Here is a 115343-nt window from a genome sequence, read left to right as displayed (position 1 = left end):
GCAGACCGATGACGTCAGCCGAGCGGACTGCTCGTAGAGCGTCTCGGTGAAGTATTCCGGTCGATCCACCCACCCTTCGTGTTCGATTCCGACGCTGCGTGTGTTGTAGTCGTAGTCGGTCTGTGTGACGTGGACGACGACGCGGTCCACGACGTGGGTGGCGGGGCGGTGCGACGCCGTGTAGTTGGACGCGGTCGCGGGCTGCCACTCGGCGAGCGGATAGTCGACGGTTCGAGGCTGCGCGCCCGCCCGCGCGTCGGGGAGCAGCGCGTACGGAACGGCCGCCAGGGCGGCGCCCTTCAGGATGCGTCGTCGTCCGGGCAGGGGCCTTGCTCGTTCCACGAGGTGTCGCCTTTCAAGGGGTGTCCGACGTGGGGAAAGCGGCACCGACGCACGTGTGGTTGGTGTCGCACACATTGGCCAACGGCGATTCGAGGCCTGGGTTGCGCACTGGTACGCGTCCAGCTCGGCGAACCCGTAGTCCCGCACCAGCCACGGGACCAGGCCGAGCTGGATATGCGGAACACGTCCTCCAGCGGCCGGGCCGAACCGGTCGAGATGAGGTGGGTGTCCGACTCGGTCGCTCATGCTGCACGGCTCCGTTCCGAGGGAGGTCAGGGCGGCGGCGAAGCGAACCCCCCTCGCATGCGTCGGTGCGTCAGCCGTCGCGGCTCGACGGCTGCGCCCGCACGGATCACGTTACGGCGCGGGTCGGGCCGGCAGACGGGCGTGCCGAAGTTCGGTGGACGACCGCGGCATTGTGGACAACTCGCTCACCCGAACGGGGAGTTCCGGCTCGAGCGGTTGGCGCGGTGCGGCCGCTCAGGCCCGCTCGGCCACCGCCGCCGGGTCGTCCATCACGGCCCGCACGACCGAGTGCGCGGCCCCGAGCAGCGGTCCCTCGGGACCGAGCCGCGAGACGGACACCGGGCAGGCGGGGCCCGCCGTACGGCGGGAGAGTTCGGTCTCGAGGGACGGCAGCAACCACGGTGCGAGCCCGGCCAGGGCGCCGCCGAGCACGACGCCTTCGGGGTCCAGCAGATTGAGCGCCCCGGTCAGAGCGATACCGAGGGCGGTTCCCGCCTCGCGCAGAGCGCGCCGTACATGCGGATCGCCGTCCGCGGCGCGGCCCGCGAGGAGGCCGACGCGGTCCTCGCCCGGTGCCAGCCCGGCGGCTCGCAGCACCGCCTCCTCACCGGCGTACTGCTCCAGACACCCGCGTCCGCCGCACCCGCACTGCGGCCCGTCGGGATGGACCGGCACATGGCCCAGCTCGCCCGCGAAGCCGCGGGTGCCGCGCAGCAGGCTGCCGTCCACGATCAGTGCGGCGCCGATGCCGATCTCGGCAGACACATGCAGGAAGTCCCCTGGGGTGTCCGTGCCGAGCCAGAGTTCGGCCAGCCCGCCGAAGTTGGCCTCGTTGTCCACGGTCAGCGGGAACTCCTCGGGCAGCAGCGCGCCGAGGTCGACGTCCTGCCAGTCGAGGTTCGGCGCGCGGACGACCGTACGGGCGTCGCGGGAGACCAGTCCGGGGACGGCCACGGCGAGTCCGGCCGGCCACAGCCCCTCGCGCTCCGCCTCGGCGACGACCTGGTGCACGAGCCCGGTCAGCTCCTCGACGACCGGCTCGGGGGAGCGGCTCCGGTTCGTGCCGTGCCGCACGGCGCGCGCCCGCACCTCGCCCCGCAGGTCGACGGCGCAGACCGCCAGGTGGTCCACGCCGATCTCGGCGCCCATCCCGGCCGGGCCGCGCCCGCTGACCGCCAGTGCCGAACCGGGCCGGCCCACCCGGCCGGGCCGCTCGGGGCCCAGCTCCTCGAGCAGACCGGTGCGTATGAGTTCGTCGACGAGGGTCGACACCGCTGCCCGGGTCAGGCCGATGCGCGAGGCGACCGCCGCCCGCGAGAGTGGTCCCTCGGCACTGACGGCGTGCATCACCCGGGCCAGGTTGCGGCGACGCATGCCCTGCTGGGTGTCGGGCAGCGCGCGCCCGGGGCCGGTCGGCCGGGTCTCGTGCAGCGGTGCTGTCATGCCTCCGTCGATTCGTCGATGCTCAGTGGGCGTCCGTACTCCGTTCGAGCAGCGGGGCCGCGTCGGAGAGTACCCCGGCGATCCTGGCCAGCGTCTTCTCGTCCCGCTCGACGGCGTCGAGCACTGGACCGCGCGTGGTGTTCCAGCGGCGGGCGACGGCGGCCGGGTCCTCCCCGGTCAGCAGGCCGGCCGCCTGTGCCGCGGCCCCCAGTGCGACGAGTTCCTTGGCCTCGGGCACCTGCACCGGCCGCCCGGACAGCCGACGCACGGTCTGCTGCCAGGCCCTGCCCCGGGCGCCGCCGCCGATCAGCAGCAGGGGGGCCGATCGGTCCGCGTCCTCGTCGAGGACCAGGTCGAGCGCGCCGAGCAGCGAGTGCACGGCGCCGTCGTAGGCCGCCTGCAGCAGCTGACCGGCGGTCGTGTCGTGGCGCAGTCCGTGCAGGAGACCCGAGGCGTTGGGCAGGTTCGGGGTGCGCTCGCCGTCCAGATAGGGCAGGAGCGTGACGTCCGCGGCGGGCTCCACGGCTTCCCGGTCCAGGCCCAGCAGGGCGGCGACGCGGTCGACGGCGAGCGTGCAGTTCAGGGTGCAGGCCAGCGGCAGCCAGTCGCCGTGGGCGTCGGCGAAGCCGGCCACGGTGCCGGTGGGGTCGGTGGGGCGGCGCTTGGCCACCGCGTACACCGTGCCCGACGTACCGAGGCTCAGTACGGGCGTGCCCGGCCGCAGCCCGAGACCCAGCGCCGCCGCGGCGTTGTCACCGGTGCCCGGCGCGACCAGCGTTCCCTTGGCGAAGGGCAGTTCGTGGCTGTCCCGCACGGTGCCCGCCACCTCCCCGGGCCGCACCACGCGGGGCAGCAGCGCGGGGTCGAGGCCGACATGCGCGAGGATCTCCGCGTCGTACGTCTCCGTCCCGGACGCCCACCAGCCGGTGCCGGAGACATCGCCGCGGTCGGTGGTGCCCTCGCCCGTGAGGCGCTCGGTGAGGTAGTCGTGGGGGAGGCGCACGGCCTTCGTCGCGCGCAGCGCCTCCGGCTCGTGCTCGGCCAGCCAGGCCCACTTCGTGACGGTGAACGACGCGGCCGGGACGGATCCGGTGCGCTCCGCCCAGAACTTCGCGCCGCCCAGTTCCTCGGTCAGCCGACGGGCCTGCGGAGCCGAACGCACGTCGTTCCACAGCAGCGCGGGGCGCACCGGCTCACCGCGCTCGTCCAGCGTGACGAGCCCGTGCTGCTGCCCGCCGATCGACACCGCGGCCGCCTCGCGCGCCGCGTCACCACACTGGTGCAACGCCTCGCGCAGGGCGTCCCACCACTGGCGCGGGTCGCTCTCACGGCCGGCCCCGGAGGACACCGTGTGCGGCGCCTGGCCGCTCGCGACGACCTCGCCGGTGGCCGCGTCGACGACCAGCGCCTTGGTGGACTGGGTGGACGTGTCCACGCCGACGACGAGCGGACCCTCGGCTGCTGACATCGGGTTCTCCCTCAAGTTTTTTCCGCGGCTCTGCGGGATCTGTCTTCCCAGAGATGCGTCCGCATACTAATTTGTAAACGGCCATGACGAAATAGTTCGCCACCGCCAGCACGACAGTCTTCAAGCAAGGAGCCGCGGCATGAGCTACCAGCCCACCCCCGATGACAGGTTCACCTTCGGCCTGTGGACCGTCGGCTGGCAGGGAAGGGACCCGTTCGGCGACGCCACACGACGCGCCCTGGACCCGGTCGAGACGGTGCAGCGCCTGGCCGAGCTGGGCGCCTACGGCGTCACCTTCCATGACGACGACCTGATCCCCTTCGGGTCCTCCGACAGCGAGCGCGAGGAGCACATCAAGCGCTTCCGCCAGGCCCTGGACACCACCGGCATGACGGTGCCGATGGCCACCACCAACCTCTTCACGCACCCCGTCTTCAAGGACGGCGCGTTCACCGCGAACGACCGTGACGTGCGCCGTTACGCCCTGCGCAAGACGATCCGCAACATCGACCTGGCCGTCGAGCTCGGCGCGAAGACCTATGTCGCCTGGGGCGGCCGTGAGGGCGCCGAGTCCGGTGCCGCCAAGGACGTGCGCGTGGCCCTCGACCGCATGAAGGAGGCCTTCGATCTGCTGGGCGAGTACGTCACCTCCCAGGGCTACGACCTGCGCTTCGCCATCGAGCCCAAGCCGAACGAGCCGCGCGGCGACATCCTCCTGCCCACCGTCGGCCACGCCCTGGCCTTCATCGAGCGCCTGGAGCGCCCGGAGCTGTACGGCGTCAACCCCGAGGTCGGCCACGAGCAGATGGCCGGGCTGAACTTCCCGCACGGCATCGCCCAGGCGCTGTGGGCGGGCAAGCTCTTCCACATCGACCTCAACGGCCAGTCCGGCATCAAGTACGACCAGGACCTGCGCTTCGGCGCCGGCGACCTGCGCTCCGCGTTCTGGCTGGTCGACCTGCTGGAGAGCGCCGGCTACGCGGGCCCGAAGCACTTCGACTTCAAGCCGCCGCGCACCGAGGACCTCGACGGTGTCTGGGCGTCGGCCGCGGGCTGCATGCGCAACTACCTGATCCTCAAGGAGCGTGCGGCCGCGTTCCGCAGCGACCCGGAGGTCCAGGAGGCCCTGCGCGCTTCCCGCCTCGACGAGCTGGCGCAGGCCACCGCGGCCGACGGCCTGCAGAGCCTGCTTGCCGACCGCACCGCGTTCGAGGACTTCGACCCCGCGGCCGCCGCCGCCCGCGGCATGGCCTTCGAGCAGCTCGACCAGCTCGCGATGGACCACCTGCTGGGTGCCCGCGGCTGAAGCCGCCGTTACGCGTGTGTGCGCCGATGAGGGTGCACACGCGCGTGCCGCCGAACGGTCGATGTTTCGAGCGGTCTCCGTACGGAGTACGCCGGAATGATGCGGTCCATGGCATGGATCCGTATCAACTTCCGTGCGGAGGTCGCGCCCCGAACGGGCCACCGCGACGCTGGACGGTATGGCCATGCCGCCCGTACCGCCCCAGCCGCCCGGACCGCCCGGTGGCACGCCGCCTCCGGGTGGCTTCGGACCACCCCGGTCCCACTTCGGACCCGATGACGGGACGGGAGGGGGCGGCTGGCCTCCGCCTCCGCCCCCGGAGCCGCCAGGAGGCTCGGGAGGCTCCGGAAGGCGCAGGAGCCCCCTCTTCGTCGTCCTCGCGCTTGTCGTCACCGCCGGAGCCGTCATCGCCGTCGTACTGATGGCCTCGGGAGGCGGCGGCTCACCGGACGACAAGCCGACCGCGGGGAGCAGCACCGGCGGTGGCTCCACTCCCGCCCCGTCCTTCAGCCTCCCGGTGGAGCTGCCGAGCGGCCTGCCGACCGAGCTGCCCTCACAGCTCCCCACCGACCTGCCGACCGCGATACCGAGTGACCTCGAGTCACTGCTGCCGTCCCTGGGCGAGCTGCTGCCCTAGTCTGCACGCGCGCGTGGGGCGCTCCACACGGCCACGCGCGCGTGCCCACGACATCGTCCGTCCCTCTCTCACATGCGCCGGGGCAGCCGCACGTAAGTCACCGTCGTCTCCATGCCGCTGTCGACGAGCCGGCCCTGAGCGTCGAACGCGCCGGCGCCGTCCGTCATCCCGAAGTCGTTGTCGTTGACGAGGGCCAGCGTGTCGTGGTCGACACGCGCGACGCCCTCGATCTTCCCGGGCACTCCGGCGACCCTGCCCAGATCGACCACCAGTCGCTTGGGCAGCACCGGGACCCCCGAGGCGGCGGGATCGTCGAGCTGTTCCAGCGACGGTGTGCTCGCCGCGTCGTCCCAGTGGCTGCCCAGGATGTCCGCCTCCCTGCCCAGCCGTACCAGCTGCAGTCGTGCGGCCTTGTCCGTACGCTCCTCCACCAGCAGCCGGTCGCCGCCCACGGCGACCACCGAGGAGATCTTGAGCTCGGAGGTGTCGTCCTCGCTCGGGTCGACCACGTCGACCGGGTCGAAGCGGTACGCGTACTCGGCGGTGACAGCCTTCTTCTTCGGCGAGAAACGCAGCAGACGCGCGGTCCGCGAGCCCTCTCCCGCTGCCGTGTCCGGCAACGACAGCGGGCTCTGCATCGCCAGCACGAGGTCGCCGCCCGGAAGTTGGGCGAGCCCCTCGAAGCCACGGTTGATCTTCCGGTGCAGCAGGACGGCGGGCAGCGCCTCCACGACCGGGTAGTCCGTGCCCGTCAGGTTCAGCCCCTGGGGAACGTAACGCGTCAACACCTTCCCGCGCGCGGAGACGTGCACCAGCGAGGGCCCGTACTCGTCGGCGAGCCAGAAACTCCCGTTCGCCCCCCGCACAAGGCCTTCCGTGTCCAGCCCGTTCGGGTTGTACGCCAGGGGTGTCAGCGCGTTGTAGGAGTACGGCGCCTCGTCGCGTCCCGCCTGGTTCGGCAGCCCCGTCACGGGCTTGCCCGACGACGTGGTGACCGGGATCGCCTGCACCACCTTCACCGTGTCTGCGGACACCCGGATCCGCACGATCGCCGGGTCGAACCCCGGCACGGGGAACGTGCGACGCTTGGTGCCGCTCACCTTGATCTGGCCGTTGGGCCCGCGGTCGGTGACCGTCCAGAACTCGCCCTTGCGGCCCGTCGGATACATGTCGCTGCCGATACCGCCGAGGTTCACGCCGCGGTCGTCGTCCACCGTTCCCGGCAGCAGCCCGTTGCTGAACGCCCCGAGCGGGATGTCGCCGAGCGTCGCGGTCCTGGTGACGTGCGCCTCGTGGGGGCCCCGGGTCGGTGTACCAGCGGCGGCGGGTCCGGCAGTGGCGAGCGCGGCCAGCACGGCGAGCGGTACGCCCGCGGCGACGGAACGATTGACGCGGCGTCGACCGGCGGTATGCGGGGACATCGGGCCTCCTGTGGGGCAGTGCGGCAACTGTCGGGGACAGCGGCCAGAGTTGGGGCGCGCTCCGAACGCCGCGCGACCTCCGGGTGTACACGGGGCGTCGGCCGCCCGTCAGACCGACGGCCCCGTGTCACGGAACGAACGCCCGTTCAGGAAAGCGCTTCCTCGCTATCGGGCCGGGCCATGGCGAGGGCCGTCGCCGGGTCATGTGCCCCGTCCCCGGTGGGCATCCAACGACCACCCTCCTTGCGATACGGCCACCAACGGCCGTCCCGCCCCAACCGCAGTTGGCAGCCCGCCCCGACGACCGTCCACCGGTTCCCCCGCGCGCGCAGCACCGGCCGCTCGTCCTCCTCCCAGGCCGCATCCAACGCGGCACGCGCGCGTGCGAGAGCCTCGCCCTCTACGGTCCACTCCTCCTCGAACACCGACAGTGCCGCCGCCCCTCCGTGACACCAGGCATGCGCGGCCGACGCCAGTTGCTCCCGGCTGCGCCCCGACCCGGCGGCGAGTCGGCCGACGGCGGCCGTGGCGGGAGGATCCGCTGCCTGAGCGCCATCGAGGACGTCTGCCGCGAGTCGTGCCGCGTCCTGGCCGACCGTCAGCTCGGCTGTGGGCGCACTCGGTCCGGAGCTCCCACGGAGCGCCTGAGCGAGCATCAGGTACGCCGTGGCGGCCGTCCCGGCGGCCAGGATCTCCAACGCCGCCGGCTCCACCCCGGGCGGGGCCGGCGCCTCCGTGTCCAAAGAGGGCGGAACACCTGGCCCCTCCGGGAGTTCGGGCGCAGCGGGCAGCGCAGGCAGGATGCCCCCGGCCGCATACGCCTCTGCCGCGTCCACCCCTTCGGCCCGGGGCGGCTCCGCTTCGGCCCGAGAAGCGGCGGTGCCGCGCGACTGAAGGGCGTCCAACAGGGTCCGTTCGGCGCGCCCCCGAAGCAGCAGCAGGACGAACGGATCCTGGTCGAGCAGCCGTGCCACCTGATAGCAGACCGCCGCCGTGTGACCGCAGTGGTCCCAGGCACCGCAGTCGCATTCCGCCTCCAGGTCGCCGAGCCCGGGCAGCAGGTCGATGCCGGCCGCCTCGGCGTCCTCGACAAGATGCGGCGGCATCTCGCGGTCGAGAAGTGCGGCGACGTGTCCGGCCCGCTCGACCGCCAGATCCAGGAAACGGTCCCACTGTGCCTCCGACAGCCTGTCGAGCAGCACATCGGCCCGGTGCGGTGTGCGATCGCGGTCCTCGACGACGGCCGTGATGCGTCCGGGCCGCACCGACACCGCGCCCACGGCGCCCGCGCGCGCGAGCCGACGGCCCGTCCTCACCTGCTCCCCGTCCAGTGCTCCGTCCTCCAACGCGGCCAGCCACGCCCGGCCCCACCACGTCTGCGCGAACCCCCTCCCGTGCGCGGGAGGCAACGCGGCAAAGGTCCGTTCCTCGACGCTGTCGTGCCGGTTCATCGCGTGCCCCCTCGCAGCTCGACCAGATCGGCCAGTTCGGCGTCCGTCAGTTCCGTGAGCGCCGCCTCGCCGGCCCCGAGAACGGCCTCAGCCAGGTCCCGTTTGCGGCGCAGCATGTCGGCGATGCGATCCTCGATCGTGCCCTCGGCGATCAGCCGGTGCACCTGTACGGGCCTGGTCTGGCCGATGCGGTACGCCCGGTCGGTGGCCTGTGCCTCGACGGCCGGGTTCCACCAGCGGTCGTAGTGCACCACGTGCTCCGCGCGCGTGAGGTTGAGGCCTGTGCCGGCCGCCCTGAGGGACAGCAGGAACACGGGTACCTCACCGTCCTGGAAGCGCCGGACCATGGCCTCGCGCTCGGCGACGGGGGTGCCGCCGTGCAGGAACTGCGTGGGCACGCCACGCGCTGCCAGATGCTGCTCCAGGAGACGTGCCAGGCGCACGTATTGTGTGAAGATCAGCACGCTCGCCCCCTCGGCAAGGAGGGTGTCGAGCAGTTCGTCCAGAAGTTCCAGCTTCCCGGAGCGCCCCGCGGTCGTCGGCTGTTCCTCCTTCAGGTACTGCGCCGGATGGTTGCAGATCTGTTTGAGGCCGGTCAGGAGTTTCACGATCAGCCCGCGTCGCGCCATGTCGCCGGCCTCGGCGATCGCCTCGAGCGTCTCGCGCACCACGGCCTCGTACAGGCCCGCCTGCTCCTTGGTGAGGGACACCGGGCGATCCGTCTCGGTCTTCGGCGGCAGTTCGGGGGCGATCCCCGGGTCAGACTTGCGCCGACGCAGCAGGAACGGCCCCACGAGCCGGGCCAGCCGCTCCGCCGCGGCCGGATCCCCGCCGCCCTCGACGGCTCGCGCGTACCGCGTGCGGAAGGAGCCGAGCCGGCCCAGCAGCCCCGGCGTCGTCCAGTCCAGGATCGCCCACAGCTCCGACAGGTTGTTCTCGACCGGGGTACCCGTGAGCGCCACGCGCGCGCGGGCGCCGATCGTGCGCAGCGCCCGCGCCGTCGCCGAGTACGGGTTCTTCACATGCTGGGCCTCGTCCGCCACCACCAGACCCCACGGCACCTCGCGGAGCCTGCCCGGATCCAGTCGCAGCGTGCCGTAGGTGGTGAGCACGAACTCCCCGTCGGCCAGGGCCTCCAGGTCACGACGCGGCCCGTGGAAGCGGCGCACCGCGGTGCCCGGCGCGAACCGCTCGATCTCCCGCTGCCAGTTGCCCATCAGGGATGTCGGGCAGACCACGAGGGTCGGACCTGCCGACGAGATGTCCGTCTGGCGGTGCAGGTGCAGGGCGATCAACGTGACGGTCTTGCCGAGCCCCATGTCGTCCGCGAGACAACAGCCCAGCCCGAGGGACGTGGTCCGGGCCAGCCAGTCCAAGCCGCGCCGCTGGTAGTCGCGCAGCGTGGCGTCGAGTGCGGCGGGCTGCTCCACCGGCTCCCGCTCCTGCGGCCGCGTCAGGCGCTCCCGCAGGGCCGCCAGCCACCCGGTGGGCTGCACGTCGACCCTGCGGCCGTCCACCTCCGCAGAGCCCGTCAGAGCGGCTCCCAGCGCGTCCACGGGGGTCATCTTGCGGTCCTGCTGGGCGCGGGCACGGCGCAGCTCTCGTGGGTCGATCAGGACCCACTGGTCGCGCAGCCGCACCAGGGGCCGGTTGGCCTCGGCCAGACGATCCAGCTCCAAGCGGGTCAACTGCTGGTCGCCCAACCCGAACCACCAGGTGAAGGTCAGGAGCGCGTCCGCGGACAGGAAGGACGGTGTGTCCGAGCCGGTGCGGTCCGGTTCCGTTGCCTCCTGCGGCGGCCCCACGACCGCGCGGGCGGTCAGCGTGCGGGCCAGCTCCCTCGGCCAGTGCACCTCGACTCCCGCGCCCGCGAGCGCCCGCGAGCCCTCGCCCAGCAGCTCGGTGACCTCCTCGTCCAGGAGGTCGACGGCGTCCGGCACGGTCGCCGACAGCAGTGGCGTGAGCGCGGGCCAGGCCCGGGCCGCACGGCGCAGGGCGAGCAGGGCGTCCATTCGCGCGCGCGGGCCGAACGCCCCGTGCGTGACGCCGTTGTCTCCCCAGATCTCGGAGGCGTCCGCGAGGAGCGCGGGATCGCTGACACTGTGCACCTGCGGGACGACCCGGAACCTGGGCCGTGCCGGGCTCGCCACAGAGTCGGCGATCTCGACGGCATTGGCCCCGGACATGTCGAGCTCCGACACGTCGTCGATGCCCGACACCTCGATCCGCAGCGAGATCCGCAGGCCGGCCTCGTGACCCGCGGCGACATCGCTCGCCCATGCGCGCAGCTCCGGGACGCGATGGGGCTGCTGTGCCGCGTAGGCAGGCCCGCCCGTCACGAGCGGCGCTGCCGGCGTGCGGGGCAGGGTGTCCGCGACGGCGTCCAAGAACGCACGTAGGAGCCGTTCGGGGGAGGGGAGTCGCAGGGGCGGTGCCTCGTTCACCGGCAGGGCATGCGCCTCCGGTGGCATCGAGGCGGCCAGTCGGCGCACCTGCTCGATGTCCTCCGGGCCCAGCGGGCCGACCCGCCAGGCGTCGTGGTCTTCCTGGGACAGGCCGGGCAACAGCAGTCCACGGGCCACACAGCGCAGGGCCAGCAGGGCGGCCGCACCCCAGAAGGCGGTGGCGCGGTGCGCGTCCGGGGTGACGCGCGCGTGGGCGAGGGCGGGCAGGGCGTCCCGTACCGGCAGCAGCACGGCAGGCACGCGTACGAGTGCCACACCGGTGCCGGCAGGCCTGACGACGGTCAGATCCTGTGCGGCCCTCGACGCGACGACGGGCGGTGCGTCACCGTCGGGGAGCCAGAAGGCGACACTGCCGGTACGGGCCGGAGTGCCGGGCACGAACAGGGCGCAGCAACGGGCCAGTTCGGAGATCTCGGACGAAGCTTGCACGGGAACCCTCTGCACGGCGATGAGCTTGCTCCTCAAATTTGACTACCGGGGGTCGGCGGTCGCCGAGGGTACAGCACTTCGGCAAGAAACGCGCGCCGACTTGGGACCGAGGGACCCTGTCGTCCACGCACTCGGGGCGAGCTGGTTCTCAGGGGCGTCTCGGGGTGTAGCTCAGGGAGGTCTCAGGGTCGATTCCGGAACCGCGGGCGGCGCGGACCCGTTTTCATGGCATAGAGCGGCAGTGGCCGCGAAGGAGGCGACATAGATGTCGAGGAACGCGAAGATCGCCGCAGGAGGTGTGGCGGCTGGGCTCCTCCTGCTGATCTGGCTGCCCTGGTGGGCGGCCCTGCTGATCGTGCTGGGAGTTCCGGCGGCGGCCTACCTCACGCTGGATCCCTCACAGCGGCGCAGGCTGCGCCGTGTCACACGCAAGGAGCTCGGCCGGTGAGTGACGGGGGCCGCACCGCGGTCCCCGTCTTCCGGCGCAGGCGAGCCGCCGGGGCTCTCAGGCGTCGCGCGACCCAAAGGACCTGTACCGCTGAAACAGCTCAGAGGGGCCGCACGGCCATCTTGTCGAGCGCTTCCAAAAGCCCGGGCAGTTCGGGGCCGCGGCCGACCGGCAGCACCTCGCCGGGCTGTTCGTCGAGCAGGACGAAGGCGATGTCGTCGGTCCTGGCCACCAGCGACCAGCCGGGGCCGTCGGCGCGCAGGGTGCGCGCATCACCGGGAGCGAACGAAGAACGCACGCGGCCGAGTGGAGGCGGGGTGTCCACGTAGGCACGCACCTCGGCCAGGACACGTCGGACACCGCTGGGCCTCTGCGGTGCCCCCTTCCCGGCCTCGTCGGACCCGTTGGCCGCGTCGGCTTCGCCGGACCTGCCGGACTCGGCGACCTCGACGACTTCGTCGGAGCGGTCTCCCTCCCCGATGCCTGAACCCGTTCCGGTGGCCGCCCGCGCAGGCGCGAACTCCGTGTCGTCGATCTGCTCGCGCCACAGGGCCCACTGCAGCGCGATCTCGTCGGCTCCGAGCCGTCGCTGGGCAGGGCCCCAGGTGGTCGTGTCCGGAGGACACAGCGCAGGGCTGTCCGCGACCTCGGGGCCGGGATCGTGCGGCGCGGGCACGCCCGGAGCCGCGACGGCGACCGCCAGCGGCCAGCCGGGCAGCGCGGCGACGACCGTCCGCTCGTCCGGCGACAGGTCGTACTCCATGCCGCAGTCCCACGACGCGATGGCGACGGCCACCAGCGACACGTCGTCGATGACGACAGTCCATCGCGCGCCCTCGCCGTCCTGGCCCAGCACCAGGCCGTACCCGTCGGCGAGCGGCGGGAGGCCGAGCGCCGCACAGGCCTCCGGGTAGTCGTCGCCCAGCGCGCTCGGGAACTTCGCCGGCGTCAGCAGCACCGCCGTGAGCACATAGAGCGCCTCGTCCGCGGCGGCGACGGCGTCCTCGTCCGTCCCGGCCATCCCAGCCTCCCCATCGGTTCGTCCAACGGCGCGCACCCTAGTGGTGCGGGAAGGCGCTTGTCACGGCTGCCCGACACACCCGGAGCTGCAGGTTTCCGACCGGACGGGGCGAATCGACCACCGCCGGCCGTTGAATGCATCACGCCGACGGCAGTCCGAGGAGTTCACGGGCCACGGTCTCGGGCGACTTGTCGTGCTCTCGCGCGAGAGCGATCACGGCGCGACAGGCCAGTTCGTTGATCCCGAAGGACAGCGCCTCCGGCGACACCCAGCCCGCCGCCTCGTCGAGCCTGTCCTGATCGTCCTGCGCGCAGGCCGAGACGTACGCGGCGGCGGCCTCGAACAGATTGGGCGTGCGCTTCCCGCCGGTGCCCGATGCCCCGTCCGGACGTCCCTCCCCGTCCGGACGCGACCGCGTGCGCGGCGCGCCGAGGAAACTGCCGTAGGCCTTGCGGATCCTGTCGAACATGTCGACCACCTTCCCCCTGCGTGAATGCCGCAACTGATCGTTCATGTCCTGCTGCTCAACCTGGAGTTGAAGCCCCGGCGGCAGAAGAGGGCCGGACCGGGGGGCGTCACGAGGCTCCGCTGCACTGCTCGGACCGAGGGGGAACGATACACAAGGCCGAGTTCGACGGTGTGGGCAGCCACGTTCGCGGGACCGTCGTGTTCGACCACCCCGACGCGTTCGTACGGGCGGGCGCCGAGGGAGCGTGAGCCCTCAGGGCTCGCGGACGGCCAGGGCCAGGAAACGGTCGTCCTCGTCGACGTACGACGTCATGCGCCACCCCGAACCGGCCAGCAGCGGGCGGAGGTTGGGCTTCGCGCGCAGGTCCTCCGGGGTGATCTGCCGGCCCTGCCGGGCCGCGAGCGCCGCTCTGCCGATCGGGTGGAACAACGCCAGCGTGCCGCCGGGGCGCACCACCCGCGCCAACTCCCGCAGGTTCTCGGCCGGGCGGGGCAGATGGGCGATGAGGCCCGCCCCGAACACGGCGTCCAGCGAGCCGGACCGCAGGGGAAGCGCGGCGACGTCGGCCAGCACCAGGTGCCCGTCACGGTCGCGTCCTGCCCGTACGGCGGCCTCCAGCATGGCCGGAGTCAGATCGGCCCCGATGACCACTCCCGAAAGCCCCACGGCCGCACGCAGGGGCGTCAGGGCCCTTCCGGTGCCGCAGCCGGCGTCCAGCACGCGGTCCCCCTCGCGCAGACCGAGGTCTCCGATCGCCGCCGTGTAGGCGGGGCCGTCGTCGGGGAACCGGCGGTCCCAGTCCGTGGCGCGGGCCGTGAAGAACTCCTGAACGTGCGTGTGGTCGTCGCTCATGCTCCGCATGATCCCTCACCGACACGGACGACGCCTCGGCGCACATGTTCGAGCGTGACCCGATCGATCCGGCGCATTTCCGCGTCATATTCCAACACCTTTCGAAATGCGCCCCCTTTGTGCTCCTGTGCCCCGGCTAGCGTCCCGTGGCCATGGGACACCTGGACCACGCCGCCTTCGGCTGGCTTACCCCCGTGCTGTCGTACGTGATGGCCTGTATCGGCGCCGCCCTCGGGCTGCGCTGCACCGTGCGCGCCCTCGGCGCCACTGGACGCTCGCGCAGGAACTGGCTGATCACCGCGGCCTCGGCGATCGGCTCAGGCATCTGGACCATGCACTTCGTGGCCATGCTCGGCTTCGGCGTCAGCGGCACCGACATCCGCTACGACGTTCCCCTGACCGTGCTCAGCCTCCTCGTCGCCATGGTCGTCGTCTGCGTCGGCGTCTTCGCCGTCGGCTACAGCCGCGACCGCACGCGCGCGTTGCTGATCGGCGGACTGACCACGGGCCTGGGGGTGGCGAGCATGCACTACCTGGGGATGGCCGCGGTCCGGCTGCACGGCGATGTGACCTACGATCCGGTGCGCGTCGGACTCTCCGTCCTGATCGCCGTCGTCGCGGCCACCGCGGCCCTCTGGGCGGCTCTCAACATCAAGTCGCCGATCGCGGTCACCGTCGCCTCCCTCGTCATGGGCGCGGCCGTGAGCAGCATGCACTACACGGCGATGTTCGCGGTGAGCGTCCACGTCACGCCCTCCGGGGAGGCACTGCCCGGGGCCACGGCGATGCAGTTCATCTTCCCCCTCGCCGTCGGCCTCGGGTCCTACCTCTTCCTGACCTCGGCCTTCGTCGCGCTGTCGCCCACCACAGGGGAGCGCGAGGCGTCCGCCACGGCACAACAACCGCTGGAGAACCTGCCCGGCCGACAGCAGGCCCGGCCCGTCTGACGCGACCGGCAGGAAACGCCCCCGACCCACTTCCGAGCGAGGAGGCCATGCGTACACCCCGTAGGACCCCCACGGCAGGCGCCGACGCGCCGCCCCCCACGCGTGGGCGCCGCGCCCACGCCGGACCCCCCGCCGAGGAGGGGCCGGACGAGCGGACGGACCCACTGGCGGGCGCGATACCCCCGCGCGCGGAACGCTGGCGGATCCGGCCGCGCACCGTGCGCGCCAAGATCGTCTGTCTGCTGATGGTGCCGGTCGTCTCTCTGCTGGCCCTGTGGGCGTACGCCACCGTCAGCACCGCCCAGAACGTAGCGGGACTGCGCCAATCGCAGCGCGTGGACTCCGAGGTGCGCGCCCCCGTCGCGGCAGCGGTGGCCGCCCTGCAGGCCGAGCGCGCGGCCGCCGTACGGTATGCGACCGCCCCCGCCCCCGGTCGGACCGGTGACCTCAAGGCGCTCGCGGGACGCACGGACCGCGCGGTGGCCAAACTGCGGCTCGGCGACGACAGCACCGTCGCCGACGGCCAGGAACTGCCCAAGGGAGTGGCCCAGCGGCTCGAGGCGTTCGTCTCCAGGACCGAGGGACTCCCCTCGGTACGGACCGCCGTGCTCGACGGCAGAACCGGCTGGGAGGAGACGTACGGCCGGTACACGGGCACGATCTCCGCGGCCTTCTCGGTCGGTGGCGCGCTCTCCGGCATCCAGGACGCCGAACTCGGCTCCGACGCGCGCGTGCTGCTCGAGTTCTCCCGCGCGGGCGAGGCCCTGTCCCAGGAGGACGTCGTGCTCGCAGGAGCCCGCCGGGCCGGGCGCCTCGACGGACAGCGCCTGCGACTGTTCACCGGTGCCGTCGCCACACGCCGCACCCTGACGGAATCGGCCGTCGCGGACCTGCGCGGCCCCGAACGCACCGCCTGGCAGCGCCTCGCCGCCGGCAGCGCCTACGCCGCCCTGGCCGCCGCGGAGGACAAGGTGCTCGCCGAAGGGCCCGGAGCGAAAGCGATCACGGCTGCTCCGGCAACCACCTGGGACCAGGCCCACGCGCGCGTGCAGAGCGGGATGCGGACCATCGAGGCGGACGCCGGACGCGGTGTCGCCGACCGCGCCGACCCCTTCACCCGCGGTCTGCTCACCGCCGCCGGCGCCGCGGTCCTGCTCGGACTCGCCGCCGTCGTCGCCTCACTCGTCATCTCCGTGCGCATCGGCCGCGGACTCGTCGTCGAACTGGTCAGCCTGCGCAACAGCGCCCTGGAGATCGCCCGGCGCAAACTCCCCGAGGCCATGCGGAAACTGCGCGCCGGGGAGGAGATCGACGTCCGCGCAGAGGCCCCGCCCGGGCCTCCCTCCGAGGACGAGACGGGTCAGGTCGCCGAGGCTCTGAGCACCGTGCACCGCGCCGCGCTGCGCGCCGCCGTGGAGCGCGCCGAACTCGCCAGCGGCATCTCCGGCGTGTTCGTCAACCTCGCCCGCCGCAGCCAGGTCCTCGTGCACCGCCAGTTGAGCCTCCTGGACAGCATGGAGCGCCGCTCCGACGACCCGAACGAGCTGAGCGACCTCTTCCGGCTGGACCACCTCACCACCCGTATGCGACGCCACGCGGAGAGCCTGATCATCCTGTCCGGGGCGGCGCCGGGCCGGGCCTGGCGCATGCCGGTGTCCCTCACCAACGTGGTCCGCGCCGCCCTCTCCGAGGTCGAGGACTACGCGCGCGTGGAGGTACGGCAGCTCCCGGAGGCGGCCGTCATCGGCACCGCGGTCGCCGACCTCACCCACCTGCTCGCCGAACTCGTCGAGAACGCCGCCCAGTTCTCGCCCCCGCACACGCGCGTGCGCGTCACCGGCGAACCCGTGGGCAACGGATACGCCGTCGAGGTCGAGGACCGGGGCCTGGGCATGGGCAAGGAGACCCTCACCGACGCCAACCGGCGCATCGCGCAGTCCGAGGCTCTCGACCTCTTCGACAGCGACCGGCTGGGCCTGTTCGTGGTCAGCAGGCTCGCCGCCCGTCACGGCATCAAGGTGCACCTGCGCACCTCCCCCTACGGTGGGACCACAGCGGTCGTCCTGCTGCCGACGGCCCTGCTGCACAGCGGCAAGCCTGAACGTTCCGCCCGTGAGGTCGCGCAGGCGCAACAGTCCGCGGAACGCGAGCACGCGCGCGTGCCCGAAGCCGACCGCGATGCCTCCAGCCATCATGCCTCGGACCTTCACGCCTATGACCGTCGTGCCACGGACCGCCATCCGGAGGCCGTACCCGCGGCCGCCGACCGCCCCGCGCTGGTGGCCCCCTTACGGGCCGCCGCGCCGGCGGCAGCCGAACCCCCGCCTCCCGGAGTCACGACCTTGCGCCTGCACCGCTCCCCGGACGACTCCGAAGGCTCGGACGACCTCCCGCGCCGGGTGCGGCAGGCCCATCTCGCCCCGCAACTGCGCCGCCCGTTGTCCGAGGAACCGGCCAGGGCGCCCGACCCGCGCGGCGACGAAGGGCGCACCCCCGAACTCGTACGGGACCGAATGGCGGCGTACCGGGCCGGCTGGGCCCGGGGCGGCGGCAGGCAACCCGGCCGCGCGGCCACCCCGGAGCCCGCACCGGGCAGCGACAGCAGTGAAGGAGACCCCGCATGATCCAGGACCCGAGTACGAGGTCGGCCCAGCGGTCCGGCGAACTCGACTGGCTGCTGGACGACTTGGTGATGCGCGTGAGCGAGGTACGACACGCCGTGGTGTTGTCCAACGACGGCCTCGCCGTCGGCGCCTCGACCGACCTCAGACGTGAGGACGCCGAACACCTCGCCGCCGTCGCCTCCGGCTTCCACAGTCTCGCCAAGGGCGCGGGCCGGCACTTCGGCGCCGGCGGCGTGCGCCAGACCATGGTGGAGATGGACGACGGCTTCCTCTTCGTGGCCGCCGCGGGCGACGGATCCTGCCTCGCCGTCCTCACCGCGGTGAGCGCCGACATCGGCCTGGTCGCCTACGAGATGGCGAGGCTGGTCAAGCGGGTCGGAGAGCACCTCTACACGCCGCCACGCCTCGGCGCGCGGCCGCCCGCCGCCGGCTGAGGCGAGAGAGCGACCCGCGCAGATGACCGACGACATGACCGGCGCCCCACGCGAGCTGGGCAGCCAGTGGTACGACAACGAGGCCGGTCCGCTCGTCCGCCCGTACGCCATGACGGGCGGACGCACGAAACCGGGCCCCACCGGAGTGCGCTTCGACCTGATAGCCCTGGTCACCCTGGACCCGGGCGCGCCCGGTGCGGACGGCATGGCGCTCGGGCCTGAGCACCGCACCCTCCTCGACCTCTGCCGTACGGAGACCCAGTCCGTCGCGGAACTCGCGGCCGGCGCGGATCTTCCCGTCGGCGTGGTCAGGGTGCTCCTCGGAGACCTGCTGGAACTCGGTTGTGTCACCGTCAGCCGTCCCGTCCCGCCCGCCCAGCTGCCCGACGAGCGGATCCTGCGCGAGGTGATCGAGGGGCTGCGAGCGCTGTAGAAGAACGCTCAACCCCACCCGGACGGAAAAAGCCCCCAGTTGTCATGCTGCCGGCTTCGCACACACGCCGAAGTCGTACTCTCCCGAGAGAAGTGATCCATGGTCTCCGAGCACTCCGACGCCACAGGTGGCGAGACGGCCCCCCTGGCGTTGAAGATTCTGGTCGCCGGCGGGTTCGGCGTGGGCAAGACCACCATGGTGGGCGCGGTCAGTGAGATCAAGCCGCTGCGCACCGAGGAACTGCTCAGCGAAGCAGGGCAGTTGGTGGACGACACCGACGGCGTGGACCAGAAGGTCACGACGACCGTGGCCATGGACTTCGGCCGGATCACCATCCGTTCCGGTCTCTCCCTCTACCTGTTCGGAACGCCGGGTCAGGACCGCTTCTGGTTCCTGTGGGACGAACTGTCGCAGGGCGCTCTCGGTGCGGTGGTCCTGGCCGACACCCGGCGCCTGGAGGACTGCTTTCCCGCGGTCGACTACTTCGAGCACCGGCACATTCCCTTCGTCGTCGCCGTCAACTGCTTCGCCGGCACGCGGACCTACGGCGCCCAGGACGTCTCGCGCGCCCTCGACCTCGACGGAGGAACCCCCGTCGTCCTGTGCGACGCCCGTGACCGCGATTCGGGGAAGGAGGTGCTGATCCGGCTGGTGGAGTATGCCGGGCGGATGCACACGGCGCGGCTGCTCGACTCGGTGGGCTGACCAACCAGACCGGCGCTACGTGCGGGCTGCCGTCCGCCCGCACGGTCCACAGTTCTCCGGTGCGGTTCCGTGGGCGACGAAGGGCTGCCATTCCTCATCGGTCATCTTCTGTGCCACGCCGCCATCCTCCTTGCTCCGGCGGCCGACCCTGGGGAAGGGTGGCGGGCAGATTCTCCGGCGAGGCGGAGGATCACATGGGGAAGACATACGGGGAACGTCACACGGGGAGTGGCACATGGTGCAGAACCAGGAGCTGGACTGGTTGTTGGACGACTTGACCGAGCGCGTCGACCACGTGCGGCACGCGCTCGTCCTGTCCAACGACGGTCTGGTGGCGGGCGCGAGCACAGGACTGCGCCGGGAGGACGCGGAGCACCTCGCCGCGGTCTCGTCCGGACTGCACAGCCTGGCCAAGGGATCAGGACGCCATTTCAGCGCGGGCCGAGTCCGCCAGACGATGATCGAGTTCGACGACGCGGTGCTGTTCGTCACCGCCGCGGGAACCGGCAGTTGCCTGTGCGTGCTCAGCGGGGCGGAGGCCGACATGGGGCAGATCGCCTACGAGATGACCCTGCTCGTCAACCGGGTCGGCGAACACCTCACGGTGGACGCCCGACAGCCCGAGCGTGCCCCGCTGACAGATCTCTGACCTGTGCTTTTCCTCTCCTTCATGGAGTTATCCACAGGGTCGCCACGAGATTGGCGATTCCGGCTACGGTTTTTCCCGAGGCCACCGCGGACAGCGCGGGCCTGCTGCACTCCACTTCACTCCACGGGGGAGACCGACCATGTCCGGCAACACCGTCACGCAACCACACTCCGTTTCCTGCACGCCGAGTCGGGCGGCGCGGGAACTGAACCTGAAGCGAAGTGAGTTCGACCTCGCCGTGCATCTCGGACGCGTCAGGACCCTGCCCGACGACGGAGGAGGGGGCCGCCGGGTGGCCCGCACGGAGATCGACCGCCTGTGCTCGGAACCCGGCTTCCCCGAAACGCTGCGCGAGAGCGTGCTGGCCGTAGGCACCGGCGACGCCGCGGCCATCCTGGACGTGCCTCCCGCCCGGTTCACCCGTCTCGCGCGGGTGGGACTGGTGGTGCCCGTCAGGTTCTATCTCAACCGCTACCGAGCCGTCGTCTGGCTGTATCTCGCCGAAGAACTACGGCAGTTCGCCACCGACAAGACCAACTCGTTCCTGCTCACCGGTCGGACACCCGAGACGTTGCGCAGCCGGTTGGCCGAAAGCGTTGACGTGCGGGCCCGGAACTGGCGGGGACGCCACCTGGGCTTCCTGCTCCGACAGGCCGACGGCCCCTGGCAGCACGCCGGAGTTCTGGCCGGGTTCCTCGACCCCCTCCAGGTCGCGGAGATCGTCAGGGACCCCTACGAACGCTCCCACCTGAACAGGTTCCGGCCCGGACCGCCGGCCCACGCCACCCCAGGTACACCGGGTGCCCAACTCGTCGAGAAGATCATGACGGCGGACGACCCCGATGAGGTCGACTGGCTGAGGTCCGACCTGGAACGCACCCTGGCCGAGGCCCGTGCCGACCAGCCCGCGCCGCGCCCCTCGCCGAAGCCGTCCAGGCCGACGCCTGTTGCGCCGGAGCCGATCGCGTTCCGCCGGTCCACACGAGGTCTGCTGAGCCGGTTGCGCCGCCGAACCGCGTGACATACGGGGACGTGACGTACGGGGACGGGAGCTACAGCGCCCGGAAGAGCCCCTCCTGGACCACGGACACCAACAGGCACCCTTCCCGGTCGTAGATGCGCCCGCGAGCCAGCCCTCGTCCGCCGGTGGCGATCGGCGATTCCTGGTCGTACAGGAACCACTCGTCCGCGCGGAACGGCCGATGGAACCACATCGCGTGGTCCAACGACGCCATGTCGAAGTTCCGCGGACCCCACAGGGGCTCGACCGGGAGGCGCACGGCGTCCAGGAGGGTCATGTCGCTGGCGTAGGTGAGCGCGCAGGTGTGGACGAGCGGATCGTCGCCGAGCGGCCCGACCGCCCGCATCCACACCGCGCTGCGCGGCTCGGCTTCCTTGACGTCCTCGTCGCTCCAGCGCAGCCGGTCCGCGTACCGGATGTCGAAGGGCTGACGGCGCGCCATGCGCTCCAACTGTTCGGGCATCGCGCCCAGATGCTCCCGGATCTCTTCCGCGACCGTCGGCAGGGACTCCGGGTCCGGGACCTCGCGGGCCGGCGGCAACTGGTGCTCGAAGGGCCCTTCCTCAGGCTTGTGAAAGGAGGCGGTGAGATTGAAGATCGTGCGCCCCTGCTGCACGGCGGTGACCCGGCGAGTGGTGAAGGACCGCCCGTCCCGCACCCGTTCGACCTGGTACACGATGGGCACACCGGGCCGACCCGGGCGCAGGAAGTACGCGTGCAACGAGTGCACCGGCCGGTCGCCGTCGGTGGTCCGCCCGGCTGCGACCAGCGCCTGGCCCGCGACCTGGCCGCCGAAGACCCGCTGCAGGGACTCCAGCGGGCTGCGGCCGCGGAAGATGTTGACCTCGATCTGCTCCAGGTCGAGCAGATCGACGAGCCTCTCGGCCGGATTCGTCATCGGTGCGATTCTCCTGTTGCTTCTGCCGTTCCTTGATCTCTCTGCGCTTCGGCCCCTGCTGCGCCGCTCACAACTGACCGACGGAGGTGACGCGGACGACCGCACGGCCCTCGGCGTCCGAGGCCGTCAGGTCGACCTCCGCACTGATGCCCCAGTCGTGATCGTCGTTCGGGTCGTCGAAGATCTGGCGGACACGCCACAGGGCGTTCTGCGGCTCCTCCTGGATGACAAGCAGTTTCGGACCCCGGGCATCCGGACCGGTGCCGAGGTCGTCGTACTCGTCCCAGTACTTGTCCATCGCCTCGCCCCACGCGTCGGCGTCCCAGCCGGACTCGCCGTCCATCTCGCCCAGCTCGTCGACGTGATCGAGAGCGGCGAGCTCGACGCGGCGGAACATCGCGTTGCGGACCAGTACCCGGAAGGCGCGGGCGTTGGCGGTGACCGGCTTGACCTCGTCCGCCTTCTCCTGAGCCTCCTCGGCGGTCATCTCCTCCGGGTTGGCGAGCTGCTCCCACTCGTCGAGCAGGCTCGAGTCGACCTGGCGCACCATCTCGCCCAGCCACTCGACCAGATCCTGCAGATCCTCGGACTTGAGGTCATCGGGGACGGTGTGGTCGAGGGCCTTGTAGGCGCTGGCCAGGTAGCGCAGCACGATGCCCTCGGTGCGGGCCAGCTCGTAGTGGGACACCAACTCGGTGAAGGACATCGCCCGCTCGTACATGTCACGGATGACGGACTTCGGCGACAACGGGTGGTCGCCGACCCACGGGTGGCTCTTGCGGTAGGTGTTGTACGCGTGGAAGAGGAGTTCCTCCAGGGGCTTCGGGTACGAGATGTCCTGGAGGCGTTCCATGCGCTCCTCGTACTCGACGCCGTCCGCCTTCATCGCGGCCACCGCCTCGCCGCGCGCCTTGTTCTGCTGAGCGGCGAGGATCTGACGCGGATCGTCCAACGTGGACTCCACGACGGAGACCATGTCCAGAGCGTAGGAAGGCGACTCCGGGTCGAGCAGCTCGAACGCGGCCAGCGCGAAGGTGGACAGCGGCTGGTTCAGCGCGAAGTCCTGCTGGAGGTCCACGGTGAGGCGGACGACGCGGCCGGTGGCGTCGGGTTCGTCGAGCTTCTCGACGATCCCGCCGTCCAGCAGCGAACGGTAGATCGCGATCGCGCGCCGGATGTGCCGCAACTGCTGCTTGCGCGGCTCGTGGTTGTCCTCCAGCAGATGCCGCATCGCCTCGAAGGCGTTGCCCGGCCGGGCGATCACCGACAGCAGCATCGTGTGCGTGACCCGGAAACGGGAGGTCAGCGGCTCCGGGTCCGACTCGATGAGCTTGTCGAACGTGTTCTCCGTCCAGCCCACGAAGCCTTCCGGCGCTTTCTTGCGCACCACCTTGCGGCGCTTCTTCGGGTCGTCGCCGGCCTTGGAAAGGGCCTTCTCGTTCTCGATGACATGCTCGGGCGCCTGGGCCACCACGTAGCCCGCCGTGTCGAAGCCGGCCCGCCCGGCCCGGCCCGCGATCTGATGGAACTCGCGGGCCCGCAGGGTACGCACCCGGTTGCCGTCGTACTTGGTCAGCGCCGTGAACAGCACGGTGCGGATGGGCACGTTGACGCCCACACCCAGCGTGTCCGTACCGCAGATCACCTTCAGCAGACCGGCCTGGGCGAGCTTCTCCACCAAGCGCCGGTACTTGGGCAACATGCCGGCGTGGTGGACGCCGATGCCGTGCCGCACGTAGCGCGAGAGGTTGCTGCCGAACTTCGTGGTGAAGCGGAAGTTGCCGATCAGGCTGGCGATCTGCTCCTTCTCCTCGCGCGAGCACATGTTGATGCTCATCAGCGCCTGCGCCCGCTCCACCGCCTGCGCCTGGGTGAAGTGCACGATGTAGACGGGCGCCTGCCTCGTCGCCAGCAGATCGGTGAGCGTCTCCGTCATCGGCGTGTACTGGTACTCGTAGGACAGCGGAACAGGCCGTGTCGCCGAGCGGACCACCGCTGTGGGGCGGCCGGTGCGCCGGCTGAGGTCCTTCTCGAAGAACGACACATCGCCGAGCGTGGCCGACATGAGGACGAACTGCGCCTGTGGCAGCTCCAGGATGGGGATCTGCCACGCCCAGCCGCGGTCTCCCTCCGCGTAGAAGTGGAACTCGTCCATGACGACCTGGCCGACGTCCGCGTCCTTGCCGTCGCGCAGCGCGATCGACGCGAGCACCTCGGCGGTGCAGCAGATGACAGGGGCGTCGGAGTTCACGGACGCGTCGCCGGTCAGCATGCCGACGTTCTCCGTGCCGAAGATCTTGCACAGTTCGAAGAACTTCTCCGACACCAGCGCCTTGATCGGGGCCGTGTAGAAGGTGACCTCGTCACGGGCGAGGGCCGCGAAGTGCGCGGCCGCCGCGATCATGCTCTTGCCGGATCCGGTGGGCGTCGACACGATCACGTTCGCCCCGGAGACCACCTCGATCAGCGCCTCCTCCTGATGGGGGTAGAGCGTCAGACCGCGCTCCTGCGCCCAGGACTCGAAGGCTTCGTACAGGGCGTCGGGATCTGCGGTCGGTGGCAGCTGATCGATGAGGGTCACGACCCCATCTTGCCTGCCCTCGCCCTTGATGGGGGAATCGGCTGCCGGCCCGAAGATCACGGCCGCTACGCTGTGTCGCCGACGGAGCGTCATCGCACCCGGTCAACTGGACAGCGGCACACGAGGAATAGGGCGGGCAACGGCCATGATGGGACCAGCACACTCACTGTCGGGCGCCGCCGCCTGGCTCGGCGTCGGTGCGGCCGCCGCCGCGGCCGGGCACACGATGCCCTGGCCGGTCCTGCTCGCGGGTGCGCTGATCTGCGCCGGCGCCGCGCTCGCCCCGGACCTCGATCACAAGGCCGCCACCATCTCCCGTGCCTTCGGTCCCGTCTCGCGCTGGCTGTGCGAGATCGTCGACAAGCTCTCCTACGCGGTCTACAAGGCCACGCGGAAGCAGGGCGACCCGCGCCGCTCCGGGGGGCATCGCACGCTCACGCACACCTGGCTGTGGGCGGTCATGATCGGCGCCGGTGCTGCGGCGCTGGCGATCACCGGTGGCCGCTGGGCGGTGCTGGCGATCCTCTTCGTGCACATGGTGCTGGCTATCGAGGGCCTGTTGTGGCGGGCGGCCCGGGGATCCAGCAGCGATGTGCTGGTGTGGCTGCTCGCCGCGACCAGTGCGTGGATCCTCGCCGGTGTGCTGGACAAGCCCGGCAACGGCTCGGACTGGTTGTTCACGGACCCGGGCCAGGAGTACCTGTGGCTGGGGCTGCCGATCGTGCTGGGCGCCCTGGTGCACGACATCGGGGACGCGCTGACCGTCTCCGGCTGCCCGGTCCTGTGGCCCATCCCGATCGGGCGCAAGCGCTGGTACCCGATCGGTCCGCCCAAGGCGATGCGGTTCCGCGCGGGCAGCTGGGTCGAGCTGAAGGTGCTGATGCCCGTGTTCATGCTGCTCGGAGGAGTGGGCGGGGCTGCCGCCCTCAACTACATCTGACGCGCGACGCGACGGGTGTGCTGAGCCGGTGCGCCGAGGGCCGTGACGGTGGTGGCGGCGGGGTCAGCGCCGGTTCAGGTCATTGCCCCGCCGTCGCCGTAACGCCGCTCGAATTTGGCGACGCGGCCCTCCGTGTCCACGGTGCGTGCCTTGCCGGTGTAGAAGGGGTGGCTCTCCGAGGAGATCTCCACGTCCACGACCGGGTAGGTCTCGCCGTCGTCCCATTCGATGGTCTGGCCGCTGGTCGCGGTGGACCGGGTCAGGAAGGCGTAACCGGCCGTGCGGTCGCGGAAGACGACCGGGTGGTAGTCGGGCTGCTTGTCCTGCTGCATGCGTACTCCTCGTGCGGTGGCGGTGGCAGTGGCGGTGTCGGTCACGGTCGTGGGCGGGCGACGGCCGGGCCGGCAGCGGGCGGGTCAACCGGACAGGGCGTCCTCGTCGACGATGTGCATCGCGGCCTCCTCAGCGGAGGCGGCCGCGCCGTCGATGCCCACGTCCGTGGCGATCAGTGCGCTCTCCTCGTCCTCGTGGACGCCCTCGTCCGGTGCCACCAGCCGGCCGGATCGGGCGGCGCCGACCTCGTTGTCGAGGAGTTCCCCGTCGGTGCCGTCGCAGTCCCCGAGGCCGTCACCGTCGGGCACATCGAGGTCCGGGAGCTCCTCAGCGAGCCGCTGGTCCAGTGTCTCCCCCTGATGGCGTTCCGCGGCGGTCACCCCGGTGTGCTCCACGGCCCAGGGGCGGTCCGGAGGGGACCAGCCGCGGTCGAGGGGGTCTCCGACGCCGTCGTTGTCCAGCGTGTCCTCCACGTCGAGCAGCCCCGCGTCCTCCTGGATGTCGGACGCGTCGGGCTGGTAGACGTCGTCTCCCCATCCGTCGGCGCTGTTCACGGGTACCTCCATGGGGTGACAGGCCCGTACTCTCCGCGGTCGGCGATGGGATACCGCCGGACGGAGCACCGGCCGGGGGAGGCGCGTTCCGGACGGATTCCGGGTGCCTCCCGCGCGGGTGCCGCTATCCAGCGTTCCACCCCGCTTCGGGACCGCGCAACGCCAAAGGTCACACGGCCGTCGGACGGGGTCGCCTCGGCCGGGGTGCCGGGCTCGCGCAGGGGAGGCGTCCACGGTCTCCCGGGCGTCGCCGGCACGCGTGTCTGCTCCGCTCCCGGCCCGTACACCACTACTTACGGCGGCTCTGCCGAGAACGCCGGCACCAGCACTGGCACCGGCTGTGGCACGGGTTGCGGCTGGGGGCGCCGTACAGGTCGGCCCCTTCCCTCCTCACCCGTGCCACGACCGCCACAGTGCTGCGTACGCTCCGTCCGCCTCGACCAGCTCGGCATGGCTGCCCAGCTCGCTGATGCGGCCGTTCTCGACGACGGCGATGACGTCGGCGTCGTGGGCGGTGTGCAGACGGTGGGCGATGGCGACGACGGTGCGCCCATCCAGGACGCGGGCGAGGGACCGCTCCAGATGGCGGGCGGCACGCGGGTCGAGAAGCGAGGTCGCCTCGTCCAGGACCAGCGTGTGCGGGTCGGCCAGCACCAGACGGGCCAGCGCGATCTGCTGGGCCTGGGCCGGAGTGAGCGCGACACCGCCGGAGCCGACCTCGGCGTCGAGGCCGTCGTCCAGCGCCCGCGCCCAGCCGTCCGCGTCGACCGCGCCCAGAGCGGCCCACAGCTCGGCGTCCTCGGCTCCCGTCCGGGCGAGCCGGAGGTTGTCGCGCAGGGAGCCCACGAAGACGTGGTGCTCCTGGTTGACGAGTGCCACGTGGGAGCGGACCCGTTCGGCGGTCATCCGCGACAGTTCGGCGCCGCCGAGGGTGATCCGGCCGTCGCGCGGCGCGTAGATCCCGGCGAGCAGCCGTCCCAGCGTGGACTTGCCCGCGCCCGAGGGGCCGACCAGGGCGAGCCGGGTCCCGGGGGAGACCTCCAGGGACACCTTGCGCAGGACGTCGACGCCCTCGCGGTAGCCGAAGTGGACCCGGTCGGCGAGTACGTCGCGGCCGTCGGGCGCCAGCCCGGAGTCCCCGCCGTCCGGCTCGATGTCGCGCACCCCGACGAGGCGGGCCAGCGACACCTGGGCCACCTGCAGCTCGTCGTACCAGCGCAGGATGAGGTTCACCGGGTCGACGAGCATCTGCGCCAGCAGTGCGCCCGTCGTCAGCTGGCCGACCCCGATCCAGCCCTGCAGGACGAACACGCCGCCGAGCATGAGGACCGAGCCGAGCACCGTGACGTGTACGAGGTTGATCACCGGGAACAGTACCGACCGCAGCCACAGCGTGTAGCGCTCCCAGGCGGTCCACTGCTGGATGCGCTGCTCCGACATCGCGATGCGGCGGTCGCCCAGGCGGTGGGCCTCGACGGTGCGGCCCGCGTCCACGGTCTCGGCGAGGGCGGCCGCCACGGCGGCGTAGCCTGCCGCCTCCGAGCGGTAGCCGGCCGGCGCCCGCTTGAAGTACCAGCGGCACCCGACGACCAGCAGAGGCACCGCGACCAGTACGGCAGGCGCCAGCGGCGGCGCCGTGACCACGAGCCCGCCGAGCAGCAGCAGGGCCCACATCACGCCGATCGTCAGCTGGGGCACGGCCTCCCGCATCGCGTTGGCCAGCCGGTCGATGTCCGTCGTGATGCGGGACAGCAGGTCGCCCGTTCCGGCCCGCTCCAGCACGCCCGGCGGCAGCCGCACCGACCGTACGAGGAAGTCCTCGCGCAGGTCGGCCAGCATCCGCTCGCCGAGCATCGCGCCGCGCAGCCGCACCTGCCGTACGAAGGCGGCCTGGACGACCAGGGCGATCACGAACAGCGAGGCGGTGAGCCCGAGATGGAGCTCCCGCGCCCGGTCCGAGAGCCGCTCCACGAGATCGCCGAGCAGCCAAGGACCCACCATCGAAGCGACCGTGGCGACCGTGTTGACGAGGAGGAGGAGCAGGAAGGCGCGGCGGTGCCGGCGCAGGAGTTCGGCCACATAGGCGCGTACGGTCGCGGGGGCGCCGACGGGCAGGGTGTTCGCCGTCGTCGGTGCCGCCGGGTCGTACGCGGGCGGCGCCACGCCGATCATGCGGTCTCCTCGATCTCTTCGCGTTCGATTTCTGCGAGTTCGTTGTCGTCCATGTCCTTCAATGCGCCGTTCAGGGCGGCCTCCTCGTCGGTCTCCCTGGTCACCACGGCCCGGTACCGGGGCTCGGTGCGCAACAGTTCGCGGTGCACGCCGACCGCGACGGCCTCGCTCTCGTGCACGAGCACGACCCGGTCGGCGCGGTCCAGCAGCAGGGGCGACGAGGTGAACACGACCGTCGTACGCCCCGCACGCAGTGCGCGCAGTCCTTCGGCGATCCGTGCCTCGGTGTGCGAGTCGACGGCCGACGTGGGCTCGTCCAGGACGAGGACCTCGGGGTCCGTGTACAGGGAGCGGGCCAGCGCGAGCCGTTGCCGCTGGCCGCCGGAGAGGGACCGGCCGCGTTCGGTGATGCGCGCGTCCAGCGGATCGTCGGCGTCCAACGAGCCCTGGACGAGCGCATCGAGGACGTCGCCGCACTGGGCGGCGGCCAGTGCCGCACCCGTGTTGACCGCACCGGAGGCGGGCACGTCGAGCAGGTCGCGCAGGGAACCGGACAGCAGCACCGGGTCCTTGTCCTGGACGAGGACCGCCGTGCGCGCGCAGTCCAGCGGCAGCTCGTCGAGGGGGACGCCGCCCAGCAGCACCGACGGGCCGTCCTCCGGCGGGTGTCCGCCCAGCCGTTCGGCCAGTTGTCCTGCCGTGTCCGGGTCGCCGCACACCACGGCGGTGAGCCGGGCGGCCGGAGCGAGCAGGCCGGTGGCGGGGTCGTACAGGTCGCCAGAGGGAACGTCGGCCGCGCGCGACCCGCCGATGTCGGTGGCCCGTTCCAGGGACAGCACGCGTGCGGCCCGTTTGGCCGAGGGGCGCGAGAAGGAGTAGGCCATCGCGATCTCCTCGAAGTGCCTGAGGGGATAGGCCAGGACCATGACGGAGCTGTAGACCGTGACCAGTTCGCCGACGGTGATGCGGCCCTCGCGGGCCAGGTGGACGCCGTAGCAGACGACCGCGATCAGCAGCAGGCCGGGCAGCAGCACCTGGATGGCGCTGATCAGGGACCACATGCGGGCGCTGCGCACGGCCGCGTGCCGGACCTCCTGAGAGGCGCTGCGGTAGCGGTCGAGGAACAGTTCCTCGCCGCCGATCCCGCGCAGCACCCGCAGGCCGGCCACGGTGTCCGAGGCGAGTTCGGTGGCGCGTCCTGCCTTCTCGCGCTGGAAGTCGGCGCGGCGCGTCGCCCGGGGCAGCAGGGGCAGCACCGCGAGCGCGAGGACGGGCAGGCCGACGGCGACGACGACGCCGAGGGCCGGTTCGTAGACGACCAGGCCGACGCAGACCAGCAGGACGGTGAGGGCCGCGGCGGTGAAGCGAGAGACGGCCTCCACGAACCAGCCGATCTTCTCGACGTCGCCCGTGGAGACGGCCACCACCTCGCCGGCCGCGACCCGCCGGGTCAGCGCGGAGCCGAGCTGCGAGGCCTTGCGGGCCAGTAGTTGCTGGACCCGGGCGGCGGCGGTGATCCAGTTGGTGACGGCGGCACGGTGCAGGAAGGTGTCCCCGAGCGCGGTGGCGGCACCGCACAGCAGCATCAGCCCGCCGGTGAGGGCGAGCCGGGTACCGGAGCGGTCCACGACGGCCTCGATGGCGAGCCCGACGCAGAACGGCTGTGCGGAGACGGCGACGAAGTGCAGCAGCCCCCAGGCCAGGGACTTCAGCTGGCCACCCAGCTGATTGCGGCCGAGCCACCACAGGAAGCGGGGGCCCGAGCGTGCGTCCGGCACACCAGGGTCGAGGTACGGAAGGTCTTGGATCTGCATGACGTCCCAGTGGCTCGAGTCAGGGGAGGGGGAATAGTCGGGGCGGGGGAGGGAGTGGGGGGTGGGGGAAGGAGGCGGAAGGGCAGGGGACGGATCGGCGGAAGGTCCGCGGGGAGCGGCAACAAGCGGCAACAAACCGTGCAAGGTTCGCGTCGCAGTGTGGTGAAAATCAACCTGTTTTCCGCTGCGGCGGCAGGATCCGGCAGCCGCCCGACACGGCCCGGAAGCCCGGAACCTGCCGTAAATGACCGGAAAGTGATGCGAGCATGGCCCGGTGCGACATGGTGAGGTGCGGCGCGTCGGAGCCGCGACGGTGACCTGTGGTCTTCTGCTCGTGGTCCTGGCCGCGTGCGGCGGCTCGGGTGGAGAACACGGGCGTGACAGCATGCCGCGAGCGGGTGCCCAGGGCAGCGGCACCCCGCCGAGCGTGGCCCCGGCGACCGGCGTCCCGGGCGTCGGGGAGCGGCTGCAACGGCAGATCCCCGCTGCGTCGCGCCAGGTGGTGGCGGTGTACGGCGACGGCAAGGACGCCGCGACCGCCACCGTCGTGTTCTATGCCAGACGTGGCACGGTCTGGGAGCGCGTCCGCACCTGGCCCGCGCACAACGGCAAGAGGGGCTGGACCGCCGAGCACTACCTGGGCGACGACCGCAGTCCCGTCGGCGTGTTCACACTCAGTGCCGCGGCCGGCGTCCTGGACGATCCCGGGACCCGGCTGCCGTATACGCAGTCCGAGGACTACGCGGTGCCCCGCTGGTGGGACGAGGCGCACTGGCACGACTTCGACTACGTCATCGCCATCGACTACAACCGTGTCAAAGGCACGCCTCCCGACGACGCGGAGCAGCCCCTGGGCGAGGAGCGAGGGGGCGGGATCTGGCTGCACCTGGACCACGGCGACGGCACATCGGCCTGCGTCAGCCTGCCCAGGGCGGCGATGGAGTACCTGCTGCGCACGCTCGACCCGGATCGGCATCCCGTGGTGGTCATGGGGGACAGGGCCGCGCTGAGGAGCTAGCACATCCGGCGGACGCGTCATTGCGGGGAGGGGCGACTCGCCGTAGAACACCGGCCATGAGAAGTCGGATCATCATGTCCATGCTCACCGCAGCGATCCTCCTGGCGGGCACCGTCCTCGGGGGCGGCACGGCGGGGGCCGCCGCATCCACGTCCGCGGCGGTCGAGGTCCCCGCCGAATTCGGCACCGACTGGCACGACCCGCTCACCGCCGCCCCGCCCGTGACCAGGCCCGACGCCAAGTCCTGTCAGATCACCCTCGCCGAGGCGCAGTTCCGGGACTTCACGCCGTACCGGGGCACGTACACCCCGCCGGACGGCTGCGGTGACCGCTGGAGCAAGGTCGTGCTGCGGCTCGACGGCAAGGTCAAGGGGCGGCAGTTCGACCGGCTCGGCTATCTGCACATCGGCGGGGTGGAGGTCTTGCGTACGTCGACGCCGGAGCCGTCGCCCGACGGGATCGAGTGGTCCGTCGAGAAGGACGTCACCCGCTACAGCGCCACGTTCCGCTCGGCCCAGGACGTCGAGATGCTCATCGGCAACGTCGTCGACGACACCTACACGGGTGTCATCGACGTCAAGGCGACCCTCACCTTCTACGGCCTCATTTCCTCCAAGGGGAAACCGGCCGTCGTCCCCGACCGAGTCCTCACCCTGGCCGAGGGCCCCGGCGGTGCGACCCTCACCACGCCGCGCAACAGCGAACGCGTCGTCGCCGAGGTGTACGCCACCGGTTCGGGTGGCGGGTGCGAGGAGTACTGGTACCTGACCGTGCCCGCGGCGGCGCCCTACTCCTGCCATGCGGACGACGGCCCCTACCGGGAGGTGCAGGTCAGGGTCGACGGACAACTGGCGGGAATCGCCACGCCCTTCCCGACCGTCTGGACCGGTGGCTGGTCCAACCCCTTTCTCTGGTACGTGATCCCGGGCCCCCGCGCCTTCGACATCAAGCCGATCGAATACGACCTGACCCCCTTCGCCGGGGTTCTCGACGACGGCCGCCCGCACCGTGTCGAGGTGTCCGTGGTCGGGGTGCCCGAGGGGCAGAGCGGCTGGAGCACACCCGTCAACGTGCTCGTCTGGCAGGACCCGGGCAAGGCCGTCGTCGGCGGGAAGCTCGTCACGCACGATGCGGGGGAGCTCACCGACTCCAGCGTCCACACGCCCGGCACGGAGCACCGGCTCGACACCGAGGGCCGGCACCGGCTGACCGTCGCCGGATACCTCGACACCTCGCACGGACGCGTGCGCACCACCGTCACCCGCACCCTCGCGAACACCTCCGTGCACCGCTGGACCGACGGCGAGAACGTGGACGGCCTCGACGCCACCTGGACGGACGACGAGTCGGTCACCGTCGACGGCCGCGGCCCGACCCGGGCGACACGCACCCACCGGACGTACACGATGAACGGCACCACCACTCTCGGCGTGGACGACCGGCTGCGCACCGTGCTGACCCTCGGCGACCGGGCCGACGCCATGACGACGCGAAACGGCCGACGCGCGTGGTGGTCGCGGCTCGACGACACCTACACGGGTGACGCGACCTTCACCGTCAATGTGCCCCGCGACCAGCGGCACGCCGTCGCCAGGACGAGCGAGCGCTACCGGCTGTACGGCTCGGAGGGCTGCTACGACCGTCGGCTGACCACCCTTCAGGGGGTGCTGACCGAGGACCGCGGAGGCTGCTGAGACGCAGTGCGTGCGATCCGGCACTCGTGGCGGGATTTACACGGCTGAAACGCAGCGGTCTTGCGCGCGATCAACGTCACCTTCAAAGTGATCGCCACGGAAGCCGCTTTCCGTATCGCAGAAGTCGCCGTCCCCGGCTTCTGTGTGCCAGCCGTCCCCCAAGGAGTGCCCGTGCCGTCGTCCGCCCCGTCCCTGCCACGACGCGTCGCACGCATACTGCGTACCTCCCTCTTCGCGCAGGTCGCCTGCGCGCTCGTCCTTGGCATCGTCGTCGGAAAGCTGTGGCCCGACGTGGCCACGGATCTCCAGCCGCTCGGCGACGGGTTCACCCGGCTCATCAAGACGATCATCTCGCCCCTCGTGTTCTGTGTGGTGGTCGTCGGCATCGCGAAGGCCGGTGACCTGAAGGCCTTCGGCCGGATCGGACTCAAGGCCCTGATCTGGTTCGAGGTCGCGAGCACGCTCGCCCTGATCATCGGGCTCCTCGCCGCCAATATCGTCCAGCCCGGCTCGGGGATGAACGTCGACCCGTCCACGCTCGACACCTCGGCGGTCGACGCGAAGACGGGTGGCGGCTCGCTGCCTTCCACGACCGAGTTCATCGTGAACGCGCTGCCCACCAGTTTCATCGGCGCCTTCGCGGAGAACTCCCTGCTCCAGGTGCTCATCCTGGCCTGTCTGGTGGGAGCCGCGCTGCTGCACCTCGGCCACACCAAGGTGCCCAAGGTGCTGCCCGCCGTGGAGCAGGCCCAGGAGATCATCTTCGCGATCGTCGGCTTCGTCATGCGACTGGCGCCGATCGCGGTGTTCGGCGCGATGGCCGTCCTGATCGGCAACTACGGGCTCGGTGTGATCGAGACCTACGGCAAGCTGATCATCCTGTGCTACACGGCGGCGGCCCTGTTCATCGCGTTGCTCGCCGTCGCCCTGCGGCTGGTCACCGGACTGAGCCTGTGGAAGTTCCTGCGCTACATCCGCGAGGAGATGCTCCTCGCGCTCGGCACCGCCTCCACCGAGTCCGTCATGCCGCGCGTGATGCAGAAGCTGCGCAAGGCCGGCGCCCGCGACGACGCCGTCGGCCTGGTGCTGCCGACGGGCTACTCCTTCAACCTCGACGGCGCCTCGCTCTACCTGTCCATCGGCACGCTGTTCATCGCCCAGGCGGTCGGCGTGGACCTCAGCCTGGGGCAGCAGATCACCGTGGTCCTGGTGCTCATGCTGACCAGTAAGGGCATGGCCGGCATCCCCGGCTCGGCCTTCCTCGCCCTGTCCGCGACCGCCTCCTCGCTGGGGGCCATCCCCGCCGGCGCCGTGGCCCTGCTGCTGGGCGTGGACCGCATCATGGACTCGATGCGCGTCGTCACCAACCTGCTCGGCAACTGTGTGGCGGTGTTCGCCGTCTCCCGTTGGGAGGGCGCGCTGGACCTGGAGCGGGCCAAGAAGGTCCTGGACGGCGAGGACGTCGCCGCGGCCGAGGGGGAGCGCGTGGCTCCCGCCGAGCCCGAGGGCGCCGAAAGCCCGGAAACGACCGGGCCCGCGGCTGTGGTGCCCGCTCAGCTCACCAAGGAGGCGGCCCCCGAGGTCAGTTGACGCACAGCGACACCGCAACGGGCCGTGGCCGCCCCTCCCGCAGTACGGAGGAGCGGCCACGGCCCGTCGCGTCGTTCAGCAGGCTCGCCCCTGCCCCTGCTCATGTCCCCGCCCCCGCCCCTGCTCCTGTCCTTGCGTCCGCTCCCGCTGCGGTGTCCCGTCGACCAGGGCGTCGAGCAACCCGCTCAGCACCTGGCGTTCCAGGTCCGTCAGCGGATCCAGAATCTCCTTCGCGGCGGACACGCGCGCACCGCGCAGCTCCCGCAGTGCCTCGCCGCCGTCCTCGGTGAGTTCGATGCGGATCACCCGCCGGTTGGTGGGGTCGGGCGCCCGGCGCACCTTGCCGCTCGCCTCCAGCGCGTCGACCAGGGTCGTCACGGCCCGGGGCACCACCTCCAGCCGCTCGGCGAGGTCGGCCATGCGCGGCGGTGCGTCGCAGTGCGCCAGGGTGCGCAGCAGCCGGGCCTGGGCCGGGGTGACGCCCAGCCCGCGCTGCTCCAGGTGGCGCTTCTGGATGCGGTGCACCCGGCGGGTGAGCCGCAGCAGTTGCTCGGCGAGGAGGCCGTCGGAATCCGGGGTGGTCATACGGGAACAATATCAGGATGCCGTTCATTGTGAGTATAGGTAACAATGAGCTATGCTCCGTCAGTCCTCACCGTCTCACCCTCCGTAGGAGCCATGCCCCGCGACCACATCGACTGGACCCCTTCGCACGGCACCTCGACCGATCAACCCCGGCAGGTGCGCCGCATCCTCACCCTCTTCAAGCCCTACCGTGCCCGGCTCGCGGTCGTCGGCGTGCTCGTCGCCGCCTCGTCGCTGGTCACCGTGGCCACGCCGTTCCTGCTGAAGGAGACGCTGGACGTCGCCATCCCGCAGGGGCGCACCGGCCTGCTGAGCCTGCTCGCCCTCGGCATGATCCTCAGCGCCGTCCTCAGCGGCGTGTTCGGCGTCCTGCAGACGCTGATCTCGACGACGGTCGGCCAGCGCGTCATGCACGACCTGCGCACGGCCGTCTACGGCCGCCTGCAGCGCATGTCCCTCGCCTTCTTCACGCGCACGCGTACCGGCGAGGTGCAGTCCCGCATCGCCAACGACATCGGCGGCATGCAGGCCACTGTCACCTCCACCGCCACCTCTCTGGTCTCCAACTTCACCAGCGTGGTCGCCACGATCATCGCGATGGTCGCCCTCGACTGGCGGCTGACCGTCGTCTCCCTGCTGCTGCTGCCGGTCTTCGTGTGGATCAGCCGCCGCGTCGGCAACGAACGCAAGAAGATCACCACCCAGCGTCAGAAGCAGATGGCCGCGATGGCCGCCACGGTCACCGAGTCGCTGTCGGTCAGCGGCATCCTCCTCGGCCGCACCATGGGCCGCTCCGACTCCCTCACCCGGTCCTTCTCCGAGGAGTCCGAGCAGCTCGTCGACCTCGAAGTGCGGTCGAACATGGCCGGCCGCTGGCGGATGGCCGTCATCGGGATCGTCATGTCCGCCATGCCGGCCGTCATCTACTGGGCCGCGGGCGTGACCCTCCAGCTCGGCGGTCCCGACGTCTCCCTCGGGACGATCGTCGCCTTCGTCTCGCTTCAGCAGGGACTGTTCCGCCCCGCCGTCAGCCTCCTGGCGACCGGTGTGCAGATCCAGACCTCCCTCGCGCTCTTCCAGCGCATCTTCGAGTACCTCGACCTCCCCATCGACATCACCGAGCGCGACAACCCGGTCCACCTCGACCAGATCAAGGGCGAGGTGCGCTTCGAGAAGGTCGCCTTCCGCTACGACAACGACGACGACAAGGCGGTCCGGCCCGTCCTCGACGGCATCGACGTCACCGTCCTCGCCGGTGGCAGCCTCGCCGTGGTCGGCCCGACCGGCGCCGGCAAGTCCACGCTGGGCTACCTGGTGCCGCGCCTGTACGACGTGACCGGCGGTCGGGTCACTCTCGACGGCGTCGACGTCCGTGACCTCGACTTCGACACCCTGGCCCGCGCGGTCGGCGTCGTCTCGCAGGAGACGTACCTCTTCCATGCCACGGTCGCCGACAACCTGCGCTTCGCCAAGCCGGACGCCACCGACGAAGAGTTGCACGCGGCGGCGCGGGCGGCGCAGATCCACGACCACATCGCCGCCCTGCCGGACGGCTACGACACGGTCGTCGGCGAGCGCGGCCACCGGTTCTCCGGCGGTGAGAAGCAGCGGCTGGCCATCGCCCGCACCATCCTGCGCGACCCGCCGGTACTGATCCTCGACGAGGCGACCAGCGCCCTGGACACCCGTACGGAACGGGCCGTCCAGGAGGCCATCGATGCGCTCTCGGCGAACCGCACCACCCTCACCATCGCCCACCGGCTGTCCACCATTCGGGGTGCCGACCAGATCGTGGTCCTCGACTCCGGCCAGGTGGCCGAACGCGGGACGCATGACGAGCTGTTGGAGCGGAACGGGCGGTATGCGGCCCTCGTGCGACGAGACGCCCACCTGGAGCCGACAAGATGAAAGTATGCCAAGTTATGCCGAATTTGTGACGTTATGAGAGTTACCGTGCCCGCATGCGTAAGAACACTCCGCCACGGACCACGATTCGACTGACGCGCCGCGGCCGTCTCGTCCTCATCGCGACCGGAGCCGTCGTGGCCGGCACCGCCGTGGCGGTGCCGCTGCTGAGCCTGGAGCGATCGAAGGATCACGAGCCGAAGCCGACGGCCCTGGTCATCCCGGAGGGCTGGCGCGCAAGCCAGATCTACGAGGCCGTCGACAAGGCGCTCGCCCTGCCGCCCGGCACCACCCGGGGGACACTGCCGAAGGCCGGTCTCAAACTGCCGAACGACGCCGAGGGCAACCCGGAGGGCTACCTCTTCCCGGCGACGTATCCCTTGGGCAGGAAGGCGACGCCGCAGACGGTGCTGTCGTACATGGTCGACACGGCGAACAAGAAGTTCAACAGGGCGCCCATCGCGGCCGGTGCCCAGCGCAACGCCATGAACGTCTATCAGGCGGTCACCATCGCCAGCCTCGTCCAGGCAGAGGCCGCCACCAAGGCGGACATGGGCAAGGTGGCCCGGGTCGTGTTCAACCGCCTGGAGCGCGGGATGCCGTTGCAGATGGACTCCACCATCAACTACGCGCTGAACCGCTTCACACTCAGGACGACGCCGAACGACACCCGCATCCAGAGCCCCTACAACTCCTACCAGCGCATGGGCCTGCCGCCGACGCCGATCGACAACCCCGGGGAGGAGGCCATGCGTGCCGCGATCAGCCCCACCCCGGGCGACTGGCTGTACTTCGTCACGGTCAAGCCGGGCGACACGCGCTTCACGGCGAGCTACGCGGAGCACCAGCGCAACGTCGCCGAATTCAACCGGAACCAGAAAGCTCAGAAGAGCACGTCGGCGGCGGCGAAGTGACCTGGCGGGGCGTCAGGCGGCGACGCTCTCCCCGGCGAGCAGCCGCCTGATGTCCCGGACGGCCGCGCGTCCGGCCCGGTTGGCGCCGATGGTGCTGGCCGACGGCCCGTAGCCGACCAGGTGGATGCGCGGATCGGCGACCGCACGCGTGCCCTCGACCCGGATCCCGCCGCCCGGCTCACGCAGCCGCAGCGGCGCGAGATGCTCGACGGCGGCCCGGAAACCGGTCGCCCACAGGATGACATCGGCGTCCACGCGCCGCCCGTCGTCCCATGCCACGCCGTCTGGAGTGATCCGGTCGAACATGGGCAGGCGGTCCAGCACCCCGTCGGCCAGTCCCTGCCGGATCGCGTCGGTGAGCGGCAGCCCCGTCACGGACACCACACTCTTCGGCGGCAGTCCCTGCCGCACCCGCTCCTCCACGAGCGCGACCGCCGCACGGCCCGCACCCTCGTCGAAGGGTGCCTCGCGGAACACGGGAGCCCGCCGCGTCACCCACGTGGTGTCGGCCGCGTACGGCGCGATCTCCAGCAGGTGCTGCGTACCGGACGCACCGCCGCCAACCACGACCACCCGCAGTCCGACGAACGCCTCGGGACCCGGGTACTGCGCGGTGTGCAACTGCCGTCCGCGGAAGGTCTCCTGGCCGGGATAGCGGGGCCAGAACGGCCGGTCCCAGGTACCGGTGGCGTTGATCACCGTCCGCGTGGACCACGTACCGTCGGAGGTCTCGACGAGCAGTCGCCCGGCTGCGCCCTCCCGTACGGCACGCACATCGACGGGCCGCCGAACCCGAAGATCGAAGGTGCGCTCGTACGAGGCGAAGTACTCGGCGATCACCTCGGACGAGGCACGCAGCGGATCGGCGTGGGTCAGCTCCATGCCCGGCAGCGCATGCATGCCGTGCACCTTGCCGTACGTCAGCGACAGCCACCGGAACTGCCAGGCGCCGCCCGGTCCGGGGGAGTGGTCCAGCACCACGAAGTCGCGCCCCGGCTCGAAACCGGTGCGCCGCAGGTGATAGGCGCTGGACAGACCCGCCTGACCAGCGCCCACGACGACTACCTCGACCTCGCGTGCATCGTTCACGCTTCCACCAACCGCGCGGAAGCCGTGGATCTTCCCGCGGCAGGTCCGTGGGTGTGCCGAATCACCGCCCGCCCGCAACGTGGGGTCAGGGCCCGGGAGAGTGCGAGGCGCTCAGCCCTCGGAGGCCCGGGCGGGCGTGGTCGAAGCCGGTAGCTTGCCGTTGTAACGGGTGTCAACGAAGGTGCCGAAGTCGACCGTCTTCGGGATGAGCTTCAAGTCGGTGAAGGTATCGGCGATCTGCTGCTCGGAGGCGATGAGCGGCTTGTCGACGGCGACCGAGATCCGGGTGGCGTTGGTGCGCCGCACCGAGGCCAGCGCCACCTCGTACGGCAGACCGGTGTCCTTCGCCCAGACCTTCGCCCACTCCTCCTGGTGGCCGTAGACCCACGCCGTGGCCCGCCGCAGCCGCTCCAGATAGTCCTTGATGGCGGCGGCCTTCTTCTTGTCCTGCAGCGCACTCGGCGCCGCCACCTGGAAGGTCAGGCCGTTCGTGATGCCCTCGCCGGTGGTGAGGACGCGGCCCTGCTTGGCCTGCAGGATCTGCGAGGTGTACGGGTCCCAGACCGCCCACGCGTCCACCTTGCCGGAGGTGAACGCGGCCAGCGCGTCGGCCGGCTGCAGGTACTTGACCCTGACGTCGCTCAGGCTCAGCCCGGCCGCCTTTAGGGAGGCGACCAACTGGTAGTTGGCGGACGAACCCTGCGCCACGGCGACCGACTTGCCCTTGAGGTCCTGGGGCTTCGACAGCTTCGAGTCGTTCGGTACGAGAGTGGCGTCGCCCTTGGAGGCGCCGTGGAAGGCGGCCACGACCGTGATCTTCGAGCCTGCGCCGGCGGCGAAGACCGGCGGGGTGTTGCCGACGCCGCCGATGTCGACGGCCTTGGCGTTGACGGCCTCCAGCAGCGGCGGTCCGGAGGTGAAGGTGGACCACTTGATCTTGTAGTCGAGGTTCTTGAGCTCTCCGGCGGCCCGCAGGACGGCCTCGGAACCGCCCTTCTGATCCCCGACGTTGAGGGTGAGGGAGCCCTTGCCGTCGGTGTCGGTCCCCGTGCTCGCGGACGAGTTCCCGCCGCAGGCGGTGAGCAGGAGAGCGAAGGGCAGGAGCAGCGCGGCGGGGACGAGACGTCGTCGCATGGGTGGATCCGTTCTGTGCAACTGGGGTTGGGGGGAGTTCAGGCGGCTTCGGCGGTGGTGTCGACGCCGAGCCGTTCCAGCAGCCCGGCGCGCAGTTCGGCGAACCGGGGGTCGGTGATGTCGCGCGGCCGGTCGAGACCGATCTCCTGCTCGTGCGCGATGACGCCGTCGTTCATGACCAGGACGCGGTCGGCGAGCAGGACGGCCTCCTCGACGTCGTGCGTGACCAGCAGCACCGCACAGCCCCGGCGCTGCCACAACTCGCCCACCAGGCGCTGTGCCTTGATGCGGGTGAGCGCGTCGAGCGCGCCGAACGGCTCGTCGAGCAGCAGCAGATCGGGCTCGCGTACCAACGCCCGTGCGAGGGAGGCGCGCTGGGCCTCGCCGCCGGAGAGGGTCTTGGGCCAGGCGTCGGAGCGGTGGCTCAGGCCCACCTCGTCCAGGGCCTGTTCGGCGACGGCGCGTGCGGGTTTGCCGGGCAGTCCGAGCAGGACGTTGTGCCACACCCTCTTCCAGGGCATCAGCCGTGGAGCCTGGAAGGCGACGGCCTTGCGGCGCGGCACCAGAACGGTGCCCTCGATGTCGCGGTCGAGGCCCGCCAGAATGCGCAGCAGGGTGGACTTGCCGCAGCCGCTGTGACCGAGCAGGGCGACGAACTCGCCCGGACGCACGTCGAGTTGAAGGTTGTCGATGACGGCACGACCGTCGAAGGAGCGGGTCAGCCCCTCGACCCGTACCGCAGTCAGCGGGGTCACCGGCCGGTGAACGTCGGTCGCCATTGCAGCAGCAGCCTTTCGAGGGAGCGGACGACGAAGTCGGCCAGCAGGCCGAGGAAGGCGTAGACGATCAGGCAGACCACGATCACGTCGGTTTGCAGGAAGTCCCGCGCCTGCACCATCAGGAAGCCGATGCCGGAGTCGGCGTTGACCTGCTCGGCGAAGACCAGTGCCAGCCAGGCGATCCCGAGCGAGTAGCGCAGCCCCGTCAGCGCGCCGGGCAGTGCCCCCGGCAGCACGACATGCCGCACGAGCCCCCAGCGGGAGAGGCCCAGGGACTCCCCGGCCTCGATCAACTGGGCGTCCACACCGCGGATTCCGGCGTACACGTTGAGGTAGAGCGGGAAGGTCACACCGAGCGTGATGATGGCGACCTTCGGGGCCTCACCGATGCCGAACCAGATGATGAACAGCGGGATCAGACCCACGAACGGCACGGTGCGCAGCATCTGTACCGGCGCATCCACCAGATCCTCGCCGATCCTGAACAGGCCCGAGACCAGGGCGAGTCCGGGTCCGACGACGGTGCCGAGCAGCAGCCCGAACGCCACGCGCTGCAGCGAGGTGCCCATGGCGGAGGCCAGCGAACCGTCACCGATCAGATCCCCGGCGACCTGCGCGATCCGGCCGGGCGAGGCGAGGACATCCGACGCCAACACACCGGTGGAGCTGAGGAGTTGCCACAGGGCGAGCAGCAGGAGGGGGCCTGCGGTGCGGCGCAACCAGCGCGGGACGCGGGTGCGGCGGGAGGAGGCGGGGACGATGGGGGTGAGCTCGAGGGACGCGGAGTCGCGGGAGTCGACATCGGCCCTCTTCGATGAGGATATAGGGGAAATATCGGGTTCCGAGGAGCCGGGAGGGGCATGGCTGATGCTCATGGGTGCTCCATGGGGAGGAGAGCGTCCGGTGAGGGAGGGGGTACGCGCCTCAGCACCGTCACGTCACGCGCAGCGTGCGGGTACGGCGAGGTGCAGGCAATGGGGGAGTGCGAAAAGGAGAGAAGGCGTCAACAGCCGCAGCGACATGCGGCAGAGGCCACCCGCAGCAGGTCGATGTGACCGCGCGTGGTGAGCATGGCTGAACGCAACATGCGGCGAAAGTAGCCAGGTCGTCCGTGCACGGTCAATGGCGTCTCGCGGGCTGGACCCACCATATCGACCAGCGAACAGCCGTTGACCTGCGAAACCCGGCGTATGGGTCAGGATGGGGGCATGTCAGATGCCTTCACCACCCGAGTCCTGAACGTCGCCACCGGTTCGACCGAGCAGGTTGTCGACCTGACCCGCGACTGCGAGGCCTTCCTGCGGGAGGCGGCCGCCGGCCGCGACGGCCTCCTGAACGTCTTCGTCCCCCACGCCACGGCCGGAATCGCGATCCTCGAAACGGGTTCCGGCAGCGACGACGACCTCCTCGCCACCCTCCACACCCTCCTCCCTGCCGACGACCGCTGGCAGCACCGCCACGGCAGCCCCGGCCACGGTCGCGACCACGTCCTCCCGGCGCTCGTACCGCCGCATGCGACGCTGCCCGTGGTGGGCGGGCGGCTGGAGTTGGGGACTTGGCAGTCGGTGTGCCTGGTGGATACGAACAGGGATAATACGGAGCGGAAGGTGCGTTTCTCGTTTCTTGCGGGCTCCTGACTGCAACCTCGGTCCCTGGGCGACTCACTTCCTCCGTACCGGAGCCCAGGTTTGACCCTGAACAACAAGCGCCCGGGGACGGACTGCCGATCCGGAAGCGCCACAGCCGTGGACGGCCACGCTGTATGTGGTGGATGTGCGCCGGGATGGGGACCCGGCGCGGTCGGAGGGAACCTGGACAACCCCTCCCTGCGGGCACGCTCTCCAAGAGCACCCGTGAATGTGCGAAGCTGGTTTTCCGATCACGAGGACGGTGTTTCTCCGTGTCTCGGCGTCAGCCGGGCGCACACCCCGTGAGCCCGATCCGTGTCGCGTCCGGTGACGTCCTGCCGTCGGAGCCGTTCCAGCCTGGGAGCGGTGAGTACAGATGAGTCCGAGTTCCGACGATGCTGCGAATCCCGCGCCGACCGGCGTCGGCAACGGGCCCGCCGTCTCCCGTCGGGAGTTCGACGCACTCTTCGAGGCGGTTCGCACGTGGGGTCGCTGGTCCCCGGCCGACCGCGGTGCCTGGAACCGCGTCACCGCGGACCATGTGCGGCGGGCCGCAGCGTGCGTGCGGACCGGGACGGTCGTCCCGCTGGCGCTGCCGTGGAACACCCGGCCCGGCCCCGGCAACCGCAAGCCCGCCCTGCACCACATGACCGACCTCGGTGACGTGGAGGCGCCGGAACCCTCCACCCACAAGGACTTCATCGCCGCCGATTACCACGGCAAGGGCATCACCCATCTTGACGCGCTGTGCCACATCGCCTACCGGGGGCAGCTCTACGACGGCCGCACGGCACACGAGGTCGTCGATGCAGCAGGCGCCCGCTTCGGCGCGGTGTCGACGCTCGGGTCCCTCGTCACGAGGGGAGTGCTCCTCGACCTGCCCGCCGTCCTCGGGATCCACTGGCTGGAGCCGGGGCGAGCGGTGCACGCCAAGGACATCGTCGTTGTGGAGAAGGCGCTCGATGTGACGATCGGCGATGGCGACGCGGTGCTGCTGCGCTCCGGACACGTCCGGCGCCGCGAGGAACTCGGCGCCTGGGACCCCGACACGGCCAGCGCGGGCTTTCATGTGGACGCCCTGCCGCTGCTGGCCGAGCGTGGCATCGCGCTGCTCGGCGGAGACGGCGACAGTGACGTGCGGCCCTCACCCGTGGACGGCGTGCACTCGCCGGTCCACGCCCTGGCTGTGGCCGCGATGGGGATGCCACTGCTGGACAACCTCGACCTGGAAGCGCTGTCCGCCGCGACCGCGACAGCGGGGCGCTACGACTTCATGCTCGTCGTGGCGCCGCTGAACGTCCCGGGCGGGACGGGCTCGCCCGTCAACCCGGTCGCGGTCCTGTGACACCGATCCGGTCCGGTCACCGTGTGTGAGGGGTCTTGTGAACGGTGACTCGCGCCTCCAATGCCCGTATCCTCGTCCATATCAGATATTTCGGAATATTGACTGTCGAAGGTGCGAGTGAGGCGGAGCGTGGTTCAGGCCGGCGGAGATCCGATACCGGCGGGGCGTGCGCCAGGCGGCACGGGGCCCGCCAGTTTCCGTGAGCGGTTCCTGCAGGGTGAGCCGGTCGAGACGGGTGTGCGCACGTCGATCCTGGATTCCTGGCGGCGCTGCCGGACCCTGGGGCTGTCGCCGGACCAGTCCGACCTTCCCTTCCGGGAGGACTTCGAACCGGACGGACGGATCGTCCGCGCGGCCGTTCCGGTGCTCGACCGGCTGCAGGCCACGTTCGCCGGCAGCGCGATGAACATCTCCGTCGCCGATGCGAGCGGGACGGTTCTCCTGCGCCGTTTCGGAGAAGCGTCGCTGGCCAGAGTTCTCCCGGCCATCCAGAGTGTCCCCGGGTTCGTGTTCGCCGAGCAGGTCGCAGGTACCAACGGCATCGGTCTCGCCCTGGCCGAGCGCCAACCCATCCGGGTCTACGGTGCCGAGCACTTCGCCGAGCGCTCCCAGGGCAGTGCCTGCCGCGCGCTTCCCGTCCGCGACCCACTCAGCGGCCGCATCGAGGGCGTCCTGTGCTTCGGCTATCCGCGCAGCGCCGAGGACCCGGCCCTGGACACCGTGATACGCAAAGCGGCCGAGACCATCGAGCGGCGGCTGCTGGGGCAGAGTTCCTCGCGTGAGCGCGCTCTGCTGCGGGCGTACCTGGCCAGCGGAGCCGAGGCCGCCGCAGGTTTTCGGCACCGCGTGGGGGTGCGGGAACTGGCTGTGGAGATGAGCCCCCGCGACCGGGCGATCCTCATGGAGAAGGCCGCCGAGCTGATCGCCTGTGCGCAGCGGGCCTGTGTCGACGTGCCCCTGTCCGACGGCCGTCGGGTCACGCTCGTGAGCCGGCCGATGACGAGTGCCTCCGGAGTGGAGGGCTTCGCCATCGAGGCCGTTGTCCCCGGTCCCTCAGCGAGTGAGCGCCTTGCCTTCCCGCATCAGGTCCACGAGCCGCTGGGCCTCCCTGCCGAGCTTGCCGTCGCCACCTCCCTCACGTTCTTCGGGGCCGTTCCCGACGTGGCGTCCGGGCAGCTCCGGGTCACCCCGCCGGCGGAGTATCTTCCCGGCGCGGAGCACGGCCCTGTCGCCGTGGGCGTCGAGCGCGTCACGGCCGGCGACGGCACGACGGACGAGCACTCCGACTCCCCGCCCCCGGCGAGAGCGCTCATGATGGTGGGAGAGCCGCACGTGGGGACCTACGCCCTGGCCGCGCGCCGCCGCCTGGAATTGCTGTCCGAGGCCGGCGTCCGCATAGGCACCACCCTGGATGTGCGCAGTACCGCCCGGGAGCTCGCCGAGTCGGCGGTGCCGCAACTGGCCGACTTCGTCACCATCGACCTGCCGGAAGCCGTGCTCCGCGGCGAGGAGTCCGCCGATCCCCGCAGTGACCTACGCCGCATGGTGGTCCACGGCATCCACGACGACTGTCCCTTCCATCCGGTCGGCAAGCAGGTCGACTACGGTCCGACGATGCCGCAGTCGCGGTGTCTGACGAGCGGCCAGGCAGTGCTGGAACCGGACCTGAAGGCTGCCGCGGGCTGGTTCGCGCAGGACCCTGAGCACTCCGCACAGCTGCTGAGCCACGTCCACTCCCTCATCGCGGTGCCTCTGGTCGCCCGCGGCGCATTCCTGGGCGTGGCCGGCTTCTACCGCGCGCAGGACTCGCCACCGTTCGGGGACGACGACCGGTCGCTGGTCCAGGAACTGGCCGCCCGTGCCGCACTGTCCATCGACAACGCCCGGCGCTACACGCGCGAACGCGCCATGGTCCTGGCCCTGCAGCGCAGCCTGCTCCCGCACGGTGTGCCGGACCAGGACGCCGTCGAGGTCGCCCATCGCTACCTGCCCGCCGAATCCGACGTCGGAGGGGACTGGTACGACGTCATACCCCTGTCCGGCAGCCGCATCGGGCTCTTCGTCGGCGACGTCGTCGGCCACGGCATGCTCTCCGCCGCCACCATGGGGCGGCTGCGCACGGCCGCCCGCAGTTTCGTCGAACTCGACTTCCCCCCGGACGAGGTCCTCACCCACCTCGACAAACTCGTGGGACGCCTGGACCGGGAGGACCCCGGCGCCGTGGACGCAGGCATCATCGGCGCGACCTGTCTCTACGCCATCTACGACCCGACCACACAGCAGTGCACCATGGCCCGGGCCGCCCATCCCCCGCCCGCTCTGGTCCGCCCCGACGGCACCGTATGGTTCCCCGACCTGCCCGCCGGACCGCCGCTCGGCCTCGGCGGTCTGCCGTTCGAAGCCGCCGAGCTCGACCTCCCTGAGAACAGCCAGCTGGTCCTCTACACCGACGGGCTCATCGAGGACCGTCACCGCGACGTCGACGTGGTCCTCGATCAGCTGAGCGCCACGCTGGCCCAAGCGAACGGCACGCCCGACGAGACCTGCGAGGCGGTACTCGACAAGGTGGCCCCCGCCCACCCCTGCGACGACATCGCCCTGCTCGTCGCCCGCACCCACGCCCTGGACCCCCAGCGGATCGCCACCTGGGACCTGCCCGCGGATCCGGCCCTGGTCAGCGAGGTCCGCGCCTCCGCCACCCGGCAACTGACCGACTGGGGACTCGACGAGGCCGCGTTCGCCGCCGAACTGGTGCTCAGCGAGCTGGTCACGAACGCCATCCGCCACGGCGCAGGGCCCATCCGGGTACGGCTGCTCCACGACCGCACCCTGATCTGCGAGGTCTCCGACACCAGCAACACCGCCCCGCATCTGCGCCGAGCGGCCAGCACCGACGAGGGCGGCCGCGGCCTGTTCCTCGTCGCGCAGCTGACGCAGAGCTGGGGCACGCGCTACACCCAGCAGGGCAAGGTCATCTGGGCCGAATGCGGGCTCGAGGGGGCCTGAGGGGGCCTGAGGGGGCCTGAGGCGCCGACCCCGGCGGTGCGCTGCTCCGTTGGGGTGACGGAGAGCGGTCAAATGTCGGAAAATATGCGACATATGCCGCTAATATCGCTGATGTGCATCGGGAAGAACACGACTGGTCCAACCCCGGAGAGGTCCGTGCACGAGGCCCACGACACCTCTGCGCATGCGGTCCCGCCCTTCGGGGCGGAACCTCTGGTCCGCGTCCGCGGACTTGCCAAGCGCTTCGGGGGAACCCTCGCGCTCGCCGGGGTCGACCTCGATGTCCACGCCGGCAGCGTCCTCGCCCTCCTCGGTCCCAACGGAGCCGGGAAGTCCACGCTCATCAAGGTGCTCGGGGGCGTCCACCACGCCGACTCGGGGCAGGTCACCGTGGCCGGGCACCCACTCGGGAGTCACGCCGCTTCCCGGCACATGTCCTTCATCCATCAGGATCTCGGCCTGGTGGAGTGGATGACGGTAGCCGAGAACATCGCTCTGAGCACCGGGTATCCGCGCCGCGCCGGACTGATCTCCTGGCGGCTCACCCGAGAACACTGCACCGAGGCCCTGCGGGTCGTCGCCGGACATCTCGACCCCGACACGCCGATCTCCCGCCTCGCCCCGGCCGAGCGTTCGCTTGTCGCCGTCGCACGAGCCCTGGCGGCACGGGCGAGACTCATCGTCCTCGACGAGCCGACCGCCCGCCTGCCCGCCGCGGACTGCACCCGGCTGTTCCGGGTGCTGCACACCCTGCGCGACCGGGGGCACGGCATCCTCTACGTCACTCATCGCCTGGACGAGGTGTACGAGGTCGCCGACACCTTCGCCGTGCTGCGCGACGGACGCCTGGTCAGCCACGGCTCGCCGGCGACCCACACCCCTGCCCACCTGGTGCGCGCCATCACCGGCGAGGAGCCGACCGATCACCGCCCCGCCACCACCCCGGCCGGCGGCCCGGCCATCCTCACCCTGGACGGGGTGCGCACCCCCGACGCGGGACCGGTCAGTCTGGAGCTCAGGCAGGGGGAAGTCCTCGGCCTGGTCGGCCTCACGGGCGCCGGACACATCGGCCTCGCCCGAGCCCTCGCGGGCGCCCGGCCCCTCCTCGGCGGACGGGCCCTTCTCGGCGGTCGCCCGTACCATCCCCGTACGGTCGCGGACGCCGTCGGACGGGGTGTCGCCCTCGTACCTGGTGACAGACAGCGGGAGGGTTGCCTCGCCGAGCTGACCGTACGGGAGAACCTCTTGGCCAACCCCCGGGCGGGAGGCATGGCGGCCATGTGCTGGATCAGCCCCCGCCGCGAACGCGCCGAGGCCGGCACCCTGATCGAACGGTTCTCGGTGCGTCCCCACGACAGCGAGGCCGCCATCGCCACCCTGTCCGGGGGAAACCAGCAGAAGGTCATGATCGGCCGGTGGCTGCGGCTGGCCCTGCGCCTGCTGATCCTCGAGGAACCGACGGCGAGCGTGGACATCGGTGCCAAAGCCGCGATCCACCGCCTGCTCGACGAGGCGCTCTCCGCCGGCCTCGCGGTCCTCCTCATCTCCAGCGACTTCGAGGAGGTCGCGGGCGTGTGTCGGCGCGCCCTGGTCTTCGTCCGCGGATCCGTGACGACCGAGCTGACCGGCCCGGCCCTCACGGTCACCGAGCTCACGCGGGCGGCTTCGGCCCTGCCCTCCTCCGGAACCGCGGCGAATCCGTGACCGGCTCCCCCTCTCCGGCTGCGCCCCCGCCCCGGCCGCGTCGCTCGGGCCCACCGAGGCGACTCGCCCGACTGCACGGCCGGAGCGGGCAACTCATCGGCGCCTACGGCCTCCTGACCGTCACCGCCCTGCTCTTCCTGATCTTCTCCCTCACCCTGCCGCGTACCTTTCCCACCCGGGACACCGTCGACTCGATCTTGTCCAACCAGTCGATCCCGGCCGTCCTCGCACTCGCCGCGATGGTCCCCATCGTGACCGGCGCGTTCGACCTCTCCATCGGCTACGGCCTCGGCCTGGCGCACGTCATGGTGATGCAGCTCGTCGTGGGCGACGGGTGGCCCTGGCCGCTCGCCTGCCTCACGGTGATCGCCGGAGGGGGTGTCGTGGGCGTCCTCAACGGTGTCGTCGTCGAATTCGGACGGATCGATTCGTTCATCGCCACGCTCGGAACCGGCAGCATGATGTACGCGGTGACCGGATGGGTCACCGGCGGCAGCCGGATCGTCCCCGGCCCGCAAGGCCTCCCGGCCGCATTCACCGACATCTACGACTCGACGTTCCTCGGCCTGCCGGTTCCCGCCTTTTACGTGCTCGCGCTCGCGGTCGCCCTCTGGGTGGTTCTGGAGCGGCTGCCGCTCGGCAGGTACCTGTACGTCGTCGGGTCGAACCCGCGCGCCGCCGACCTGGTCGGCATCCCGACCCGCAAGTACACCGTCTACGCCTTCGCCGCGTCGGGACTGATCGTCGGCTTCGACGGAGTGCTGCTCGCGGCCCAGCAGCAGATCGGCAATCCCAGCGTCGGCCTCGACTACCTGCTGCCCGCGTTCGTCGGGGCCCTCCTCGGCTCCACCGCCATCAAACCGGGGCGCCCGAACGCCCTGGGCACCCTCGTCGCCGTCGCCGTCCTCGCCGTCGGCCTCACCGGCATCGCCCAGATGGGCGGCGACTTCTGGACGGTCCCGTTGTTCTACGGCGGCACCCTGCTCCTCGCCGTCGGACTGGCCGGCTACTCCGCTCGTCGCCGACTGCGCACCGGTGCGGTCGTCGCCCGCGATTCGCCCGCCGTGACACAGGACGACGGCACGCCGGGCAGCCCTCCATGACCCACGCCGCGCGCACCGCTGAAGTGCCCGGGCGGCATCCTCCGCAAGGAGCTTCCGTGCACCGCAACCGCAACACCCCCACCGTCCGCAACGCGCGGTCCACTGCCACCGCCCTGGTGGTCGCGGTCTTCGTGCTGGCCGGCTGTGAACGCGGCTCGTCGAGCGGACCGGCGCACTCGACCTCGGGTCCGAGCGGCTGCCCCGCGGCCCAGACCAGGGCCCAGGCCGCCGTCAGCCGGGCGGAGCGGACCGACATCCCTTGGAACGGACCGACCAGCGGTCCCACCGCGGTGGCCGGCAAGACCATCGTCTACGTCGCCCAGACCATGACCAATCCCGGAGTCGCGGGCGCCGCGGACAGCGTGCGGAAAGCCGCGCGCGTCATCGGCTGGCACGTCCGGGTGATCGACGGTGGCGGCACCCCCGCCGGCATCCAGGCGGCGATGAGCGAGGCCGTGGACGTCAGACCCTCGGGCATCGTCATCGGGGGCTTCGACCCGGGCTCGACCTCGCAGCAGGTGGCGCGTGCGAACGCGGCAGGCATTCCGCTCATCGGCTGGCACGCGGTCGCTTCCCCCGGCCCCAGCCGGCGCCCCAGGCTCTTCACCAACGTGACCACCAAAGTCGAGGACGTGGCCAGAGCCAGTGCGCAGTGGGTCATCTCGAGCTCCGACGGCACAGCCGGGGCCGTGGTGTTCACCGATGCCTCGATCCCCTTCGCCAAGTACAAGTCCGACCTGATCAGGAAGGAGCTGGCCACCTGCGCGGGGGTAAAGCTGCTGGCGTACGAGAACATCCCGATCCCGGATGCCGGCAGCCGCACGCCCCGGGAGATCTCCTCACTGCTCTCCCGCTTCCAGGGGAGATGGACCCACTCCGTCGCCATCAACGACCTGTACTTCGCCGATGCCGCCCCGGCGTTCCGCGCGGCCGGCAAGAAGGGTTCCGGCCCGCCCTTCAACATCGGCGCCGGCGACGGCGACCCCTCCTCCTTCCAGCGCATCAACAGCAAGCAGTACCAGGCGGCCACCGTGCCGGAGCCGCTGTCCCTGCAGGGCTGGCAGATCGTCGACGAGTTCAACCGCGCCTTCTCCGGCCGGCCGGCCAGCGGGTATGTGGCCCCCGTCCACATCAGCACGGCCGACAACAGCCACGGCGCCACGACCTGGGATCCGGCGGGATACCGGGAGGCGTACCGGAAGATCTGGGGCACGTGACAGGGGCGGCAGAGACTGGTCAACGTGGCGGGGCGTACTCGGTGAGCAGGAGCGCGATGTCGTCCGCCCTGTCGGCGGAAGCGTGGCAGGCATCCCGCAGCAGCCCGTCGGCCAGATCGTCCAGGCCGCCCCCGCCGAGCCGGGCCAGCGCCCCCCGGAGCCGCTCGACGTCGGAGCCGATGTCCGAGTCGCGCCTCTCGATCAACCCGTCCGTATAGAGGGCCAGGACCGACCCGGGAGCGAGACGCAGCTCCGACTCCGGAAAGCGTGCCGTCGCGTCGATGCCGAGCAGTGGGCCGCCGGGCACATCCAGGATCTTGGTGTGCCCGTCGGGCAGGCGCAGCAGGGGCGGGAGATGGCCCGCGCGGACGATGCGCGCGATCCCCGAGCGGGGATGGAACTGGACGTAGCAGCAGCTGGCGAGGAGCACCGGGTCGAGGTCCATGTGGAGCCGGTTGGTGCCGGCGGCGACGTCGCTCGGTCGGTGGCCGGCGGCGACGAATGCCCGCATGGCGCTGCGCAGTTGGCCCATGGCGGCCGCGGCGGGGACGTTGTGCCCCTCGACGTCCCCGACGATCAGTGCGACTTCGTCGCCGGTGGGGATGACGTCGTACCAGTCGCCGCCGATGTCCATCCCCCTGGTGCCCGGAAGATAACGCCCGGTGACGTGCAGCCCCGGCAGAGTGGGCAGCCGGTGCGGCAGCAGCGCGTCCTGCAGGCCGCGGGCGAGGGCGAATTCGGCGTCGTAGAGTCTGGCGCGTTCCAGCGCCTGGCCGATCAGGCCGCCCAGCGCGGTGAGGACTCCGCGCTCCTCGTCGGGGAACCGGTGGATGTCGTCGAAGCCGAGCATGCAGGCGCCGACCGGGTGGTTCGAGGCGATCAGCGGCAGGAACGCCCAGGAGTTGGTGTGACCCGCCATGAGCCCGGGGTAGCTCTCGCGGAGCTGCTCCCGGGACTCGACGAACAGCGGGACCCCGGAGGTCAGCGCGTCCGTCACGGGCAGCCGGGCGTGCAGCGGGGTGCCTTCGAACCGGGCGAGAAAGCGTTTCGAGTAGCCGCGCTGAGCGAGCAGGTGCAGGCGCCGTTCCTCGACCACGGCGATCGCCAGCTTCTGGCCGCCGAACGCCGGCAGCAACTGTTCGGCGACGGCATCGAACACCTCGTCCGCGGTGGCCGCCTCGGTGAGGGCGCTGCCCAGCGTGAGCACCCGGTAGAGGGAACCCACGCGGGGGGCCGCGGGCGGAGGACCCGAGGAGATGGGCGGCCCGTCCTCGGCGACTGGTGCACCGGGTCCGGTGCCGGCCGGTACGGGCTGCCGCACTCGTGAGGCCCATCCCGTCATGCCCTGAGCGCCCGGGTGGAGGGAGAAGACCAGCCAGTCGTCCGGCGGGCGGCGGACCAGGAAGGAGACCGGTTGCTGGGAGACGGCGGCGGCCCGGTAGCGGTCCTCGTACACGGGATCGGCCAGCCAGGGCAGGATGTCCCAGGGGCGCCGGCCGAGCAGTTCGTCCTGGCGGACCCGCAGCAGATCCTCCATGCTGTGGTTGGCGTAGGCGAGGCGTCCGTCGGGAGAGAGCGCGAAGAAACCGTCCGCGAGCCGCTCGATCGCCGCCACGGCGGCCATGCCGCTCCCGGAGTCCAGCACGGCGCCGACCAGGTGGCAAGAGGCCTCCGAGTCGTCGGGGCTCTCCGCTACCCGGCCCCACAGCTCGACGACGCGGTGGCCACCACGGCCGTCCGGGATGCGTAGGTGGTGCGCCAGCAGGTGTCCCTCCTCGACCGCGGCGCGGGCGGCGGACCCAAAACCGGGCAGATCCGCCGGCTCGATGCAGGCCGCCAGTGTGGCTGCCCGGCCGTCGAACGCGCGGGGCGCAATCCCGAAGATCGCGCACAGCTCGTCGTCGGCAGTGAGGGCTCCGGTGTCGAGGTTCCAGTCGAACAGGCCCACCCGGATCGCCGGAGCGGACGGCAGCGGGACCAGTACCGGAGCCGTCCGCTCGTCGTACTCACCGAGCGCGCCGCGGGCCCGCAGTCCGGCGAGGGCGGTGCCCAGCCGGTCGGCGGCGGAGCGCAACTGCCCGCGCTGCGCCCTCGACAGTCCGGTCCCGTCCGGCCTCGGCGTCCACACCACGGCGATGGCGCCGAAGGTCCGCTTGCCCGCCCGGACGGGGACCGATGCAGAGCCGAACGGGTAGGGCAGGGCGATCGAGAGCTGGGGGAAGCGCCGCATCGTCTCCTCCGCGCCGGCCAGGTGGACCATGCGCCCGGAGCGGCACGCCTCCGCCACCGGCATGCGGCTGTTGACCGGGATCCGACGCCACCCGCTGAGCAGGGAGGGCGGTGTCCCGCAGGACGCGGCCACGACGAGCGAGCGATGGTCGCCGGAGAGCAGGAACACGCTTCCGGTATGTGCTCCGGTGACCTCCACGGCATGGACCACGGCCCTCACCAACGCGTCGTCACGCTCGGGCGCTTCGCCGACACCCGCGGCGCTGAGCGGGTATGAGCTCGATGCCATACCGTTGGCCGACACGCTGCCCTCGATCATCCATGGAGTGCTTTTCCCAGTTTAGAGTCATTCGCACCCTTCTGTGGATGGATGTCGGGCCGGTATAGGTGAGCCGATATTGTCCTCCCAGGCCAGACGGAGCGGGGAACGTTCGCCAGGGTGCCCGATCATGAGCGAGAGCGAGCCGGCCGCCCCAGCGGAAGCTCCTCTCACCACGGATGCGGACGTGCTCGCGCCGTTGGGGCGGCCGGCACCTCGGGGGGCGGGCGTTGGCTGCGTGTCCTGGCGGAGTGCTGGATGCGGCCCGTAGTGCAAAAACCGAGCCGTGCGTACTCGCCCCTCCAGGGTTCCCGACGAGTTGGAAGCTTCTCTGAGCCAGGGCGCCCTGGAGCCGCGCATAGACTGTCAACCTTGGGCCCTCAAGCTGAACCAGGGGTTGCCCTGACGGAGTTTGGTGGATACGAACCGTGACAATCCGGAACGCAAGGTCCGATTGAGCTTCCTCGCCTAGGCCTGTCCGGCGGATCATGCCGCAGACGCGGGGCCGCCAGGGTTGCGCGGGCGGCCTCATTCTTCATTGCCGCACCTTGTGTAATCTAAAAATTAACCTTTCGTGCGCGAGCGAAAGGTGGTGCGAATGTAGGCGCCGTGCTACGCTTGACGCTAGTTGCAGTTGTGGTTCCCGAAACTTCAAGTGCCTCGGCGGCTATATGTCGTCGGGCATTTTTGTATCTCCGGTGCTTATCCGGACGGGGTCATTGTGGCAACACACGGGTCCACACGGTGTGGGCCCCTGGGCACTGCCCCGAAGGAGATAAGACATGGCTACTGGCACCGTCAAGTGGTTCAACTCGGAAAAGGGCTTCGGCTTCATCGAGCAGGACGGCGGCGGCCCCGACGTCTTCGCTCACTACTCGAACATCGCCGCCCAGGGCTTCCGCGAGCTCCAGGAAGGCCAGAAGGTGAACTTCGACGTCACGCAGGGTCAGAAGGGCCCGCAGGCGGAGAACATCACTCCCGCCTGACATCGAAGCGCATGAAGTAGCTGGGGTCCGCCCTTGGGGCGGACCCCAGCTTGCTGCGTTCTGCATTCCAGTCAGAATTCCCTCCGTCTTGCTTTCGGCTCGTTCTTGCAATTCGTCCGGCTCGTTTCCGCCGGGAATTCCTCGATGCGTGCCCCGTCGAGGAAGGTTCTCCATGAGCCGTTCAGTTCACACGAATGACCGATCCACAGCGCCGGGAGAGTTCGCGCTGCCGGTCACCGTCACTCCGGCCCTCCCCGCGGCTGCGACCTTCGGTGAACTGGACATGCCGGCCGAGGTGCTGAAGATGCTCACCGGCCGCGGCCTGCACGAGCCGTTTCCGATCCAGGCGGCCACGTTGCCGAACTCCCTCGCCGGGCGTGACGTCCTCGGCCGCGGGCGCACCGGCTCGGGCAAGACGCTCGCCTTCGGCCTGGCGCTCCTCGTGCGCACGGCCGGGCGACGCGCCGAGTCACGGAAGCCGCTGGCCCTGGTCCTCGTCCCCACCCGCGAGCTCGCCCAGCAGGTCACCGATGTACTCACCCCGTACGCCGAGTTGCTGCGGTTGCGGCTGGCCACCGTGGTCGGCGGCATGTCGATCGGCAGGCAGGCCGGCGCGCTGCGGGCCGGCGCCGAGGTGGTCGTCGCGACTCCGGGCCGGCTTGCGGACCTCGTCGAACGCAAGGACTGCCGCCTGGACCGGGTGAGCATCACCGTCCTGGACGAGGCCGACCAGATGGCCGACATGGGCTTCCTGCCCCAGGTCACCGAACTCCTCGACCTGGTACGCCCCGACGGTCAGCGCATGCTGTTCTCGGCCACGCTCGACAGCAACATCGACCTCCTGGTCCGGCGTTACCTCCACGACCCGGTGGTCCACTCGGTCGATCCCTCGGTGGGCGCGGTCACCACGATGGAGCATCACGTGCTGGAGGTGCACGGCCCCGACAAGTACGCCACCGCCACCGAGATCGCCGCCCGCGACGGGCGCGTGCTGATGTTCCTGGACACCAAGCACGCTGTCGACCGGTTCACCAGGCACCTGCTGAGCAGTGGCGTCAGGGCCGCGGCGCTGCACGGCGGCAAGTCGCAGCCTCAGCGCAACCGCACCCTGGACCAGTTCAAGGACGGTCACATCACGGTCCTGGTGGCCACCAATGTCGCGGCCCGAGGCATCCATGTCGACGCCCTCGACCTCGTCGTCAACGTCGACCCGCCCGGCGACCACAAGGACTACCTGCACCGCGGCGGCCGTACCGCCCGCGCCGGGGAGACCGGCAGCGTCGTCACGCTGGTCCTGCCGGAGCAGCGCCGGGACATGGCCCGGCTGCTGTCCGACGCGGGTATCAGGCCGCAGATCACGCGGGTCCGCTCCGGCGAGGCCGAGCTGAGCCGCATCACCGGCGCGCAGGCGCCCTCCGGTGTCCCCGTCGACGGCAGCGGTCCGGTCGCGGAGCGCCCGAAGCGCGGCGGCGCACCCTTCCGCGGTCTGGGCACCCGCCCGGGGCAGGCCGGCCGCGGCGGCGGCGAGTCCCGCCGGTCCGCCGAGAGCCGCCAGATGGCGGAGGCACGCAAGGCCGCCCGGGTCCGGCGCGGCGCATAGCCGACGTCACCCCTACGACCTCCGCGGGTCCGGTGCGGACGCTCGCAATGCGGTGTTCTTCGAACGGATGCGTGCGGGAGCGCCCAGAAGCGTAGCCTCCCCCTGTACAGCCGCCATCACCTGCTGTTCGGTACTCGCACAGCCCGGAACTCACGGAGAACCATGGCCGAGTCCACCACCCCTCAGGCCAGTGCCGCCGCGCTGCTGCGCCGCCCCAGACTGTGGTTGGTGCCCACCATCCTCACGGGACTGCTCGCCCTGCTGCTGTCCCTGCTCTACATGGGCGGGATTGTCAACCCCAACCAGGACCTGCGCGACCTGCCCATCGCCCTCGTCAACAGCGACTCCGGCAAACCGCCCGCCGGACAGAAGCAGAACCTGGGCACCCAGGTCGCCGCCGCGATCGCCGCCGACACGGCCGGCGGCAAAGCCGAATGGCGTACGCTCACCCGCGCCCGGGCCCAGGAACAGCTCGACTCCGGCAAGGTCTACGGCGCACTCGTCATCCCCGCCGACTTCACCGACTCCGTCACCGCTCTCAGCACGACCGGCGCCACCCAGAAGCCGCTGCTCACCGTGCTCACCAACCCCGGCAAGGGCAGCCTGGGTTCCTCCCTCGCCTCCCAGATCACGACGAAGGCGGCGCACCAGGCGTCGCGGACCATCGGCAGGCAACTCACGACAGCCGTCGGCACCCGGGCGAATTCCACCACGCGGCTGCTGCTCGCCGACCCGGTGAACGTCGTCACCCAGGTCGGTCACCCCATCGGCACCCACAGCGGTCTCGGCCTGACCGCCTTCTACTACACCCTGCTGCTCGTCCTGGCCGGCTTCATGGGCGGCAACGTGATCAGCAACGGCGTCGACACCGCCCTCGGCTACGCCGACAACGAGATCGGCCCCTGGCACACCCGCCGCCCCACCGTGCCGATCAACCGCACCCAGACGCTGCTGTTGAAGATGGGCATGACCGCGGGCATCTCGCTCCTCAGCGCCTCACTGGTGATGCTCGCCTGCGTGGCCGTCCTCGGCATGGACGCGTCCCACCTGCCCCTGTTGTGGGTGTTCTCCTACTGCGCGACCCTCGCCGTCGGCCTGGGCGTACAGGCCATCAACGCAGCCTTCGGCGGAATCGGCCAGCTGGTGTCCATGTTCGTGTTCATCGTCCTCGGCCTGCCGTCCTCGGGCGCCACGGTCCCGCTGCAGGCGATCCCCGACTTCTACCGCTTCCTGTCGCACTTCGAGCCCATGCGCCAGCTCAGCGACGGCGTGCGCGCCATCCTCTTCTTCGACGCCCGCGGTGACGCCGGACTCACCCGCTCCTGGATCATGATCGCGATCGGTGCGGCCCTCGCGCTGCTCTTCGGCTTCGCCATGACGACGTACTACGACCGCAAGGGACACCGACGCTTCACGCCACAACCCGCCTGACCCCGAGGCTCCGCCCAGAACCCCTCGCCGCAGGAGAAGCAGACCGGGCGCCGGGACAGCGCAGGCCGAGGGCGTCGGATTTCCCGAGCTCTGCCCCCGTGGTTCACCGGAGGCGGGGTCTGGGATATGGTCCCCCCGGTTCCGGCTACCTGATGAAAACGCGCCGGTACGGGGAGTGTCGGAGGGGCGGCAAAGCATGGAATCCCAGGTGGGCGACGGCGCATCCGTGGACCTGGACGGCGCGCGGTTGGAGACGATGACTCCCGAACCGCTGCTGACCCGGGACTACGAGACGCGGCCCTCACTCGTGTACGAGAGGCTGCGACAGCGGCACGGCCCCGTCGCGCCGGTCGATCTGCTGGGCGTGCCCGCCTGGTTGGTCCTGGGCTACCGCGAGGCGCTCGACGTGCTCCAGGATGACGTCGGCTGGCCGAAGGGACTGGAGAACTGGCGGGCCCGCTCGGAGGGCAGGGTGCCGGCCGACTGGCCGCTCGGGCCGTCCCTCGAGGTCAACCACGTACTGATCCAGGGCGGCCCCGGCTACCGGCCGTTGCGGACGGCCTGGGACGCGGCTCTCAAACCGTTCCAGGATCCGCGTCACGCCCAGGCGAAGCGGTTGAAGACGGCCGTCGCCGCCTACGCCGACGAACTGATCAGCCTGGTGGGGCAGGCCGGCGGCACGGGTCTGGCGGATCTGTCCGCCCAGTTCTCCCGTCCGCTGCCGCTGATGGTGGCCAGCCATCTGCTCGGCTTCCCCGGCTCCCAGGGCGACGACGCGCTGATGGACATGTGGCGGGTGCTGGACGCCGGACCGGACGCGGAGCCCGCGCTGGAGCGGCTGCTGGCGGCACTGGCCGAACTCGCGGCGGTGAAGCTGGAGAAGCCGGGCGATGACTTCCCCTCCTATCTGCTGGCCGCGTACCCTGAGCTCTCGCTCGACGAACTCGCCCGTGAGCTGTTCATGCTGCTCGGCATGACCTCCGACCACGTCGGCATCCTCATCTCCAACACGGTGGTCGAGGTCATCTCCGGTGAGGGCGGCGTGCGGGCCAGCCTGTCGGCCGGGATGGTCAGGGAGAGCATGAACCGGGTGGTGATGCGCAAGCCGCCGCTGGTGAACTTCGTACCGAGGTTCGCGGCCGAGGACACCCCGCTCGGCAACTACACGATCCGGGCGGGCGATCCGGTGTGGGTCTCCTCCGCGGCGGCGCACGCCGACCCGCTCTTCGCCGACAACGTGTGCCCGAGCACCACGGTCAGCACCCGGGCGCACCTGTCGTGGGGTGCGGGCCGCCGCCAGTGCCCGGCGCGCGAACTCGCCTCGACGGTCGCCGCGGTCGGCGTGGGCCGGCTGTTCGAGCGGTTCTCCGACCTGGAGCTCGCCCTCCCCGTCGACCAACTGCCGTGGCGTTCCTCGCCCTTCATGCGGGGCCTGCGCTCACTTCCCGTACGGTACGAACTGGCCGCGATGCCGGAGCAGCCGCCGGCGGCCGCGCCGGACGCGGATCCGGCCGAGTCGGCGGAGGCCGTGCTGCCGGACCCGGCCGTCCGTCAGCGCTCCTCCCTGTGGCGCTATCTGACGGGACTCATCGGCGTCGGCCGCTGATCCCGGGACGCCGCGGGCGCCCCGAGACCGGCCGCGTGCGTCGGACTACGACTGGCGGACGACGCGGCCCAGTTCGATGCGGTCGATGTTCGGGGCCCACGCGTTCGCGTTGGCGAAGGTCACGCTGTTGGCGCCCTTCTTCAGATCGGCGGGGACGCCCAGCGTCCAGTAGTCGTCCCCGCTCCAGGTGTTCTTGAAGGTGACCTTCCGCGGCGCCGCGGCACCGACCGTGATGTCCGCCGTACGGGACATGATGTCGGTGTTGTAGGCGTGGCCGTTGTCGCGGCGGTCGTTGTGCGCGTAGTGCACGACCAGGACGTAGCGGCCGGACTCCGGCGCCCGCACCGTGAACCGGGCGGTGCTGTCGGGGCTGTTGCCGAGATCGCCGATGTAGGAGCCGCCAAAGGCGTGGGCGGAGTCGACGAGCCTCGCTCCTCCGGCGAGGGCGGCGGACGCGGCTGCGTAGGAGAGGACGCCGGTGGTGGAGCCCGCCCCCGAGACGTCGAGGGACCGGACCGCCGCGTGTCCGGCGCTCAGCGCCACACGGTTGTTGCCGGCCACCAGGTAGAGCCGCAGCGGCCTGCTCGGCGCCGCCGTCACCTTCTCGCCGTGCAGGGCGAGTTGAACCGGCGCCGAGGAGCGCGGTACCACCGTGTAGTAGCCGTCGCGCGGGGCGTACACGTCGAAGACGGCGCTGTCGCCCCGGCGCAGGACGAGGGCGCCCGTGCCCACGCCGGCCGACGAGGAGTAGTCGTACGACGGCCTGCCGCTGATGTCCGCGAGCGTCGCCTCGTAGGACGCCGACGGGGTGCCCGTGCGCGCGGTCAGGTCGATGCGGTCGAGGGTGACTTCGGCGTCGCCCTTGGCGAGGGTCAGCACATGGGTGCCGGCCGACAGCTCCACGCCGAGGTCGTTCTTGGCGCGGTACGTCCAGTTCTCCGTGGAGGGATACGTCACCGTCACCGGGGCCGCGCCGTCGACGGACAGCTTCTGCGTCGCGGGAGCGCCGGACTGGTTGCCGTACAGGACCGCCAGGTCGTACGTCCCGTCTGCCGGGACCGTCACCGTGAAGTCCACTTTGCTGGCAGGGGTGTTGAGGGAGCCGACGTCCTTGGTGCCGGAGGCCGCGTAGCCGTTGGCGTTGTTCACCGTCCCCTGGGTGTAGACCTGGCCTCCGGTGATGGCCGCGTCCTCGGCCTCGTACGACGCCGACCAGGGGACCGTGGCGGGGGAGGGGGTACCGGCGCCGCCCGGGGTGAGCACGATCCGGTACGCGGACATCTTGTGGGCGCCGCGCAGTGGCACGGTCACCGAACCGTCGTCCGCCACCTCGAGCCTGGTCCGGGCGAGGACCTGCGGGGCGGCGTGCTGTCCTTCGTAGCCGGACCAGGCGGCCTCGGCGACGGTCGCGGTGACCGTACGGCCGAACACGGACCGGGGGACGTTGCGCAGCACGACGTCCGAGTCGCCGTCCGAGCCGCCGAGCAGCACCTGGGCCTGGCGGCGCGAGGTGTCCAGGGAGGCCAGGCCCTGAAGGGTGTCGACGGTGTCGGCCTGCGGTGGGGTGACCTGCACGGTGTCGCCGGTCAGTCCGGCGTACCAACGGAAGAACCACCAGCCGCCGTTGGGGATGTTGGTGCGCACCACGTTGCCGTCCAGGTTGCCGGCCGCGTCCCAGTAGGCCTGGTTGGCGTACACCTTGTTCCGCTCGAACATCGAGACCCACTGCACGAGTTGCCCCGGCACGGACAGATCACGGCGGTTGGCGTACTCGTCGATGCTGATCTTCAGCGGAGAGATGCCCAACTGCCGCTCGATTGCCCGGTAGTTGTCGTAGTGTCCCTGGAAGTCCCGGAGCGAGCCGGAGCTCAACTCGTGCCAGGTCAGCACCTGGGGCAGGACGTTCTCCCGCTTGGCGAACGTGAGGAAGTCGGTCATCAGCCGGGTGTGGTAGCCCGTCTCGTTGGGGCCGGCGATCCTCGCGTCGGGGTCGATCGCGCGGATCCGCTGGTACACCGTCTTCCAGTCCCTGAAGAACCGGTCGCGGTTCACCTCGTACTGCGCCTGGTCGGCGACGCCGATCTTGTACCAGATCCAGTCGGGCTCGTTGAACGGGACGTAGACGAAGCGGTCGCTGTTCGGGTCGTCCGACACCTCCTTGACGATCTTGTCGACCTTGGGGAGGTAGTCGTCGATGCCGAGGTCCTCGTAGGGCCACTTGGCGTAGATGTCCTGCATCATGACGTTGATCTCGCCGCCACCGTTGCGGAAGAACGACCTGGAGACGGAGAGCGCGTCCCCGTTGGGGTGCTGGGCGCCGCCCTCCGGTTTCTGCGAGATGCTGGTGATCTTCAGCGGCTCCAGCGCGGCGTCGCTGGGCACACCGTCGTCGCTGAGCCCGTACAGCGCGCCGTTGGCGCCGCGCAGCACCGGGCCCTCGGAGGCGGCGAGGTCGACGGTGAGGCGCTGCGGGTCGATGGGGGTACCTCCCGCTCGAGCGGAGTCGAGAGTGGGGGAGGCTGCCGCCGGGCCCGCTGCGGGGAGCGTGCCTGCCATGGCGGTGACTCCAAGTACGGCGGTGACAAGGGCTGTTCTCGTACGGGTAGGTATGCGGGATGTCGTACCGGTGCGGGGGCTCACGCTGCTGGACCTCCGGTCATTTGACGGCTCCACTGGTGATTCCGGACACGATCTTTCGCTGGCCGACCAGAAACACGGCGACCATGGGCAGGCTCATCACCACGATGTAGGCGAAGACGAGATGCCAGTTGTTGAGGTAGAGCTGGGCGGAGGCGACCTTGTAGAGGTTCAGCGGGAGGGTGGCCCGCTCGCCCCCGCCGAGGACGAAGAAGGAGTAGAAGACGTCGCTCCAGGCGTACAGCATCACCATGATCGTCGCGGTGGCGATCACGGGCCTGAGCAGCGGAAGAATGATCCGCAGGAAGATCCGCAGCGGCCGCGCCCCGTCGATCCGCGCCGCCTCCTCCAGCTCCAGCGGGATGGCGCGGATGAACCCCGTCATGAAGAAGATCGACGTGGACAGGTACATCGCGGTGTAGACGGCGATCATCCCGGGCCGGGTGTTGGCGAGCCCCAGCTGCCGCAGCTCCATCACGATGGTGATCACCGCGGGCGGCAGCAGCAGCCCGCTCACGCACAGCGCGTACGCCGCCGAGACGAGCCAGGACCTGCGGCGGGCGAAGACCCAGGCGGCGCCCGCCCCGAGGACCAGGACGAGAACCACCGAAGGCACCACGACCAGCGCCGAGTTGACGAAGCCGCGCAGCATCTCGCCCTCGTCGAGGACGTCCGCGTAGTTGCTGCCGGGCTGCCAGTGCCGCGGCAGGTCGAGGTTCGGCCTGAGCGCTTCCGCCTGCGGCTTGGCCGAGGTGACGACGACCAGCCACAGCGGCACGCCGACGGCGAGACCGGCCAGGAGGAGGACGAGGACGGGGCGGCCGTAGCGCCACATCAGCGCGGTCACAGCAGTTGCTCCCTTCGCCGCAGGCCGACGACCAGCGGGATCGCGACGGCGACCACGACCAGGAACAGCACGAGGCTCATCGCGGAGGCCTGGGCGTACAGGCCCTGTCCGAAGACCCGGAACATATAGATGTTGAAGACCTCCGTGGAGGCCGCGGGCCCGCCGCCCGTGGTGGCCTGCACGATGTCGAAGGTGTTCATCGACCCGATCAGAGCCGTCGTCACGTTGAAGGTGAGGGCCGGCGCCAGCATCGGCCAGCGCACCGACCGAAAGGTCCGCCAGGGCCCCGCTCCGTCGCACTTCGCGGCCTCCAGCATCTCGCCGGGGATGCCCTTGAGGCCGGCCAGATAGATCAGCATGGACAGGCCCATCCACTTCCAGCCGTGCACGACGGTGACCAGGACCAGCGTCCAGGTGGTCGAGCCCAGCCATGGAATGTCCGTGCCCAGCACCGAGTTGACGGCGCCGTCCTGGTCGAGCAGCGCCTGGAAGACGTAACCGGTGGCGAGCGCGGAGATGAGCACCGGGAGGAAGAAGACGGCGCGGAAGAAGCGGTTGAAGCGGGTGTCGGCCTCCAGCAGCAGGGCCAGCGCCAGCCCGAAGCCGTTCTGGAACAGCGCGGCCAGCACGGCGTACAGCAGGGTCGTGCGGATCGCGCGCAGCAGCGAGCCGTCGTCGGCGATGGTCCGGAAGTTGTCGAGACCGGTGAAGGAGATGCCCGGGTGGTAGGAGGACCAGTCGGTGAACGGGTAGTAGAAGTTGAGCAGGTTCGGCACCAGGAAGAAGCCCGCGAAGACGGCGATCGCGGGGAGCGCGAACCACCAGGGGTGGTGCACGGCGGCGCGCGGGAGCCGTCCCACCCGCTTCGGTCCGCTTCTCGTCGTCGGCTGCTCGTGTGTGCGTATCGCTGTGCCCGCCATGGGAAGCCCCGTGTCGTCTAGAAGCCGGGCGCGCCCTGGGCCTTGGCCACCTGCGCGAACTGGTCCTGGATCGCCTGGGCGACCTGCTGCGGACTCTTCTTGTCGTAGATCATGTCGGCGAGGTAGAGATGGGTGTCTGGGGCGACGATCGCCTTGGCCTGGAACACTCCGATGGCCTTGGGCAGGGCCGCGACCTGGGCCTTCGACGTCTGCGGAAGTCCGTCGGGGGTGGGCACGGACGGCTCCACGGACGGGATCTTCATCGCCTTGATGTAGGCGGGGTAGTCCGGGCCGAGCCAGAAGGCGAGGAACTGCCGTGCCGCGTTCTGCCGCTTCTCGTCACCCGTCCTGAAGGCGACGACCCCGTTGGTCTGGTCGGGCGAGTACAGACCGGTTGCGGAGGATTCGGCGACCGGGAACCAGCCGATCTTCGAGTCGATCTCGGCGGTGGAGTGCTTGGCCTGCAACTGGCTCTGGAAGGAGGTGACGTTGAGGACCATGCCGACGTCACCGTTCCACAGCGCGTCGGCCTGCCCCGTGAAGGTGCCGGTGCGGTAGTTCTTCTGGGCGAGGCCCGCGTCGAGCAGCTTCTCCTTGTACTTCTTGATCGCGGCGACGACGACCGGGTCGGTCCACTTCTCCTTGTTCTCGTTCAGGCCGGCCCACCACTGCTGGTCGAGGTCGGTGAGCTGGACCTGCATCTGCCACTGCAGGGGCCACTTGTCGCCGCCGGCCTCGTAGAAGGCGGCCGTGCCGGCCTTGTCCTTGACGGTGTGACCGAGGGCCAGCAGCTCGTCGTACGACTTCGGGAAGTCCTTCTCGGTGAGCCCGGCCCGCCGGAAGACGTCCTTGTTGTAGTAGACGCCGAGCATGGCGGGGCTGGTGACGATCGCCGCGTACCGCTTGCCGTCGATGACGCCGAGCGACCTCTCGGTGGCGCCGAGCTTGGCGACCCACTCCTCGCCGTCCAGGGTGAGGAGGTTCTGCCGTGGCTGGACGAACGGCAGGGTGGAGATCGACGGCTGCCAGAACATCAGGTCGGGGCGGTCGCCGGAGGCGAGTTTGGTCGGCACGTTCTGCTCGTAGAGGTCCGGGATCGCCTGGGTCTGCACCTTCGCGCCGGTGGCCTTCTCGAAGGCGTCGATGACCTGGCGGGGCGCGTTGAGGGTGTTCTGCGCCGTCCACATGGTCAGCCGTACGCCGTCCAGGCGGGCGGTCGGGTCGACGGCGGACTTCTTCGCGTCCGTGCCGGAGTCGGCGGCGGTGGGGTCGCTGCACGCGGTGGCGGCCAGGCCGAGGGCGCAGGCCAGCGCCAGGGCAGGGAGAGCTCTTCTCATCATCACGTGCCTTTCCGGAACAGGGGGTGCAGGAGGCAGGACTCGTTTCTGCGGGGGGACGTATCCGTAGGGGCTCGTAGGGGCTCGTAGGGGCTCGTAGGGGCTCGTAGGGGGTGGTCAGTCGTGGGCGGGCGCGGCCCCCGAGCTCTCCCGCACCACCAGCTCCGGTACGGAGACGGGGTGCGGGGCGATCTGCGCGGACTCCTCCAGCGCCCCGTGCAGCAGGGCGAAGGCGGACCTGCCGAGGCCGGTGAAGTCCAGCCGCACCGTCGTCAGGGACGGCGTGAGGTAGGCGGAGTGCGGGGCGTCGTCGAACCCGGCCACGCTGACCTCGCCGGGCACGGACCGGCCTGCCTCGTGCAGGGCGCGCAGCACCCCGAGGGCGAGGTCGTCGTTGCCGCACAGGATCGCGGTGACGGCCGGGTCCCGGGCGAGCCTGCGGCCCGCCGCGTGACCACCCGCCGGACCCCAACTGCCCTGCGTGGGACGGGGTTGCGGAGCCCCGGCCTCCTTGAGGGCCTCGCGCCAGCCGGTGGTGCGGGCGCCGGTGCGCCGGGTGCTGGACGGGATGGCCACGTAGTGCACGGTCTCATGGCCGAGGGAGAGCAGATGCCGGGTCGCCTGGTAGGCGGCCTCGCGGTCGTCGGTCCACACCCAGGGGCGGTCGCCCGCGGGCGGGCTCGCCGGCGTCTCGACCACCCCGACGACGGGCAGCCCGGCGGGGACGGCGGTCAGGGCCCGGACGCCGGCCGGATCGTAGGCGATCACGATCAGTCCGCCGCTCGCGTCCGCCGCCCGCTGTACCTCGGCGGCGACCGCCGACTCGTCCGCCGATTCCAGCACGCCGATGCCCACCGCGTAGGACGCGGCGCGGGCCGCCTCCTCGATGCCCTGGAGGATGGATGCGTAGCCGTAGTGGGTGGTGTTGGCGGTGAGCACGGTCACGGCCCGGCTGCGCCCGCTGGCCAGCGCGAGCGCCGTCGCGTTGCGGCGGAACCCCAGCTCGTCGATGGCGGCGAGCACCCGCTCCCGGGTCGCGGGCTTGACGCTGGGATGCCCGTTGATCACCCGGGAGACCGTCTGGTACGAGACTCCGGCGGCCGTCGCGACGTCCCGGATGCTCGCCGGACGCCTTGTGTGACCGGTCACATTCATGCCAGGATTGTGACCGGTCACACAGGGGTCGTCAAGAGACCGTAACGAGGGATTCACGCGAGTGACGCGACCGCCGCCGGCGCACCGGCTGGGGCGGGGTCGGGAGGGGAAGCACCTTGACCGGTACGGCGGATGCGATGCGAAGAGTCATCAACTACCCCCAGGTTCGGTTCAGTTGGGATCATCCGGCCCTCGAGATCGAGTTCGGCACCGCCCCCGACGGGACGCTGCGACTGCTCCGGCTGGACCGGGCCGACGACGACACCGGCTCCGCCCCGGATCCCGAATCGGCCCTTCCCCTCGTCGAGCTGACCGCTCTCGGCCACGGCAGCGGCTGGTCCGGCCCGCGCTTCACGGGCACGGCCCTCGGCGCACGGCTTCGCTACCGGTCCCACCTCGGCGGCACCTGCACCGACCGGCAGTGGCTGACCGTCGAACTCCACGACGAGGAAACCGGGTTGACGGCGTTCGTCGAGCTGACGTCTCCCGCCGGACTGCCCGTCCTGTGCTCCCGCGTCCGGCTGCGCAACGAGGGCGCCGAGCCTGTCGTCGTCCAGTCCGTCAGCAGCCTGCTGCTCGGCGGCCTGCCCTCGCCGGACGACCTCGACGTGCACCGCGCCCGCAACGACTGGCTCGCGGAGTGCCGCTGGTACGCCGAGCCGCTGCGCGACACGGTCGCCGACATCAACGCCGACGCCCACCAGCACGACAGCCGGGCCGCCCTCGCCCTCACTGGACGCGGCAGCTGGCCCACCGACGGGCATCTGCCGATGGGTGCGCTGACCGAGCGGGGGAGCGGCCGGACCTGGCTGTGGCAGGTCGAGTCTCCGGCCGGCTGGCGCTGGGACCTGGGCGAACGCGCCCGCCGTACCTACCTGGCGCTGAACGGTCCCACGGACGCGGAGCACCAGTGGCGGGTCCGCCTCGCCCCCGGCGCGGAGTTCACCACGGTGCCCGGGGTCCTGGCCCTCGGCGCCGGGTTCGACGCGGCGATGGGCGCGCTGACCTCGTACCGCCGTGCCGTCCGCCGTCCGCACCCGGACCACGCGGCGCTCCCCGTCGTCTTCAACGACTACATGAACACGCTGATGGGCGACCCGACGACGGAGAAGCTGTTGCCCCTGATCGACGCGGCGGCCGAGGCCGGAGCGGAGTACTTCTGCATCGACTCCGGCTGGTACGACGACGACGCCGACGGCTGGTGGGACAGCGTCGGCGAGTGGCTGCCCTCGCCGCGCCGCTTCCCCGGCGGTGGGATCCGGGCGGTCCTGGAGCGGATCCGGGAACGGGGCATGGTGCCCGGGCTGTGGCTGGAGCCGGAGGTCGTCGGGGTGCGCAGCCCCGTCGCCGCCGCGCTGCCACCGGACGCCTTCTTCCAGCGCGACGGCGTACGCCTCACCGAGCAGGGCCGCCACCAGCTCGACCTACGGCACCCGGCGGCCCGCGCGCACCTGGACCGGACGGTGGACCGCATCGTCGGCGACTGGGGCGTGGGCTATCTCAAGCTCGACTACAACATCGTGATCGGCCCGGGCACCTGCGCGCCCGGCGACCTCGCACCGGGGGCCGGACTGCTCGGCCACGCCCAGGCCTACCTGGACTGGCTGTCCGAGGTGCTCGACCGTCATCCCGGTCTGGTCGTGGAGAACTGCGCCTCGGGGGGCATGCGGATGGACGGCGCCACGCTGGCCGTCACCCAGCTCCAGTCGACCAGCGACCAGCAGGACCCGTTGCGCTACCCGCCCATCGCCGCCGCCGCGCCGACGGCCGCCCCGCCCGAGCAGGGTGCCGTCTGGGCCTACCCGCAGCCCGGCTACGACGACGACCTGATCACCTTCACCCTCGGCGGCGCCCTCCTCGGACGCATCCATCTCTCCGGCCATCTGGATCGGATGACGCAGCGTCAACTCGCCCTGGTGCGGGACGCGGTGGGCGCATACCGGACGATCCGCGGGGATCTCGCACAGGCCGCGCCGTTCTGGCCGCTCGGCCTGCCCGGGTGGACGGACGAGTGGCTGGCCCTGGGGATGCGGGTACCCGGCGACCGGACGTCGTACGTCTCCGTCTGGCGCCGCGGTGGTGAGGTTGAACTCCGGCTGCCGATCCGGCACTTGGCCGGTCGCGCAGTACGGGCGGAGATCCTGCACCCGTCCGCCGCGACCGCCGGCTCGGCGGTCTGGGACGGCAGCGGCCTGCGGATCTCGCTCCCGCGCACCCCGGCCGTCCTGCTGATCCGCCTCACCCAGCAGCCCGCGAACCTCCCGTGAGAAACCGTCCCTCGGCCGTGTCGGGCGGCCTCAGCTGTCGCGGGGCCGGAGGAGTGTGAAGACAAGGCGGGCTCCGGCCCGTTGAACGCGGTGGCGCAGGCAAGGCCCGGCCGGACGTGACCCGGCCGACGGGGGAGCGGCGGCCAGACGCAGGGGAAGAGCGCCTCGGCGTCAGTGCGGTTCACCGCCCTCAGGACGCCGAGGTCCACGCCTTCGTCGAGGCCGCCCGTGAAGTACTGGCCGGCGATGTCCGGGGCGAACGGTCAGTCACTGCCGGCGCCCTCGTGCAGTGGCACCTGGCCGGGGGTCGCGGGTGGTCAAGACGTTCAGCAACCTCGACGTCCGACGGCTTTTCCTGCTCGCGCGAAGCACAGCCGCTGCTTGTCGTCGCTGACACCGGCGATGCCGCCTCCGCTCGGCATCCGCCGCTCCGTCGCCGTCCGTCATCGCCCGTCCTCCTCGCCACCGCCCGTGCGCTGGCCGGACAACGACACCCGCCGCAACCTGCTGGCCTGGACCTGGATGGACGGTGACGCCCGCCACCTGGTCGCCGTCAACGACTCCGACCAGCCGTCCCAGGCCCGGCTGCCCCTGCCCTGGGACGACCTGCGCGGGCGCCCGCACCGCCTGACCGACCTGCTCACCTCACAGTCGTACGACCGCGACGGCGACGAACTGGTCGACCCGGGCCTGTTCGTCGCCCTGGAGCCCTGGCAGACCCACGTCCTGGAGGTCGCGGAGGTCTTCGGGAGTGGCTGAGGTCAGCCCATGCTCTTCGACCCGTCCAGGGACTCGCGGATGATGTCGGCGTGACCGGCGTGCTGCGCGGTCTCGGCGACGATCTGCAGCAGGACCCGGCGGGCCGACCAGCGCAGACCCGGCTCGAACCACGGGGCCGACGGCAGGGGGTGGTCCGCGTCGAGGTCGGGCAGGGTCGCGACCAGCTCGTCGGTACGGTGCGCCACCTCGTCGTAGTCCTTCAACACTCCTGCCAGCGTCTCGCCCGGGAGCATGCGGAACTCGTCGGCCCGCTTGGCGAAGTCCTCCTGGGTCATGCTGGTGAAGTCGGGCATCGCCGACGGGCCCTGCAGGATGAACGTCGCCCAAGACCGTTCGACCGACGTGACGTGTTTGATCAGGCCGCCGAGACACAGCTCGCTGGCCGTGGTCCGCTGCCCGAGCTGCTCGTCGGTGAGGTCGCGGGTCGTGAAGCGCAGGAAGTGCCGCTGCTTGGCGAGCGCCTCCAGCAGGTCGGCGCGCTCGCCGGTGACGGTCTGGGCGAGGGGGGTGGAGTCGCTCATGGTCCTCTTCTTCCGTTACTGCCGTGAAGGCTGTTCCGCGGTCGAGGACCACCTTAGAAGCCATAGAGGTCAGATCCTGGCCTAATGGGGCGGCCATCGGTCTGCATCCTCACAGCGCCGCCGGCACCACCTCCGTCCCCGCACCCCAGGCCGTCGCGCACAGTGCCCGTTCGACCTCGGCGGTGTAGACGGCCGCGGCCAGCCAGGCGCGGGCGAAGCGGCCGGTGTCGGCGGGGAGCAGCCGGCCGAAGGCGTCCCGGGAGCGGTCCGCGGCGGCGGCCCGCAGCTCGTCGAGGAGGTCGCCCGCGGTGGCGAGACCGACGCGCCGCAGTCGCCCGCCGTCGCCCGGCCCGCTGTCCGGGAACGCAAGCACCCGACGGCCGCCGGAGACCGCCTGGTGCACACGGCGGCGCAGGAGATGCAGCGGCGCCTCGTCCACCACGGGAGCGGGGGCGGGGGCGGAGGCCGCCACGGACGTGGGCAGGTCCGCGTGTTGGAGGCGGTCAAGGCCCAAATCCACCCGGGCGTCCGGCCGGGCGGGATGTTCGGCGGCGAGCAGCAGCGCGCGCGGGGCCGGACCCGGCACGAGCCGCGCCACGATCCGCAGTCGGCTGCCCCGGGCGGCGGCCAGCAGACGGAGGTTGTCGCGATACGGCAGCGCCGGATCCTCGTGGGCCGCGGCCAGCCGGACGGCGAGGCCGTCGTTGTCGGCCAGCAGGCAGTCGCCGGCCGACTCGCGGACCGTGCCCACCAGGGTGACGTCGAGGAAGAGCAGGCCATGGCCATCGCTCAGAGCGCGGGCGACCTGCTCGGCGACGGGCACCGCCCACAGCCGCTCCAGCGGCTCTGCGTCCCAGGCGGCGCCGGACGCGCGCACCGCCCGCACCCCCGCCCCCGCGCCGAGCCGCCCCGTCGGCGAGACGGTCGCCCCGGAGACCGCGAGCCCCGCCCGCGACAGCTCACGGTGGGTCAGCGCGGTGTCCCCGATCCGGACGGCACGGTCGGCGGCGCCGGTCGCCCGGCTCGGTCCGCCCGGAGCCACGTCGGACACCGTGTAGAGGCGGCCCCCGGCGTCGGCGGTCCAGGTGACCGCGCCCGCGTACCCGGTCGCCGTCGACACCGGCTCGGAGAAGACGCCGTACAGCCGCAGCGAGCCGTCGGGGGTGTACGGCTGCCGTACGGCGCCGCGCAGTTCGGTCAGGTCCGGGCCGCTCGCGAAGGGCAGCCGGTGGGCCACGCCGAGGACGGTGCGCAGGGCGTCCACGAGGTCGGATCGCCGGTACCCGGGATCGGCGGAGCGGGCCGCGCGTATCCCGGTGACCACGGAGACCGCCGAGGCGGCGGCACGGGGGAGTCCCGCGAGCCGGGCGGTGTGCGCGGCGCGCAGGAGCTCCGCCTGGAGCACGGCGCCGGACCCGTCCGTACCGGCTTCCAGGACGGCGGCCGACGCGTCGTACACGGCCCGTGCGGCGGCGAGCTGGGCCGGGCCGGCGGCTTCCGGCTCCGGCTTCGAGCCCTGCGTCGCCGCCTCTTCCTGCGCCTCTTCCTGCGCCTCCGCCTTCTCCTCCGCCTCCGCCTCTGTCTCCGCCTCTGTCTTCTTCTTCGCTTCCGTCTGCGCTTCCGGTGAGGACGTGGGTGCCGCGTCGGGCGAGGGGTCGGCGACCGGTGCGGCCGAGGCCGCCGCCGCGCGGTGCAGACAGTCGGGGGCGAGCAGACAGCCGCAGCGGATCGCGTCCGCGTCGGCCACCGTGCCGCCCGGCGCGTGCAGTTCGACGTCGGTGTCGTCGTCGACGGCGATCCGAACGGTGTCGCCCTCGCGGACGACCGGACGAGCCGCGAGCTTGGCGATGCCCGCGTCCAGCCGCTTGCGCAGCCGGGGCGAGAGCGCCTCGACGAGTTCGGCGGTGACGGACGGGGCGACCGGAGGCAGGTCCTGACCCGTGCTCATGCGATCTTCTCCCCTACCCAGCGGGCGAGTTCGAGCGGACTGAGGGCGGCGACGGGCATCCCCGCGGCGACGAGCTGACCGGCGACGCCCGTGGAGTAGCGGGGCCGGCCGGAGTCGTCGAGGCTCGCGCAGCCCAGGACGTGACAGCCCGCCCCGACCAGCGCGCGCACCTCGGCGAGCAGCCCGCCGAGCGGGTAGCCCTCCTCGAAGTCGCTCACGACCACGACGAGGGTCCGCGACGGCACGGTGACCAGCTCACGCGCGTGCCGCAGCCCCGCCGCGATGTGCGTGCCGCCGCCGACGCTGACCTCCAGCAGCAGTGACAAGGGGTCGTCGACCTGGCCGGTGAGGTCGATGACCTCCGTGGAGAACGCCAGGAAGTGCGTGGACAGCGTCGGCACCCCGGCCAGCACCGAGGCCGTGAGCGCGGCCCACACCGTGGACGCCTCCATGGACCCCGACACGTCCGTGACGAGGATCAGCCGCCAGTCGGCGGCCCGTCGCGCCCGCGTGCGGAACACCGGGCGCTCGGGGATGACGTGCACCGTGCCGTCGGGGTCGCGCCGCGCGGTCGCCAGGTTGGCGCGCAGCGTACGGGGCAGGTCGAGACCGCCGCCCGGACGCCGGCTGGGGCGCGGCAGCGTCGTGCCGTGCAGGGCGGGCCGCAGCCGGGTGGCGAGCTGCCGGGTCAGCGCGTCGACCAGCCGCCGGACGAGCGGACGCAGCGCGGCCAGCCGGGCCTCGGGCAGCCCGCCCGCGTGCCGCAGCACCGTGCGCAGCAGATCGACCGAGGGGCGCACGCTGTCCGCGTCCAGTTCCATGAGCACGTCGTTGCGGCCCGACGCGGCGGCCGCCGCCAGCACCTCCTCGCGGATGCCCGGCCCGAACAGCGCCGTCAGTTCTTCCGACCACTCCCGCACCCCGGGATACGGCACGTCCCGGCCGCCGCCGGACCCCGGGCCCGTCAGGTCCCCACGGCTGCCCTCGCCGCGCCCGCTGCCGTACAGCTCGTCCAGCGCCGTCGCCAACGTGCGGGCGGACGAAGGGAGCCGGTCGCTGCGGCGGCCCAGGACGAGCCGCCATCGGTCGGCGGGAGCGAGGCGGCGATCCTCCTCGACGGAGCCCACGACGGGGCGGGTGCCGGTGCCGGTGCCGGTGGTGGGGGTGGGGGCGGTTGCGGGGGCGACGGCCTCGGGGATCGGCGGCTGTGCGTCGCCGCGTGGCGCGGGCAGCAGCCTCAGCGATCGCAGGGTGGCGCGGGCCGCGAGGTCCGCTCCGGTCCAGGCGGCGAGCGCGGCCGGGTCGACGCCGTCGGTGTCGGCGACGTACCCGGTGTCGAGGCGTTCCTCGACGGCCGCGAGGAGACGGTCGCGGGCGGCGGGGCTCAGTGTGTCGAATCCGCCCCGCAGCGCGGGAAGCCGGTCGAGGAACTCCCGGTCGGGCAGCTCCGAGACGCGGTCGAGCAGGGGCTCCAGCGCGGGCGCCGCGGCTTCCAGCAGTGGGCCCGCGGCGGTGAGCAGCCCGCTCAGCCGGGCGGTCAGCGCCGACCGCGCGTCGGGATCTACGGCCCCGTCGACCCACGAGGCGACACGGTCACCGAAGGCCCGGGCGTCCTCCTGCCCGAGCAGCACCGGGACGGCTCCGGCGGCGCCGCGCATCAGCGGGGAGCCGGCGGCGGCCAGTCGGGCGAGGGCGTCGGTGAGCCGGATTCCGCCCAACAGGTCGGCCCGGTGGGCGAGTTCGAGCAGGGCGTGGGCGTCGGCGGGGTCCTCGGAGCCGGTCAGGCCGTCCACCTGCCGCACCGCCGCCGCGGTGAGCCCCTCGGCGACACCGGCCGCACGCGCCGTACGGTCCTCGTCGGCGCCGAGCCCCGGCACGTGACCGGACCGCAGCCGGTCCAACAGGGCCAGAGCGGCGAGGAGTTCGGGCAGCGTGCCAGAGTGCGGCAGCACCTCGGCGATGTCGTCGAGCCGCTCGTCGGCGAGCAGCGCCAGCCCGCACTCCGCGGCTTCCGCCAGCCCTTGCAGCACCTGGGCGGCCGTCGAACCGCCCTCGTCCCGCTCCGTGCGCCGCCGTTCACGCAGCACGCCCTCGGCGGCCTGGGCGGCGGTGACCCCGCGCACGCCGGCCGCGGTCAGCATGGCCGCCGTCGCCGGCGTCCAGCGCACCTCCCAACGCGAGGTGAGGGCCTCGGCGCCGCCCGCGCCGACGACCTCCTTCGCCTCCCCGTACGGCACCCCGCACACCGTGAGGCGCCGCAACAGCAGCTCACGACGCCGGTCGAGATCCGAGCGCAGCGGGTCGAGCCGCAGCTCCCGGGCCGCGCCCAAGGAGCTCTCCGGTCCGGGCAGGCGCAGCCCCGCCACCTCGCCCTCGACCGCCGGGGCGAGACCACTGCGCGGCGCGTCCGGCGAGGGCCGGCCGGTACGCGTGCCGACGAGCACCCGCTCCATCGCCCGCGCCACGGCCCGTCCCCGCCCGTACGGCTCGCCCTGCGCGAGGACCGTCTGCACGGCCTCGGCCAACTCGCCACGGCCCGCCGCGGGCAGCCCGCGCAGCCGGGCCAGATCCGAGGCCAGCCGGGTGATCTCCCGCGCGTCGGCGGGCCCGGACGGATGCCCGAGCCCCCGCAACTCCGCGCAGACCCGCACGGCCGCCCGCGTCAGCGCCTCCTCCAACGCGGCCGGATCCCCTGCCGCCCGCCACACCATGTCCTGCCACTCCGGGTCCCGGATCCCGGCCGGATAGCCGGAGCGCTCGTCCAGGAGCGCATAGGAATAGGGGACCAGGGAGGTGGTCCACGAGCCCCGCCCCGGGGCGCCGGCTTCGGCCCGCTCGCCGCCGGCCGGGAGGGAGACATCCGGCGGCTCGTCGCCGGCCGGGCCGGAAGCCCTGCCCTTCTCGGGCAGGGCCGAGCCGGACGTCTCTGCCCGCCCGCGACCGCCGGGGTGAGAGGCCTCGGGCCGTTCCTGTCCGGGCCGCTCGGCGAAGGTGCTTGGTTCGGCCAGGGCCGACCCCGTCAGCGCCGGGGCGTGGAAGGCGAAGGTGCTTGGTTCGGCCAGGGCCGACCCCGTCAGCGCCGGGGCGTGGAAGGCGCCGATGATCACAGCGGCCCGGGCGCCGTCGGCGGTGGCCTCGGTGATACGGGACCGCATCCACCACTCGCGCCGCAGATCCAGCTCGGGCACCCCGCCGCAGGCGGCCGCGTCCTCGCGCAGCGCCCACCCCGTCAGCAGGGCCGCCCGGCGCAGGGCCTCGGGCGGGGAGCCCGGAGCGGTGGCCTCGACCAGCCGGTCCCACAGATCGTCGCCGGGGCGGCCGGTGAGCCGGGCGCGGAGCGCGTCGGTGAGCCCCCGCGCACCCCCTGGCGCCGTGCCGCCGTCGCGCCCCTCGGCCCACGCCCGGTCCGTGAGGGGCAGGTCGCAGGCGATCACCGGGACACCGCGCCGGGCGGCCCAGCGCACCGCGGCCAACTCGGGCGAGAAGTCGGCGAACGGATAGAACGCCGGACCCCCGCCGCCCCCGTTGCCCCCGCCGCCCCTGCTGTCACCTGGCGCCGCGGCGAGCGCCACCGGGGCCCGGGTCCCCTCGTGCCCGAGCCAGGGCAGCCACTCCTGCATCTCGACCGGCAGCTCGACGAGCACCACGTCCGGCTTCGCCTGATCCAGCAGCGCGGGCACGGCGGCGGCCAGCGAGGGCGCGTGGTGCCGTACGCCGATGAGGTAGGGCGCGGCCGGGTCGGTGAGGGCGGCGAGCGCCTCGTCCGGGGCGCCCGGTGCGGTGGGGTGGAGGGACACGCCGTCAGCCCTCCAGGACCGTGCGCAGATCCCACAGGGTGCGCCAGGTGGCCGAGCCCTGTTCCGCGCGGCGACGGACGGGACCGTCCCAGTAGCCGCGCAGCCGGGCCGCGTCGGCGGGGTCGTCCTTGCGGACGACGCCGAGCAGATGGCCCGGCAGCAGGCCCAGCACGTCACGGTCCCCCGGGAAGTACGCCGCCGCGAGCGCCAGCGCGCCCGCGACGGACACGGCCTCCGCGGTGCTCATCACCGTGGACGGCCGCTCCACCTCCCAGCCCTCCGCCGACCGGCCCTCCCGCAGATCGCGGAAGGCGGTGACCAGAGCCTCCAGCACGGCGTCGTCGACCTGGAAGGGCGCCCCGGCCCGCTCCACCGACGCCCGCGCCTGGCTGCGCACCAGCGCGGTCTCCGCGTCGAGGTCCGGAATCGGGCCGACCGTCTCGAAGTTGAAGCGGCGCTTGAGGGCCGCGGACATCTCCGAGACACCCTTGTCGCGCAGGTTGGCCGTGGCGATCAGGTTGAAGCCCGGCGCGGCATGCGCCAACGCGTCGTCGCCGCCCGCCAGTTCGGGTACGGCGATGCGCCGTTCCGACAGCAGCGAGACCAGCGAGTCCTGCACCTCGGGCAGACAGCGGGTGACCTCCTCGACCCGGGCGATGGCGCCCCGGGACATGGCGGTCAGCACCGGCGAGGGCACCAGCGCCTGCCGGCTCGGCCCCTGCGCGAGCAACAGGGCGTAGTTCCAGCCGTACTTGAGCTGGTCCTCCGTCGTGCCTGCCGTGCCCTGCACGACCAGGCCGCTGGTGCCGCACACGGCGGTGGACAGCAGCTCCGACAGCATCGACTTGGCGGTACCGGGCTCGCCCACGAGCAACAGCCCGCGCTCCCCGGCCAGCGTGACCACGCACCGCTCCACCAGCGCCCGGTCGCCGACGAACTTGCCCTCCACCGCCAAGCGGCGCGGCACCCCGTCGGGGGCGTCGACGCCGTCGGGCAGCTTCAGGGCGCGGCCGTCGCTGCCCATGACGAACGTGACGACGGCACGCGGGGTGAGCCGCCAGGCGGGCGGGCGCGGCCCGTCGTCGTATGCGGCGAGGAAGGCCAGCTCGGTGGCGTACCGGTCCTCGGGCGGGACGATCTGGCGGACGGGGTCGGCGGAGGGGACGGTGTCGGACGGGGCGGTGGCGGTCATCGGCGCGCGTTCTTCCAGGCGGGGCGGGAGGGCGGTCATCGGCGGCCCTTACGGGTGGTCCGAGTGGTGAGCTGCTCGTAGGCCGGGGCGTCACCGGCGCGGACGCGGTCCCACGCGCGCGTGAACAGCTCGGGCACCGGGGCCAGGGGCACCGCGCGCGCATGGGCGCGCACCGGGTAGAGGCTCTCCTTCCAGATCTCCACCGGCAGCGCGGGAGACTTCAGGTCCAGCCAGCCGCCCGGCAGGAAGAGGGTGCGCCCGGCACGCGGCCGCTTGGCCTCGACGACCAGGCGGGTCGCCGCGAGTTCCACGCGGGCCTTCTTCGTCCGGGCGGGCTTCCAGCCGGTCCAGCGCACGCAGTTGCGGTCGGTCGGATCCGGGAGGGCCAGCAACTGGAGGTAGAGCGCCGCCGCGTCCTCGCTCAAGCCGTGCTCCGCAGCGACCTCGACGACCAGTTCGGGCACGCTGAAGGTCGGGTCCTGGGCGTACCCGGCGGGTCCCTCGGTGTCGGTTCCGGCCGCGAGCGCGCGGGCGAGTTCCTCGTCGAGGATCGTCCGCAGCGCCCACACGCCATGGCCCCGTCCGAGCCCCACGAGCCCTTCGAGGAGCCCGAACACCGGGTCGTCGGGGGAGCCGAGCGCGCCCGGCCGGACCAGGACGGTCTCCTGGTCGCCGTACCACGGGCGCAGCACCAGCGCCTCGCCCGCGTGTGTCAGACCGTCCGCGCCGGCGCCCCCTGCGACGGGCAGCCCGTACGCCTTGCGCAGCTCGACGGCGGTCGAGGAGCCCTTGTCCGTCCACGCGACGTCCAGGTCGACCAGCAGCCCCGGGTCGGCGACGCGGCGGCGCAACGCGGCCAGGCTCGCCGGCAGGACGGCCCGCAGCGGGTGCCCGTACGGCAGGGAGTAGGCGAGCCCGGCCAGGGCGGCCACGGCACGCGTCAGGTCGTACCGGCCGGGCAGCGCCTGCGGGTCCTCCGCGACCAGGTTGCCGTCCTTGTCCGGCCGTTGGACGGTGGTGCGGCTGATCCACGGGGTGAGCCCGGGGTTGAGGACCTCCTCGGCCGAGCCGGTGGGCAGCCCGCCGAGGGAGAGCTCCCCGGCGAGGTCCTCGGGCAGCCGGACGACCGCGCCGAGCCGCTCGGCCCACACGCGGCCCGCCGCCTCGATGTCCGGACCGGCCGTCCACAGGTCGCCGGGGCGGTGCGGCAGCAGCGCGCCGACGAGCGCCGCCCGGTCGTCGTGCCCGACCGACGCGAACAGGGCGTCGCCGAGCTCTTTCTGACGAGGCTTCAGCCCGGTCGCGGCGATCACCTCGGCGGTGAGCTGTTTCGGCCTGGCCGCGAGCAGCAGCGCCGCCTGCACGGGCCCCAGCCCGCCGCCCGAGGCGGCGGCGAGGGCGGCGGGCGCCTCCGGCTGCCAGGGCGCCGGCCCCTTGTCCCGGACGAGTCCGGTGACGGCGGTCAGCGCGTCGGCGGGGAACACCGCCGGGTGCGCGGTCTCCCGCTCCAGCGTGAAGTGGGCGATCGCGCCGAACACGCCGGTCGGGTCGTGGTCCAGGGCGAGCCAGTTCACCTGCTCGGGCTCCCGGTCGATGCTCTGGCAGCCGAGGACGACGACGGTACGGCCGTCCCGGCGCAGCACCTGACCGACCCGCTGCTGGTTCTCGTGCAGCTCGCTCAGCACGACCTCGCGCAGCGCGCCCGCGGGCACGGCCAGCGGCCCGTCGGCGATCGCCTCGAACAGCAGGAGCAGCGCCTCGCGTTGAGCGTCGGTCACCGTCGGGCCGGCAGCGCGGTACGCGAGCGGGCGCAGCACGTCCAGAACGGGTGTCCAGACCAGGCCGATGCCGGGAACGGTGAACTCGTCGCTGCGCCAGCCGTCGGCGACGCCGGCGGACCGGGAGGCCTCGGCCAAAGGCTTGCCGTCGGCCTGCTTCCCGGACAGCACGTGGTTGACGGCGCGGATCTGCCGCAGCGTGGTCCACCGCGTCTCGTTGCCCCACCAGCCCTGCACCTCGACGAGGCCGGTGGTGGCCTCGCGCAGCGTCTCGTCGTCGCCGTGCTCGGGCTCGAAGTCGGCGAACATGCCGTCGACGCGGCCGCGCTCCGCCTTCGGCCGCTCGACCGGCGGCGCCACGAACGAGGCGGCCGACTCCGTGAGCCGCAGCATCGCGCGCACGAGCGCGGCGACACCCGTGACGAGCCCGGAGTCGCCGAGCGCGGGCAGGGCGCGGGAGACGATCTCCTGGATCACCTCGTCCGCGGCCGGGACGACGGCCTTGCTCTCCGCCGTCCCGTCGACCGCCCTGGCCGCGGCCAACTTCCCCTGGCGCTCATCCAGCGCCTGCGCCGCCGTCCGCAGCAGTCCGGCCGCCTGCTCGTCGGTCAGCGCGCGCAGGACGGCCGACGCGCGCTCGTCGCGCGGGCGAAGGGCGTGCCAGAACTCCACCGGCGGGACGAACCGGGTACCGGCGGCGAACTCGCTGCCACGCTCCATCGGCGTCACCCGGCCCAGTTCCCCGGCGGCGGAGGCGTCGTCGCACGCGTACAGGGCGATCTGCCGGTGGAGCCGGACGGCGACGGGCTCGGCCCCGCCGGGCATCCGCAGCGAACCGAGTGGCACACCCGGCGCCCGGCCGCCGGCCCAGGGCAGGGCGACGGTCCGGCCGTCCGGCGTACCGACGACCGTCCGGGCCTCGGCGCCCTCGCCCTGGGTACGCACCCAGCGCCCGAGGACCGTGCCGTCCGTGCCGAACGGGCTCTGTTCCAGGCCCGGTTGGAGCGGCAGCAGCTCGCAGTGCTGCTGGAGCAGCGTCGCGTCCTCATGGATGCCGGACTGCAGGAACGCGGGCAGCGAGGCGCGCCCGTGCGTGCCGGTGGCCGGGTCGTACTCCAGCCACACGTGGAGCCGGCCCTGCCTGCCCTGACGCCAGTACGAGGTGCCGTCGCCGAGGACGCGCCGGCCGGCGGGCAGGACGGTGTCGCCCGCGTGCAGGGTGCGCCCGCCGTTGGCGCGGCCGCCGTCGGGCAGCGGGATCGAAGGGGTGCCCGCCTCGCTGCCGCCGTACCAGTAGTGGGGAATCTGGTCGCCGGTGAGCGGGAACACGTCGGCGGGGCGGGCGGACCAGTAGCCGAACTGCTTGCCGTCCTCCCGCCACATCACCAGCAGTTCGCCGTCGGTGTAGCGGAACGACGGAAGCTGCCAGCGGCTCGGGGACACGGGCAGCCGCAGGTCGTGCTCCAGCAGGATCTCCTCCGGGCCGACCACGAGCACCTTGTGCTTGCGGGAGACGATCAGCGCGGGCCACGCCTCCTGGACGGTCAGCGGGTTGTCCTGGTCGCGGCCGGGCTTGGTCTCGGCGTCGATCCGGCGCAGCGCCTCCTCGAGGGCGGGCCAGCCCAGTTCGTCCAGGATCCCGGCGCGCAGGGTGTGCCCGAGCAGGGGCGCGACCTCGTGCGCGGCGACCTTCGCGACGGCCGCCGGGCTCACCCGGGCGGCCACCGCGCGGAACGGGCGCAGCCGTTCCAGCGCGGCCCGCGCGGCGGGCAGGCCGACCGCCGAGGCCAGTTGCCCGGCCGAGTCGTCCAACCACCCGCGCAGCACATCACTGAGTACGGGGTGGGCGGCCAGGCCCTCCAGCACCTCGGCCGCGGGACGGAAGCCGCTGACGGTGCCGATGTCGGCGTACAGCAGGCGCCGGAAGCGCGGATCCGCGGCGGTCGCCGTCAGGTCGCGCCGGCCGGGCCGGGGCTCGCGCAGCCAGCGGTCCAGAGAGAGGTACACGACCTGGTCGGGGCCGGGCAGCGTAAGCGGCACGCGCTCGGCCACGCACAGGTCCAGCAGGTCGAGGTCGGCGCCGGCGTGCCAGCGGCCCGTGCACAGGTCGACGCGGCGGCCCTGCTCCCGCAGGCGGGGCGCCATCCGCTCCACGAGGGCGAGGGTGGCCGGGGAACGGTCGCTGACATTGCCGCCGTGCTTGCGGTGCAGGGCCCACCGGCCCAGCCAGTCCGCCGGGTCCGCCTCGGAGGCCGTCTCACCGGTGAGGAGCAGGTCCGCCCCGCACTCCGTGAGCAGCGCCAGCCAGAACTCGTCGTCCTCGACGGAACGGCCCAGGCCGGCCGGCATGATCTCCAACAGCCGCTCCCGCACCTTTGGTCGCTGCTCCGCGAGGACGGCCAGCGTCGACCGGTAGGAGTTCCAGAAGGACGTGGGGGCCCGGACCGCGGCGGGCGACGCGAGCAGATCGGCGACCAGGGCGCACTCCTCGGTGACCCGGTCGAGGCCCGCGGCCTTGATCAGCCCGCGCGCGTCCTGCGGCAGCGAGGCGTACGGCGGCATCCCGGCGGCGCAGCGCTCCACGGTCAGCTGCCGGAACTGCGCCCAGGCCGCGGCCGGGTCGAGCCGTGTGGCGAGGGCCCTGACGTGTTCCTTGAGAGCCTTGACCGTCAGCGCCCCGGCGAAGGCGAACTCCAGGAACACGGCCCGCTGCCGCTCCTCGTCCACCGCCAGCGCGTGCACCCGCTCGGCCTCGCGGGCCTTGCCGAAGAACGCGGACGCGTACGTCGTGTTCTCGTGCTGGAGGAAGACGCGGGCGGCCTGCTCGTAGAACGTGGGCAGGAAGTGCGGCACGGCCCGGCCGAGCCGGGTGCCGAGCTCCTCGAAGCCGTCCTTGGCGTGGCCGGGGCGGGACTTGGCCTGCCGCGCGAGCCGTTCGACGTCCTTGACCAGCGCCAGCGCGTGATGGCCGTTCGCCGGGTCGTGGACCAGCGCCCAGGCGGGGAAGCCGAGCGTCTCCCGGCGCACCTGACCGACCTCGGGGGTCTCCGTCTCCCGGGCCAGTCCGAGGAAGTCCAGGGCGAGGTCCTCGGCCTCGCCCAGGGTGCCCGGCACCAGCCGCACGATCCGCCGGTCGTCCAGCGCGGGATGGCGGTACGTGCGGACGGTGAGCGTGTCGGCGTCCTCGCGGGCCGTGCTGCCCGGGGGCAGGACGGCGCCCGCGTCGAGCAGGGTGGCCGCGGTGGTCTCGTCGTAGGTCGTCATGCCGCCCGTTCCTCGTCCTCGACGTCCCGCCCGGCGTACAGCGCGGCGGCCATGCGCATGCCCTCCGACCAGGCCACCGGCCCGATCCGACCGAGCTTGAGCACCCGACCGGCGGAGTCGGTGAACACCAGGGGGCCGGTTTCCGCCTGCTCGTAGCTCTCGTAGTCGCCGACCCACACGCGGGCCTCGACGGTGCGGCCGTCCTCCAGGACGGAGGTGACGGCGTGGCCGCCGCGCACGCGGTGGCCGAGCTGGGTGACCCGGCCGTGCAGGAACCGCTGCTCCTTGAACACCCCGCCGGCGTACTCCTCGACGGCGGTGCCCTCGGCGTCGAGCGCGGCGGGCCGCTGCCACACCTCGCGGAAGAGCTGCTGGGCGCGCTGCTCCACACCGAGTTCCACGGCGAACTCCCGCAGCTCCTCCAGGTCTTCGAGGAGCACGGGGTGCGGGAGGCGGACGAGGTCCGGGGCGATGCGGACGGTGTCGCCGTCGAGGTCTACCAGGCCGAGGCCGCGCTCGGGGTCGGCGTCCCGCAGGAACCCGGCCACCTCGCCGTCGGCGCCGGTGACCACGAGGTCGCGCAGGGCGGCCTGCCAGGCGGGGTCGGGCCACACCCGCGCGAGGACGGCGAGCGGCACCGGCAGCGAGCGCACCATCCAGCGCTCCACGTCGGCCAGGCACTGGCATTCGTGCCGCTCCAGCCACTCGGTGAGCTGCCGCAGGCCCACCACCGCCGGATCGTCGGCGATCTTGGGCGGTACGGACTTCAGCCGTCGCCCGGCCGCGTTGCGGCACACCACCTTGCCGTCGTCGAGAGCGACTTCGTAGTCGCCGGCCGACACCCACCCCATGTGTGCCTCCCGCACCCGCAGTGATCACGTGACGGGAACTGTAGAACAGGCCACTGACAACGGGGTCCGACAGCCGATCAGGCCTGGTCCGGCCCTTCCTGAGACGCCGGTTCGGAGGCTGGGACAGGGCCGGGAACACGCCCGGGAACCGGCCCGGGGACAGGTGCCGGCGGCGGAGGAGGCGGCCCGGACCGGGCCGCCTCGGACCCGGCGTCGGGCGCCGGGCGTCGGGTCAGCCCTCGACCCAGCCGTGGTTCTTCGCGAACTGCGCCAGCCCGGCCCGCACCTGGACGATCTGCTCGCCGGTGAGCGAGGGCGCCGACGTCAGCAGCGCCTCCGTGACGTCCCGGGTGAACTCCTCCGTGCTGAGCACATCGCACAGGACGTCGTCGTCGGCGGCGAGGGGCTTGCCGTCCGCGCCCCGCGCGAGCCGCACGCCGGACGCCTTCGGACCGCGTTCGCCGTCCTCGATCTCGAACTCCACCACGATGCCCCGGCGCACCTGCGACTCGGGCATCAGCATGTCGTTGACGTGCAGGAATACGTCCTCCCCGCCGTCGTCGGGCGCGATGAACCCGTAACCGCGCTGGCTGTCGAAGCGCACCACACGACCAGCAACCATCCCAACCCCCAGCAACCTCGAAACACCCACGTTGGTGAACCTGCCCAGATCGTAGTCAAAGCGACGGCCCGAGGGCGACTCGCGGGCGTCAGGACGCCGGGGGCCTCAGGACTCGGTGCGCTCCGCGTCGCGCTTCTTGATGCGGACGGTCTCCTTGCGGACCTCGGCCTGGGTGGCGCGCTCCTTCTCCAGCCACTGTGGCCCGGCGTCCTTGATGGCCTCGATCTGCTCGGTGGTGAGCGCCTCGGTCACCCCGCCGCGGGCCAGACCCGCGATGGAGACGCCCAGCTTGGCCGCGACCACCGGACGGGGGTGCGGGCCGGTCTCGCGCAGCGTCCGCAGCCACTCGGGCGGGTTCGCCTGGAGCTCGTTCAGTTCGGCGCGCGAGACGACGCCCTCCTGGAACTCGGCGGGCGTGGCGGGGAGGTACACACCCAGCTTCTTCGCCGCGGTGGCGGGCTTCATCGTCTGGGTGCTCTGCTGCGAACTCATACTTCCCAGGGTATCGGCCGTTGACGAGACCTCCGACCACGGCCGGTAACCTGGCGGGATGACCGACTCGGCGGATTCCCTCTCGTTCCGGCTCGCGTACGTCCCCGGAGTGACGCCCGCCAAGTGGGCGCGGATCTGGCAGGAGCGCCTGCCCGACACGCCCCTCACCCTTCTCCAGGTGACCCCCGCCGAGGCCTCCGACGTCTTGCGCGAGGGCGCCGCCGACGCGGCCTTCGTGCGCCTCCCGGTCGACCGTACGGTGTTCAGCGCGATCCCCCTCTACACCGAGACGACCGTGGTCGTGGTCCCCAAGGACCACGTGATCACGGCGGCCGAGGAGATCACCCTGGACGACCTCGCCGACGAGGTGGTCCTGCACCCCCTCGACGACGTTTTCGGCTGGGAGCAGCCGCCCGGCGAGCCCGCCTTCGAGCGCCCCGCGACCACCGAGGACGCGATCGAGCTGGTCGCGGCGAACATCGGCGTCCTGGTCGTGCCCCAGTCCCTGGCGCGCCTGCACCACCGCCGCGATCTCACCTACCGCACGGTCGTCGACGCCCCACAGTCGGAGGTCGCGCTCTCCTGGCCGGAGGAGGCGACCACCGACCTGGTCGAGGACTTCATCGGCATCGTCCGCGGCCGCACGGTCAACAGCACCCGGGGCCGTGCCCCGCAGGCCGCCCCGGCGAAGGAGCGGCAGCCGCGCAAGGCGCAGCCGGGCGGCGGCGCGCCCCGCAAGAGCGTCGGCGGCCGGGCCGGGGGCGTGAAGAGCGGCGGTGCGAAGAGCGGCGGTGCGAAGAGCGGCGGTGCGAAGAGCGGGGGGACGAAGAGCGGTGGCGGCCGGCGTGGCACAGGCGGCGGCAAGCCCCGCCGCCGGTCGTAGCGACCCGCCGGTCCTCGCCCCCCGGTCCGCCGGTCCTACGGCACGAAGGTCGCCCCGCGTGCCGTACGCACCACCGTCTCCCCGTCGGCCCGCGTGAGCAGCCCGGCGGCCATCCATGCGTCCACCACGGTCCGCACCCGCGTCACCAGCGCCGCCTTCCCACGGAACGGCGCCGCGGCCCACACCTCGTCGAGCAGGGTCGTCCCGTTCGCCTTCGCCGGGTTGGCCACGCCCGAGTCGCTGTTCCCGAACACCACCCGGGGTTCGGTCCTGCGCACATACGCGTGCGTGGGATCCTCGGTGCCCTCGAAGAAGGGGGCGAACTCGGTGCCGTCGAGCGTGAAGTGCAGCGGCTTCCCGCTCACCGGGGTGAGGGAGGGCAGCAGGTCCCCGGAGAGGGCCGCGTTGCGGTAGAGCCCGAACTCCAGGTACTGAGTGGAGGAGTCGCGGGCCACCAGGTTGAACGGGCCGTAGAACAAGGTCTGCAGGGACGGGTCGTCGAGCGCCTGCTCCACGCGCAGCCGGAACGGCATCGCCACCCGGACGACGTCCCCGTCCCGCCAGGTCCGGGACACCGTGAAGTAACTGCCGGGCGTCGGCGTCCCGTTGACCTTCCGCCCGTTGACCGTCACCCGGAACCCGGCCGTGGCCCAGGACGGCACCCGCAGCCGCAACGCGAAGGCGGCGGTCCGCCCGCGCACCGTCAGCGTGCTGCCCTGCTCGCGCGCGAAGTCGGTGCTCTGCGCGAGCGTGATGCCCTTCTCGGCCCAGGTGAGCGTGGACGGACTGTAGAGGTTGACGTAGAGCGCGCTGCCGTCGGCGGCCTTGAAGTACACCGAGTCCTGGTACTTGGTGGCGCTCTCCATGCCGGTGCCCTCGCAGCAGGTCGTGCCCTGCTTGGGCGTGTAGTCGCGCACATGGCCAGGGGTGAGCCCGATGAAGTACGTGACCAGCGGCTTCTCCGCGTCGGCGGTGTCCTGCTTGGAGCCGAGGACCTGGTTGTACAGGGCCCGCTCGTAGTAGTCCATGTAGGCCGGGTCCTGCTCGTGGAAGAACAGTGTCCGGCTCAGCTTCAGCAGGTTGTACGCGCAGCACGTCTCGGCGTTCGTCGCGCCGATCGTCCCCGCGATGGCGTCCCGCGCCTTCCAGAACTCGCCCGTGCTGGTGCCGCCGATGCCGTACATGCGGTGCGGGACGACCATGGTCCAGAAGTTCTTCGCGGCGGTGAGGTAGCGCGTCTCGCCCGTCGCGTCGTACAGCCGCACGAGGCCGGTGAAGATCGGGATGTGCTGGTTGGCGTGCAGGCCGTCGAGCGTGTCGGTGTTCGCGGCGCAGGCGTCGATGAGCTTGTCGAGGTCGAACAGTCGGGCCAGCGCGAGGTGTTCGGCCTTGCCGGACAGCGCGTGCAGATCGCAGATCGCCTCGACGATGCCGCCGAACTCCCCGCTGGAGAAGATGCCCCACATGCGCTGGAGCGTGGCCTCGGGCAGCTTCGACAGCCGGGAGTACATCCAGTCGCACATCCCGGAGGCCAGGTCGAGTGCGCGGTCGTCGTCGGTGGCGAGGTAGGCGTCCAGCAGCCCTCTGAGGATCTTGTGGGCGGTGTAATAGGGCGCCCACACCTTGGTGTAGTCGCTGCCGGTCATCGACTCCAGCTGGATGAACTGGGTCTCCGGGTAGGCCGCGAGAAAGCCCGGATGGCTGGGCCCGCCCCAGGTGCGGCGCAGGGTGGCGGTCAGGCCGTGCCCGGAGGCGTCCGCGAACGTGCTTCCCGACGTCTCGTCGAACGCGTAGGAGGCGAGGTCGCCGGCCGTCCGGCCGCTCTGCAACTGCGTCACCTCGTCGGCGGTCAGCGCCCGCGACCACACGTCGAAGCCGCCGAAGGCGCCCGCGAAGACGGGATCGGACGCGTAGTGGGACCGGCCGAGCCAGTGGTGGGCGAGCGTGCCGAGGGCGGCCGGGGTGAGCGACATGGCGGTGTTCCGGGCCACGGCCGTGCCGTTGACGTACAGGGTTCCGGTGCCCGCGGCGATCGTCACCGCGAGGTGGCTCCACTGGTTCAGGGGCAGCGCGGCGGTGCCGTTGATCCCCTGCTCCCCGCCCGCACCGCCGGTGGTGACGGCGAACCGGGGCACGCCGCTCGCGTTGCGTGCGGCCAGGTAGAGATAGCGGGTGGTGTCGTTGCCGAAGTCGAAGATCCGGGTCCAGCCGGCGTCATGGCTGGGCTTCACCCAGGCGGCGAGGGTGACCTCCGCGGCGCCGCCGAGGACGCCGGACGGCAGCTCGACGTACTGGTAGGAGCCGCGCACGTTCTCCACGGCCGTACCGAACCTGCCGTCGACGCTGAGCACGGTGGGGTCGTGCCGCAGCGACTCGCGCACCTCCGTCAGCGCGCCGATCGCCGTGCGGATCCTGTCCGCGAACACCTTCTCGCCGGTGCTCGCGTACGCCTGGGACAGCATGGTGAGGAAGTGCCCGGTGTAGTGGCCGCGCAGGTTGCCGTTCGCCTCCCCGTCCAGGCCCTCCCAGCCGCCGGGGGCGACCGCGCCGAGCGTGGAGCGGCCGGCGTTGGCGCGGAAGACCTGCAGCAGCCGGTTCACGTCGTAGCCACGGGCGTGGTCGAGCATCAACTGCCGCTTGGCGGCGAAGACTCCGGGGCCGAGGGCGACGTCCTCGAGTGGGAAGGGCTGCAGGGACCAGGCGGCCGACGGCGGGACGGCGGCCGCGGAGGCTCTGGTGGCCGCCGTGGCGGAGAGTGCGGGGACGGCCGCCGCGAGCATCGCGCTCCGGAGAAGGATCCGTCTGCTGAGGGGCGGTGCCATGTGCTGCTCCTCCGGTCCACGTGGGGGTCGCTCCCCCTCGCTTGTTCGACATTGCGAACGGTGTGCGGATGGTCGACCAGACGTTAGAGGGGGGACAGGAGTGCGTCAACGGTCTTGACGAGACTGCAAGTTGCGGACCGGGAGCTACCTCGCGGCAGCGCGCCCGATCGACTCCACCAGCGGCAGCAGCCGGTGCGGCACCCGTTCGCGCAGTGCCACCTCGGTGCGGGTGCGGACCACGCCGGGCACGCTGATGAGCTTCTGGATCACGTCCTCCAGATGCTCGTTGTCGCGCGCCACGACCCGCGTCACAAGGTCGCCGCCACCGGTGATGGAGAACGCCTCGACGATCTCCGGTACGGCGGCCAGCGCCTCGCCCACCTCGTCCAGATGGCCCTGGGTGACCTCGATGTGCACGAACGCGAGCACCGGGTGGCCCAGTGCGGCGGGGGAGAGGGACGGACCCGTGCCGGTGATCACGCCGTCCCGCTCCAGCCGGTCGAGGCGGGCCTGCAGGGTGCCGCGCGCGACGCCGAGGAGCCGGGCGTACTCCCGCACGCTCGTGCGCGGCTGCTCCAGCAGCAGGCGCAGGATGCGGGTGTCCAGCTCGTCCACGGCCATGACCCCGGCCTCCTCGGCATCCTCGTGTGCGCGTGATCAGAGCCGACTGTACCCATGGCCCGGTGGAACGGGCATCGCCCGGGCCAGTGGTGAAGAGGGCGTCGTCACGAAGGTCCGCGAGCGTCAGACGTCGAACTCGTGGTCGCGGGTCTCCGGCAGGGCCAGCAGGCACAGGAGGCTCACCAGGCAGAGTCCACCGGTGTAGAACCCGAGGACGAGCGGCGACCCCCAGTGGCTGTTCAGCCAGGTGGCGACCGACGGGGCGAAACCGCCGCCGAAGGTGTTGGCCAGGATGAAGGCGGCGGAGGCGCCGGTGTAGCGCATCCAGGCCGGGAACAGTTCCGGCAGGAAGGCCGCCACAGGGGAGAACATCAGTGCGAGGAACATCAGGCCGACCGTGTAGGCGCCGGTGATCACCAGGCCGTTGCGTGAGCTCAGCGAGGCGTACATGGGGACGGCCCACACCACGCAGCCGACGGCTCCGGCCAACATCAGCGGGCGGCGGCCGATCCGGTCGGACAGCCTCGCCACCGGAAGGGTGACGGCGATTCCGGCCGCCGCGCCGATGCTCGCGGCAGTGAGCATCGTGTTCCGGGGGATGCCGAGTTCCTGCGGGCCGTAGGAGAGGCTGTAGACGATCGTCAGGTAGTACACGGCCGAGCCGCCGATCGCCGCGCCGGTGCCCAGCAGCAGCCGGCCGGGGTACTGCCTGAGGATCGTGCCCAGTGGGAATCTGGGCGCCGCTTTCGACTCCGGTGCCCGTGCCGTGGTCGTGAAGACCGGGGACTCGGAGACCGTCGTGCGCACCCACAGGCCGACCACGATCAGGACGGTGCTGAGCAGGAACGGGATGCGCCAGGCCCAGTCGGTGAAGCCGTCCATGCCCACGATGTTCATGGTCGGCAGGATGACAGCGGTGGAGAGCAGGAAGCCGAGTGAGGGGCCGGCCTGCGGAATGGACGCGTACAGCGCGCGGCGGCCGGGCGGCGCGTGTTCGGCGGCGAGCAGTACCGCCCCGCCCCACTCGCCGCCCATGCTGACGCCCTGGAGCAGACGCAGTGCCACCAGCAGGACGGGGGCGAGGAGTCCGGCGGTCTCGTACGTGGGCAGCAGCCCGACGCCGACCGTCGCCACGCCCATCATCAGCAGCGAGATGACCAGGGCCTGTCTTCTGCCGAGCCGGTCGCCGATCGTGCCGAACAGGACGACGCCGAGGGGGCGGGAGAGGAAGGCCGCGGCGAAGGTGAGGAAGGCGGCCAGGGAGGAGAGGGCCGCGTTGCCGGAGGGGAAGAAGGCAGGACCGAGGACGAGTGCGGAGGCGGTCCCGTACACCGTGAAGTCGTAGTACTCGATGGTCGTGCCGACCAGGCTCGCGGCGGCGACCCGTGGCGCGGATCCCGCGGTCCCGGCGGTTCGCGGCACCGTCGGGGAAACGGGCTTGAGGGCGGTATTGGGCGGTAATTCAGGCATGGGGAGTCACTTCCGATACGCCCGGTCCGTACGGTCGCACGGGTCGGGACCGAATGGGGAGGGAAGGCCGCGCATGTAACACGAACAAGAGCGCACCTGTCACCCTCCTCCGCGAATTCAATTTCGACCGGGAAGGCTTCTCCCTCGAAATGAGCGCTGATTTACACGTGACATCGGCACAAAGCGAAGAAACTACCCTGAACACCACCCTCCGGCCGCGTCAACCCGCCGGACCTGTCAACCCGCTGTCAAATACTCATGCGTTACCTTGTATGAATATTTGCAGGCGATCACACCTTGCCAACGGCTGATCACGCACGAAATGCTGACCGCGGGGGAACTTGAAAGTTCTACGACCATCGTTTTTCAGACATGGCGACTGCATCAGGCTGCTCCGGTGCGGATTCCCTGAAATGTGGTCTCCAGGCTGGGAAGGCTTATTACCCATGCTGAAAACCGGCAAGCTATTGCGCTTAAGAAGACTTTCGCTGGCGGGGGATGGCCGGCATCTGTTCGTGCCGCTCGACCACAGCGTTTCGGACGGCCCGATCGTCCCCGCCGACAAGTGGGACGACCTGTTGCGCGCACTGGTGGACGGCGGGGCCGACGGGATCATCGTCCACAAGGGACGGGCCCGCGCCTTCGCGCCCGACATCCTCAAACGCTGCGCACTCGTGGTCCATCTGAGCGCCAGCACCGCCTGTGCCGCCGACGTCCACGCCAAGGTGCTGGTCGCCGACGTCGAAGAGGCGCTGCGGCTCGGCGCGGACGCGGTGAGCGTCCATGTGAACATCGGCTCGGACACCGAGGCCCAGCAGCTCGCCGACCTGGGGGCGGTGGCCGGTTCCTGCGACGCGTGGGGCATGCCGCTGATCGCGATGGTCTACCCTCGCGGCCCGCGGATCGACGACCCGCGCGACCCGGCCCTCCTCGCCCATGTGGCCAATGTCGCCGCGGACCTGGGCGCGGACATGGTGAAGACCTCCGTCGCGCTGCCACTGGAGCGGATGGCCGAGGTCGTGGCCAACAGCCCCATACCGGTCCTGGCGGCCGGCGGCCCGCCGGACGACTCCGACGTGGTCGAGTACGGCGCCGCGGTGATGGCCGCCGGCTGCCGCGGACTGGCCGTCGGCCGCCGGATCTTCTCCTCGCCCTCTCCCTACGCACTGGTGTCCCGGCTCTCCGCGGTCGTGCACGGCGGGGGAGGGATCGCTGCCGAGATGAGCATGACCCCCACAACCAGCAACTACTCGACGATCGTGGCAGGTGTCGCATGAGGTTCGCGTGGATCGATCTCCGTGAAGTCCCCCGTCCGCAGCTCCAGGCGGTGGTGGACGCCGCCGTCCACGCCCGCATGGCGGGTGTGCTCTCCGCCGACGCGGAGCTGCTCGCAACGCTGCCCCCGACCATCACCCGGGTCCTGGCCGCAGGCGGCCCGGTCGTGGCGGTGACGACGCTCGCCGGGAAGAAGCCCGACGACAAGGCGACGAAGGACGCCGCCAGTACGAAGGACGGGGCGGGCGCGAAGGACACGGCAGGAGCGAAGGGCGCCAAGGAGGCGAAGCCCGCCGGAATCGACGTCCTGCTGCGGAAGTTCAGCACCCAGGACGAGCTGGACGCCCTCGCCACGGCCAACCGCGCCACCAACGGCAGCGCCACCACCCCCGTGGCCGGCTTCATCGGCGTACGGGACGACCGCACCCTGCGGCTGTCGTGCTCGGGCGCCATGGCACTGCCCTACACCGTCATCCACTTCGCCGACCCGACCAAGATCCCCCTGGAGATCGTGCTCGCCGCCGCCGAGTCCGCCGAGGGTAAGCTGGTGACCGTCGTCGACGGTCTGGAAGAGGCCGCGATCGTCTTCGACGTTCTCGAACGCGGCTCGGACGGCATCCTGTTCACGCCCCGCAGCGCCGACGACGTCTTCGCGCTGGCCCGGCTGCTGGAGGCCACCACGCCCCAGCTGGAGCTGTCCACGCTGACCGTGGAGAGCATCCGGCACGTCGGACTCGGCGACCGGGTCTGCGTGGACACCTGCTCGCACTTCGAGGAGGACGAGGGCATCCTCGTCGGCTCCTACTCCTCCGGGTTCGTGCTGTGCTGCAGCGAGACCCACCCGCTGCCCTACATGCCGACCAGGCCGTTCCGGGTCAACGCCGGCGCCCTGCACTCGTACACGCTCGGGCCCGACAACCGCACCAACTACCTCAGCGAGGTCGGCTCCGGCAGTGCCCTGCTGGCCGTCGGCGCCGACGGACGCACCCGACGGGTGGTGGTCGGCCGGGCGAAACTCGAGTCCCGGCCGCTCCTGGAGATCCGCACCCAAGCCGAGGACGGCCGCCTGGTCAGCCTGACCGTGCAGGACGACTGGCACGTACGGGTGCTCGGCCCGGGCGGCAAGGTCCTCAACGTCACCGAGCTGCAGGCGGGTGACGAACTGCTCGGCTACCTGGCCGCGGACAAGCGCCATGTGGGCCTGCCCATCGGCGAGTTCTGCAAGGAGGTCTGAGGCGCGATGGGCGAGCACCTGTCACCGCCCGGCGCGGACGACCGCGACGACGGGATGAGACCGCTCGTCCGGCGTCTCTTCGAGGCGCAGGACGACAGCCTTCCCTACCTGATCCACCGTCAGGAGATCGTCACCCGGGGCGAGTTAAGTGAACGAGTGGCCAAACAGGCCGCAGTCTTCGCCGGTTACGGCATCGGCCCCGGCGACACGGTGGGGCTGCGGACCCCGCCCAGCTTCACGCAGGTCGAGGTGCTGCTCGCGCTGTGGCGGCTCGGCGCGCAGGTGCTGCTCTTCGACTTCCGGCTCAAACCGGCCGAGGTCGCCGGGCTCTGCGCCGTCTGCCGGCCGCAGTTCATGGTGAGCGCCGGCATCAATGTCCAGGCCACGTTCGGCTTCCGGTCCGAGTACGAGGTCGTCACCGAGCGACAGAGCGGCGGCCGGCCGGCGGCCACCGACCACCGGCTGGTCCAGTTCAGCTCGGGCTCCACCGGCCGGCCGAAGGTGATCGGCAGGACCGCCCGGTCGCTCGCCGCCGAGGTGGACCGGTTCGCCGGGATCCCCGGCATGCCGGGCCTGGGCGACCGGCTGCTGCTGCTCAGCTCGACCGCGCACAGCTTCGGCCTCGTCGCGGGACTGCTGCACTCCCTCGCGGCCGGGGTCTCGGTGGTCTTCGCCCCCCGGATCTCCGCCCGCGACATCCTGCGCACCGCCGCCGACCATCACGTGAGCGCCCTGTTCGGGGTGCCGATGCACTACGAACTGCTCGCCGCCGCCCTCGATCCCCCCGCACTGCCCGACCTGAGGGTCGCGGTGTCGGGCGGCGAGCTGATGCCCCCACCGGTCGCGGCGCACTTCGCCGACCGCTACGGGGTGCCCGTCGGCGAGTCCTACGGGACCACCGAGACCGGCGTGGTCGCCATGGACACCGGCGGCGCCCTGCGGCCGGCGGTCGGCCGGGCCGCCCCGGGCGTCGTGCTCCGGGAGCACCGGGGCGAACTCGACGTCGCCCTGGAAAAGTCGCCGTACCTCTTCGGCACCGGCGGCGCCCAGTACACCGACGGCTGGCTGCACACCCGGGACCGGGCCACCGTGGACGGCTCCGGGGCGGTGACGGTGCACGGCCGGGCGGACTCCCTCGTCGTGATCGGCGGCCTCAAGGTGGACCTCGTCGAGGTCGAGAACGTGCTCCGTGAGCATCCGGCCGTCGAGCAGGCGGTCCTGGTCCACGAGGACGTGACCGAGGCGTACGTCTCGCTGGCCGCCGGGGCCGGACAGCCGACCGCGGAGGAACTGCTGCGCTGGTGCCGGCAGCGGCTGGCCGACTACAAGCTGCCGCGGGTGATCCGGCTGCTGGAGACCCTGCCCCGCACATCCAACGGGAAGCTGCTGCGCCAGGCGGCGGCGTTGCGCTCCTCGGGTTGAACCGGGGCGACGCCGGACGTCTGTCGTCCGCGGGTCGTCCGCGGGCCGTCGGTCGCGCCCACGCGGCGGAGCCGCACGCTGTCACACCCCCGCGCCCCCAAGGTGCTGCACCTTCCCCGAAATCACTCAATGGAGACGCCGATCATGAGTACGTCGACCCTGGAAGACGAGATCCGCGAGTTCGTCCTGACCGCGGTCATCGACGAGATGAACATCCTCACGAGCCGCGACGGCATCACGGACGAGAGCCCCGTGACCGTCGGTGGGCTGGACGTGGACTCACTCAGTCTGATCGAGCTCACGCTGCGGCTGGAGTCGCGATTCGGCGTGGAGATCCCGGACACCGACATCGAGCCCCTGGCGTCGCTGACCCTCGGCGGGCTCGTCGCCGAGGTCGTCCGACGCGGTGCGAAGGCATGAGCACGAGCATCTTCACCGCCGACAGCGTCCGGGAACTGCTGTCGGACCGCAACGTCTTCCCCGGCCTGCCCGACGACCTCGACGAGGACGCCGAACTGGTCCTGGACTCCCTGGGGTTGGTGTGGCTCCTCCATGTGGTGGAGGAACGTCACGGCCTGGTCGTGGAGCCCAGTGACGAGGACATCGCCGGACTGACCTCGCTCCGGCGGCTCACCCAGTACCTCAGCGCCGCCGTGCCGACCCCGACCGAAGGGGGGCGACCGCGATGAGCGGTGAGGTCACGGTGACCGGATTCGGCGTACGCACCGCGTTCGGCGACGGAGCCGAGGCGCTGCGGCGCGGAGTCTTCGCGGGAGTCCCCTCGTTCGCGCCCACCACGAGGTTCGACACCGCCCCGTACCGGACGCCGATGGCGGCCGCCGCCCCCGACGGTCCCGACGCGGTCGAGGACTGGGCGCTGCGCCACGCGCTCGCCCGGTGCGGTGCGCAGGCCCTCGACATGGCGGGCCTGCGCCCGGGCACGGAAGCCGCGGTCCTACTCGGCGTCGCCGGCGACCACACCGCCGTCACCCGGTACTGGCGGGCCGAGGCGGGTGCGCCGACCGCCGGGCGGGTGCCGTTGTCCGACGCCGTCCCCGCCCGGCTGGCCGAACTGCTGGCCACGGACTTCGCGCTGAGCGGACCTCGGCTGACCTTCACCAACGCCTGTGTCGCCTCCGCCGCCGCGATCATCCACGCCTGCCGGCTGATCTCCTCCGGGCGCACCGATGTGGCGGTCTGCGCGGGCGGTTACCTCGTGGAGGAGGAGACCTTCGGGAAGTTCGACTCGGGACGGGCGCTCTCCCGGGACGGCAGGGTCCGCCCGTTCAGCGCCGACCGCAGCGGGCTGCTGCTGGGCGACGGGGTCGCGGTCGTCGTGCTCGAGTCCGCCGAGCACGCCCGGCGACGGGGCGCCCGGTCACTGGCGTCCGTGGTGGGCTGGGGCGCGGCGACGGACGCCCACCACATCGCCCAGCCCCACCCGGAGGGCGTGGGCCTCGCCCGGGCGGCCCGGCAGGCGATGCGGCTCGCCGGTGACCCGGAGGGAGCGGCCCTCGGCTACGTCAACGCCCATGGCACCGGCACCAAGTACAACGACGGGGCCGAGACCCGCGGGCTGCGGGCCGCGTTCTGCGAACGGGCGGAGTCGATCCCGGTCAGCTCCACCAAGAGCACCACCGGCCACCTCCTGGAGGCGGCGGGCGTCGTGGAGTTCGTGATCACGCTGCTGGCCCTGACGGACGGCGTCCTGCCGCCGACCGCCGGGTACACCGCGGCGGACCCGGAATGCGACCTCGACTACGTGCCGAACCGGCCGCGCCAGGCCGATCTGCGCCGCGCCCTCACGATCAACGCCGCCTTCGGGGGCGCCAACACCGCACTCGTCCTGGAGCGGCCGTGCTGACCAAGCCCCTGTTGCGTTCCGCGCTCGGCGTCCTCGCCACGGCCACCGCCACCCACGGCACCGGCCGCGGCGACGACATCGCGCTGCCGAGGCTGCCCGGCTTCGTGGAGTCCGCCTTCAGCCCGCTGACGTACGAGGTGATCAGCCGGTGTCTGACCGAGCGGCCCGGCGACGGCACCCGCACCGCGGTGGCGCTGGCGAGCCTGACCGGTGACACCACCACCGCCGATCTGGCCAGCAGCCGCATGGTCTCCGGGAAGGTCCACAACCCGCTGCTGTTCATGCAGGCCACCCCCAACTCCGTGCTGGGCCACACCAGTCGGGAGTTCGGGATCACCGGGCAGATGTTCAGCGTCTCCACCTTCGACGACCCGGTGGCCGAACTCCTCGCCCTGGCCGACCTGTTGCTGGAGGACCCGGAGCTGGACCGCGTCCTGGCGGTGGGCGTGGAGCTGGGCGGCGGCGCCCGGACGGCAGCCGTGCACCGGGAGCTGACCGCCGGCAGCGGCCGTCCCGTGCCCGGCCTCCCCGCGTCCGCGGGCCTCGCGGCGGCGGTGCTGCTCGGCCGCGCCGACGCCGGCGCGCCCGTGACCGTCACCGCCGACCGGCTGCCCCTCTCCGGCGGCGACCTCCGGCATCCCGGAAGCATCCAGGGCCTGTTCGAGCTGGCCGCCGCCCACCGGCTGCTGCTGCGGGACGGCGGCAGCCACCGCCTCCAGCCCTGCGCCTTCCTTCTCACCGCCGACAGAAACGAGAGCGACACCCATGCTCATCAGTAGGCAGGAGCGGGCCCGGATCTGCTCCGACCCCGAACTGGGTGCCGGCAACGTCCTGGAGCGACTGACGGCGTACGGCCGTCCGCTCGACGAAGTCGTGCTGCGCACCGACGGCGGCTGGCGGGCCCCGGACGGCAGCCGGCCCGACGTGCTCACGTTCGGCCGGTTGCGGGAGGTCGCCGAGACGTATGCGGGCTGGTACGCCGCGCAGGGCGTGCGGCCCCGCGACCCGGTCGCCGTCCACTCCGCCTCCAGCGCCGAATTCGCCGTGAACTTCCTGGCGCTGACCTCCCTCGGCGCGATTCCGTCGTTCGTCAACGGCAATCTGGCCCCGGAGATCGCCGGCGAGTACGTCCGCCGGCAGGGCGCGGTCGGCGCGTTCACCGACCAGGCCCATCGGCAGGCGCTGGCGGGCGCCGGGCTCGGCTTCCGCGTCACCGCCGACGACATCCGCCCCGAGCACCGCGCGTCCCTGCCGCCGGCCCACCCCTACCGGCACGACCCGACCGACCCGGTGCTCATCTCGCACTCCTCCGGCACCACCGGCATGCCCAAGGGCGTCCCGCACACCCACCGCACGCTGATGTACGCGCAGTTGCACCGGCTGCGCTACTCCACCGGCACCGACATGGAGCGCACCCTCGTCGGACTGCCCGGCGCGCACAACGCCATGGTGGCCACGCTGCTCTACTGCCTGCTGCTGCGCACCGACATCAAGCTCTTGTCCAGCCAACGCGGCGCAGACGTGCTCGACGCCGTCGAGGAGTTCCGGCCGACCACCGTGCTGGCCTTCGCCGGCACGTTCGGCGAGATGGCCGCCGAGGACCTGACGAGGCGTGACCTGTCCAGCGTGCAGGTGTGGTTCAACACCGGGGACGCGGCGCACGAGGCGCACATCAGGGCGCTCGTCCGGCACGGCAGCCATCTGGAGATCCGGCGTGACCTGAGCCGCGCCCGGGTGGACGGCTCGGTCTTCGTGGACGGGCTCGGCTCCTCGGAGGCCGGCTACTCCGTCTTCCACAACCGGCACACCAAGGACACCTCGGCCTACTCGCGCTGCGTCGGCAAGCCGATCAGCTTCGCCTCGGCCGCCGTGCTCGCCGAGGACGGCACCCCGCTGCCGCCGGGACAGATCGGTCGCCTCGGCCTCAAGTCGCCGACCCTGACGCCCGGTTACTGGAACGACTCGCTCACCTGGAACAGGATGCGACTCGGCGGCTACTGGCTCACCGGGGACCTCGCCCACCAGGACGAGGACGGCAACTTCTACCACCTCGACCGGGCGCCGGACGCCGTCCGCACCCGCGACGGGATCGTCTTCAGCACCCGCACCGAGGAACTCCTCCTGGCCGAGCTGCCCGAACTCGCCGACTGCACGGTCGTCGGCGTCGCCCCGGACGGCGTCCGGGCGGACTGGGACGGCGACGGAGAAGCCGAGGCCTACGCGCTGCTCCAACTCGCCGACGAGGAAGGCCACGGCGAGGGCACGGACGAAGGCGACAGCGGGGACGAGGTCTGGACCCGGCGGGTCAACGCCGTCCTGGCGGACGCCGGATTCCCCCCGGTGACCCGGGCCCTGCGGATGAAGCCGGACGACGTCGCCAAGGGCGCCACCGGCAAGGTTCTCAAGCGAGTGATGCGCGACAGGTTCGCCGCCAAGGAGCAGCACGCATGAGCACGACCACGAACACGAACACGGACGCGGACGGCGTCAACCACCGGGCCCGGGCGGGGGAGGCGTACCGGCTGTGGTGGCAGCACGACGCCCACTGGTATCAGGGAGTGGCCGCCCGGTTCGGACAGGAGGCCGCGAACGAGATCAACGCCGAGGCGCTGCGCAAGGTGGCCCTGCACGTGGCCCAGCGCGTAGCCCGTCTCTCCGGCGGGCTCCCCGACAGCGGGGACACCGGAAAGGACCTTCAGGAGCTGCGCCGCCGCTACGACCAGTGCGGGGATCGGATGTTCCCGCCGGAACTGCGCAACGCCTCCACCGAGGTGGAGGGCGACGACCTGATCGTGCTCACGCTGCGCCGGAACTTCGCGGTCACCATGGTGCGCATGGCCGGCTCGCTGGACGGCTACCGGTGCCCCTGCACCGACATCCACGCCGGCTGGTCCGAAGGACTCGGGGTGACCCTGACGGAGAACCGGGCCGAGAGCTGTCTGCGCGACGGCGACAAGGCGTGCCGCCTGCTGATGCGGGTCGCTGCCCCCGGCCCGTCCACGACGGAGGGCTGAACCGTGCGGATACTCGTCGCCGGAGCCACCGGAGTCGTCGGACGCCCGCTGGTGGGCGCCCTGAGGGCACGCGGCCACCAGGTCGCCGCGCTGGTGCGGGAGGAAGCACGGGCGCCGGAGGCCGACGAGGTCGTGGTCGCCGACGCCCTCGACCGCGACGCCGTACGGTCGGCGGTGTCGGCCGCCCGGCCCGAGGCGGTCGTCCATCAGCTGTCGGCGTTGCGTCTGCTGCGCGACGACCCTCCGGAGGCCTTCGCACAGACCGCGCGGCTGCGCACCGAGGGCACCGCCCATCTGGTCGAGGCGGCCCGCGCGGCCGGCGCCCGGCGGCTGGTCGCCCAGTCCATCGCCTTCGCCGCCGCCCCCGCCGGGCCCACGGTCCTCGACGAGGACGCGCCGCTGTACGTGGACGCCCCGGACCCGGGCTGGGCCGCCACCGTACGAGCCGTCGCCGAACTGGAGCGGCTGGTCCTGTCCGGCGCCCCCGGCCTCGCGGGCGTGGTGCTGCGGTACGGCGCCCTCTACGGCCCGGGCACCGCGTACGCCCGTGACGGCGGGACCGGGCAGCGGGTGCTGGCCGGGAAACTCCCGCTGCCCGAGGGCGGCGCCGGCATCACGTCGTTCCTGCATGTGGAGGACGCCGTGGGGGCGGCTGTCGCCGCCGTCGAGTCGGAGGCCACCGGCGTCTTCCATGTGACGGACGACGAACCGGCCCCGGCCGCCCGGTGGCTGCCGCACTATGCCCGCACCCTCGGCGCCCCGCCCCCGCGCCCCGTCCCGGCGGCCCTCGCACGCCGGCTGCTGGGCTGGTTCATGACCCATCAGCTCACCACGGCACGCGGAGCCGCGGGCGACCGCGCCCGGACCACGCTGGGCTGGAAGCCGCAGCGGCCGGACTGGCGCGACGGGCTGGGCCGGGAATGACCGAACCCCCTGGCCCGCCGGCCGTGTGCGTGATCGGCGCCGGTCCGCGCGGGCTCTCCGTCCTGGAGCGGATCTGCGCCAACGCGGCAGGCACCGGCCGACCGGTCACGGTGCACCTCGTCGATCCGTACCCGCCCGGCCCGGGCGCGGTGTGGCGCACCGATCAGCCGGGCGAGCTGCTGATGAACACGGTCGCCTCCCAGGTGACCCTGTTCACCGACGACAGCGTGGACTGCGCGGGCCCGTCCGTACCGGGACCCTGCCTGCACGAGTGGGCGCGGACGCTCCCCGAGGGATACCCGGAACAGGTCGTGTCCGAGGCCCGGCGGCTCGGCCCGGACACCTATCCGACCCGGGCGTTCCACGGTCACTACCTCGAGTGGGTGTTCCGGCACCTGTCACGCACCGCGCCCCAGGAGGTGACGGTCCACACCCACCGGACGACCGCCCTCGCGCTGGAGGACGCCCACGACGGACGGCAGACGGTGACGCTGGAGGACGGCGGCCGGCTGTCCGGGATGGACGCCGTGGTGCTGGCCCTCGGCCACGGAGAACTGGTCCCCGACCGGGAGGAACGCGAGCTGGCCGACTTCGCGGACCGGCACGGTCTGACCTACGTCGGGCCCGGGAACCCGGCCGACGCCGCACTGGACGGCATCGCGCCGGGCACGCCGGTCGCCCTGCGCGGCCTCGGGCTGAACTTCTTCGACCACCTGGCCCTGCTCACCGAGGGCCGCGGCGGCACGTTCAAGGAGAGCGAGACCGGCCTCGTCTACCTCCCCAGCGGCAACGAGCCGACCCTGTACGCCGGTTCGCGACGCGGAGTGCCGTACCACGCGCGGGGCGAGAACGAGAAGGGCGCGCTCGGCCGCCACCACCCCCGCTTCCTCACCCCGGAGGTCATCGCCGGGCTGCGGCGGCGCGCGGACGGCGGACGGCCCGTCACCTTCCGTGAGGGGATCTGGCCGCTGATCGACCGCGAGGTACGCACCGTCTACCACGAGGCGTGGATCCGGGCCGCCCGAGGCGCCTGGGCCGCGGACGAGTTCGTACGGCTCACGCTCGCGGGCCGCGGTCCGGAGACCGACCTGCTGGACCGGTACGCCGTGCCGCGCGGCGAGCGGTGGGACTGGCGGCGGATCGAGCGCCCGCACGGCGAGCGTGCCTTCGCCGGCCGCGACGACTTCCGGCACTGGCTGCTGGAGTATCTGCGGCGCGATCTCGCCGAGGCCCGGCTGGGCAATGTGAGCGGCCCGTTGAAGGCGGCACTGGACGCCCTGCGGGACCTGCGCAACGAGATCAGGCTCGCGGTCGATCACGGAGGAGTCTCCGGGGAGTCGTACGCGGGCGAACTGGACGGCTGGTACACGCCGTTGAACGCCTTCACCTCCATCGGCCCGCCGGCCTTCCGCATCGAGCAGCTGATCGCGCTCCTCGAGGCCGGGACCCTGCACGTCGTCGGTCCGGGGATGCGAGTACGGCCCTGCGCGCGCGAGAACGGGTTCCTGGTGGACGCGGAACGGGTGTCCGAGCCGTCGGTACGGGTCGGCGCGCTGATCGAGGCACGGCTGCCCGAGACCGACCTGCGGCGCAGCGCCAACCCCCTGCTCAGGACGCTCCTCGCGGCCGGCGGTTGCGTCCCCTACCGCTTGGACGGTCATGAGACGGGCGGGCTGGCCGTGACGGGCGGCCCGCCCCGGCTGGTGGACGCGGCGGGCCGGGCGCACCCGCGCCGTTTCGCGTTCGGCGTGCCGACGGAGGGCGTGCGCTGGGTGACGGCCGTCGGCGTCAGGCCCGGCGTGGGCTCGGTGACGCTGGAGGACGCCGACTCGATCGCCCGGGCGGCACTGCGACTCCCGGAGGCCGAAGCAAGACCCAAGGGGCACAAGGAATACAAGAAACACAAAGAACATAAAGAGCACAAGGAACGCAGGGAGCTGGGGAGTCGATGAGCGTGAACGCGTTGTCCGTGGGCACCGACGCGGGCCTGCTCGCCCCCACCTGGGCGGACACGCCGGCCGCGGCCGAGGTGACCGACGAGGCGTGGCTGCAGGCCATGCTGGACGCCGAAGTGGCCCTGGCCCGGGCCCAGTACGCCGTCGGGCTCACCCCCGCCGCCGCGGTGGAGGCGATCGCCGCGGCGGCCCGTACGTACCGGCTGGACCCGGTCGCCCTGGCCCGTGCGGCGCGGGCCGCGGCCAACCCGGTGGTCGCCCTGGTCACCGCCTTCACGGAGGTGGTCGCCGCGCAGGACCCGACCGCGGCCGAGTACGTGCACCGCGGATCCACCAGCCAGGACATCCTCGACTCGGCGGCCATGCTGGTCGCCCGCCGGGTGCTCGCCCTGATCGCCGCCGACCTCGAACGCGTCCGTGTCGCCCTCGCAGCCCTGGCCGACACCCACCGCCACACCGTGCTGGCCGGACGCACCCTGACCCAGCACGCCGTGCCCACCACCCTCGGTCTGAAGGCCGCGGGCTGGCTCCAGCTGGTCGCCGACGCCCGGGCCCGGGTACGGGCGCTGGCGTCCGCACTGCCGGCCCAGCTCGGCGGCGCGGCCGGCACCCTCGCCGCGTACGGCGAGTACGCGGCACTGGACGGCGGGAAGAGCGAGGACGCCGTGGACCTGCTGGGGCCGTTCGCGCGGGCGCTCGACCTGGCCGAACCGGTGCTCCCATGGCACACCGCGCGCACGCCCGTCGCGGACCTGGGGGCGGTGCTCCAACTGGTCACCGGGGCGCTCGGGAAGTTCGCGCTCGACGTGCAGACGCTGTCGCGCACCGAGATCGGCGAGGTGTCCGAGCCGGCTGCGGCCGGACGCGGCGCCTCCTCGGCGATGCCGCAGAAGCGCAATCCCGTGCTCGCCACGCTCATCGTGTCGGCCGCCCGGCAGGTTCCCGCGCACGCCCTCGTCCTGGCCCAGAGCATGCTCGCCGAGGACGAGCGGCCCGCCGGGGCGTGGCACGCCGAGTGGCAGCCACTGCGGGAGGCCCTGCGCCTGACAGGCGGGGCCGCGCACACCGCCGTGGAGCTCGCGGAAGGGCTGGTCGTCCATCCGGACCGGATGCTCGCCAACCTGGAACTGACCGACGGCGCCCTCGTCACCGAACGCCTGACGGTGGCGCTCGCCCCGACGCTCGGCAGGACACGGGCGAAGAAGCTGCTGTCCGCCGCCACGGCTGAGGCAGACGCCGGCGGACGCCCCCTCGTCGAGGTGCTGTCCGCCCATCCCGACCTGTCGGCCCGGCTCACCCCGGACCGGCTCGCGACCCTCCTCGACCCGGCCCGGTACACAGGTGCGGCCGACGCCCTCGTCGAGCGGGCGCTGCGCAGCTACGGGGACGCCGGCACCGTCGTCCCGGCGCGCGACGGGAGCGCCCGATGAGCGCCGTCAGTCGCGCCGAACCGACCACGCCGCCGGCGACGGCCCCCCGCTCCTGGCCCGTCCTCGTGGTCGTCGTCTGCGCCCAGATGCTGATCTGGCTGGACACCTCGATCCTCAACGTGGCGGTCACCACGCTGGCCGACCCGGCCGACGGACCGGGCGCGACCCCGGCCGAGCTGGAGTGGGTGGCCAGCGCCTACACCCTGGTCTTCGCCGGCACCCTCTTCGCGGGCGGCGCACTCGCCGACCGCTTCGGCCCACGGACCACGCTCCTCGCCGGTCTGGCGCTGTTCGGCGCCGCCTCCGGGGCCGGCGCGTTCGCCGGGAACGCGGCCTGGCTGATCGTGGCGCGCGCCTTCATGGGCGCGGGCAGCGCCCTGCTGATGCCCGCGACCCTCTCGGCCATCGTGCAGAGCACTCTGCCGGAGAAACGCACCCGGGCCATCGCGATCTGGAGCTCGTCCAGCGGGCCTGGGCGTGGCCGTCGGCCCTGTCGTGGGCGGGGCGCTGCTCAGCCACTTCTGGTGGGGCTCGGTCTTCCTGGTCAACGTGCCCATCGTGGCCCTGTGTCTGGCCGGAGTGGCGGCGGTGGTACCCGCGCTGAAGGGCCCCGGACGCAGAGTGCTCGACCTGCCGGGCCTCGCCCTGTCCGTGCTCGGCCTCGGCGGTGTGGTCTACGCCGTCATCGAACTCGGCAACGGACGGAGCCCGCACGGCGTCCACGTCCTGCTGCCGCTCGTCCTGGGCGGCGCGCTGCTCACCGCCTTCGTCGTCGGTCAGCGCAGGTCCCCGGCGCCCAGCCTGGACCTGCGGCTGTTCCGGCAGCCCGGGTTCACGGCCGGGAGCGTGGTGCTGTTGATCGCGTTCATGGCGCCGGCCGGGCACCTGTTCTACGCGGCCTTCTATCTCCAGGGACCCCGCGGGCTCTCCCCGGCCGACGCCGGCATCGTGATGATCGCCGCCGCGGTCGGCATCGTCCTGGGCAGTCAGGCGTCCCCGGTGCTGAGCCAAGTGCTGTCGGCCCGCTGGACGGTCGCGGCCGGAGTCCTCGCCACGGCGGCCACCTACGTCGGCTACCTGTGGTTCGACGGCGGGACCCCGATCCCGGTCGTCGTGCTTCTGCTGTGGGTGCAGGGGTTCGGCATGGGCCTGGTCGGCACGCCGGTCACGGCCGTGATGATGAGCGGGGTGCCGACCCAGCTCGCGGGCGCCGGGTCGGCCGTCAACAGCGTCACCCGGCAGGTCGGCGGAACGCTCGGGGTGGCGATGGCCGGCTCGATCCTCTCCGCCGTGTACCGGGACCGCATGGCGGACGCCCGCCTGCCCGACGGTCCGGGGGAGCTCACCCCGGCCGCCCGGGAGCAGGCCCGCACCTCGGCAGAGGCGGCCCGCGCACTGGCCGGTTCGCTACGGCTGCCCGAACTGGCGGCCACGGCCGACCGCGCCTTCCTCGACGCCATGTACGCGGCCACGTTCTGGACCGCCGTACTGGCCTTCGTCGGGTTCGTCGTGGCCGCGGCAGGGCTGCGCGCACGGAAGGCCGGCGGCGAGAGCGGAGGAAACCGAGAGGACGGGGAGACGAAATGACAGGCATCAGCGAACCCGCGACCGGCCGGTCGGTCTTCGTGACCGGCGGGAACAGGGGGATCGGACTGGCCGTCGCCCGGAACTTCGCGGCGGCGGGCGACCGGGTCGCGGTCACCTACCGGGGTGATCCGCCGCCCGCCGCCGACGATCTCCTCGCCGTACGGTGCGATGTGACGGACGGGCAGCAGGTGGACCAGGCCTTCAAGGAGGCGGAGACAGCCCACGGTCCGGTCACCGTCCTGGTGGCCAACGCCGGGGTCACCGCCGACCGGCTGCTGCTGCGGATGAGCGAGGAGGACTTCACCTCCGTGATCGACACCAACCTCACCGGAGCCTTCCGGGTCGTCCGGCGCGCGGTGCGCGGGATGCTGCGGCAGGGCCACGGGCGTATCGTCCTGATCTCCTCCACGGCCGCCCTGCACGGTGCCGCCGGGCAGACCAACTACGCGGCGGCGAAGGCGGGGCTGGTCGGGTTCGCCCGGTCACTCACCCATGAGCTCGGCGCCCGGGACATCACCTGCAACGTGGTGGCCCCCGGTCTGACCGAGACGGACATGAGCCGCGCGCTCACCGAGGAGCAGCGCCGCCATCTGCTCGACCGCACCCCGGCCGGCCGCCCGGCCCGACCCGACGAGGTTGCCGAGGCGGTGGCGTACCTGGCCGGCGCGGGCTATGTGCGCGGCGCGGTGATCCCGGTCGACGGAGGCGCCGGACTGGGGCACTGACACGGGAGTGGGCCGTTGGCCGGCCGATGGCGGTGAAACCCGCCTCTCTGCTGAGCCATTGGCCCACTTCATTCGCAGCCTGTTGAACCAACAGCCCTCCAGGTGTTGAGATGGTCGTATCGATGGCGCTGCGGACTCCGCGGCGCCTTTCTCATGTCGCATCACATGTCGCGACTCATGTCGCGACTCATGGCGCGGTGCGTCTGGGCGGGGAAAGGGCGGGGCAGCTTGCTGAAGAGGGCGTTCGTGGCACCGGATCCGGGCCGTGTGCGGCTGCGGTTCGCCTCCCGGGCCGTGCTGGGCATCGGGCTCGCCGTCGCGCTGTGCGGTCTCGCCGGGCATTCGCTGGCGGCGGCCGTCGCCGGAGGTCTCGCGGCACTGCTCGCCCTGTTCACGGTGACCGACGCGACCGTGCGCGGGCAGGCCGTCACCACCGCTCTGCTCCCGGTCGCCGGGCTGCCGGTGCTCGCTCTCGCGGCCGTCCTGCACGAGCTGCCCGTCGCCCGTGACCTGGCCTTCCTCGCTGTCGTCGGGGCCGGCGCGTACGCGCGGCGCTGGGGGCCGCGCGGCCACTCGCTCGGAGTGTTCGCGTTCATGACCTTCTTCGCCGCGCAGTTCCTGCACACCGTCCCCGGGCAGCTGCCCGACCTCTACGCCGCCGTGCTGATGTCGCTGGCGGCGTCGTCGACGGTGCGGTTCGGGCTGTGGTGCTACGAGCGGCGGCTCCCGACGCCACCGGCCCCCGTCGCCCCGCCGGCCGGCGGCACGGGACTGGCGCGGATCACCACACGGCAGGCGGTCCAGGCGACCGCGGGCGCCGCAATCGCCCTCGTCGTCGGACAGACGCTGTCCGACCAGCGCTGGTATTGGGCGGTGGGCGCCACGTGGTGGGTGTTCGTGAACACCACCTCGCGCGGCGAGACGCTGGTCCGGGGCTTCCGCAGGCTCCTCGGGACCGCCATCGGCATCGTGCTGGGCCTGCTCGTGGCCGTGCCCCTGCACGGGGAGCCGGTGGCGACCACCGCGATCGTCACGGTCGCCGTCTTCGGGATCTTCTACTCCGCCGCCGTCTCCTACACCTGGATGATGCTCGCCGTCACGGTCATGGCCATCGCGCTGTACGGGCTGCTCGGCGTGCTCGACCCGGCCCTGCTCGCCCTCCGGGTCACCGAGACGGCCGTGGGAGCGCTGGGCGCCGTGCTGGCGGTGCTGCTGGTGCTCCCCGTGACGACGCACTCCGTCACCGACGCCTGGGTGGAGCGTGCCCTGCGCTGCGTGCACACGTGCACCGCCGACGCCGCCGCCCGGCTCGCGGGCTCCCCTGCGGCGGACCCGGCCCGGCGGGTGGCCGAGCTGGAGCAGATCCTGGGCCGGGTCCGGCAGTCCCTGGCGCCGCTGGTGCACCCGCTCAGCCCGCTGCGGGCCCGCAAGGCACGGGCCCGGCACGTGCTTGCGCTGCTCGACGACTGCGCCCGCGAGGTGCGCGCCCTGGCCTCGGTCGTCGCGGACCCCGAGGCCTCGCACGACGCCCGGCTCGTCGCCGCCTGCTGGCGGGTGGAGGCCGCTGTCGAGGCGCTCACCGACCCGCCGGCCGACGGGCCGCGCCACCCCGCACCCACCGCCGCGGCGCCGTACGGTGCGCCGGCCGAGCCGGTACTGGCCCATCTCCACGCCCTCGAACAGGCCCTCCTCGAACTCGCCGTCCCCCTGCGTGGCTCCCACCGGGCCTCGCTCGGCGCCTGAGCGGGCGCGGGCTTCCCGACGCGGCGCGCGAGTCTGGTCTAGACCGCTGGTGATCGACTGCTACCGTCACCCCGAGCAGCAGCGTCAGCAGCGAGAGCGGCGACCCGGGAGGGGACAGCGGTGGCAGACCTCGGCGGAAGACGACGGCGGGCGTTCATCGGCTCGTTCACGGCGGCTGGAGGGCCCGGCATCGTGGCCGCCGCCGTGGACCCGGACAGCGGCGCCCTGACCGTCCTGAGCAGCGTGAACGGCGTCCCCGACCCCTCGTATCTGGCCCTGTCGCCCGCCGGGGACACGCTGTACGCGGTCAGCGAGACGGCGGACGGCGCGGTGGCCGCCTACCGGGTCGAGGGCGATGTGCCGGAGTCGGCCGGGCCGCCCGTGCCCGTCGGCGGCAGCGGGCCCACGCACCTCAGCGTGTTCGACGGCCATGTCCTTACCGCCAACTACGGTTCCGGCAGTGTCACCGCCGTCCCGGTCCGCCCGGACGGCACCCTCGCCCGCGTCGCCTCCGGCGTCCTGCGGCACACCGGCTCGGGCCCGCACACGCGACGCCAGCAGGGCCCGCACGCCCACCAGGTGCAGCCCGACCCGAGCGGCCGCTGGGCGGTGAGCGTGGACCTGGGCACGGATTCCGTGCGGGTGTGCGCCCTGCGCGACGGCAGCCCCGTCCTGCACCGGGAACATGCGCTGCGCCCCGGCTCCGGACCCCGCCACCTGGCCTTCCACCCCGGCGGCGGGTACGCCTACGTCGTCAACGAACTCACCCCGACCGTCACCGTCTGCCGCTGGGACGCCTCGGACGGCTCGCTGAAACCGCTGGCCGAGGCAGCCGTGCTGCCCGGCGCCCCGGCCGGGGACGCCTACCCCTCGGGGCTCGCCGTCTCGCCCGACGGCAGGTTCCTCTGGACCGCCACCCGCGGCGAGGACGTGCTCTCCGTGTTCGCGGTCGAGGGCGAGGGGGACGCCCTGCGGTTGGTCGGCACGGTGCCCTGCGCCGGTAACTGGCCGCGGGCCGTCGCCGTCGACGGCGCGGGCCGCTGCCTCTACGTCGCCAACGAGCGCTCCGGCGACGTCACCTGGTTCACCCTGGACCCGGCCACCGGCCTGCCCCGGCGCGGCGGCTCGATCGCCGTCCCGGCCGCGTCCTGCGTGGTCCTCGGCTGACCCCTGTCTCGCGACCCCTGTCGCGGCCTCGGCAGCCCGCACGACGAAGGGCCCGCTCCTCAGCCGGAAGCGGGCCCTTCGGGTCGTACTGCGTCCTCTAACAGTGGTTTCAACGGACCGGCGCGCCCTGCGGCTGCGGCGGCGCGATGCCGAGGGCGGTCGTGTACTTGGCCAGCGCGAGCTTGCCGATGGCCGGGTACGGGCCGAGCGCCTCGGCGGCGGCGCAGCCCGCCTCCTTGGCCGCCTCCGCGATCAGCGTGGCGTCGATCTCCGGGCCGATCAGGTACGGCGCCAGGGCGAGCTGCTGGGAGCCGGAGGAACGCAGCTGCTCGGCGACGGAGGCGATGGAGCCCTCCTGGTCGAGGGCCGCGGCCATCACCGGCACGGCGAGGCGCGCGGCGAGCAGCATGCCGGTGATCCCGGCCGCCTGCACGGCCTCCTCGCCGCCCACGGAGGCCAGGATGATGCCGTCCGCGGCCGTCGCCACGGTGAACAGCCGGGCGCGGTCTGCGCGGGCCAGGCCCGCCTCGGACAGCCGCACGTGCAGCGCCTCGGCGAGCAGCGGGTGCGGGCCGAGCACATCGGTCAGCTCGGCCGCGATCCGGCTCTCCATGACGGCCTGGCGGACCTGGCGCAGCAGCGAGTTGTCGGGGCCGGCCAGCAGCGGCACGACGACGGCGACCGGGCCGTCGGGCTCCTTGACGTCCAGACCGGCGGCACGGGCCTGCTCGAAGCGGGCGGTGCGCTCCTCGGCGGCGTACGTGAGCACGGACTGCAGGGTGGGGAACTCGGTGTCGTCCCCGTCGAGGTAACCGATGCGCGCGTCCAGGCCGGGAAGCTCGGAGCGAGCGATGCTCACGATCTCCTCGGCGAGGCCGCGGGTGGCGGCGCTCGGCGTACCCGGCACCGCGAGAACGAGGGCGGGCGCGCCCTCGGGAGCCGCCAGAGGCTCGGGTCGGCGGTGCCGCCCGGGCTGGCGAGGTCGCGGCATTCGTACTGGCAGGCCGGACGCGGGCCCAGTGGGGGAGCTCATGGCGAGGCATGTTACTGGCTTACTGGGCTCCCCTGTTCGGGGAGGGTGCAGGTGAGCGGTATCCGTCCGGTTTTGTCTGATGAGTTACGTACGGATCAGAAGTGATCAGCGTGTTTTCCGGGAGACTTGCCCTCGAAGGGGGCAATCCCCGCTTTTGGACCCTGACGTATGTTCTCTACGCCCGCTGCATTACGGCTGGTGCACCACCGAGAGCAGTGTCTGCTCGGCCGGCAGCGTGAGCGTGCCCGTCGCCAGTGCGGTGGCGATGCGCACGGCGCCGTCCAGCGGATCGCCCTCGGCGGGAACCCGCCGGGCGTGCGGCAGCTGTCTCGCCAATTCGTCCTCCAGGGGGACGAGAAGGGGCTCGCCCAGGTTGAACAGGCCCCCGGTGAGGGCGATCCGGGGCGCTCCGCCGGGCGGGCAGACAGCGGCGGCCGACTCCGCCATGTGCCGGGCCGCCGCCTGCAGGATGCCGGTGGCGACCGGGTCGTCCTGGGCGCAACCGGCCACGTCCGGTGCGAAGGAGGCGAGGACGGCCGGGCGGTCCGGGCGCGGGTAGAGCAGCCCGGGCAGTCCGGGCATCGGCCCGAACCGCTCCTCGGCGCGGGCCAGGAGCGGAGCGGATCCGCCGGGACGCCCGTCGTACGCACGCAACGCGGCTTCCAGCCCGGCCCGGCCGATCCAGGCGCCGCTCCCGCAGTCGCCCAGCAGATGACCCCAGCCGTCCGCCCGCTGCCAGGCCGTCAGATCCGTACCGATCGCGATCAGACCCGTGCCCGCGGCCACCACGGCTCCCGGCCGTGTCCCGAGCGCGCCGACGTAGGCGGTGACGGCATCGGCGACGAGCGCGGTCCTGCGGACCCCGAACTCCAGCGCCAGCGCGCCCGGAAGCTCGGCGCGCAGGGCGTAGCCCAACGTGCTGAGCCCGGCCGCTCCCACGACGGCCGTGGCGGGCGACGGCGCACCGGTCTCGTCACTCAACGCCCGGACCAGAGGCGTCAGTCGCGCCATCAGGTGACCCGCGTCGATGCCCCGTGCACCAGTGCGCACGGGCATGTCGGACGAACACCGGCCCAGGATCCCCTGCCCGGCGACTCCCAGCGCGACCCGCAGACCCGAACCGCCCGAATCCACGGCGAGAATGCCGGTGCCGTCGGTCACGGCAGGCGCCAGTCCACTGGCTGACCTCCCTGCCGGACCAACAGGTCGTTGGCCCTGCTGAACGGCCGTGAGCCGAAGAAACCGCGGTCTGCCGACATGGGGGAGGGGTGCGCGGACTCCACCGACGGCAGATCCCCCAGCAGTGGACGCAGGTTGCGGGCGTCACGGCCCCACAGGATGGACACCAAGGGCTTGCCGCGCGCCGCCAGCGCCCGTATCGCCTGCTCGGTGACCTCCTCCCAGCCCTTGCCGCGGTGCGCGGCCGGCTTGCGCGGCGCCGTGGTGAGCGCCCTGTTCAGCAGCAACACCCCCTGCTGCGTCCACGGCGTCAGGTCGCCGTTGGACGGCTGGGGCAGGCCCAGGTCGGTGTTCAGCTCCCGGTAGATGTTGATCAGGCTGCCGGGTAGCGGGCGGATCTCCGGAGCGACCGAGAACGACAGTCCCACCGCATGCCCCGGCGTCGGGTACGGGTCCTGTCCGACGATCAGGACGCGGACGTCGTCGAAGGGTTGTTGGAAGGCCCGCAGGACGTTCTGCCCGGCCGGTAGGTAGGTACGTCCCGAGGCGATCTCCGTGCGCAGGAAGTCGCCCATCCCGGCGATCCTTCCGGCGACGGGCTCGAGGGCCTTCGCCCAGCCCGGTTCGACGATTTCATGCAAGGGTCGTGGTGCCACGGCGTCACCCTACTGCCGTACGCACAACGGTGATCAACCAGTGGCCAAGGCTGCCCGGCCGCTTCTGTCGCAGGGCTCCCCTCATCCGACCACCGCGGCCCGCACGCACAGGACGTCCGGCAGGTGCGAGGCCAGTTGTCGCCAGCTGTCGCCGTCGTCGGCGGAGGCGAACACCTCGCCGTTGCGGTTGCCGAAGTACACGCCCGCCGGGTCCGCGTCGTCCGTCCGGAGCGCGTCGCGCAGAACCGTGCCGTAGTGGTCCTCCTGGGGCAGGCCTGCCGTGAGCGGCTCCCAGTTGTTGCCCGCGTCCGCGGTGCGGAAGACCCGGCAGCGCCGGTCGGCGGGCACCCGGTCCGCGTCGGCGGTGATCGGGAACACGTACGCGGTGTCCCCGCGCGTCGGGTGCGCGGCGACGGCGAAGCCGAAGGTGGACGGCAGGCCCGCACCGATGTCGGTCCACTGCAGGCCCGCGTCGTCACTGCGGTAGACCCCCCAGTGGTTCTGCAGGTAGAGGCGGTCCGGGTTCGCCGCGTCCCTCGCGACCTTGTGCACGCACTGGCCGAACTCCGGGTTCGGATCCGGCAGGAACACCGCGGAGACACCGGAGTTGGAGGGGGCCCAGCTCGCGCCGCCGTCGGTCGTGCGGAACACCCCGGCCGTGGACACGGCCACCGTCACGGCCTGCGGGTCGCGTTCGTCGGTGAGGACCGTGTGCAGGCCCTCCCCGCCGCCGCCCGGCACCCACTGCGAGCGCGTCGGGTGCTCCCACAGCGGGCGGACCAGCTGGAAGCTCTCGCCGCGGTCCTCCGAGCGGTACAGCGCGGCCGGTTCCGTGCCCGCGTACACCACGTCCGGCTCGGCCGCCGCCGGGTGCAGCTGCCACACGCGCTCCAGCGAGGCCTTGGTGTCCTGCGGGAACTTGACGGCCGGTTTCGCCGGTTCGGTCCACGTGCGGCCGAGGTCGTCGGAGTGGAACACCGACGGCCCCCAGTGCGCGCTGTCGCCGCCGGCCAGCAGCCGCGGACGGTCGCCGCGGGTGTCGATGGCGACCGAGTAGATCGCCTGTGCGTTGAAATAGGGTGATTCGTCGAACTCCCATGCGCCGCCGCGCCGCCGCCCGATGAACAGGCCTTTGCGTGTGCCCACGGCGAGCAGTACCTCGGTCATGCCGATCTCCTCCGCTGTGTCCTCGACGTCCTTGTCCCAGACACCGGCCAGTCTGCACCCCGCCACTGACAGTCACCTCTGGAAACGCCGTCGCCGCAGGTCACAGCGGTGGAGGCGGGTTGGGGGCGCATGTCCTCGGCCACTTTCCGACGGGCGCCTGCGCGGGCGGCGCAGGCGTGGGACCGTCGGGATGAGGGAGTCGTCCTGAGCATCGGGCCCGCCTGCCCCGTATGGGAGGGCGGCTGGGATGTTCATGCTCACGAGGAGGAAGCCTTCGATGGCGTTCCGTGGTCCGAAGCTGTGGCTGTGGCGCTGGCGGCGCAACCCGCTCAAGCGTCGCGCCGACACGGTGGAGTCCTGGGTCGTGCTCGGTGTGTGGGGGCTGACCGTCCTCGCCGGGGTGCTGGCGGGGTTGGCGACCGCAGGGTCCGTCGAGCACGGTCTGGCGCGGGAACGCGTCGAGTGGCGGCCCCTCGTGGGGCGGCTGTCCGAGCAGGCGCCGGGCAAGGCCGCCGCGAGCGGTTCCGCCGGCGGCGATCAGGTGTGGGCGAAGGTGGGCTGGACGGGGCCGGACGGCTCCGCGCACACCGGCCAGGTCCGGGTCGGCCCCGGCAGCGCCGCAGGCACGCCCGTGACGGTCTGGACGGACCGGCAGGGCCGCCTGGTGACGAAGCCGGCCACCGCCTCCCAGGCCAGACTGCGTGCCTCGCTCGTCGGCGGCTTGGCCGGAGTCGGCACGGCGGCCCTCCCCCTCGCGGGCGGCCGCTTCGTACGAGGCCGCCTGGAACGCCGCCGCGTGGAGCAGTGGGACACCGACTGGGCCCGCTTCGACGCCCTGTGGGGCCGCCCAACAGGCTGACCGACCCTGCACCTCGGTTGTCCGCGACGACTCACAGGTGGGGACGGTCAGTGCGGGACGGGAAGGCTCCGCTCCAGGACGGCGTCGACATCGGCGCCGTCCGGGAGGGTCCCGAAGGCGTGCCCCCAGTCGCCGCCCAGCCGGGTCGCGCAGAAGGCGTCGGCCACCGCGGGCGGCGCGTGCCGGACCAGCAGGGAGGCCTGGAGGGCGAGCGCCATCTGCTCCACCAGACGGCGGGCGCCGACCTGGGCCGACACCGCGGAAGCCCTGTTCGTCCACATCGCGCAGGCGGACCGCCCCGCCGACCTCCTCGCGGCCTTCGCCGCGGTCGTACGTCATCTGCTCACCGACCCCGTGCTGCCCCCCGAACTCCTCCCGGCCGACTGGCCGGGCGCGGCCCTGCGCGCCGCCTATGCGGAGTACCAGGCGGAGATCACCGGAGCCATGGGGCACTGACCGGGAGCGCTGACAGGGGGGGCGCGAACACGGCGGCCGTACGAAGCGCCGTGCGGGTGCGCTTCGTACGGCCGGGTTCACCGTGGGGGGTCTACTTGTAGGTGATGTCGGACGAGGAGTACTTGCAGTACGTCCCGTCGGCGTCCGAGCCGTTCTTGGGCGGCTCCGCGCCGGTGTTGTTGCCGATGTACTTCTGGCACGGGACGATCTTCTTGCTGCTGTCCCCGACGATGGTGATCTTCCTCAGGGTCGCGCTGTCGCCGTAGTTCGTGTTGATGCCCACGAGCCGGCCGCCCTTGTAGGTCGCCTCGATCGTGTTGAGGTTGATCGTGCGCTTGTACTGGCCGCTCTTGCAGTTGCCGCAACTGCGCACGAAGGTGCCGAAGTTCTTCACGGCGAAGTTCGAGACGTTCAGCGTCCCCGCGCCGTTGAACTGGAACACCTTGTCGCTGGCCTCCTTCGCCCCGCCGCCGGAGACGGTGTAGACGTTGGACGAGGAGGAGCCGAGGAAGGTCGCCGCGTCCTCGCCGACGTCCTCCCACCAGACGTTCTGCAGCGTGCAGCTGCCCTTGCAGTGGATGCCGTCGGCGGCGGGCGCGCCGATGATGACGTTCTTCAGGACGGCGCCGGGCGCGAGCTCCAGGATCGGGTCCTGGTCCTCGTTCTGGCCGCCGCTGCCGAGGTCGCCGCTGCCGTACAGGCGCTGCATCCCGTAGTCCTTGGTGCCGGAGATCGGGATGGTGGCGGTCACCGGCTTGCTGCTGGTGGGTGTGGGCCAGGTGGCGGCGCTCGCGGGGGTCAGCGCCCCACTGGTCATGATCATGCCAACCGTGAGGCCGACGGCGGCCAGCCCGCCGGTGAGAGCGCGCCCGCGGGTGCGCCGAGGTGCTGGTGAGGTCATGTCCCGTGCCTTCTTCCAGGTGGGGAATGGGGAAGGTCAGAGCTTTCCGGCGCCCGCGCCGGACGTCACCGAGGCGACGACGGACGAGGCGGGCTCGGCGGTGTAGCTGTACGGCGGCTTGGTGAACGTCCCGACCTGCGACACCTCGGTCGCGGCTCCACCGAGGTCGTTGCCGGTCAGGTTGGCGTAGCCGTCCACGTCGCTGTCGCGGTTGGTGGTGACTGCCACCTGTGTCGAGCGGAAGACGTTGTTCTCGACGAGCATCTGGGCGCCCATGCGTGAGTGGACGGCCGTCTCGGCTCCGACGACGTAGTTGTCGTAGAAGTGGCCGGTGCCGAAGCGCAGACTGGGGATGCGCGAGTAGACGTTGCTGAACTGGTTGTGGTGGTACGTCACCCTCAAGTGCCCGGTGTCCTGGTCGGCGTTGTTGTCGCTGTGGCCGACGAGCGATCCCTTGAAGTGGTCCTTGAAGGTGTTCCAGGACACCGTCACGTAGTCCGAGGCGTGATTGATGTCCAGCAGACCGTCGTAGTAGTCCTTGTCGTGATCGCGGTCGGCCGAGAAGGAGTTGTGGTCGATCCACACCTTGGTGGAGGCCTGGACCTCGATGCCGTCGGCCGGCTTGAGCGGCTTGCTGATGTTCAGGTTGCGGATGACGACGTTCGTCACCTTCTTCAGACGCAGCCCGCCGCCGGTGAACCCGGACGACGAACCGACGCCCAGGACCGTGGTGTTGGACCCGATGTCGACCTGTCCGCTCAGCGAGATCAGGCCGTTGACCTTCACGACCTTCGCCGTGCCGCCGGTCACCGCGGTCTTGAAGGCGGACAGCGTCGAGACGGTGACCGCGGTGGCGCTGCCGCCGCCGGTCGTGCCGGCGCCGAACCCGACCGGCGAGCTGTCGGCGGCGCCGGCCGGCTGGGGGAGGGCGAGGACCGCCGCCGTGGCGAGAGCGGCGGCCGCCGCCACGAGAGCGGATCTTTGCGCGTGTGTACGTGGGGGGCCTGTACGCATGCGGGTGCGTCCCTTCAGAGAGGGAAGTTTGGACAGATATGTGAATGATGTGCGCCATGTTGAACATCGTGCACGGGTAGTGCGGCCCTTTGTGGGGTCAGGGCGAGCGGCTTGGTCACACTGCTGAACGGAACGTAGGGGGCAAGCGCTTTCTAGTCAACGCTTTGCGCAAAACATATCCGGCCACCCCGGCGCGGCTCGGGCGACCGGCAAGGGCTTTCGGAGAGTTGGCGTGGGAGCGCTTCCATGAGGGGCATGCGCATGCCACCATGCGACGCGAACGCTTCCTTTCACGGCCTGTCGGAGAGGGGCGAGTCGATGCCGACTCCGCGCACGCGTACGTTCACCGCCGCTCCTGGACCTGCTCCTGGTCCTGATCGCCATCGCCGGCTCGCTTCCTCCGTCACGGCATGGATCCCGCGTCGAGCGGCGACGACCCCCAACTTCCCCGGCGGCTAGGGCGTGTTTCGAAAGTCCCGTCTGGCCCGCGACGCCTGGCACGGCGCCTCGCCGCGTTGTCGGGATCGTCCGCGTACGCCCAGTACGCGG

The 115343-nt window shown here is 71.9% G+C and carries 90 protein-coding genes and 5 pseudogenes (1 of these 95 running past the window's edge); 48 read left to right on the top strand and 47 right to left on the bottom strand.

Features of this window, described 5'->3' with window-relative positions; genetic code table 11:
• From ACIBTS_RS14695 to xylB, 4 genes and pseudogenes are all read right to left on the bottom strand, one after another.
• Window positions 1-342, bottom strand: the 5' portion of a protein-coding gene (locus tag ACIBTS_RS14695; protein WP_399319437.1) for an N-acetylmuramoyl-L-alanine amidase. Its footprint begins 129 nt before the window's first position; the window shows 342 of its 471 coding nt (coding positions 1-342); it begins with the start codon at window positions 340-342; the stop codon falls past the left edge of the window.
• Window positions 343-355: 13 nt separating this feature from the next.
• Window positions 356-578: pseudogene (locus ACIBTS_RS14690) on the bottom strand (acetamidase); the annotation flags it as partial.
• Between the two features lie 244 nt (window positions 579-822).
• Window positions 823-2031 carry an ROK family protein gene (locus ACIBTS_RS14685; RefSeq protein WP_399319435.1) on the bottom strand — a complete coding sequence of 403 codons (1209 nt, stop codon included), beginning with the start codon at window positions 2029-2031 and terminating at the stop codon, window positions 823-825.
• Window positions 2032-2053: 22 nt separating this feature from the next.
• A complete protein-coding gene (gene xylB, locus ACIBTS_RS14680) occupies window positions 2054-3499 on the bottom strand; it encodes a xylulokinase (RefSeq protein ID WP_319673071.1) in 1446 nt (481 codons plus the stop codon).
• Window positions 3500-3638: 139 nt separating this feature from the next.
• Here xylB and xylA point away from each other — a divergent pair, with 139 nt between their 5' ends.
• Together xylA and ACIBTS_RS14670 are read left to right on the top strand one after the other, a co-directional pair.
• Complete coding sequence (gene xylA, locus ACIBTS_RS14675; RefSeq protein ID WP_319345704.1) at window positions 3639-4805, top strand: xylose isomerase; 1167 nt, start codon at window positions 3639-3641, stop codon at window positions 4803-4805.
• 421 nt (window positions 4806-5226) lie between these two features.
• Window positions 5227-5442: a hypothetical protein gene (locus ACIBTS_RS14670; RefSeq protein WP_399319434.1), complete on the top strand. Its 216-nt coding sequence runs from the start codon at window positions 5227-5229 to the stop codon at window positions 5440-5442.
• A gap of 68 nt (window positions 5443-5510) precedes the next feature.
• On the opposite strand, the gene ACIBTS_RS14665 is transcribed toward ACIBTS_RS14670, so the two are convergent.
• From ACIBTS_RS14665 to ACIBTS_RS14655, 3 genes are all read right to left on the bottom strand, one after another.
• Window positions 5511-6863 carry an esterase-like activity of phytase family protein gene (locus ACIBTS_RS14665; RefSeq protein WP_399319432.1) on the bottom strand — a complete coding sequence of 451 codons (1353 nt, stop codon included), beginning with the start codon at window positions 6861-6863 and terminating at the stop codon, window positions 5511-5513.
• A gap of 146 nt (window positions 6864-7009) precedes the next feature.
• Entirely contained in the window at window positions 7010-8314 is a 1305-nt protein-coding gene (locus ACIBTS_RS14660; protein ID WP_399319430.1) for an SWF or SNF family helicase, read from the bottom strand.
• Window positions 8311-11208, bottom strand: a complete 2898-nt coding sequence (locus ACIBTS_RS14655; protein ID WP_399319429.1) for a DEAD/DEAH box helicase — start codon at window positions 11206-11208, stop codon at window positions 8311-8313. The genes ACIBTS_RS14660 and ACIBTS_RS14655 overlap by 4 nt, the downstream gene beginning before the upstream one ends.
• A 265-nt stretch (window positions 11209-11473) precedes the next feature.
• Between ACIBTS_RS14655 and ACIBTS_RS14650 the strand changes: the two genes are divergently transcribed.
• Window positions 11474-11656 (top strand): hypothetical protein, encoded by a 183-nt coding sequence (locus ACIBTS_RS14650; RefSeq protein ID WP_079664086.1) that lies wholly within the window; start codon window positions 11474-11476, stop codon window positions 11654-11656.
• Window positions 11657-11756: 100 nt separating this feature from the next.
• On the opposite strand, the gene ACIBTS_RS14645 is transcribed toward ACIBTS_RS14650, so the two are convergent.
• The 3 genes from ACIBTS_RS14645 to ACIBTS_RS14635 form a co-directional block, all read right to left on the bottom strand.
• On the bottom strand, window positions 11757-12677 hold the full coding sequence (locus ACIBTS_RS14645) for a hypothetical protein (protein ID WP_399319428.1): 921 nt from the start codon (window positions 12675-12677) through the stop codon (window positions 11757-11759).
• A 139-nt stretch (window positions 12678-12816) separates the two neighbouring features.
• A complete protein-coding gene (locus ACIBTS_RS14640) occupies window positions 12817-13146 on the bottom strand; it encodes a hypothetical protein (RefSeq protein WP_399319426.1) in 330 nt (109 codons plus the stop codon).
• 252 nt (window positions 13147-13398) lie between these two features.
• Window positions 13399-13998, bottom strand: coding sequence for a class I SAM-dependent methyltransferase (locus ACIBTS_RS14635; RefSeq protein ID WP_399319424.1), 600 nt, complete (start codon window positions 13996-13998; stop codon window positions 13399-13401).
• Between the two features lie 152 nt (window positions 13999-14150).
• Here ACIBTS_RS14635 and ACIBTS_RS14630 point away from each other — a divergent pair, with 152 nt between their 5' ends.
• From ACIBTS_RS14630 to ACIBTS_RS14610, 5 genes are all read left to right on the top strand, one after another.
• Window positions 14151-14945 (top strand): MHYT domain-containing protein, encoded by a 795-nt coding sequence (locus ACIBTS_RS14630; protein WP_079664089.1) that lies wholly within the window; start codon window positions 14151-14153, stop codon window positions 14943-14945.
• A gap of 47 nt (window positions 14946-14992) precedes the next feature.
• Complete coding sequence (locus ACIBTS_RS14625) at window positions 14993-17569, top strand: nitrate- and nitrite sensing domain-containing protein (RefSeq protein WP_399319422.1); 2577 nt, start codon at window positions 14993-14995, stop codon at window positions 17567-17569.
• The gene (locus ACIBTS_RS14620) at window positions 17566-18003 is read left to right on the top strand and encodes a roadblock/LC7 domain-containing protein (RefSeq protein ID WP_319673062.1); all 438 of its coding nucleotides are present in this window, start codon (window positions 17566-17568) and stop codon (window positions 18001-18003) included. The genes ACIBTS_RS14625 and ACIBTS_RS14620 overlap by 4 nt, the downstream gene beginning before the upstream one ends.
• A 22-nt stretch (window positions 18004-18025) precedes the next feature.
• Window positions 18026-18436, top strand: coding sequence for a DUF742 domain-containing protein (locus ACIBTS_RS14615; protein ID WP_319673061.1), 411 nt, complete (start codon window positions 18026-18028; stop codon window positions 18434-18436).
• A 99-nt stretch (window positions 18437-18535) separates the two neighbouring features.
• Window positions 18536-19141: an ATP/GTP-binding protein gene (locus tag ACIBTS_RS14610; protein WP_319673060.1), complete on the top strand. Its 606-nt coding sequence runs from the start codon at window positions 18536-18538 to the stop codon at window positions 19139-19141.
• Here the strand turns inward: ACIBTS_RS14610 and ACIBTS_RS14605 are convergent.
• Window positions 19140-19258, bottom strand: a pseudogene (locus ACIBTS_RS14605) (PPOX class F420-dependent enzyme); the annotation flags it as partial. The gene ACIBTS_RS14610 and the pseudogene ACIBTS_RS14605 overlap by 2 nt on opposite strands.
• A gap of 118 nt (window positions 19259-19376) precedes the next feature.
• Here ACIBTS_RS14605 and ACIBTS_RS14600 point away from each other — a divergent pair.
• Together ACIBTS_RS14600 and ACIBTS_RS14595 are read left to right on the top strand one after the other, a co-directional pair.
• Window positions 19377-19790, top strand: coding sequence for a roadblock/LC7 domain-containing protein (locus ACIBTS_RS14600; protein ID WP_319673059.1), 414 nt, complete (start codon window positions 19377-19379; stop codon window positions 19788-19790).
• 139 nt (window positions 19791-19929) lie between these two features.
• Complete coding sequence (locus ACIBTS_RS14595; protein WP_399319420.1) at window positions 19930-20811, top strand: DUF6397 family protein; 882 nt, start codon at window positions 19930-19932, stop codon at window positions 20809-20811.
• Window positions 20812-20842: 31 nt separating this feature from the next.
• Here the strand turns inward: ACIBTS_RS14595 and ACIBTS_RS14590 are convergent, their stop codons facing one another.
• The gene (locus ACIBTS_RS14590; protein WP_399319419.1) at window positions 20843-21709 is read right to left on the bottom strand and encodes an acyl-CoA thioesterase; all 867 of its coding nucleotides are present in this window, start codon (window positions 21707-21709) and stop codon (window positions 20843-20845) included.
• A gap of 67 nt (window positions 21710-21776) precedes the next feature.
• A complete protein-coding gene (locus tag ACIBTS_RS14585) occupies window positions 21777-24290 on the bottom strand; it encodes a DEAD/DEAH box helicase (RefSeq protein WP_399319417.1) in 2514 nt (837 codons plus the stop codon).
• 145 nt (window positions 24291-24435) lie between these two features.
• On the opposite strand from ACIBTS_RS14585, the gene ACIBTS_RS14580 reads away from it, so the two are divergent.
• A complete protein-coding gene (locus tag ACIBTS_RS14580; protein ID WP_399319415.1) occupies window positions 24436-25230 on the top strand; it encodes a metal-dependent hydrolase in 795 nt (264 codons plus the stop codon).
• A 74-nt stretch (window positions 25231-25304) separates the two neighbouring features.
• Here the strand turns inward: ACIBTS_RS14580 and ACIBTS_RS14575 are convergent, their stop codons facing one another.
• The 4 genes from ACIBTS_RS14575 to ACIBTS_RS14560 form a co-directional block, all read right to left on the bottom strand.
• Window positions 25305-25562, bottom strand: coding sequence for a type B 50S ribosomal protein L31 (locus tag ACIBTS_RS14575; protein ID WP_079664098.1), 258 nt, complete (start codon window positions 25560-25562; stop codon window positions 25305-25307).
• 84 nt (window positions 25563-25646) lie between these two features.
• The gene (locus tag ACIBTS_RS14570; RefSeq protein WP_319673054.1) at window positions 25647-26117 is read right to left on the bottom strand and encodes a DUF5709 domain-containing protein; all 471 of its coding nucleotides are present in this window, start codon (window positions 26115-26117) and stop codon (window positions 25647-25649) included.
• A gap of 390 nt (window positions 26118-26507) precedes the next feature.
• The gene (locus ACIBTS_RS14565; RefSeq protein ID WP_399319413.1) at window positions 26508-28289 is read right to left on the bottom strand and encodes an ABC transporter ATP-binding protein; all 1782 of its coding nucleotides are present in this window, start codon (window positions 28287-28289) and stop codon (window positions 26508-26510) included.
• Window positions 28286-30103: an ABC transporter transmembrane domain-containing protein gene (locus ACIBTS_RS14560; protein ID WP_399319411.1), complete on the bottom strand. Its 1818-nt coding sequence runs from the start codon at window positions 30101-30103 to the stop codon at window positions 28286-28288. The genes ACIBTS_RS14565 and ACIBTS_RS14560 overlap by 4 nt, the downstream gene beginning before the upstream one ends.
• A 274-nt stretch (window positions 30104-30377) precedes the next feature.
• Between ACIBTS_RS14560 and ACIBTS_RS14555 the strand changes: the two genes are divergently transcribed.
• The 3 genes from ACIBTS_RS14555 (at window position 30378) to ACIBTS_RS14545 (ending at window position 34405) form a co-directional block, all read left to right on the top strand.
• On the top strand, window positions 30378-31121 hold the full coding sequence (locus tag ACIBTS_RS14555) for a L,D-transpeptidase family protein (RefSeq protein WP_399319410.1): 744 nt from the start codon (window positions 30378-30380) through the stop codon (window positions 31119-31121).
• Window positions 31122-31177: 56 nt separating this feature from the next.
• Window positions 31178-32815 carry a peptide-N4-asparagine amidase gene (locus ACIBTS_RS14550; RefSeq protein ID WP_399319409.1) on the top strand — a complete coding sequence of 546 codons (1638 nt, stop codon included), beginning with the start codon at window positions 31178-31180 and terminating at the stop codon, window positions 32813-32815.
• A gap of 171 nt (window positions 32816-32986) precedes the next feature.
• Entirely contained in the window at window positions 32987-34405 is a 1419-nt protein-coding gene (locus tag ACIBTS_RS14545; RefSeq protein ID WP_399319407.1) for a cation:dicarboxylate symporter family transporter, read from the top strand.
• 75 nt (window positions 34406-34480) lie between these two features.
• On the opposite strand, the gene ACIBTS_RS14540 is transcribed toward ACIBTS_RS14545, so the two are convergent.
• On the bottom strand, window positions 34481-34990 hold the full coding sequence (locus ACIBTS_RS14540; protein ID WP_399319406.1) for a MarR family winged helix-turn-helix transcriptional regulator: 510 nt from the start codon (window positions 34988-34990) through the stop codon (window positions 34481-34483).
• A gap of 93 nt (window positions 34991-35083) precedes the next feature.
• Between ACIBTS_RS14540 and ACIBTS_RS14535 the strand changes: the two genes are divergently transcribed.
• Both ACIBTS_RS14535 and mltG read left to right on the top strand, forming a co-directional pair.
• Window positions 35084-36898, top strand: a complete 1815-nt coding sequence (locus ACIBTS_RS14535) for an ABC transporter ATP-binding protein (protein ID WP_399319405.1) — start codon at window positions 35084-35086, stop codon at window positions 36896-36898.
• Between the two features lie 53 nt (window positions 36899-36951).
• Window positions 36952-37809 carry an endolytic transglycosylase MltG gene (mltG, locus tag ACIBTS_RS14530; protein WP_319676474.1) on the top strand — a complete coding sequence of 286 codons (858 nt, stop codon included), beginning with the start codon at window positions 36952-36954 and terminating at the stop codon, window positions 37807-37809.
• Window positions 37810-37821: 12 nt separating this feature from the next.
• On the opposite strand, the gene ACIBTS_RS14525 is transcribed toward mltG, so the two are convergent.
• The 5 genes from ACIBTS_RS14525 to ACIBTS_RS14505 all read right to left on the bottom strand — a co-directional run bounded on the left by ACIBTS_RS14525 (window position 37822) and on the right by ACIBTS_RS14505 (window position 41883).
• Entirely contained in the window at window positions 37822-38898 is a 1077-nt protein-coding gene (locus ACIBTS_RS14525; RefSeq protein WP_399319403.1) for an NAD(P)-binding domain-containing protein, read from the bottom strand.
• A 111-nt stretch (window positions 38899-39009) separates the two neighbouring features.
• Entirely contained in the window at window positions 39010-40032 is a 1023-nt protein-coding gene (locus tag ACIBTS_RS14520; RefSeq protein ID WP_399319402.1) for an ABC transporter substrate-binding protein, read from the bottom strand.
• Window positions 40033-40070: 38 nt separating this feature from the next.
• A complete protein-coding gene (locus ACIBTS_RS14515; protein ID WP_399319400.1) occupies window positions 40071-40811 on the bottom strand; it encodes an ABC transporter ATP-binding protein in 741 nt (246 codons plus the stop codon).
• Window positions 40784-41686: an ABC transporter permease gene (locus ACIBTS_RS14510; protein WP_399319398.1), complete on the bottom strand. Its 903-nt coding sequence runs from the start codon at window positions 41684-41686 to the stop codon at window positions 40784-40786. The genes ACIBTS_RS14515 and ACIBTS_RS14510 overlap by 28 nt, the downstream gene beginning before the upstream one ends.
• Before the next feature lie 128 nt (window positions 41687-41814).
• A complete protein-coding gene (locus ACIBTS_RS14505) occupies window positions 41815-41883 on the bottom strand; it encodes a putative leader peptide (protein WP_399319714.1) in 69 nt (22 codons plus the stop codon).
• Window positions 41884-42019: 136 nt separating this feature from the next.
• Here ACIBTS_RS14505 and ACIBTS_RS14500 point away from each other — a divergent pair, with 136 nt between their 5' ends.
• The 6 genes from ACIBTS_RS14500 to ACIBTS_RS14475 all read left to right on the top strand — a co-directional run bounded on the left by ACIBTS_RS14500 (window position 42020) and on the right by ACIBTS_RS14475 (window position 50814).
• Entirely contained in the window at window positions 42020-42448 is a 429-nt protein-coding gene (locus ACIBTS_RS14500; protein WP_399319397.1) for a secondary thiamine-phosphate synthase enzyme YjbQ, read from the top strand.
• 367 nt (window positions 42449-42815) lie between these two features.
• Window positions 42816-43784, top strand: a complete 969-nt coding sequence (locus ACIBTS_RS14495; protein WP_399319395.1) for a cyclase family protein — start codon at window positions 42816-42818, stop codon at window positions 43782-43784.
• Window positions 43785-43913: 129 nt separating this feature from the next.
• Window positions 43914-46790, top strand: a complete 2877-nt coding sequence (locus ACIBTS_RS14490; RefSeq protein ID WP_399319393.1) for a SpoIIE family protein phosphatase — start codon at window positions 43914-43916, stop codon at window positions 46788-46790.
• Window positions 46791-46946: 156 nt separating this feature from the next.
• Window positions 46947-48494, top strand: a complete 1548-nt coding sequence (locus ACIBTS_RS14485; RefSeq protein ID WP_399319392.1) for a sugar ABC transporter ATP-binding protein — start codon at window positions 46947-46949, stop codon at window positions 48492-48494.
• Entirely contained in the window at window positions 48491-49597 is a 1107-nt protein-coding gene (locus ACIBTS_RS14480; RefSeq protein WP_399319391.1) for an ABC transporter permease, read from the top strand. The genes ACIBTS_RS14485 and ACIBTS_RS14480 overlap by 4 nt, the downstream gene beginning before the upstream one ends.
• A 56-nt stretch (window positions 49598-49653) precedes the next feature.
• Entirely contained in the window at window positions 49654-50814 is a 1161-nt protein-coding gene (locus ACIBTS_RS14475; protein ID WP_399319389.1) for a substrate-binding domain-containing protein, read from the top strand.
• A 19-nt stretch (window positions 50815-50833) separates the two neighbouring features.
• Here ACIBTS_RS14475 and ACIBTS_RS14470 read toward each other — a convergent pair whose 3' ends face one another.
• Window positions 50834-53332 (bottom strand): SpoIIE family protein phosphatase, encoded by a 2499-nt coding sequence (locus ACIBTS_RS14470; protein WP_399319387.1) that lies wholly within the window; start codon window positions 53330-53332, stop codon window positions 50834-50836.
• A gap of 812 nt (window positions 53333-54144) precedes the next feature.
• On the opposite strand from ACIBTS_RS14470, the gene ACIBTS_RS14465 reads away from it, so the two are divergent.
• The 4 genes from ACIBTS_RS14465 (at window position 54145) to ACIBTS_RS14450 (ending at window position 58985) form a co-directional block, all read left to right on the top strand.
• On the top strand, window positions 54145-54348 hold the full coding sequence (locus ACIBTS_RS14465; protein ID WP_079664111.1) for a cold-shock protein: 204 nt from the start codon (window positions 54145-54147) through the stop codon (window positions 54346-54348).
• Window positions 54349-54520: 172 nt separating this feature from the next.
• Window positions 54521-55948, top strand: a complete 1428-nt coding sequence (locus tag ACIBTS_RS14460; RefSeq protein WP_319674378.1) for a DEAD/DEAH box helicase — start codon at window positions 54521-54523, stop codon at window positions 55946-55948.
• A 162-nt stretch (window positions 55949-56110) separates the two neighbouring features.
• Window positions 56111-57379 carry a DUF3533 domain-containing protein gene (locus tag ACIBTS_RS14455; RefSeq protein WP_399319385.1) on the top strand — a complete coding sequence of 423 codons (1269 nt, stop codon included), beginning with the start codon at window positions 56111-56113 and terminating at the stop codon, window positions 57377-57379.
• Between the two features lie 196 nt (window positions 57380-57575).
• The gene (locus ACIBTS_RS14450) at window positions 57576-58985 is read left to right on the top strand and encodes a cytochrome P450 (RefSeq protein ID WP_399319383.1); all 1410 of its coding nucleotides are present in this window, start codon (window positions 57576-57578) and stop codon (window positions 58983-58985) included.
• A gap of 45 nt (window positions 58986-59030) precedes the next feature.
• Here ACIBTS_RS14450 and ACIBTS_RS14445 read toward each other — a convergent pair whose 3' ends face one another.
• The 5 genes from ACIBTS_RS14445 to ACIBTS_RS14425 form a co-directional block, all read right to left on the bottom strand.
• On the bottom strand, window positions 59031-61541 hold the full coding sequence (locus tag ACIBTS_RS14445; protein ID WP_399319381.1) for a cellulosome protein: 2511 nt from the start codon (window positions 61539-61541) through the stop codon (window positions 59031-59033).
• A gap of 100 nt (window positions 61542-61641) precedes the next feature.
• Complete coding sequence (locus ACIBTS_RS14440) at window positions 61642-62457, bottom strand: carbohydrate ABC transporter permease (protein ID WP_399319713.1); 816 nt, start codon at window positions 62455-62457, stop codon at window positions 61642-61644.
• Between the two features lie 8 nt (window positions 62458-62465).
• Complete coding sequence (locus ACIBTS_RS14435) at window positions 62466-63389, bottom strand: carbohydrate ABC transporter permease (RefSeq protein ID WP_399319379.1); 924 nt, start codon at window positions 63387-63389, stop codon at window positions 62466-62468.
• Between the two features lie 17 nt (window positions 63390-63406).
• On the bottom strand, window positions 63407-64729 hold the full coding sequence (locus tag ACIBTS_RS14430) for an ABC transporter substrate-binding protein (protein ID WP_399319378.1): 1323 nt from the start codon (window positions 64727-64729) through the stop codon (window positions 63407-63409).
• A gap of 114 nt (window positions 64730-64843) precedes the next feature.
• Window positions 64844-65881 (bottom strand): LacI family DNA-binding transcriptional regulator, encoded by a 1038-nt coding sequence (locus ACIBTS_RS14425; RefSeq protein ID WP_399319376.1) that lies wholly within the window; start codon window positions 65879-65881, stop codon window positions 64844-64846.
• A 137-nt stretch (window positions 65882-66018) separates the two neighbouring features.
• Here ACIBTS_RS14425 and ACIBTS_RS14420 point away from each other — a divergent pair, with 137 nt between their 5' ends.
• Both ACIBTS_RS14420 and ACIBTS_RS14415 read left to right on the top strand, forming a co-directional pair.
• On the top strand, window positions 66019-68148 hold the full coding sequence (locus ACIBTS_RS14420; RefSeq protein WP_399319374.1) for an alpha-galactosidase: 2130 nt from the start codon (window positions 66019-66021) through the stop codon (window positions 68146-68148).
• Between the two features lie 381 nt (window positions 68149-68529).
• Complete coding sequence (locus ACIBTS_RS14415; protein WP_399319372.1) at window positions 68530-68907, top strand: hypothetical protein; 378 nt, start codon at window positions 68530-68532, stop codon at window positions 68905-68907.
• Window positions 68908-68909: 2 nt separating this feature from the next.
• Here the strand turns inward: ACIBTS_RS14415 and ACIBTS_RS14410 are convergent, their stop codons facing one another.
• The 8 genes from ACIBTS_RS14410 to ACIBTS_RS14375 all read right to left on the bottom strand — a co-directional run bounded on the left by ACIBTS_RS14410 (window position 68910) and on the right by ACIBTS_RS14375 (window position 83393).
• Complete coding sequence (locus ACIBTS_RS14410) at window positions 68910-69449, bottom strand: DinB family protein (protein ID WP_399319370.1); 540 nt, start codon at window positions 69447-69449, stop codon at window positions 68910-68912.
• Window positions 69450-69558: 109 nt separating this feature from the next.
• Entirely contained in the window at window positions 69559-71397 is a 1839-nt protein-coding gene (locus ACIBTS_RS14405; protein ID WP_399319368.1) for a hypothetical protein, read from the bottom strand.
• Window positions 71394-75194, bottom strand: a complete 3801-nt coding sequence (locus ACIBTS_RS14400; protein WP_399319367.1) for a DUF5682 family protein — start codon at window positions 75192-75194, stop codon at window positions 71394-71396. The genes ACIBTS_RS14405 and ACIBTS_RS14400 overlap by 4 nt, the downstream gene beginning before the upstream one ends.
• 4 nt (window positions 75195-75198) lie before the next feature.
• Window positions 75199-76386, bottom strand: coding sequence for an AAA family ATPase (locus ACIBTS_RS14395; RefSeq protein WP_399319711.1), 1188 nt, complete (start codon window positions 76384-76386; stop codon window positions 75199-75201).
• Between the two features lie 35 nt (window positions 76387-76421).
• On the bottom strand, window positions 76422-81428 hold the full coding sequence (locus ACIBTS_RS14390; protein ID WP_399319365.1) for a hypothetical protein: 5007 nt from the start codon (window positions 81426-81428) through the stop codon (window positions 76422-76424).
• Window positions 81425-82279 (bottom strand): DUF4132 domain-containing protein, encoded by an 855-nt coding sequence (locus ACIBTS_RS14385; RefSeq protein ID WP_399319364.1) that lies wholly within the window; start codon window positions 82277-82279, stop codon window positions 81425-81427. Before ACIBTS_RS14385 ends, ACIBTS_RS14390 begins: the two co-directional genes overlap by 4 nt.
• A 232-nt stretch (window positions 82280-82511) precedes the next feature.
• Window positions 82512-82901, bottom strand: a complete 390-nt coding sequence (locus ACIBTS_RS14380) for a cold-shock protein (protein ID WP_079664124.1) — start codon at window positions 82899-82901, stop codon at window positions 82512-82514.
• A 105-nt stretch (window positions 82902-83006) separates the two neighbouring features.
• Entirely contained in the window at window positions 83007-83393 is a 387-nt protein-coding gene (locus ACIBTS_RS14375; protein WP_399319361.1) for a DUF5997 family protein, read from the bottom strand.
• A 58-nt stretch (window positions 83394-83451) separates the two neighbouring features.
• On the opposite strand from ACIBTS_RS14375, the gene ACIBTS_RS14370 reads away from it, so the two are divergent.
• A complete protein-coding gene (locus tag ACIBTS_RS14370; RefSeq protein ID WP_399319360.1) occupies window positions 83452-84276 on the top strand; it encodes a LysR family substrate-binding domain-containing protein in 825 nt (274 codons plus the stop codon).
• Window positions 84277-84311: 35 nt separating this feature from the next.
• On the opposite strand, the gene ACIBTS_RS14365 is transcribed toward ACIBTS_RS14370, so the two are convergent.
• The 3 genes from ACIBTS_RS14365 to ACIBTS_RS14355 form a co-directional block, all read right to left on the bottom strand.
• A complete protein-coding gene (locus ACIBTS_RS14365; protein WP_399319358.1) occupies window positions 84312-87098 on the bottom strand; it encodes a beta-L-arabinofuranosidase domain-containing protein in 2787 nt (928 codons plus the stop codon).
• Between the two features lie 144 nt (window positions 87099-87242).
• Complete coding sequence (locus ACIBTS_RS14360) at window positions 87243-87719, bottom strand: Lrp/AsnC family transcriptional regulator (protein ID WP_399319356.1); 477 nt, start codon at window positions 87717-87719, stop codon at window positions 87243-87245.
• A gap of 123 nt (window positions 87720-87842) precedes the next feature.
• Window positions 87843-89189, bottom strand: coding sequence for an MFS transporter (locus ACIBTS_RS14355; RefSeq protein ID WP_399319355.1), 1347 nt, complete (start codon window positions 89187-89189; stop codon window positions 87843-87845).
• Between the two features lie 446 nt (window positions 89190-89635).
• Between ACIBTS_RS14355 and ACIBTS_RS14350 the strand changes: the two genes are divergently transcribed.
• The 17 genes and pseudogenes from ACIBTS_RS14350 (at window position 89636) to ACIBTS_RS14270 (ending at window position 107529) form a co-directional block, all read left to right on the top strand.
• On the top strand, window positions 89636-90466 hold the full coding sequence (locus ACIBTS_RS14350) for a 2-amino-3,7-dideoxy-D-threo-hept-6-ulosonate synthase (RefSeq protein WP_399319353.1): 831 nt from the start codon (window positions 89636-89638) through the stop codon (window positions 90464-90466).
• Window positions 90463-91698 (top strand): 3-dehydroquinate synthase II family protein, encoded by a 1236-nt coding sequence (locus ACIBTS_RS14345; RefSeq protein WP_399319351.1) that lies wholly within the window; start codon window positions 90463-90465, stop codon window positions 91696-91698. The genes ACIBTS_RS14350 and ACIBTS_RS14345 overlap by 4 nt, the downstream gene beginning before the upstream one ends.
• A 6-nt stretch (window positions 91699-91704) precedes the next feature.
• Window positions 91705-93120, top strand: a complete 1416-nt coding sequence (locus ACIBTS_RS14340; protein WP_399319350.1) for a class I adenylate-forming enzyme family protein — start codon at window positions 91705-91707, stop codon at window positions 93118-93120.
• A 144-nt stretch (window positions 93121-93264) separates the two neighbouring features.
• A complete protein-coding gene (locus ACIBTS_RS14335) occupies window positions 93265-93540 on the top strand; it encodes an acyl carrier protein (RefSeq protein ID WP_231976156.1) in 276 nt (91 codons plus the stop codon).
• Window positions 93537-93809, top strand: coding sequence for an acyl carrier protein (locus ACIBTS_RS14330; protein ID WP_399319349.1), 273 nt, complete (start codon window positions 93537-93539; stop codon window positions 93807-93809). The genes ACIBTS_RS14335 and ACIBTS_RS14330 overlap by 4 nt, the downstream gene beginning before the upstream one ends.
• Entirely contained in the window at window positions 93806-94984 is a 1179-nt protein-coding gene (locus ACIBTS_RS14325) for a beta-ketoacyl-[acyl-carrier-protein] synthase family protein (RefSeq protein WP_399319347.1), read from the top strand. The genes ACIBTS_RS14330 and ACIBTS_RS14325 overlap by 4 nt, the downstream gene beginning before the upstream one ends.
• Window positions 94978-95763 carry a hypothetical protein gene (locus ACIBTS_RS14320; RefSeq protein WP_399319346.1) on the top strand — a complete coding sequence of 262 codons (786 nt, stop codon included), beginning with the start codon at window positions 94978-94980 and terminating at the stop codon, window positions 95761-95763. The genes ACIBTS_RS14325 and ACIBTS_RS14320 overlap by 7 nt, the downstream gene beginning before the upstream one ends.
• Window positions 95750-97435 carry an AMP-binding protein gene (locus ACIBTS_RS14315; RefSeq protein WP_399319344.1) on the top strand — a complete coding sequence of 562 codons (1686 nt, stop codon included), beginning with the start codon at window positions 95750-95752 and terminating at the stop codon, window positions 97433-97435. The genes ACIBTS_RS14320 and ACIBTS_RS14315 overlap by 14 nt, the downstream gene beginning before the upstream one ends.
• Complete coding sequence (locus ACIBTS_RS14310) at window positions 97432-97998, top strand: hypothetical protein (RefSeq protein WP_399319342.1); 567 nt, start codon at window positions 97432-97434, stop codon at window positions 97996-97998. The genes ACIBTS_RS14315 and ACIBTS_RS14310 overlap by 4 nt, the downstream gene beginning before the upstream one ends.
• 3 nt (window positions 97999-98001) lie before the next feature.
• Window positions 98002-98922: an NAD-dependent epimerase/dehydratase family protein gene (locus ACIBTS_RS14305; RefSeq protein WP_399319340.1), complete on the top strand. Its 921-nt coding sequence runs from the start codon at window positions 98002-98004 to the stop codon at window positions 98920-98922.
• Window positions 98919-100874, top strand: a complete 1956-nt coding sequence (locus ACIBTS_RS14300; protein WP_399319339.1) for an FAD/NAD(P)-binding protein — start codon at window positions 98919-98921, stop codon at window positions 100872-100874. Before ACIBTS_RS14305 ends, ACIBTS_RS14300 begins: the two co-directional genes overlap by 4 nt.
• Window positions 100871-102307 carry an adenylosuccinate lyase family protein gene (locus ACIBTS_RS14295; RefSeq protein ID WP_399319338.1) on the top strand — a complete coding sequence of 479 codons (1437 nt, stop codon included), beginning with the start codon at window positions 100871-100873 and terminating at the stop codon, window positions 102305-102307. Before ACIBTS_RS14300 ends, ACIBTS_RS14295 begins: the two co-directional genes overlap by 4 nt.
• Window positions 102304-102717: pseudogene (locus ACIBTS_RS14290) on the top strand (MFS transporter); the annotation flags it as partial. The gene ACIBTS_RS14295 and the pseudogene ACIBTS_RS14290, both read left to right, overlap by 4 nt.
• Before the next feature lie 67 nt (window positions 102718-102784).
• Window positions 102785-103894 (top strand): MFS transporter, encoded by a 1110-nt coding sequence (locus tag ACIBTS_RS14285; RefSeq protein ID WP_399319336.1) that lies wholly within the window; start codon window positions 102785-102787, stop codon window positions 103892-103894.
• A complete protein-coding gene (fabG, locus tag ACIBTS_RS14280; protein WP_319671443.1) occupies window positions 103891-104619 on the top strand; it encodes a 3-oxoacyl-ACP reductase FabG in 729 nt (242 codons plus the stop codon). The genes ACIBTS_RS14285 and fabG overlap by 4 nt, the downstream gene beginning before the upstream one ends.
• A gap of 228 nt (window positions 104620-104847) precedes the next feature.
• Window positions 104848-106362 (top strand): FUSC family protein, encoded by a 1515-nt coding sequence (locus ACIBTS_RS14275; RefSeq protein ID WP_399319335.1) that lies wholly within the window; start codon window positions 104848-104850, stop codon window positions 106360-106362.
• 120 nt (window positions 106363-106482) lie between these two features.
• Entirely contained in the window at window positions 106483-107529 is a 1047-nt protein-coding gene (locus ACIBTS_RS14270; RefSeq protein ID WP_399319333.1) for a lactonase family protein, read from the top strand.
• A 109-nt stretch (window positions 107530-107638) separates the two neighbouring features.
• Here the strand turns inward: ACIBTS_RS14270 and ACIBTS_RS14265 are convergent, their stop codons facing one another.
• The 4 genes from ACIBTS_RS14265 to ACIBTS_RS14250 form a co-directional block, all read right to left on the bottom strand.
• On the bottom strand, window positions 107639-108562 hold the full coding sequence (locus ACIBTS_RS14265) for a hypothetical protein (RefSeq protein WP_319671421.1): 924 nt from the start codon (window positions 108560-108562) through the stop codon (window positions 107639-107641).
• A 189-nt stretch (window positions 108563-108751) separates the two neighbouring features.
• Entirely contained in the window at window positions 108752-109723 is a 972-nt protein-coding gene (locus ACIBTS_RS14260) for an N-acetylglucosamine kinase (protein WP_399319331.1), read from the bottom strand.
• Window positions 109720-110397, bottom strand: a complete 678-nt coding sequence (locus ACIBTS_RS14255; RefSeq protein WP_399319329.1) for a uracil-DNA glycosylase — start codon at window positions 110395-110397, stop codon at window positions 109720-109722. The genes ACIBTS_RS14260 and ACIBTS_RS14255 overlap by 4 nt, the downstream gene beginning before the upstream one ends.
• A gap of 81 nt (window positions 110398-110478) precedes the next feature.
• Window positions 110479-111630 carry a WD40/YVTN/BNR-like repeat-containing protein gene (locus tag ACIBTS_RS14250; protein WP_399319327.1) on the bottom strand — a complete coding sequence of 384 codons (1152 nt, stop codon included), beginning with the start codon at window positions 111628-111630 and terminating at the stop codon, window positions 110479-110481.
• Window positions 111631-111841: 211 nt separating this feature from the next.
• On the opposite strand from ACIBTS_RS14250, the gene ACIBTS_RS14245 reads away from it, so the two are divergent.
• Complete coding sequence (locus tag ACIBTS_RS14245) at window positions 111842-112423, top strand: hypothetical protein (protein ID WP_399319325.1); 582 nt, start codon at window positions 111842-111844, stop codon at window positions 112421-112423.
• A 47-nt stretch (window positions 112424-112470) separates the two neighbouring features.
• Here ACIBTS_RS14245 and ACIBTS_RS14240 read toward each other — a convergent pair.
• Window positions 112471-112668 (bottom strand): annotated as a pseudogene (locus ACIBTS_RS14240) (DNA alkylation response protein); the annotation flags it as partial.
• Between the two features lies 1 nt (window position 112669).
• Here ACIBTS_RS14240 and ACIBTS_RS14235 point away from each other — a divergent pair.
• Window positions 112670-112879, top strand: a pseudogene (locus ACIBTS_RS14235) (PaaX family transcriptional regulator C-terminal domain-containing protein); the annotation flags it as partial.
• Between the two features lie 91 nt (window positions 112880-112970).
• Here ACIBTS_RS14235 and ACIBTS_RS14230 read toward each other — a convergent pair.
• Both ACIBTS_RS14230 and ACIBTS_RS14225 read right to left on the bottom strand, forming a co-directional pair.
• On the bottom strand, window positions 112971-113780 hold the full coding sequence (locus ACIBTS_RS14230) for a pectate lyase (protein WP_399319323.1): 810 nt from the start codon (window positions 113778-113780) through the stop codon (window positions 112971-112973).
• Between the two features lie 36 nt (window positions 113781-113816).
• On the bottom strand, window positions 113817-114794 hold the full coding sequence (locus tag ACIBTS_RS14225; protein WP_399319321.1) for a polysaccharide lyase family 1 protein: 978 nt from the start codon (window positions 114792-114794) through the stop codon (window positions 113817-113819).
• Between the last annotated feature and the right edge of the window lie 549 nt (window positions 114795-115343).

The organism is Streptomyces sp. NPDC050121 (assembly GCF_044460385.1).
In the GTDB taxonomy this organism is placed as follows: Bacteria; Actinomycetota; Actinomycetes; order Streptomycetales; family Streptomycetaceae; genus Streptomyces; species Streptomyces soliscabiei.
The sequence above is the reverse complement of the archived record's forward strand: the minus strand, read 5'-3'. Positions and strand labels throughout refer to the sequence as shown.

Bases quoted from the DNA above. Each gene is read 5' to 3' on its own strand.
- ACIBTS_RS14470 (WP_399319387.1), bottom strand. From the start codon at position 53,332: ATGGCATCGAGCTCATACCCGCTCAGCGCCGCGGGTGTCGGCGAAGCG.
- ACIBTS_RS14510 (WP_399319398.1), bottom strand. From the start codon at position 41,686: ATGAGCATCAGCCATGCCCCTCCCGGCTCCTCGGAACCCGATATTTCC.
- ACIBTS_RS14370 (WP_399319360.1), top strand. From the start codon at position 83,452: ATGACCGACTCGGCGGATTCCCTCTCGTTCCGGCTCGCGTACGTCCCC.
- ACIBTS_RS14375 (WP_399319361.1), bottom strand. From the start codon at position 83,393: ATGAGTTCGCAGCAGAGCACCCAGACGATGAAGCCCGCCACCGCGGCG.
- ACIBTS_RS14385 (WP_399319364.1), bottom strand. From the start codon at position 82,279: ATGGGGTGGGTGTCGGCCGGCGACTACGAAGTCGCTCTCGACGACGGC.
- ACIBTS_RS14560 (WP_399319411.1), bottom strand. From the start codon at position 30,103: ATGCAGATCCAAGACCTTCCGTACCTCGACCCTGGTGTGCCGGACGCA.
- ACIBTS_RS14550 (WP_399319409.1), top strand. From the start codon at position 31,178: ATGAGAAGTCGGATCATCATGTCCATGCTCACCGCAGCGATCCTCCTG.
- ACIBTS_RS14365 (WP_399319358.1), bottom strand. From the start codon at position 87,098: ATGGCACCGCCCCTCAGCAGACGGATCCTTCTCCGGAGCGCGATGCTC.
- ACIBTS_RS14595 (WP_399319420.1), top strand. From the start codon at position 19,930: ATGTCCGGCAACACCGTCACGCAACCACACTCCGTTTCCTGCACGCCG.
- ACIBTS_RS14515 (WP_399319400.1), bottom strand. From the start codon at position 40,811: ATGGCGACCGACGTTCACCGGCCGGTGACCCCGCTGACTGCGGTACGG.
- ACIBTS_RS14600 (WP_319673059.1), top strand. From the start codon at position 19,377: ATGGTGCAGAACCAGGAGCTGGACTGGTTGTTGGACGACTTGACCGAG.
- ACIBTS_RS14335 (WP_231976156.1), top strand. From the start codon at position 93,265: ATGAGTACGTCGACCCTGGAAGACGAGATCCGCGAGTTCGTCCTGACC.
- ACIBTS_RS14635 (WP_399319424.1), bottom strand. From the start codon at position 13,998: ATGAGCGACGACCACACGCACGTTCAGGAGTTCTTCACGGCCCGCGCC.
- ACIBTS_RS14395 (WP_399319711.1), bottom strand. From the start codon at position 76,386: ATGACCGCCACCGCCCCGTCCGACACCGTCCCCTCCGCCGACCCCGTC.
- ACIBTS_RS14435 (WP_399319379.1), bottom strand. From the start codon at position 63,389: ATGGCGGGCACAGCGATACGCACACACGAGCAGCCGACGACGAGAAGC.
- ACIBTS_RS14455 (WP_399319385.1), top strand. From the start codon at position 56,111: ATGGCCGAGTCCACCACCCCTCAGGCCAGTGCCGCCGCGCTGCTGCGC.
- ACIBTS_RS14325 (WP_399319347.1), top strand. From the start codon at position 93,806: ATGAGCGGTGAGGTCACGGTGACCGGATTCGGCGTACGCACCGCGTTC.
- ACIBTS_RS14440 (WP_399319713.1), bottom strand. From the start codon at position 62,457: ATGTGGCGCTACGGCCGCCCCGTCCTCGTCCTCCTCCTGGCCGGTCTC.
- ACIBTS_RS14340 (WP_399319350.1), top strand. From the start codon at position 91,705: ATGGGCGAGCACCTGTCACCGCCCGGCGCGGACGACCGCGACGACGGG.
- xylA (WP_319345704.1), top strand. From the start codon at position 3,639: ATGAGCTACCAGCCCACCCCCGATGACAGGTTCACCTTCGGCCTGTGG.
- ACIBTS_RS14450 (WP_399319383.1), top strand. From the start codon at position 57,576: ATGGAATCCCAGGTGGGCGACGGCGCATCCGTGGACCTGGACGGCGCG.
- fabG (WP_319671443.1), top strand. From the start codon at position 103,891: ATGACAGGCATCAGCGAACCCGCGACCGGCCGGTCGGTCTTCGTGACC.
- ACIBTS_RS14650 (WP_079664086.1), top strand. From the start codon at position 11,474: ATGTCGAGGAACGCGAAGATCGCCGCAGGAGGTGTGGCGGCTGGGCTC.
- ACIBTS_RS14500 (WP_399319397.1), top strand. From the start codon at position 42,020: ATGTCAGATGCCTTCACCACCCGAGTCCTGAACGTCGCCACCGGTTCG.
- ACIBTS_RS14430 (WP_399319378.1), bottom strand. From the start codon at position 64,729: ATGATGAGAAGAGCTCTCCCTGCCCTGGCGCTGGCCTGCGCCCTCGGC.
- ACIBTS_RS14620 (WP_319673062.1), top strand. From the start codon at position 17,566: ATGATCCAGGACCCGAGTACGAGGTCGGCCCAGCGGTCCGGCGAACTC.
- ACIBTS_RS14265 (WP_319671421.1), bottom strand. From the start codon at position 108,562: ATGAGCTCCCCCACTGGGCCCGCGTCCGGCCTGCCAGTACGAATGCCG.
- ACIBTS_RS14310 (WP_399319342.1), top strand. From the start codon at position 97,432: ATGAGCACGACCACGAACACGAACACGGACGCGGACGGCGTCAACCAC.
- ACIBTS_RS14230 (WP_399319323.1), bottom strand. From the start codon at position 113,780: ATGACCTCACCAGCACCTCGGCGCACCCGCGGGCGCGCTCTCACCGGC.
- ACIBTS_RS14665 (WP_399319432.1), bottom strand. From the start codon at position 6,863: ATGTCCCCGCATACCGCCGGTCGACGCCGCGTCAATCGTTCCGTCGCC.
- ACIBTS_RS14245 (WP_399319325.1), top strand. From the start codon at position 111,842: ATGGCGTTCCGTGGTCCGAAGCTGTGGCTGTGGCGCTGGCGGCGCAAC.
- ACIBTS_RS14590 (WP_399319419.1), bottom strand. From the start codon at position 21,709: ATGACGAATCCGGCCGAGAGGCTCGTCGATCTGCTCGACCTGGAGCAG.
- ACIBTS_RS14645 (WP_399319428.1), bottom strand. From the start codon at position 12,677: ATGGCCGGGACGGACGAGGACGCCGTCGCCGCCGCGGACGAGGCGCTC.
- ACIBTS_RS14410 (WP_399319370.1), bottom strand. From the start codon at position 69,449: ATGAGCGACTCCACCCCCCTCGCCCAGACCGTCACCGGCGAGCGCGCC.
- ACIBTS_RS14535 (WP_399319405.1), top strand. From the start codon at position 35,084: ATGCCCCGCGACCACATCGACTGGACCCCTTCGCACGGCACCTCGACC.
- ACIBTS_RS14670 (WP_399319434.1), top strand. From the start codon at position 5,227: ATGGCCTCGGGAGGCGGCGGCTCACCGGACGACAAGCCGACCGCGGGG.
- ACIBTS_RS14640 (WP_399319426.1), bottom strand. From the start codon at position 13,146: ATGTTCGACAGGATCCGCAAGGCCTACGGCAGTTTCCTCGGCGCGCCG.
- ACIBTS_RS14615 (WP_319673061.1), top strand. From the start codon at position 18,026: ATGACCGACGACATGACCGGCGCCCCACGCGAGCTGGGCAGCCAGTGG.
- ACIBTS_RS14405 (WP_399319368.1), bottom strand. From the start codon at position 71,397: ATGAGCACGGGTCAGGACCTGCCTCCGGTCGCCCCGTCCGTCACCGCC.
- xylB (WP_319673071.1), bottom strand. From the start codon at position 3,499: ATGTCAGCAGCCGAGGGTCCGCTCGTCGTCGGCGTGGACACGTCCACC.
- ACIBTS_RS14380 (WP_079664124.1), bottom strand. From the start codon at position 82,901: ATGGTTGCTGGTCGTGTGGTGCGCTTCGACAGCCAGCGCGGTTACGGG.
- ACIBTS_RS14660 (WP_399319430.1), bottom strand. From the start codon at position 8,314: ATGAACCGGCACGACAGCGTCGAGGAACGGACCTTTGCCGCGTTGCCT.
- ACIBTS_RS14495 (WP_399319395.1), top strand. From the start codon at position 42,816: ATGAGTCCGAGTTCCGACGATGCTGCGAATCCCGCGCCGACCGGCGTC.
- ACIBTS_RS14425 (WP_399319376.1), bottom strand. From the start codon at position 65,881: ATGAATGTGACCGGTCACACAAGGCGTCCGGCGAGCATCCGGGACGTC.
- ACIBTS_RS14610 (WP_319673060.1), top strand. From the start codon at position 18,536: ATGGTCTCCGAGCACTCCGACGCCACAGGTGGCGAGACGGCCCCCCTG.
- mltG (WP_319676474.1), top strand. From the start codon at position 36,952: ATGCGTAAGAACACTCCGCCACGGACCACGATTCGACTGACGCGCCGC.
- ACIBTS_RS14345 (WP_399319351.1), top strand. From the start codon at position 90,463: ATGAGGTTCGCGTGGATCGATCTCCGTGAAGTCCCCCGTCCGCAGCTC.
- ACIBTS_RS14685 (WP_399319435.1), bottom strand. From the start codon at position 2,031: ATGACAGCACCGCTGCACGAGACCCGGCCGACCGGCCCCGGGCGCGCG.
- ACIBTS_RS14460 (WP_319674378.1), top strand. From the start codon at position 54,521: ATGAGCCGTTCAGTTCACACGAATGACCGATCCACAGCGCCGGGAGAG.
- ACIBTS_RS14540 (WP_399319406.1), bottom strand. From the start codon at position 34,990: ATGACCACCCCGGATTCCGACGGCCTCCTCGCCGAGCAACTGCTGCGG.
- ACIBTS_RS14445 (WP_399319381.1), bottom strand. From the start codon at position 61,541: ATGGCAGGCACGCTCCCCGCAGCGGGCCCGGCGGCAGCCTCCCCCACT.
- ACIBTS_RS14315 (WP_399319344.1), top strand. From the start codon at position 95,750: ATGCTCATCAGTAGGCAGGAGCGGGCCCGGATCTGCTCCGACCCCGAA.
- ACIBTS_RS14360 (WP_399319356.1), bottom strand. From the start codon at position 87,719: ATGGCCGTGGACGAGCTGGACACCCGCATCCTGCGCCTGCTGCTGGAG.
- ACIBTS_RS14465 (WP_079664111.1), top strand. From the start codon at position 54,145: ATGGCTACTGGCACCGTCAAGTGGTTCAACTCGGAAAAGGGCTTCGGC.
- ACIBTS_RS14300 (WP_399319339.1), top strand. From the start codon at position 98,919: ATGACCGAACCCCCTGGCCCGCCGGCCGTGTGCGTGATCGGCGCCGGT.
- ACIBTS_RS14580 (WP_399319415.1), top strand. From the start codon at position 24,436: ATGATGGGACCAGCACACTCACTGTCGGGCGCCGCCGCCTGGCTCGGC.
- ACIBTS_RS14420 (WP_399319374.1), top strand. From the start codon at position 66,019: ATGCGAAGAGTCATCAACTACCCCCAGGTTCGGTTCAGTTGGGATCAT.
- ACIBTS_RS14225 (WP_399319321.1), bottom strand. From the start codon at position 114,794: ATGCGTACAGGCCCCCCACGTACACACGCGCAAAGATCCGCTCTCGTG.
- ACIBTS_RS14630 (WP_079664089.1), top strand. From the start codon at position 14,151: ATGGGACACCTGGACCACGCCGCCTTCGGCTGGCTTACCCCCGTGCTG.
- ACIBTS_RS14355 (WP_399319355.1), bottom strand. From the start codon at position 89,189: ATGCCTGAATTACCGCCCAATACCGCCCTCAAGCCCGTTTCCCCGACG.
- ACIBTS_RS14625 (WP_399319422.1), top strand. From the start codon at position 14,993: ATGCGTACACCCCGTAGGACCCCCACGGCAGGCGCCGACGCGCCGCCC.
- ACIBTS_RS14350 (WP_399319353.1), top strand. From the start codon at position 89,636: ATGCTGAAAACCGGCAAGCTATTGCGCTTAAGAAGACTTTCGCTGGCG.
- ACIBTS_RS14565 (WP_399319413.1), bottom strand. From the start codon at position 28,289: ATGATCGGCGTGGCGCCGCCCGCGTACGACCCGGCGGCACCGACGACG.
- ACIBTS_RS14295 (WP_399319338.1), top strand. From the start codon at position 100,871: ATGAGCGTGAACGCGTTGTCCGTGGGCACCGACGCGGGCCTGCTCGCC.
- ACIBTS_RS14390 (WP_399319365.1), bottom strand. From the start codon at position 81,428: ATGACGACCTACGACGAGACCACCGCGGCCACCCTGCTCGACGCGGGC.
- ACIBTS_RS14520 (WP_399319402.1), bottom strand. From the start codon at position 40,032: ATGCGACGACGTCTCGTCCCCGCCGCGCTGCTCCTGCCCTTCGCTCTC.
- ACIBTS_RS14575 (WP_079664098.1), bottom strand. From the start codon at position 25,562: ATGCAGCAGGACAAGCAGCCCGACTACCACCCGGTCGTCTTCCGCGAC.
- ACIBTS_RS14330 (WP_399319349.1), top strand. From the start codon at position 93,537: ATGAGCACGAGCATCTTCACCGCCGACAGCGTCCGGGAACTGCTGTCG.